The sequence below is a fragment of the Mycobacterium cajalii genome, assembly GCF_045809005.2.
Lineage (GTDB): Bacteria > Actinomycetota > Actinomycetes > Mycobacteriales > Mycobacteriaceae > Mycobacterium.
The window spans coordinates 4,858,129-4,971,340 of sequence record NZ_CM141436.1; the positions used below are offsets into that span (position 1 = coordinate 4,858,129).

Annotated in this window: 108 protein-coding genes and 8 pseudogenes (2 of these 116 running past the window's edge); 55 read left to right on the forward strand and 61 right to left on the reverse strand. The window is 67.6% G+C overall.

The window, feature by feature from the left end; genetic code table 11:
• The 3 genes from narH to ACJ512_RS22980 all read right to left on the reverse strand — a co-directional run.
• Positions 1-541 carry the start of a nitrate reductase subunit beta gene (gene narH / locus ACJ512_RS22970; protein WP_407686683.1) on the reverse strand. Its footprint begins 1,046 nt before the window's first position, so 541 of the gene's 1,587 nt are visible here — the first part of the coding sequence; it begins with the start codon at positions 539-541; its stop codon lies off the left edge, out of view.
• A gap of 3 nt (positions 542-544) precedes the next feature.
• Complete coding sequence (locus ACJ512_RS22975; RefSeq protein ID WP_407686682.1) at positions 545-4,243, reverse strand: nitrate reductase subunit alpha; 3,699 nt, start codon at positions 4,241-4,243, stop codon at positions 545-547.
• A 254-nt stretch (positions 4,244-4,497) separates the two neighbouring features.
• Entirely contained in the window at positions 4,498-4,902 is a 405-nt protein-coding gene (locus tag ACJ512_RS22980; RefSeq protein ID WP_407686681.1) for a (deoxy)nucleoside triphosphate pyrophosphohydrolase, read from the reverse strand.
• A 263-nt stretch (positions 4,903-5,165) separates the two neighbouring features.
• Here ACJ512_RS22980 and ACJ512_RS22985 point away from each other — a divergent pair, with 263 nt between their 5' ends.
• Complete coding sequence (locus tag ACJ512_RS22985; RefSeq protein ID WP_407686680.1) at positions 5,166-5,492, forward strand: hypothetical protein; 327 nt, start codon at positions 5,166-5,168, stop codon at positions 5,490-5,492.
• Positions 5,489-6,133, forward strand: a complete 645-nt coding sequence (locus ACJ512_RS22990; RefSeq protein ID WP_461479854.1) for a DUF732 domain-containing protein — start codon at positions 5,489-5,491, stop codon at positions 6,131-6,133. The genes ACJ512_RS22985 and ACJ512_RS22990 overlap by 4 nt, the downstream gene beginning before the upstream one ends.
• 1,131 nt (positions 6,134-7,264) lie before the next feature.
• On the opposite strand, the gene ACJ512_RS22995 is transcribed toward ACJ512_RS22990, so the two are convergent.
• The 5 genes from ACJ512_RS22995 to ACJ512_RS23015 form a co-directional block, all read right to left on the reverse strand.
• A complete protein-coding gene (locus ACJ512_RS22995; protein ID WP_461479855.1) occupies positions 7,265-8,545 on the reverse strand; it encodes a phage major capsid protein in 1,281 nt (426 codons plus the stop codon).
• Between the two features lie 1,980 nt (positions 8,546-10,525).
• Positions 10,526-10,774 carry a hypothetical protein gene (locus ACJ512_RS23000; protein ID WP_407689814.1) on the reverse strand — a complete coding sequence of 83 codons (249 nt, stop codon included), beginning with the start codon at positions 10,772-10,774 and terminating at the stop codon, positions 10,526-10,528.
• A gap of 13 nt (positions 10,775-10,787) precedes the next feature.
• Entirely contained in the window at positions 10,788-11,420 is a 633-nt protein-coding gene (locus ACJ512_RS23005; RefSeq protein WP_407689815.1) for a hypothetical protein, read from the reverse strand.
• A 27-nt stretch (positions 11,421-11,447) separates the two neighbouring features.
• Positions 11,448-11,663 (reverse strand): hypothetical protein, encoded by a 216-nt coding sequence (locus ACJ512_RS23010; RefSeq protein ID WP_407689816.1) that lies wholly within the window; start codon positions 11,661-11,663, stop codon positions 11,448-11,450.
• The gene (locus tag ACJ512_RS23015; RefSeq protein ID WP_369737462.1) at positions 11,660-11,827 is read right to left on the reverse strand and encodes a hypothetical protein; all 168 of its coding nucleotides are present in this window, start codon (positions 11,825-11,827) and stop codon (positions 11,660-11,662) included. Before ACJ512_RS23015 ends, ACJ512_RS23010 begins: the two co-directional genes overlap by 4 nt.
• Positions 11,828-12,030: 203 nt before the next feature.
• On the opposite strand from ACJ512_RS23015, the gene ACJ512_RS23020 reads away from it, so the two are divergent.
• Complete coding sequence (locus ACJ512_RS23020; protein WP_369736942.1) at positions 12,031-13,287, forward strand: ISL3 family transposase; 1,257 nt, start codon at positions 12,031-12,033, stop codon at positions 13,285-13,287.
• A gap of 4 nt (positions 13,288-13,291) precedes the next feature.
• Here ACJ512_RS23020 and ACJ512_RS23025 read toward each other — a convergent pair whose 3' ends face one another.
• From ACJ512_RS23025 to ACJ512_RS23035, 3 genes are all read right to left on the reverse strand, one after another.
• Positions 13,292-13,867: a hypothetical protein gene (locus ACJ512_RS23025; RefSeq protein WP_461479856.1), complete on the reverse strand. Its 576-nt coding sequence runs from the start codon at positions 13,865-13,867 to the stop codon at positions 13,292-13,294.
• Positions 13,867-14,247 carry a hypothetical protein gene (locus ACJ512_RS23030; protein WP_461479857.1) on the reverse strand — a complete coding sequence of 127 codons (381 nt, stop codon included), beginning with the start codon at positions 14,245-14,247 and terminating at the stop codon, positions 13,867-13,869. Before ACJ512_RS23030 ends, ACJ512_RS23025 begins: the two co-directional genes overlap by 1 nt.
• Positions 14,248-14,991: 744 nt before the next feature.
• Positions 14,992-15,894 (reverse strand): tyrosine-type recombinase/integrase, encoded by a 903-nt coding sequence (locus ACJ512_RS23035; protein WP_407689672.1) that lies wholly within the window; start codon positions 15,892-15,894, stop codon positions 14,992-14,994.
• A 103-nt stretch (positions 15,895-15,997) separates the two neighbouring features.
• On the opposite strand from ACJ512_RS23035, the gene ACJ512_RS23040 reads away from it, so the two are divergent.
• On the forward strand, positions 15,998-16,282 hold the full coding sequence (locus tag ACJ512_RS23040; protein ID WP_407689673.1) for a 4a-hydroxytetrahydrobiopterin dehydratase: 285 nt from the start codon (positions 15,998-16,000) through the stop codon (positions 16,280-16,282).
• Here ACJ512_RS23040 and ACJ512_RS23045 read toward each other — a convergent pair.
• Positions 16,279-17,559 (reverse strand): mannosyltransferase, encoded by a 1,281-nt coding sequence (locus tag ACJ512_RS23045; protein WP_407689674.1) that lies wholly within the window; start codon positions 17,557-17,559, stop codon positions 16,279-16,281. The genes ACJ512_RS23040 and ACJ512_RS23045 overlap by 4 nt on opposite strands.
• Before the next feature lie 135 nt (positions 17,560-17,694).
• On the opposite strand from ACJ512_RS23045, the gene ACJ512_RS23050 reads away from it, so the two are divergent.
• Together ACJ512_RS23050 and ACJ512_RS23055 are read left to right on the forward strand one after the other, a co-directional pair.
• Complete coding sequence (locus ACJ512_RS23050) at positions 17,695-18,354, forward strand: hypothetical protein (protein ID WP_407689675.1); 660 nt, start codon at positions 17,695-17,697, stop codon at positions 18,352-18,354.
• A gap of 45 nt (positions 18,355-18,399) precedes the next feature.
• The gene (locus ACJ512_RS23055; RefSeq protein ID WP_461479858.1) at positions 18,400-19,365 is read left to right on the forward strand and encodes an Rv1157c family protein; all 966 of its coding nucleotides are present in this window, start codon (positions 18,400-18,402) and stop codon (positions 19,363-19,365) included.
• 62 nt (positions 19,366-19,427) lie between these two features.
• On the opposite strand, the gene ACJ512_RS23060 is transcribed toward ACJ512_RS23055, so the two are convergent.
• Complete coding sequence (locus tag ACJ512_RS23060) at positions 19,428-19,574, reverse strand: DUF1059 domain-containing protein (RefSeq protein ID WP_069419838.1); 147 nt, start codon at positions 19,572-19,574, stop codon at positions 19,428-19,430.
• Positions 19,575-19,603: 29 nt separating this feature from the next.
• Positions 19,604-20,176, reverse strand: a complete 573-nt coding sequence (locus tag ACJ512_RS23065; protein WP_407689803.1) for an HhH-GPD-type base excision DNA repair protein — start codon at positions 20,174-20,176, stop codon at positions 19,604-19,606.
• Between the two features lie 114 nt (positions 20,177-20,290).
• Here ACJ512_RS23065 and ACJ512_RS23070 point away from each other — a divergent pair, with 114 nt between their 5' ends.
• From ACJ512_RS23070 to ACJ512_RS23085, 4 genes are all read left to right on the forward strand, one after another.
• The gene (locus ACJ512_RS23070; protein WP_461479859.1) at positions 20,291-20,422 is read left to right on the forward strand and encodes a hypothetical protein; all 132 of its coding nucleotides are present in this window, start codon (positions 20,291-20,293) and stop codon (positions 20,420-20,422) included.
• Positions 20,423-20,516: 94 nt separating this feature from the next.
• On the forward strand, positions 20,517-21,920 hold the full coding sequence (locus tag ACJ512_RS23075) for an IS1380 family transposase (protein WP_461479860.1): 1,404 nt from the start codon (positions 20,517-20,519) through the stop codon (positions 21,918-21,920).
• 180 nt (positions 21,921-22,100) lie between these two features.
• The gene (locus ACJ512_RS23080; protein ID WP_461480149.1) at positions 22,101-22,520 is read left to right on the forward strand and encodes a nuclear transport factor 2 family protein; all 420 of its coding nucleotides are present in this window, start codon (positions 22,101-22,103) and stop codon (positions 22,518-22,520) included.
• A gap of 317 nt (positions 22,521-22,837) precedes the next feature.
• Entirely contained in the window at positions 22,838-23,140 is a 303-nt protein-coding gene (locus ACJ512_RS23085; protein WP_407686270.1) for a DUF732 domain-containing protein, read from the forward strand.
• A gap of 132 nt (positions 23,141-23,272) precedes the next feature.
• On the opposite strand, the gene ACJ512_RS23090 is transcribed toward ACJ512_RS23085, so the two are convergent.
• Together ACJ512_RS23090 and ACJ512_RS23095 are read right to left on the reverse strand one after the other, a co-directional pair.
• Positions 23,273-23,488, reverse strand: coding sequence for a DUF5302 domain-containing protein (locus ACJ512_RS23090; protein WP_407686269.1), 216 nt, complete (start codon positions 23,486-23,488; stop codon positions 23,273-23,275).
• Between the two features lie 27 nt (positions 23,489-23,515).
• Positions 23,516-23,959, reverse strand: a complete 444-nt coding sequence (locus ACJ512_RS23095; protein WP_407686268.1) for a PPOX class F420-dependent oxidoreductase — start codon at positions 23,957-23,959, stop codon at positions 23,516-23,518.
• Positions 23,960-24,005: 46 nt separating this feature from the next.
• Between ACJ512_RS23095 and ACJ512_RS23100 the strand changes: the two genes are divergently transcribed.
• Positions 24,006-24,527: a DUF1697 domain-containing protein gene (locus ACJ512_RS23100; protein WP_407686267.1), complete on the forward strand. Its 522-nt coding sequence runs from the start codon at positions 24,006-24,008 to the stop codon at positions 24,525-24,527.
• 18 nt (positions 24,528-24,545) lie between these two features.
• On the opposite strand, the gene ACJ512_RS23105 is transcribed toward ACJ512_RS23100, so the two are convergent.
• Positions 24,546-24,923 carry a GntR family transcriptional regulator gene (locus tag ACJ512_RS23105; RefSeq protein WP_407686266.1) on the reverse strand — a complete coding sequence of 126 codons (378 nt, stop codon included), beginning with the start codon at positions 24,921-24,923 and terminating at the stop codon, positions 24,546-24,548.
• Positions 24,924-24,961: 38 nt separating this feature from the next.
• Here ACJ512_RS23105 and ACJ512_RS23110 point away from each other — a divergent pair, with 38 nt between their 5' ends.
• Together ACJ512_RS23110 and ACJ512_RS23115 are read left to right on the forward strand one after the other, a co-directional pair.
• Positions 24,962-25,675, forward strand: a complete 714-nt coding sequence (locus ACJ512_RS23110; RefSeq protein ID WP_407686265.1) for an SIR2 family NAD-dependent protein deacylase — start codon at positions 24,962-24,964, stop codon at positions 25,673-25,675.
• Positions 25,676-25,781: 106 nt separating this feature from the next.
• Positions 25,782-26,636 (forward strand): endonuclease domain-containing protein, encoded by an 855-nt coding sequence (locus ACJ512_RS23115; RefSeq protein WP_407686264.1) that lies wholly within the window; start codon positions 25,782-25,784, stop codon positions 26,634-26,636.
• Positions 26,637-26,710: 74 nt separating this feature from the next.
• Here ACJ512_RS23115 and ACJ512_RS23120 read toward each other — a convergent pair whose 3' ends face one another.
• Together ACJ512_RS23120 and ACJ512_RS23125 are read right to left on the reverse strand one after the other, a co-directional pair.
• The gene (locus tag ACJ512_RS23120; RefSeq protein ID WP_407686263.1) at positions 26,711-27,355 is read right to left on the reverse strand and encodes a class I SAM-dependent methyltransferase; all 645 of its coding nucleotides are present in this window, start codon (positions 27,353-27,355) and stop codon (positions 26,711-26,713) included.
• Positions 27,356-27,397: 42 nt separating this feature from the next.
• A complete protein-coding gene (locus ACJ512_RS23125; RefSeq protein WP_407686273.1) occupies positions 27,398-29,713 on the reverse strand; it encodes an MMPL family transporter in 2,316 nt (771 codons plus the stop codon).
• A 299-nt stretch (positions 29,714-30,012) separates the two neighbouring features.
• On the opposite strand from ACJ512_RS23125, the gene ACJ512_RS23130 reads away from it, so the two are divergent.
• Complete coding sequence (locus ACJ512_RS23130; protein WP_116526608.1) at positions 30,013-30,144, forward strand: hypothetical protein; 132 nt, start codon at positions 30,013-30,015, stop codon at positions 30,142-30,144.
• A 149-nt stretch (positions 30,145-30,293) separates the two neighbouring features.
• Here the strand turns inward: ACJ512_RS23130 and ACJ512_RS23135 are convergent, their stop codons facing one another.
• Positions 30,294-31,058, reverse strand: coding sequence for a 3-hydroxyacyl-CoA dehydrogenase (locus ACJ512_RS23135; protein ID WP_407686262.1), 765 nt, complete (start codon positions 31,056-31,058; stop codon positions 30,294-30,296).
• Between the two features lie 53 nt (positions 31,059-31,111).
• Positions 31,112-32,194 carry a CaiB/BaiF CoA transferase family protein gene (locus ACJ512_RS23140; protein ID WP_407686261.1) on the reverse strand — a complete coding sequence of 361 codons (1,083 nt, stop codon included), beginning with the start codon at positions 32,192-32,194 and terminating at the stop codon, positions 31,112-31,114.
• A gap of 121 nt (positions 32,195-32,315) precedes the next feature.
• Between ACJ512_RS23140 and ACJ512_RS23145 the strand changes: the two genes are divergently transcribed.
• Together ACJ512_RS23145 and ACJ512_RS23150 are read left to right on the forward strand one after the other, a co-directional pair.
• The gene (locus ACJ512_RS23145; protein ID WP_407686260.1) at positions 32,316-33,119 is read left to right on the forward strand and encodes an enoyl-CoA hydratase; all 804 of its coding nucleotides are present in this window, start codon (positions 32,316-32,318) and stop codon (positions 33,117-33,119) included.
• 74 nt (positions 33,120-33,193) lie between these two features.
• Positions 33,194-34,540 (forward strand): DUF2867 domain-containing protein, encoded by a 1,347-nt coding sequence (locus ACJ512_RS23150; RefSeq protein ID WP_407686259.1) that lies wholly within the window; start codon positions 33,194-33,196, stop codon positions 34,538-34,540.
• A gap of 7 nt (positions 34,541-34,547) precedes the next feature.
• On the opposite strand, the gene ACJ512_RS23155 is transcribed toward ACJ512_RS23150, so the two are convergent.
• Entirely contained in the window at positions 34,548-35,267 is a 720-nt protein-coding gene (locus tag ACJ512_RS23155) for a CPBP family intramembrane glutamic endopeptidase (RefSeq protein WP_407686258.1), read from the reverse strand.
• Positions 35,264-36,406 (reverse strand): NAD(P)H-binding protein, encoded by a 1,143-nt coding sequence (locus ACJ512_RS23160; RefSeq protein ID WP_407686257.1) that lies wholly within the window; start codon positions 36,404-36,406, stop codon positions 35,264-35,266. The genes ACJ512_RS23155 and ACJ512_RS23160 overlap by 4 nt, the downstream gene beginning before the upstream one ends.
• A gap of 144 nt (positions 36,407-36,550) precedes the next feature.
• On the opposite strand from ACJ512_RS23160, the gene ACJ512_RS23165 reads away from it, so the two are divergent.
• A complete protein-coding gene (locus ACJ512_RS23165) occupies positions 36,551-37,051 on the forward strand; it encodes an isoprenylcysteine carboxyl methyltransferase family protein (protein ID WP_407686256.1) in 501 nt (166 codons plus the stop codon).
• Positions 37,048-38,064, forward strand: a complete 1,017-nt coding sequence (locus ACJ512_RS23170) for an NAD(P)/FAD-dependent oxidoreductase (RefSeq protein ID WP_407686255.1) — start codon at positions 37,048-37,050, stop codon at positions 38,062-38,064. The genes ACJ512_RS23165 and ACJ512_RS23170 overlap by 4 nt, the downstream gene beginning before the upstream one ends.
• A gap of 90 nt (positions 38,065-38,154) precedes the next feature.
• Here ACJ512_RS23170 and ACJ512_RS23175 read toward each other — a convergent pair whose 3' ends face one another.
• Together ACJ512_RS23175 and ACJ512_RS23180 are read right to left on the reverse strand one after the other, a co-directional pair.
• The gene (locus ACJ512_RS23175) at positions 38,155-38,967 is read right to left on the reverse strand and encodes a crotonase/enoyl-CoA hydratase family protein (RefSeq protein WP_407686254.1); all 813 of its coding nucleotides are present in this window, start codon (positions 38,965-38,967) and stop codon (positions 38,155-38,157) included.
• Complete coding sequence (locus tag ACJ512_RS23180; protein ID WP_407686253.1) at positions 38,964-40,112, reverse strand: thiolase family protein; 1,149 nt, start codon at positions 40,110-40,112, stop codon at positions 38,964-38,966. The genes ACJ512_RS23175 and ACJ512_RS23180 overlap by 4 nt, the downstream gene beginning before the upstream one ends.
• Before the next feature lie 222 nt (positions 40,113-40,334).
• On the opposite strand from ACJ512_RS23180, the gene ACJ512_RS23185 reads away from it, so the two are divergent.
• The 12 genes from ACJ512_RS23185 (at position 40,335) to ACJ512_RS23240 (ending at position 52,964) form a co-directional block, all read left to right on the forward strand.
• Entirely contained in the window at positions 40,335-40,643 is a 309-nt protein-coding gene (locus tag ACJ512_RS23185; protein ID WP_407686252.1) for a hypothetical protein, read from the forward strand.
• Positions 40,644-40,810: 167 nt separating this feature from the next.
• Positions 40,811-41,482: a TetR/AcrR family transcriptional regulator gene (locus ACJ512_RS23190; protein ID WP_407686251.1), complete on the forward strand. Its 672-nt coding sequence runs from the start codon at positions 40,811-40,813 to the stop codon at positions 41,480-41,482.
• 413 nt (positions 41,483-41,895) lie between these two features.
• Entirely contained in the window at positions 41,896-42,690 is a 795-nt protein-coding gene (locus tag ACJ512_RS23195) for an MlaE family ABC transporter permease (RefSeq protein WP_407686250.1), read from the forward strand.
• A gap of 1 nt (position 42,691) precedes the next feature.
• Positions 42,692-43,570: an ABC transporter permease gene (locus ACJ512_RS23200; protein ID WP_407686249.1), complete on the forward strand. Its 879-nt coding sequence runs from the start codon at positions 42,692-42,694 to the stop codon at positions 43,568-43,570.
• Positions 43,571-43,576: 6 nt separating this feature from the next.
• Positions 43,577-44,884: an MCE family protein gene (locus ACJ512_RS23205; protein WP_407686248.1), complete on the forward strand. Its 1,308-nt coding sequence runs from the start codon at positions 43,577-43,579 to the stop codon at positions 44,882-44,884.
• Positions 44,881-45,921 (forward strand): virulence factor Mce family protein, encoded by a 1,041-nt coding sequence (locus ACJ512_RS23210; protein WP_407686247.1) that lies wholly within the window; start codon positions 44,881-44,883, stop codon positions 45,919-45,921. The genes ACJ512_RS23205 and ACJ512_RS23210 overlap by 4 nt, the downstream gene beginning before the upstream one ends.
• Positions 45,918-47,372, forward strand: coding sequence for a virulence factor Mce family protein (locus ACJ512_RS23215; protein WP_407686246.1), 1,455 nt, complete (start codon positions 45,918-45,920; stop codon positions 47,370-47,372). Before ACJ512_RS23210 ends, ACJ512_RS23215 begins: the two co-directional genes overlap by 4 nt.
• A complete protein-coding gene (locus ACJ512_RS23220) occupies positions 47,369-48,901 on the forward strand; it encodes a virulence factor Mce family protein (RefSeq protein WP_407686245.1) in 1,533 nt (510 codons plus the stop codon). Before ACJ512_RS23215 ends, ACJ512_RS23220 begins: the two co-directional genes overlap by 4 nt.
• 59 nt (positions 48,902-48,960) lie before the next feature.
• On the forward strand, positions 48,961-50,073 hold the full coding sequence (locus tag ACJ512_RS23225; protein WP_407686244.1) for a virulence factor Mce family protein: 1,113 nt from the start codon (positions 48,961-48,963) through the stop codon (positions 50,071-50,073).
• Positions 50,067-51,617: an MCE family protein gene (locus ACJ512_RS23230; protein WP_407686243.1), complete on the forward strand. Its 1,551-nt coding sequence runs from the start codon at positions 50,067-50,069 to the stop codon at positions 51,615-51,617. Before ACJ512_RS23225 ends, ACJ512_RS23230 begins: the two co-directional genes overlap by 7 nt.
• Before the next feature lie 241 nt (positions 51,618-51,858).
• Complete coding sequence (locus ACJ512_RS23235; RefSeq protein ID WP_407686242.1) at positions 51,859-52,341, forward strand: hypothetical protein; 483 nt, start codon at positions 51,859-51,861, stop codon at positions 52,339-52,341.
• 170 nt (positions 52,342-52,511) lie between these two features.
• Positions 52,512-52,964: a universal stress protein gene (locus ACJ512_RS23240; protein WP_407686241.1), complete on the forward strand. Its 453-nt coding sequence runs from the start codon at positions 52,512-52,514 to the stop codon at positions 52,962-52,964.
• Between the two features lie 87 nt (positions 52,965-53,051).
• On the opposite strand, the gene ACJ512_RS23245 is transcribed toward ACJ512_RS23240, so the two are convergent.
• The gene (locus ACJ512_RS23245) at positions 53,052-53,684 is read right to left on the reverse strand and encodes a hypothetical protein (RefSeq protein ID WP_407686240.1); all 633 of its coding nucleotides are present in this window, start codon (positions 53,682-53,684) and stop codon (positions 53,052-53,054) included.
• A 292-nt stretch (positions 53,685-53,976) separates the two neighbouring features.
• On the opposite strand from ACJ512_RS23245, the gene ACJ512_RS23250 reads away from it, so the two are divergent.
• A complete protein-coding gene (locus tag ACJ512_RS23250; RefSeq protein ID WP_407686239.1) occupies positions 53,977-54,117 on the forward strand; it encodes a PE domain-containing protein in 141 nt (46 codons plus the stop codon).
• 88 nt (positions 54,118-54,205) lie between these two features.
• Here the strand turns inward: ACJ512_RS23250 and ACJ512_RS23255 are convergent, their stop codons facing one another.
• From ACJ512_RS23255 to ACJ512_RS23285, 7 genes are all read right to left on the reverse strand, one after another.
• Entirely contained in the window at positions 54,206-55,690 is a 1,485-nt protein-coding gene (locus ACJ512_RS23255) for an aldehyde dehydrogenase family protein (RefSeq protein WP_407686238.1), read from the reverse strand.
• Positions 55,691-55,780: 90 nt separating this feature from the next.
• Positions 55,781-56,995, reverse strand: coding sequence for a cytochrome P450 (locus tag ACJ512_RS23260; protein ID WP_369737412.1), 1,215 nt, complete (start codon positions 56,993-56,995; stop codon positions 55,781-55,783).
• Positions 56,995-57,975: an SDR family NAD(P)-dependent oxidoreductase gene (locus ACJ512_RS23265; RefSeq protein WP_407686237.1), complete on the reverse strand. Its 981-nt coding sequence runs from the start codon at positions 57,973-57,975 to the stop codon at positions 56,995-56,997. The genes ACJ512_RS23260 and ACJ512_RS23265 overlap by 1 nt, the downstream gene beginning before the upstream one ends.
• Positions 57,968-59,113, reverse strand: a complete 1,146-nt coding sequence (locus ACJ512_RS23270; RefSeq protein ID WP_407686236.1) for a spirocyclase AveC family protein — start codon at positions 59,111-59,113, stop codon at positions 57,968-57,970. Before ACJ512_RS23270 ends, ACJ512_RS23265 begins: the two co-directional genes overlap by 8 nt.
• Before the next feature lie 4 nt (positions 59,114-59,117).
• Complete coding sequence (locus ACJ512_RS23275) at positions 59,118-60,236, reverse strand: ABC transporter substrate-binding protein (RefSeq protein ID WP_407686235.1); 1,119 nt, start codon at positions 60,234-60,236, stop codon at positions 59,118-59,120.
• A 63-nt stretch (positions 60,237-60,299) separates the two neighbouring features.
• On the reverse strand, positions 60,300-61,142 hold the full coding sequence (locus tag ACJ512_RS23280) for a CbbQ/NirQ/NorQ/GpvN family protein (protein ID WP_407686234.1): 843 nt from the start codon (positions 61,140-61,142) through the stop codon (positions 60,300-60,302).
• A gap of 143 nt (positions 61,143-61,285) precedes the next feature.
• Complete coding sequence (locus ACJ512_RS23285) at positions 61,286-62,932, reverse strand: nitric oxide reductase activation protein NorD (RefSeq protein ID WP_407686272.1); 1,647 nt, start codon at positions 62,930-62,932, stop codon at positions 61,286-61,288.
• Between the two features lie 191 nt (positions 62,933-63,123).
• On the opposite strand from ACJ512_RS23285, the pseudogene ACJ512_RS23290 reads away from it, so the two are divergent.
• Positions 63,124-63,318, forward strand: a pseudogene (locus ACJ512_RS23290) (SDR family NAD(P)-dependent oxidoreductase); the annotation flags it as partial.
• A 133-nt stretch (positions 63,319-63,451) separates the two neighbouring features.
• Here ACJ512_RS23290 and ACJ512_RS23295 read toward each other — a convergent pair.
• Positions 63,452-63,523, reverse strand: a pseudogene (locus ACJ512_RS23295) (PPE domain-containing protein); the annotation flags it as partial.
• Positions 63,524-63,886: 363 nt separating this feature from the next.
• Here ACJ512_RS23295 and ACJ512_RS23300 point away from each other — a divergent pair.
• The 4 genes from ACJ512_RS23300 (at position 63,887) to metE (ending at position 69,320) form a co-directional block, all read left to right on the forward strand.
• The gene (locus ACJ512_RS23300; protein ID WP_407686233.1) at positions 63,887-65,194 is read left to right on the forward strand and encodes a TetR/AcrR family transcriptional regulator; all 1,308 of its coding nucleotides are present in this window, start codon (positions 63,887-63,889) and stop codon (positions 65,192-65,194) included.
• Positions 65,195-65,271: 77 nt separating this feature from the next.
• Positions 65,272-66,114, forward strand: a complete 843-nt coding sequence (locus ACJ512_RS23305; RefSeq protein WP_369737405.1) for an SDR family oxidoreductase — start codon at positions 65,272-65,274, stop codon at positions 66,112-66,114.
• A gap of 44 nt (positions 66,115-66,158) precedes the next feature.
• Entirely contained in the window at positions 66,159-66,797 is a 639-nt protein-coding gene (locus ACJ512_RS23310; protein ID WP_407686232.1) for an SDR family oxidoreductase, read from the forward strand.
• Between the two features lie 237 nt (positions 66,798-67,034).
• Entirely contained in the window at positions 67,035-69,320 is a 2,286-nt protein-coding gene (gene metE / locus ACJ512_RS23315) for a 5-methyltetrahydropteroyltriglutamate--homocysteine S-methyltransferase (protein ID WP_407686231.1), read from the forward strand.
• Positions 69,321-69,329: 9 nt separating this feature from the next.
• On the opposite strand, the gene ACJ512_RS23320 is transcribed toward metE, so the two are convergent.
• The 5 genes and pseudogenes from ACJ512_RS23320 to ACJ512_RS23340 form a co-directional block, all read right to left on the reverse strand.
• The gene (locus tag ACJ512_RS23320) at positions 69,330-70,508 is read right to left on the reverse strand and encodes a PPE family protein (protein WP_407686230.1); all 1,179 of its coding nucleotides are present in this window, start codon (positions 70,506-70,508) and stop codon (positions 69,330-69,332) included.
• Between the two features lie 15 nt (positions 70,509-70,523).
• On the reverse strand, positions 70,524-70,823 hold the full coding sequence (locus tag ACJ512_RS23325; protein ID WP_407686229.1) for a PE family protein: 300 nt from the start codon (positions 70,821-70,823) through the stop codon (positions 70,524-70,526).
• A gap of 267 nt (positions 70,824-71,090) precedes the next feature.
• Positions 71,091-72,140, reverse strand: coding sequence for a hypothetical protein (locus tag ACJ512_RS23330; protein WP_407686228.1), 1,050 nt, complete (start codon positions 72,138-72,140; stop codon positions 71,091-71,093).
• A 625-nt stretch (positions 72,141-72,765) separates the two neighbouring features.
• The gene (locus ACJ512_RS23335; RefSeq protein ID WP_407686227.1) at positions 72,766-74,493 is read right to left on the reverse strand and encodes a DUF3556 domain-containing protein; all 1,728 of its coding nucleotides are present in this window, start codon (positions 74,491-74,493) and stop codon (positions 72,766-72,768) included.
• Positions 74,494-74,576: 83 nt separating this feature from the next.
• Positions 74,577-75,494: pseudogene (locus ACJ512_RS23340) on the reverse strand (MmgE/PrpD family protein); the annotation flags it as partial.
• A gap of 97 nt (positions 75,495-75,591) precedes the next feature.
• On the opposite strand from ACJ512_RS23340, the pseudogene ACJ512_RS23345 reads away from it, so the two are divergent.
• Positions 75,592-75,870, forward strand: a pseudogene (locus ACJ512_RS23345) (IS1380 family transposase); the annotation flags it as partial.
• Between the two features lie 43 nt (positions 75,871-75,913).
• Here the strand turns inward: ACJ512_RS23345 and ACJ512_RS23350 are convergent.
• Positions 75,914-77,149 (reverse strand): IS256 family transposase, encoded by a 1,236-nt coding sequence (locus tag ACJ512_RS23350; RefSeq protein ID WP_369741377.1) that lies wholly within the window; start codon positions 77,147-77,149, stop codon positions 75,914-75,916.
• A gap of 117 nt (positions 77,150-77,266) precedes the next feature.
• On the opposite strand from ACJ512_RS23350, the pseudogene ACJ512_RS23355 reads away from it, so the two are divergent.
• A pseudogene (locus tag ACJ512_RS23355) lies at positions 77,267-78,553 on the forward strand (IS1380 family transposase); the annotation flags it as partial.
• 251 nt (positions 78,554-78,804) lie between these two features.
• Here the strand turns inward: ACJ512_RS23355 and ACJ512_RS23360 are convergent.
• Both ACJ512_RS23360 and ACJ512_RS23365 read right to left on the reverse strand, forming a co-directional pair.
• Positions 78,805-79,422 (reverse strand): annotated as a pseudogene (locus ACJ512_RS23360) (MmgE/PrpD family protein); the annotation flags it as partial.
• Between the two features lie 401 nt (positions 79,423-79,823).
• Positions 79,824-80,333, reverse strand: coding sequence for a DoxX family protein (locus ACJ512_RS23365; RefSeq protein WP_369737398.1), 510 nt, complete (start codon positions 80,331-80,333; stop codon positions 79,824-79,826).
• A 220-nt stretch (positions 80,334-80,553) separates the two neighbouring features.
• Here ACJ512_RS23365 and ACJ512_RS23370 point away from each other — a divergent pair, with 220 nt between their 5' ends.
• Together ACJ512_RS23370 and ACJ512_RS23375 are read left to right on the forward strand one after the other, a co-directional pair.
• The gene (locus tag ACJ512_RS23370; protein ID WP_407688742.1) at positions 80,554-82,173 is read left to right on the forward strand and encodes a pyruvate, phosphate dikinase; all 1,620 of its coding nucleotides are present in this window, start codon (positions 80,554-80,556) and stop codon (positions 82,171-82,173) included.
• Between the two features lie 504 nt (positions 82,174-82,677).
• Positions 82,678-83,283: a MarR family transcriptional regulator gene (locus tag ACJ512_RS23375; protein ID WP_369741473.1), complete on the forward strand. Its 606-nt coding sequence runs from the start codon at positions 82,678-82,680 to the stop codon at positions 83,281-83,283.
• Positions 83,284-83,309: 26 nt separating this feature from the next.
• Here the strand turns inward: ACJ512_RS23375 and ACJ512_RS23380 are convergent, their stop codons facing one another.
• The gene (locus ACJ512_RS23380; RefSeq protein WP_407688741.1) at positions 83,310-84,551 is read right to left on the reverse strand and encodes a wax ester/triacylglycerol synthase domain-containing protein; all 1,242 of its coding nucleotides are present in this window, start codon (positions 84,549-84,551) and stop codon (positions 83,310-83,312) included.
• Between the two features lie 4 nt (positions 84,552-84,555).
• Positions 84,556-85,461, reverse strand: coding sequence for an alpha/beta fold hydrolase (locus ACJ512_RS23385; protein WP_407688740.1), 906 nt, complete (start codon positions 85,459-85,461; stop codon positions 84,556-84,558).
• Positions 85,462-85,965: 504 nt separating this feature from the next.
• On the opposite strand from ACJ512_RS23385, the gene ACJ512_RS23390 reads away from it, so the two are divergent.
• On the forward strand, positions 85,966-86,838 hold the full coding sequence (locus ACJ512_RS23390; protein ID WP_369737395.1) for an alpha/beta fold hydrolase: 873 nt from the start codon (positions 85,966-85,968) through the stop codon (positions 86,836-86,838).
• On the opposite strand, the gene gnd is transcribed toward ACJ512_RS23390, so the two are convergent.
• Complete coding sequence (gnd, locus tag ACJ512_RS23395; protein WP_407688739.1) at positions 86,831-87,853, reverse strand: phosphogluconate dehydrogenase (NAD(+)-dependent, decarboxylating); 1,023 nt, start codon at positions 87,851-87,853, stop codon at positions 86,831-86,833. The two genes, ACJ512_RS23390 and gnd, sit on opposite strands and share 8 nt — an antisense overlap.
• Positions 87,854-87,866: 13 nt before the next feature.
• Positions 87,867-89,276: a glucose-6-phosphate dehydrogenase gene (locus tag ACJ512_RS23400; protein WP_407688738.1), complete on the reverse strand. Its 1,410-nt coding sequence runs from the start codon at positions 89,274-89,276 to the stop codon at positions 87,867-87,869.
• A gap of 130 nt (positions 89,277-89,406) precedes the next feature.
• Here ACJ512_RS23400 and ACJ512_RS23405 point away from each other — a divergent pair, with 130 nt between their 5' ends.
• On the forward strand, positions 89,407-90,231 hold the full coding sequence (locus tag ACJ512_RS23405) for an adenylate/guanylate cyclase domain-containing protein (protein ID WP_407688737.1): 825 nt from the start codon (positions 89,407-89,409) through the stop codon (positions 90,229-90,231).
• On the opposite strand, the pseudogene ACJ512_RS23410 reads toward ACJ512_RS23405, so the two are convergent.
• Positions 90,195-90,392 (reverse strand): annotated as a pseudogene (locus tag ACJ512_RS23410) (hypothetical protein); the annotation flags it as partial. The gene ACJ512_RS23405 and the pseudogene ACJ512_RS23410 overlap by 37 nt on opposite strands.
• 203 nt (positions 90,393-90,595) lie before the next feature.
• Between ACJ512_RS23410 and ACJ512_RS23415 the strand changes: the two are divergent.
• A complete protein-coding gene (locus ACJ512_RS23415; protein ID WP_407688736.1) occupies positions 90,596-91,294 on the forward strand; it encodes a guanylate cyclase in 699 nt (232 codons plus the stop codon).
• Positions 91,295-91,620: 326 nt separating this feature from the next.
• Here the strand turns inward: ACJ512_RS23415 and ACJ512_RS23420 are convergent, their stop codons facing one another.
• Positions 91,621-92,106 carry a peptidoglycan endopeptidase gene (locus ACJ512_RS23420; RefSeq protein WP_407688735.1) on the reverse strand — a complete coding sequence of 162 codons (486 nt, stop codon included), beginning with the start codon at positions 92,104-92,106 and terminating at the stop codon, positions 91,621-91,623.
• Positions 92,107-92,316: 210 nt separating this feature from the next.
• Between ACJ512_RS23420 and ACJ512_RS23425 the strand changes: the two are divergent.
• The 3 genes and pseudogenes from ACJ512_RS23425 to ACJ512_RS23435 all read left to right on the forward strand — a co-directional run.
• Positions 92,317-92,579: pseudogene (locus ACJ512_RS23425) on the forward strand (hypothetical protein); the annotation flags it as partial.
• 44 nt (positions 92,580-92,623) lie between these two features.
• Positions 92,624-93,232 (forward strand): TetR family transcriptional regulator, encoded by a 609-nt coding sequence (locus ACJ512_RS23430; protein WP_407688734.1) that lies wholly within the window; start codon positions 92,624-92,626, stop codon positions 93,230-93,232.
• Positions 93,229-94,053: a hypothetical protein gene (locus ACJ512_RS23435; protein ID WP_369737387.1), complete on the forward strand. Its 825-nt coding sequence runs from the start codon at positions 93,229-93,231 to the stop codon at positions 94,051-94,053. The genes ACJ512_RS23430 and ACJ512_RS23435 overlap by 4 nt, the downstream gene beginning before the upstream one ends.
• Positions 94,054-94,066: 13 nt before the next feature.
• Here ACJ512_RS23435 and ACJ512_RS23440 read toward each other — a convergent pair whose 3' ends face one another.
• Complete coding sequence (locus ACJ512_RS23440; RefSeq protein WP_407688733.1) at positions 94,067-94,465, reverse strand: VOC family protein; 399 nt, start codon at positions 94,463-94,465, stop codon at positions 94,067-94,069.
• Between the two features lie 207 nt (positions 94,466-94,672).
• Here ACJ512_RS23440 and ACJ512_RS23445 point away from each other — a divergent pair, with 207 nt between their 5' ends.
• On the forward strand, positions 94,673-95,062 hold the full coding sequence (locus ACJ512_RS23445) for a DUF732 domain-containing protein (RefSeq protein ID WP_407688732.1): 390 nt from the start codon (positions 94,673-94,675) through the stop codon (positions 95,060-95,062).
• 99 nt (positions 95,063-95,161) lie between these two features.
• On the opposite strand, the gene ACJ512_RS23450 is transcribed toward ACJ512_RS23445, so the two are convergent.
• The 6 genes from ACJ512_RS23450 to ychF form a co-directional block, all read right to left on the reverse strand.
• Positions 95,162-95,425 carry a type II toxin-antitoxin system RelE family toxin gene (locus tag ACJ512_RS23450; protein WP_407688731.1) on the reverse strand — a complete coding sequence of 88 codons (264 nt, stop codon included), beginning with the start codon at positions 95,423-95,425 and terminating at the stop codon, positions 95,162-95,164.
• Positions 95,422-95,706, reverse strand: a complete 285-nt coding sequence (locus ACJ512_RS23455) for a type II toxin-antitoxin system Phd/YefM family antitoxin (RefSeq protein WP_369737383.1) — start codon at positions 95,704-95,706, stop codon at positions 95,422-95,424. Before ACJ512_RS23455 ends, ACJ512_RS23450 begins: the two co-directional genes overlap by 4 nt.
• A gap of 106 nt (positions 95,707-95,812) precedes the next feature.
• Positions 95,813-97,186 carry a group II intron reverse transcriptase/maturase gene (gene ltrA / locus ACJ512_RS23460; RefSeq protein ID WP_407689776.1) on the reverse strand — a complete coding sequence of 458 codons (1,374 nt, stop codon included), beginning with the start codon at positions 97,184-97,186 and terminating at the stop codon, positions 95,813-95,815.
• A 600-nt stretch (positions 97,187-97,786) separates the two neighbouring features.
• Positions 97,787-98,155, reverse strand: coding sequence for a type II toxin-antitoxin system VapC family toxin (locus tag ACJ512_RS23465; RefSeq protein WP_369737382.1), 369 nt, complete (start codon positions 98,153-98,155; stop codon positions 97,787-97,789).
• The gene (locus ACJ512_RS23470) at positions 98,152-98,349 is read right to left on the reverse strand and encodes a type II toxin-antitoxin system VapB family antitoxin (RefSeq protein WP_144952320.1); all 198 of its coding nucleotides are present in this window, start codon (positions 98,347-98,349) and stop codon (positions 98,152-98,154) included. The genes ACJ512_RS23465 and ACJ512_RS23470 overlap by 4 nt, the downstream gene beginning before the upstream one ends.
• 87 nt (positions 98,350-98,436) lie before the next feature.
• The gene (gene ychF, locus ACJ512_RS23475; protein ID WP_369737381.1) at positions 98,437-99,510 is read right to left on the reverse strand and encodes a redox-regulated ATPase YchF; all 1,074 of its coding nucleotides are present in this window, start codon (positions 99,508-99,510) and stop codon (positions 98,437-98,439) included.
• Positions 99,511-99,650: 140 nt separating this feature from the next.
• On the opposite strand from ychF, the gene ACJ512_RS23480 reads away from it, so the two are divergent.
• Entirely contained in the window at positions 99,651-100,844 is a 1,194-nt protein-coding gene (locus ACJ512_RS23480) for a DUF6542 domain-containing protein (protein WP_407685601.1), read from the forward strand.
• Between the two features lie 6 nt (positions 100,845-100,850).
• Here ACJ512_RS23480 and ACJ512_RS23485 read toward each other — a convergent pair whose 3' ends face one another.
• Positions 100,851-101,849 carry a 4-hydroxy-3-methylbut-2-enyl diphosphate reductase gene (locus ACJ512_RS23485; protein ID WP_407685602.1) on the reverse strand — a complete coding sequence of 333 codons (999 nt, stop codon included), beginning with the start codon at positions 101,847-101,849 and terminating at the stop codon, positions 100,851-100,853.
• A gap of 100 nt (positions 101,850-101,949) precedes the next feature.
• On the opposite strand from ACJ512_RS23485, the gene ACJ512_RS23490 reads away from it, so the two are divergent.
• The 5 genes from ACJ512_RS23490 to ACJ512_RS23510 all read left to right on the forward strand — a co-directional run bounded on the left by ACJ512_RS23490 (position 101,950) and on the right by ACJ512_RS23510 (position 106,332).
• Positions 101,950-102,555 carry a lipid droplet-associated protein gene (locus ACJ512_RS23490; protein ID WP_407685603.1) on the forward strand — a complete coding sequence of 202 codons (606 nt, stop codon included), beginning with the start codon at positions 101,950-101,952 and terminating at the stop codon, positions 102,553-102,555.
• On the forward strand, positions 102,552-103,802 hold the full coding sequence (xseA, locus tag ACJ512_RS23495; RefSeq protein WP_407685604.1) for an exodeoxyribonuclease VII large subunit: 1,251 nt from the start codon (positions 102,552-102,554) through the stop codon (positions 103,800-103,802). Before ACJ512_RS23490 ends, xseA begins: the two co-directional genes overlap by 4 nt.
• On the forward strand, positions 103,792-104,040 hold the full coding sequence (locus tag ACJ512_RS23500) for an exodeoxyribonuclease VII small subunit (protein ID WP_369737375.1): 249 nt from the start codon (positions 103,792-103,794) through the stop codon (positions 104,038-104,040). The genes xseA and ACJ512_RS23500 overlap by 11 nt, the downstream gene beginning before the upstream one ends.
• Positions 104,041-104,082: 42 nt before the next feature.
• Entirely contained in the window at positions 104,083-105,165 is a 1,083-nt protein-coding gene (locus ACJ512_RS23505) for a 3-beta-hydroxysteroid dehydrogenase (RefSeq protein WP_407685605.1), read from the forward strand.
• A gap of 63 nt (positions 105,166-105,228) precedes the next feature.
• On the forward strand, positions 105,229-106,332 hold the full coding sequence (locus ACJ512_RS23510) for an AI-2E family transporter (RefSeq protein ID WP_369737373.1): 1,104 nt from the start codon (positions 105,229-105,231) through the stop codon (positions 106,330-106,332).
• Here the strand turns inward: ACJ512_RS23510 and ACJ512_RS23515 are convergent.
• Positions 106,313-107,110: a dienelactone hydrolase family protein gene (locus ACJ512_RS23515; RefSeq protein WP_407685606.1), complete on the reverse strand. Its 798-nt coding sequence runs from the start codon at positions 107,108-107,110 to the stop codon at positions 106,313-106,315. The two genes, ACJ512_RS23510 and ACJ512_RS23515, sit on opposite strands and share 20 nt — an antisense overlap.
• 18 nt (positions 107,111-107,128) lie before the next feature.
• Complete coding sequence (locus tag ACJ512_RS23520) at positions 107,129-107,821, reverse strand: DUF4245 domain-containing protein (RefSeq protein WP_407685607.1); 693 nt, start codon at positions 107,819-107,821, stop codon at positions 107,129-107,131.
• Positions 107,822-107,901: 80 nt separating this feature from the next.
• Here ACJ512_RS23520 and glpX point away from each other — a divergent pair, with 80 nt between their 5' ends.
• Entirely contained in the window at positions 107,902-108,981 is a 1,080-nt protein-coding gene (gene glpX / locus ACJ512_RS23525) for a class II fructose-bisphosphatase (RefSeq protein ID WP_369737370.1), read from the forward strand.
• A gap of 29 nt (positions 108,982-109,010) precedes the next feature.
• Positions 109,011-110,441, forward strand: coding sequence for a class II fumarate hydratase (locus tag ACJ512_RS23530; protein WP_407685608.1), 1,431 nt, complete (start codon positions 109,011-109,013; stop codon positions 110,439-110,441).
• On the opposite strand, the gene ACJ512_RS23535 is transcribed toward ACJ512_RS23530, so the two are convergent.
• From ACJ512_RS23535 to ACJ512_RS23545, 3 genes are all read right to left on the reverse strand, one after another.
• Positions 110,438-111,883 (reverse strand): adenylate/guanylate cyclase domain-containing protein, encoded by a 1,446-nt coding sequence (locus ACJ512_RS23535; RefSeq protein WP_407685630.1) that lies wholly within the window; start codon positions 111,881-111,883, stop codon positions 110,438-110,440. The two genes, ACJ512_RS23530 and ACJ512_RS23535, sit on opposite strands and share 4 nt — an antisense overlap.
• Positions 111,884-111,969: 86 nt before the next feature.
• Positions 111,970-112,845 carry a polysaccharide deacetylase family protein gene (locus tag ACJ512_RS23540; RefSeq protein WP_369737353.1) on the reverse strand — a complete coding sequence of 292 codons (876 nt, stop codon included), beginning with the start codon at positions 112,843-112,845 and terminating at the stop codon, positions 111,970-111,972.
• A gap of 25 nt (positions 112,846-112,870) precedes the next feature.
• Positions 112,871-113,212, reverse strand: the final stretch of a protein-coding gene (locus tag ACJ512_RS23545; RefSeq protein ID WP_407685609.1) for a PhoH family protein. 960 nt of this gene lie beyond the right edge of the window; only the last 342 of its 1,302 coding nucleotides appear in the window; its start codon lies beyond the right edge, outside the window — the gene reads right to left on this strand; it ends in the stop codon at positions 112,871-112,873.

The window sequence follows — 113,212 nt, forward strand, 5'->3', positions numbered from 1 at the left end:
TCCGCGGCAGATAGAACATGAAGGTCTCTTCGAGCCGCAGCCTGACCTCCTCGCTGACCTTTTTCAGGATCGGGTCTCCGGCCAGGATCTCCGGCGACCCGGACAGGTTGTCGTCCCAGTTCGGGCCCCAGGTGATCTTCATCGGTTTGCCGCTGATGAGGCTGCGCGGAGCTGCGGTGGGGAAGGTGTCTCCGGCCGGCGCCGTGGTCAGGTTCTCGTAGTCGTAGGTCCACGGTTCGTAGTAGTCGTCGATGGTGGGCAGCCGCGGGTTGGCGAAGATCCGCAGCAGTTTGGCGATGCGGCCCCCGTCGCGCAGCCTCAGCCGGCCCGTCTTGTCGCGCATCCAGCCGCCCCGCCAGCGGTCCTGGTCCTCATAGGTGCGCGGATAACCTTGTCCCGGGCGGGTTTCGACGTTGTTGAACCAGATGTATTCGGTGCCGCTGCGGTTGGTCCAGGCTTGCTTGCAGGTGACCGAGCAGGTGTGGCAGCCGATGCATTTGTCGAGGTTCATCACCATCGCCAGTTGGGCCATGACTTTCATTGCTCAGTAACTCACTTCCTGGCTGCGCCGGCGCACCACGGTCACCTCGTCGCGCTGGCTGCCGGCGGGGCCCAGATAGTTGAACGCGAACGCGTGCTGGCCGTAGCCACCGGCGAGGTGGCTGGGCTTGATCCGGACCCGGGTCAGTGCGTTGTGGTTGCCTCCCCGCTTGTTGTTGGTCTCGGTGCGCGGCGTGTCGACGGTTCGTTCCTGCACGTGGTAGACGAACACCACCCCGTCGGGCATGCGGTGCGAGACGATCGCCCGGCACACGTAGATGCCGTTGGTGTTGACGGCCTCCACCCAATCGTTGTCGCGCACACCGATTTTCGTCGCGTCGCCGGGACTCATCCACATCGTCGGTCCGCCGCGCGACAGCGAGAGCATGTACAGGTTGTCCTGGTAGGTGGAGTGGAACGACCACTTGGAGTGCGGGGTCAGATACCTTACGGTGAGCCCGATCCCGTCCTTGGTCGGGCCGAGTTCGGACTGACCGAACAGCCGCGCCATGTCCAGGGGCGGACGAAAGACCGGCAGGTGTTCGCCGAGTTCCTCGACCCAGTCGTGGGCCAGGTAGAAATGCATCCGCCCGGTCAGGGTGTGAAACGGCTTGAGGTTCTCGATGTTGACGGTGAACGGCGCGTAGCGCCGGCCCCCGGTCTCGCTGCCCGACCACTCGGGGCTGGTGTTCACCTGGACCGGACGCGCCTGGGTGTCGGCATAGGTGATGCGGCGTTCCTCGTTGCCCTCGGCGAGGTGGGTGAGCCGCTGGCCGGTGCGCTTCTCGAGCTCGCGGAAACCCTCGACCGCGAGCCGGCCGTTGCACGTTCCCGACAGCAGCAGCATGACGTCAGCCATCCGCTCGTCGGTGGTGACCGCCGGGCGGCCCTGCGCCGCACCGGAGTTCATCACCCCGAATTTGGCCGCGAGCTCGTCGACCTCACGGCTGGGATGGACCGTGACGCCCTTAGTGGTCACCCCGAATCGGTCGACGAGCGGGCCCAGCGTCCGCCACTTGTCGTAGACGGCGGTGTAGTCGCGCTGCACGACGGTGAGCTTGGGCATGGTGCGCCCCGGTATCGGCGTCGCACCGGTGTGCAGCCAGTCGTTCTCGGTGCCGTCGGGATAGACCATCGCGTCGGGGGTGTCGTGTTCCAGCGCGCTGAGCACCACGTCGTCGCGGATGCCCAGGTGCTGCTTGGCCATCGCGCTGAAGGTCCGTGCGATCGCACCGAAAGCCTCGAAGTCCGAACGCGTTTCCCAGGGCGGATCGGTCGCGGCGCTGAACGCGTGAACGAACGGATGCATGTCCGTGCTGGAGATGTCGGCCTTCTCGTACCAGGTCGCGGCCGGCAGCACCACATCCGAGACCAGCGTCGTCGAGGTCTGCCGAAAGTCGATCGACATCAGCAGGTCCAGCTTGCCGTCGGGAATCTCCCCCTCGCACCGCACGTCGACGGGACGTATCCCCCCCTCGGGGGGCTCGGCCTGCACGTTGGAGTCGGTTCCCAGCAGGTGGCGCAGGAAATACTCGCCGCCCTTGCCCGACGAGCCGATCAGGTTGGCCCGCCAGACCGTCAGCACACGCGGCCAGTTGACCGGGTCGTCGGGATCGGTGACGGCCAGCTTGAGCTCGCGTCGACCGAGCTGCTCGGCGACGTACTCGGCGACGTCGCGCCCCGCGGCGTGGGCCTCGTCGGCGACGTCCAGACTGGACCGGTCGAACTGCGGGTAGTAAGGGCTCCAGCCCATGGCCGCCGCCGAGGCCAGCAGATCGATGGTGTGCTTGCCCGCGAACCGGCCCCGGCCGACCGGGCTGGCCAGCTTGTCGGCTTCGTAGCCGTCGTAGCGCCACTGGTCGGTGTGGGCGTACCAGTAGGAGGCTCCCGGAATCTGGCGCGGCGGTCGCACCCAGTCGGTGGCCATCGACATGGTCTGGAATCCGCTGAGCGGACGCACTTTTTCCTGACCGACATAGTGCGCCCAGCCGCCGCCGTTGCGTCCCATCGAGCCCGTCAGCATCAGCAGCGCCAGCACCGCGCGGTAGGTGGCATCGCCGTGGAACCACTGATTGATTCCACTGCCCATGATGATCATCGACCGGCCGCCGGACTCCTCGGCGTTGCGGGCGAATTCGCGCGCAACCCGAATGGCCTGTGCGGCCGAGACACCGGTGATCGGCTCCTGCCAGGCCGGGGTGTTCTGCTGTGCCGCATCGTCGTAACCGGTGGGCCAGTCGCCCGGCAGCCCTGGCCGCGCGACCCCGTACTGGGCGAGCATCAGATCGAACACCGTGCAGACCAGATGCTCTCCGACGCGCCGTACCGGAACACCGCGCGCCGCGGCCGTACCCTCGCCGTCGACCGTGTCGAAGCTGGGCAGATGTATCAGCGCGGTGCCGGAATCGGTGTCCGTGCGGTCGGCGTCGTGCACGCTGAGCGCCGGCACCAGGTCGCCGAGTTCCAGGTTCCACCGGCCGATGCCGTCCTCGCCGTAGCGGAATCCCAGCGAGCCGTTGGGCACCGCGGCGCAGGCGGTCGCCTCATCCCACACCGCGGGCTTGAGCGCTGCGTTCTCGACCGCCTCTCCCAGGTCGGCCGCCGTGAGGTTCTTGCCCGGCACCACCATGTCGCCGCGCTCTTCCAGCTTGATCAGGAACGGCAGGTCGGTGTAGCGGCGCGCGAAGTCGGCGAAGAACGGAATCTGCTTTTTGACATAGCATTCCGAGAGGATGACGTGGCCCATCGCCATCGCCAGCGCCCCGTCGGTGCCGGCCGCGCACGGCATCCACTCGTCGGCGAACTTGGTGTTGTCGGCGTAGTCGGGGCTGACGGTGACCACCTTGGTGCCGCGGTAGCGCGCCTCGGCCATCCAGTGGGCGTCGGGGGTCCGGGTGATCGGAACGTTGGAACCCCACATCATCAGATAGGCCGCGTCCCACCAGTCGCCGGATTCGGGCACGTCGGTTTGATCGCCGAACACCTGCGGCGAGGCCACCGGAAGGTCGGCGTACCAGTCGTAGAACGACGTCATCACGCCGCCGATCAGCTCGACGAACCGGGAGCCGGCGGCGTAGGACACCATCGACATCGCCGGGATCGGGGAGAAGCCGGCGACCCGGTCCGGGCCGTAGGCCTTGATGGTGTGCACGTGGGCGGCGGCGATCAGCTCGGTGGCCTCGGCCCAGGTGATCCGCACCAGCCCGCCCTTGCCGCGGGCCTGCTGGTAGCGCCGACGACGCTCGGGGTCGGCCTGAATGTCGGCCCACGCCAATACGGGGTCCCCGAGGCGGGCCTTCGCTTCCCGGTACATGTCGACCAGCACACCGCGGGCGTACGGGTAGCGCACCCGGGTGGGCGAATAGCTGTACCAGGAGAACGAGGCGCCGCGGGGGCATCCGCGCGGTTCGTATTCCGGGCGGTCAGGACCCACCGACGGGTAGTCGGTCTGCTGGGTCTCCCAGGTGATGATCCCGTCCTTGACGTAGATCTTCCACGAGCACGACCCGGTGCAGTTGACGCCGTGGGTGGAGCGGACCACCTTGTCGTGGCTCCACCGGTCGCGGTAGAACACGTCGGCTTCGCGGCCGCCCCGGCGGGTGACGGTGCGCAGGTCCTGCGAGATCTGGCCCGGCGTGAAGAATCGTCCGCTGCGCTGCAGCAGTTCCTCGAGCGTTCCGCCGGCGTGAGGTTGCGCGGTCAACGGCAAAACCCCCTATCCGATGGCTTCGATGGAGTGGTGACCGTACGCGTTCGCCCCCGTTCGTGCCGGTGAATTCGCCGCTCCTGGCCGGACGGCGGAAACGACGCCATCGGCGCCGGGTTCCCGCTCAGTGGGTGCGCCGGCCTCCCGCGTGGCACCGCGATTCGCCGCCTCAACGATGTCAGTATCTACAAATTGGACTGTAGTAACCTACCGCCGGCCTGGAGGTTGGCTGAATAACTCCTGTGGAGTTGTCACGAGACGGCTGAAAGCGCCCGGGTCAGGTCTCCCAGCCAGCCCCGGTCGGCGGGCACCCAGTCGACGTCGTGCAGTTCGGCCGCCGTCACCCAGCGCAGCGCCCGGTGGTCGTGCGGCCGCGGCTCACCGCGGAGCAGGCGCACCCGGTACGCCCGCAGCGTCGTCGTGCCATTCAGCGCGATGTCGTGCCCGAGCCGATCCCCCACCACGACGTCGGCCTCGCCCACCCCCAGTTCCTCGGCCAACTCCCTGGCCAGCGCGTCGCGCTCGGATTCGCCGGCGGCGACCTTGCCGCCGGGCAGCTCCCAGCGGCCGGCCAGTTCCGGCGGCCGCACCCGTTGGGCCACCAGGACCGCGGAGCCGGAGATGAGGGCCGCGGCGACGACGATCTGGGTGGGCATGGCCAGTGACGGTATACCGTCGGGTCATGGCTGTGTTACACCCCGCCAAACGTTGTGCGCGACCTGCATAAACGCTGGCCAGAGGGCGGCTTTGCGAAGCCTGTTAAACGTAAGTATCTGCAAGCTGCCCGCGTTAGCGAAGGCTGGACCGTACTAGCTACAGTACGTAGTACGAATTCTCTTGCAGAACAGGAACTTTCGGCTTCACCGCAACCCTCGGCGGGTGGTACTGTTTGACATAGCCCAGCGAAAGGACAAGGCCCATGGCCGACAACTCGTTCGATGTCCCGCTCCCGGCCGGCGCACTCGACGCGGAACCCTGGCAGGACGATACCCATACCCACCGTCAGTTCTGGGGCACCACGTACATTCACGATGCCGCAGTTCAGCCCTCCAAGGGCGTGCGCCTTGGCATCTGGGGGCTGCAGGACATCAGCGGCACGGTGCTCACGCGGACAATCCTCATTGAAGCTGACCGCTGTGGCACCGAGGTTGATTCCGCGACCGGTCGAAGGATCGCGACCCACGTACTGTCGTTGTGCGACGAACTCGATGCCCTGTCGGACCCCGACGACACAATCGAATCATGAGCGACACGCTGGCCTCTAACAGGCCAGACACCACCACCCATGCCATACGGGCATGGCAGAACGCACCCGACGAACCGCTGTTGTTGCCGGTGGGCCGCGTCGCCGAGTTGAAGTACTACGTTGCCCGCAGGCGCGGCAAGCTGGCCGCGGTCCTCACATTCACCGCGTTAGCCGCAGCGCTGTTGGTGCTAACCCCGGCGCCAGTGCAGCAAGCCACACCGCCGGTCGGGATCGCGCAGGCGCCGATTAGCGGTCCCATCCCGCCGCCGGTAGCAGCACTGCCCGCACCGAAGCCACCTCCACCACCTCCCGTGCCAGCACCGGCACCGGTAGCAGCACCGCCGGTTCAACATCGAGCAGCGGTCCCGCAAGCGCCGCCACCGGACGCACACCAGCAGTTCACCCAGTCGCTACAGGACGACAAAGCGCAGACGGTGGGCGGCAACGGGCTACATCCCAGCCAATCTACGGACGTTATCAACGCAGAGGCGCAAGAGATGTGTCAGGACTTGGCGAACGGTGGCAGCGTTCAGCCCTACATCGACGGCACGCTCAAGAAGTCGCCATCACTGGCACCGTGGCAGGCGGCGTTGGTCGTTCATCAGGCCATTCAGGCCTACTGCCCGAAGTACGACAGATGAGGAAGATAGACAAGTGACACGGCGCTGTATCCGTTCGCCCGAGACATGGCATTCGCCGTCCTCGATTGGTGGAATTCCCCCTCAGAGGAGAACTTCAAGAAATTGCAACACGCCAGCCGGCGTTTCGAGCAGGAGCGAGTCAAATGACAGACGGAATCGTGAACGAAGCGCCCCGTGACGGCCTGCCATGGACACCGGAGGAAGACCTCCTAATCCTGGCGGAGGAACCCACGCCAACGCGAGCTTTTGAGGCATTCGCTGCTATCCAGCGGCTTCGCAAAGCCGCGATCAACGTGGTCGGCACATATGCGGACGACTACTCATGGCAGAACCAGGGCGCAGACGGGGACTGGGCACGAACCCCACTTGGGTCCGCCGTAGCCGAATTAGAAGAGGCCCTGCTACTCGGTATTGAACCCGACTAAGGGGTACATACACAAAAAAGGCCCTCAGATCAATTCTGGGGGCCTTTTTGTTGTCTCAGGTATGTTCTATCTACCCGCATGCCGTTGAGGCCTCTACGGGCCATTCAAGACTGGGAAATGCACAGAGGGCCGGACCGCGCGGTTTATGACATCTTTTTTTGTGTTTCGATCCGGCCCCCTGGCGTGGGGTCAGGAGAACTACCGACTGACCCCCGGTGTTTCCGACACCTTTTTGGGGTGCGGAAGTTTGAAAGCCGGGACGTGCACCTCACATGTCACGCCCCGGCCTGGCGCCGGCCTTTCAGGGGAAAGCCGCGCCCATCGCCCGCGCAGCCAGGGGGACACGGCGCAGCTGGGCGGAAGTTTGAGGGGGGGCCGGGCGAACTCCCGAGATCAGGGGAATCGCCCGGCCCCATTTGGCCGTGAGATGCGGGGTAGGAGAATAACTAAAAAGAAATCCCCGCAAATACGACCATTCTCGACAATTTACAGAGAAAGGCAGCCGCAATTGTCGAAGGTTAATTGGGAGGCAGGGGCCTACGGCCGCGCCTGCCGTCCCGTTCATCGTCCACCTGAACGTGAATCATCTCGCCGGAATCGGGAAGCTCGCGACCCATAGGCTCGAATCGCCTAGTGGGGCCGACACGCTCCTCAAACAACGGGCGACCAACCGTCACCACGTCGCCGAGCGGCGCCGCTACGCTTATCACGGCGTGTAGGCGGTCGCAGGCAAGCCAGTGATCGTCAGGATTGCGCCCGGTCGCACAACCGCCAGCTGACCGCGCCAAATCAACGCGTAACGCTGAATGAATTCGCTGAAGTCTGCCGCGTTGTACCCCTGGTGCAACTGAATACCCTGACGGATGATACCGAACCCCATTTTGGTGGAGTCCATTATCACAGCCGTTCCCGCGGTCATCGCGGTGGTGGTGTAGACCGGGATATTCCACAGCTTCTTAGGCGCGTCCTCAGTCGGGTCCGGGGTAATCATGTAACGCCCGTAAGCGTCCTTAATGCCGACTAGTGAAAACCAATCGTTGGGGTGAAGCCAAATCTGATCGGCGACACCCAGGACGTTCGGGACAGTCCGCAGGGTGTTGATTCCCTGAAGGACGTAATCCAGTGCCGTCGCGCCGGTGGGCAACGTGGCGGGAACCGCGATTGTGTTGGCGGCCTGGTTGATTAGGCCGTTCATGTTCCCGGTAGTGCCCGTAGCTGTCAGCACCTGTGAGTTCTCGACATCCACGATTTGGCGCATAACCTCGGACTGGGCGTATCCCAAAAGGGTGGGCCAGTCCTGCAGCGACTCGTAACTGAGCCCGAACGTCGCCTTGAGCGGCACCATTTCGACGATCTTGGCGCCAAACGTTAGCGTCACATCGGGGGCGGCAACGCCTTCGGCGGTCGGCCCGGTAATCCCATCGGCGGTCGTTTCGTCGCAGATGAATTCGTAATTCAGCGACGTTGCGGTCACGCAAGGCAGGTGGTCGTATACCCGGTCCTCGTGAACTCTCTCAACTACTCCGGGGGCGAGTTCCGCCGGCAGTAGGCTCGACGTGGTGGTCGAATACCCGGTTTCAACGGTGTTGAAATCTTTGGTAATCAACGTGGCTGTTGGGCTTTTCGCCTCGAAGCCTTTGCGAAGCGCCTCGATGGCGTGGCCATCGAATGACAACGGCTGAAGATCCGCGCCGGTCGTCGTAATCGTCTGCCCATTGGGGCGGATATTGCTTAGGGCCTTGCGGCCGTTTGTGTCAGGCGCCGATCCGACGCCGGTGGGATTAGTGCCCATGCGTGTGATAAACGCCTCTCCGATTTCGTGTTTCCGCTTTTCGGCCTTCAGGGCTTTAAATTCCGCCGTCAGGGCCTCAAAAGTTTGCTGTTTTTGGTGTTCCGTGAGACGGGGGTTATTCTCGACATCCGTCTCGAAGTTCACCAAACGCTTCTCCAATTCGATGCCTTTGGCTTCGAGTTGGGTGATGTTCATATTTTGTTACTTTCATTTTGGTAGTCATTTTGCATAGACTGACCAAGCGCCAACACCGTTTAATGCGGGTCACGAACGTGAGCGGCGGGGTGTGGGGGTGGTTCGTGCCCAAGGGCACTCATAGGCGATTGTCATCGGCGGGCTGTCGCTCGACAGGCGGCCCCACATGGGGGCGGGCTATCGGGGTTGACAGGCGGCCATCGACGGCGCCCGTTGGGGCCGGGAATCGGCCCAGTTGGGGGTAAGGGACTTTGCCCTACCCCGGTACGCCGGCCAGGTGATCGTATCTGGCCTGCATCTCAGCGATGGCGGCGTCACGCCGTTCGGTCGGCCAGCCATTGATAAAATCGGTTGCCCGCCCGAGGGCGAATGTTCGCAGCAAGGAGGACAGACGTGACATCTCATCCTCACCGCTGCGCTTGCAACCTTCACTACACCACCGTGTCGGCCGGCCAGGTCCCCCTCGGGCCAAGGCGTTTCCGCATTTAGGGCAGTGCGTCGGGGTGTACTTCGGCATTCGGTATCCTTCATTGGACGGCAGCGGGCCCACCCGTACGATGGGTTTGATCTACTCAGGGCCCGACCTTTCTGGAAAATACGAGGTTGATCAGAACCCTGGCGGGTGATCCAGATGGATCAGTTGGGGTACACACGCGGTTCATCTCCAAGGCGTCCGATTCTGGACAGCCGGACCCGGCGGTTCCATCGCCAAAACACGTTGCACACCAGACGGTTTCTGCAATCCCTTGCACCACAACACATCCCGCACCAAGGCCAAACATGCTGCACCACAACACATCCCGAAAACCCTTACGTGTCACCACTTCCCGCGTGTGGATGAAATCCCAAGCGGGAGCGGGTTTTTCGCGTCCAGTGGAGTTGCCCTTGCGTGGGAAATCCCCTGAGCGGGAATGCTTTTCGCGTAGGGGAATTCCCTTGCGTGGGAAGGGTTTTGATTTACGCAAAAACAGGCGTTTGACCAGCGGTTATGTGGTTTTCACGAAATCCGTTGTGCCGCAATATGTGGAATTGGCGAAGTTTGACCCGAAGGGTCGCCAGGGTGAGCAATCCTAGGGATTTCAACCCACCCCCCCAATCTCACTGCAACTCAACCGCTTTCATGGTTGAAGGTTGAATAGCGATGGGGTGCAATCACATTCAACAACAGTGGTATGTTCAACACACTACCGTTGCGATGCCGTCCACCCGTTATGACACGACACGCACAACCCCCTACCGTGTTCTGGGTTGTTGGGATCGAAACCACGACGAACTAGTTGCTTACGTGTGAGCGGATAGTGGTCGGCTACGGTGGCATCGGCGTCATTGCACACCACACATATGGGGTCGCGTTGTAGCACGCCGGCGCGAAACACTGTCTCGTGTTCTCTGTCGTATCCGCGTTGTGCACTTGTTCCGCGGCGTTTCTCTGCCTGGCGGTCGTGTTGGCGGCATTTCCCTTTGCGTACAGCTGGGCGGCCGCATGTTGAGCACGGTCTAGGTGGTTTGTTCAAGTGCTGCCACCAAGCGTGCACCCACGACAGGCTCATCGAGGTAGGCGATGCCGTACCGCGAAAATCCGACCACCGCTGCGCCCCCCCGGTGCGTACCGTCGCGCAGTGCCCGTGAGGTGGGCCGCTGTAGGAACGGACACACCAAGCTCCCCGTACAGGGCGCAGGACAAGTGCAATGGCGGCTGACTATCCACGAGCACGCCACCTGGATAGGAAAGGCAAGGCTCATAGTCGTCTGAGCAATGTTCTACTACATACCGCGCACCAGACACGGCATAACCACAGTGCCCGCACTCTCCTAAGACCAAGGGCCACGGCGCGAGTCACGTCAAATGACGTTCCACCGGGGTGGCACACCGCTGGGACGGGAAGTTTCAACTGTGACGGGGTGCGCCTGCCGTCCGGCCGTAGCCGCGGAAGGTCGGCCAGCCAGGGTGGTTCCGGAATTCCGCCGGCTACGGGACAGCTAGCAGACACGGCAAGTAGCGAAGCGGTTCACGGCGCGGAATAAGGCGTGGTAGGTCTCGGCGGTGTCGAACACGCACCAGTCCATAGCCCGGAATGCCATTGTGCGCGCCAGCTCGGCCCCTTCGGACGCATCCGCTAGAGGGGTGGTGGCGTCTAAAAAGGCGTTGGCGGCCAACAGAAGCCGGTTTTTGTCCACGTCTTCGGGCGCTTCCATGGCCGCGAACAGGAGCCGGGAAAGGTTCTGCAAAACTTTCTTCCTTTTAGGGCGGTGTCAGCAGGCCGAACGTCGCGGGACGGTCGGGCGTAACGTAGCTCAGGTAAGTATCGGAGTAGTTGCCCATTGGCACAGATACGGGCTCAACGTTGTCATCATCTAAGAATTTGGGATCAAGAACGTATTCATCGGCTGTGGCGATTCCATATGGCCATTCCCATCGCTTATTCCATTTATAGATATATGCTAGCAATTCTTCGGGAAATGCCCAATGTGCATAAATGTTCACACACTGCCGTTTCCCTGCGCCGTTATAGTTAGAAAAGTTCACAGCCTCGTCATAGTCGCTTGTCCACGACATCCCGAGCCGACGCACCACCGGAGCGGCCCTGTACAGCAGGATCGGTTCGTCGGGAGGTGTGGCCGGCTTAATTTCATGGCACACCCAGTCAGTCCCGTGGCCAACGCCTTCGCAGTACCCCGCAGCGCGAAACGCGCGAACCCACGTCGCGTAGCGGACGCGGCCGAACCCGTGGTCATCGCTGCTCGGTTTCCATCCGCGGCCATCCCACGTGGTGGCCCACCCTCTCTCCCACGTAGCCACCACAATGCCGGGGTTGCGCCTGGCCTCGGCAACGATGGCATCCCGGTCGTTGGCCTTCAGCAGCTCCAAAAACATTCGGGCATCCATGTTGCGTGCCCGGTGCTACTCGTCGCCCTGCGTGGCGCTCAGCGGTGCTTTTGGTGCCACGTAGCGCTGCAGAGGCCCGTGAACGAACTGAATCAACCGATCCAGCTCGGACCGGCTCAGCAGCATCGCGTGACGGTGGTTGCGAATCACAATGCCGCCCTCCGCGTCAGTTCGCCTACGGACCGAAATGGGCGAGCGAAAGCGGTCGGAGATGACCAGGGTTTCCGTCATTGCGCCTTTTCCAGCAATAGGGTGCCGATCTCTACGGCGGTGCGCGCCGTCATGGGGACGACGAAGCTCTCGCCGAACCGCGGATTCACTTTCAGGCCCAGGATTTTCTCGGGCGCCGTATGGTCGACCAGCACGGCATAGCTGGCCGCTTCAATGTTAGTCATAAAAATTTCCTCTCACCTATTGGTGATGATCGGAGAAGTAATCTACGTGCATCTACAGCGGCGATTTTAGAATCATGAAGCCACGGTCTGCGGCTCTTGTGACGTTGTCGTGGGTTCGCTGACCTGGGAATTTGGGCGCAACGCCGTGTCCTGCTTACGTTTTGGACTGTCTAGGGTTCAATCCGCGAGAAGGAGCTACGGCGTTGCGCATGTCCAGGGTATTGGCGAGCGGTCTGGGTGACCAAAACATGGTGATCGAGGACGTGACGATCGAGACCGAGACCACGGGTCGGAAGCAGCCGAAGACCTCCGAAGTTCTGGTGTTCTCGGTGCGGCCCAAGGCGTCGCAGGCGGGCCGGTGCTCGCGGTGCCGGAAGCGGTGCCCGGGCTATGACGCGGGGGGCCGGGACGGGAACGGGATCAGGCGCTGGCGGACCCTGGATGTGGGGACCACAAAGGCGTATCTGCAGGCCGCGGCCCCGCGGGTGGCATGCGGCGAGCATGGGGTGGTGGTTGCGCATGTGCCGTGGGCGCGGCCGGGCGCCAAACACACCTGGGCGTTCGAGGACACCTGCGCGTGGCTGGCCGCGCACACCGCATTGAGTGTGCTCACGGTGCTGCTGCAGATCGCCTGGCGCACCGTGGCGGCGATCGTGACCAGGGTGGTGGCCGATGGCCGCGACACCAACGACCTGCTCGCCGGACTGTCGCGGATCGGCATCGACGAGATCGCCTACCGCAAGGGACATCGCTACTTGACGTGCGTGGTTGACCACACGACAGGCCGGCTGGTGTGGGCCGGCGAGGGCCGCAACCAGGACACGCTGGGCCGGTTCTTCGATCAGCTCGGCGCCGAGCGGGCCAAGCTGCTCACCCACGTCAGCTGCGACGGGGCGGAATGGATCCACGCCCTGGTGCGTGCCCGCGCGCCGCAGGCGCTGATTTGCCTGGATGGGTTTCATGTCGTGGCCTGGGCCATGAAGGCACTGGACAAGGTGCGGGTACGCACCATGACCCGCGCCGGGATCACCGATCGGCACGCCATGTGGGCGACCCGCAAGAACCCGGCTGACCTGTCCTGCGAGCAGCGCACCAGCCTCGCTAAGATCGCCGACACCAACCGCACCCTCTACCGGGCGTATCTGCTCAAAGAGCAACTACGCGAGGTGTTTCGGGTCAAGGGCACCCACGGGCGGCAGCTGCTGGCCGGCTGGCTGTCGTGGGCGTCGCACTCACGCATCCCCGAGTTCGCCGCGCTGGCCCGCAGCATCCGCCGCTACCGCGACCTCATCTGGAACACGCTCGATCACGGCCTGTCCAACGCCCGATCCGAAGCCACTAACACCCACCTGCGGGCATTAACCAAACGCGCCTACGGATTCCACAGCCCAGACGCACTCATCGCCATGGCCATGCTCACCCGAGGCGGCCTCTGCCCAGCACTACCCGGACGGAAATGACCCACTACAACGTCAGTAGATCCCGGTCTGCCCAATCCAATTCCGCCAACTGGTCACGGTCATCACCAGGCCGGCGGCCCACCAATTTCGGTTCGGCAGGCGCCCCGGTGTGATCACGTATTCCGGCGACGCCGAAATGCAGGGAGTAACAATTATCGGTGGGATAGCTTCTCGGAGCATCGCCGCATCGGAGGCAGATCCGGTTGCCGGTGCCCCAGTACGCCAGTTTCGGCTTGGGCGTCATCCACGTCTTGAGGACTTCGTGGTCAAACTCCATGAGGGGATGACCCTTGCGGCATGTGACCTGCGGGCGCTGGCGTGCGGCCCGTCGCTCCTGGTCGACCAGCTCGGGAAACACCTTCGGAAAAAGGTCCCGCACGTGAAACCGCCGCGATTGTCCGTTCTTGCACAACCAAACCCGGCCGTCGTCGCACTTGATCCGCTTGCCCGCATGCTGTCGAGTGCGACCACCCTTACACGCAACCTCACGCGGCAAGCTCCATACTTCCAGCCGGACACTCATAACGTAGGCGCTGAATTCGGGGATGACGCGCCACTCCTCGCCCCAGTCGAACTCCACTAGGCTTCGCGCTTCTGGTTCGCGCGCCACGCCTCCTGACGGGCGCGGTTGGCCTCGCGGACGCGTTCCTGTTCTTCGAGCTGCGCACGGGTCGACTGCCACGCCCAGTAATCGGCATTCACGCGATAAAGGCCCGCATCATCACACTCAACCAGTCCCATCGCTAAAAAGCGGGCGATGTGCCCGGAGTCCAGATTGGCGACCATCTCAGCGTCGGTCGGGTCGAAGACCCCATCCGAGATCAGCGACACCACCCACACGTTGAGATTGATAAACGCCCGAAACTCCTCAGCCGTCAGCTTGCGTTGCAACTTCGCATCTAGGAGCAGCTTGTGACGCAGGCGAGTATCCAACGATTCGCCTTTAGTCTTAAGTGTCATTCTCAGTTCCTTTTCCTGGCACTCGCTAAACGTGCCTTAAATCCTTTTCCTGAAAGACTGGCGTGGCCTTTACCTGGACTTGCCGCGCCTCGCCTATTCCTGTCCTTCTCCTAAGACCTGTGGCCTAAGCCGGGCCTTTACTAACTGGCCTTTCTCGCCTAACTGGCCTAGTTCCTAATTCCTAGCCTGTTTCCTGGCTGGCCTCGCCTCGCCTTGCCTTGCCTTGCCTATCCTAGGGTCACGCCGTTACGTAACGCGTGACGTAACGCTCCCCTTGCGTAGCCGCCGGGCACGCGCGGACTTTCGCGCCATATCGGCGTAGTGGGCCTTGCGTAAGGACTCGGCGCGCTTGTGGCGTTCGGCCGGTAGAAGCTCCCCGTCCGGGTCTGCCAGCCGCTCAAAGCGGGCCAAGAGGCCCAACCGGGCCGGCAGCGTTCTGATTGACCGATTCTCGGTCGCGGCCCAGGACAGGTGGGCTGCGTATTGCGCGCCCAAGCGGCGCTCAGCGGGTGTCAGTGTCATGGTTTCTCCTCGGCATGACAAAAAGGCCGGCCTGTGAGACCCGGCCTGAAAATTGGCAAAAGAAAAAGCCACACCCAATGCGGATGCGGCTCAAAGAGTTTCGTTACGGCCTTGTTTGGCCGTTTGTTATGGATTGCTGGTCTGACTCCCGAGTTTCACGGGCTTGCGGTCTGCAACCGACACCTCAGCAGCGTTTGTGACCACAAGCATACAGCACGGCATCTACACGTCCCCGAGGTTGAGAGTGCGGGCCTCATCGACGGCGCGTTGGGACGCGGTGGCGCGGGCGTACCTGTCCAGCATTTCCCTTGACGACCACCCGGCGACGGCCATTAGTCCCCCCTCAGAGCCACGCTGAGACAGCCAGCGGCTGGCGAAGGTGTGCCGCAGCACGTGGGGATGGAATCCGGTTACACCGGCCTTCCGTGCCCGCTCGGCCAGCGTGACACGCAACCCGTGCGGACCCAAGGGCTGGTGCGTACGCGCACCTAACCAGAGCGCCTTGCTCTCCGAGCCGGGATGGGTCCGGCGCAGCCGGATGTACCGGTCTAGGGCTTTGGCGGTCTGCGGCCCAAAAGGCGCGATACGACCCTTGCCGCCCTTCCCCCGCCGGATTGTCACCAGGCCGCGCACCGGGTCGATGTCGTCCAGTTCGAGTGCCATCAACTCGCCGGCCCGCATTCCAGTCTCGGCGAGGAGCCTGACAATCGCCTCGTCGCGGCGATCCTTCAGGGACTTCCCGTCGCACGCCTTGATCAACGCCGCCAGTTGCTCCTCTGTGAGCACCGGAGTGATGGGCGTGTCGCTCTTCGGCGCGTTGAGCCGCAGCAGCGGATCAGACGGAATCTCCCCCTCTGCGGCAAGCCATTTCGAGAACTGGCGCACACCGGCCAGGCGCGCCTGTGCGGTAGCGGCCTGAGCGCCGGAATCGAGCATCTGCGCGATCCACAGCTGCACCTGGCGCCTGTCGATCTGGGCGGGGTGGCCGTTGTCGGCGCACCATTGCAGATAGCGGCGCACACTAGAGAGGTAGATCGTGCAGGTCCGAGGAGAGCGGCGGGCGGACTTAAGCTCTATCTCGAAGCTGTCAACCAAGGCGGCAAGGTCAACGGCGTCGGTCGTCATATGTTAATGGTAACTGATTGCGTTATGCGCAACCCCGGGGCCAGATCATGGGTGTATCGTCGCAGCTAGAAGCTAATATCTGCGGAGAAAGGATAGGTCCGATATGGCTGTGTTATCGGATGAGCAGGTGGATGCCGCACTGGCCGAACTGAGCGGATGGGAACGCGCCGACGGCGCCCTGCGCCGGTCGATCAAGTTCCCGGCGTTCCTCGACGGGATCGACGCCGTGCGCCGGGTGGCCGAGCACGCCGAGCGCAAAGATCACCACCCGGACATCGACATCCGTTGGCGGACGGTAACTTTCGCTCTGGTTACACACTCCGAGGGCGGCATCACCCAAAACGACCTGGCGATGGCGCGCGACATCAACGGGATCGTCGGGGGCTAACCCGGCCGACCGGCCGGGGTGTCGCGCCGGCTGGTGCCGGCAATCCAGCTCAGAGTCGCGACCGCGGCGGCGATGTAGACGAGGCCGGCCCAGGCCAGGTACCAGGGGCGGTGGATCGTCCAGATGGACGGTTGCACGAAGCTGAGCAGCCACGGCACGCCGACGACCGTGAGCGCCAGCCAGGTCCAGCCCAGGATGCGCGCGCCGCGGCGCGCGCTCAGGGGGCCGTGCAGCAGCCACATCATCAGCGGGACCAGCCACACCCAGTGATGGGTCCAGGAGATCGGCGAGAGCAGCAGCCCGAACAGCTCGACCACCAGTAACCTGCCGAGCCGGTCCCCGGGGCCGAGCGCCCACCACGCCAGCAGGGCCAGCACGGCCGTGATGCCGATGGCCGCGAGCACCGGCGGGCCGTGACCCGCGTCGTAGCCGACGATCCGGGAGATGCCGCCGCGCCACGATTGGTTGAACGAGGTGGCCACGGGCCCGACGCGGTGTGCATCGCCGAGCAGTTCGGTGAAGTAGTAACGAGTCTGGTCGCCGACGACCAGGGCCGACAGCCCGACGGTGGCGACGAACACCACGGCCGAGAACACCGCGGCCGCCCACCGCCGGACGCCGACGAGGTAGACCCCGGCGATCGCGGGGGTCAGCTTGATCCCGGCCGCCACGCCGACCAACAGGCCGGACAGCCACCACCGCGTCGTCGCGACCGCCCACAGCACCGCCAGCATCAGCAGCACGTTGATCTGTCCGTAGTCGAACGTGCTGCGCAGCGGCTCGATCCAGATCGTGACCGCCGTCCACAGCATCGCCATGCGGTGTCCGGTGCCGGAGGCGACGCCCATCAGCCGCTGGCTGATCCGGATCGCCCCGTACAACGCGGCCATGGTCGCGAGCTGCCACAGGAAGGCGACCAGGCCGAACGGCAGCAGGTGCAGCGGGTAGAACACCACCGCCGCGAACGGCGGGTAGGTGAACGGCAGCGGGAAGTCCGGCGTCTGGTCGGCGTAGACGTAGCTGTACAGGCTGCCCGGATGGTCCAGCGCGGCCGCGCCGCCCAGATACACGTGCAGGTCGACGAAGTTCGCGCCGTTGCGCGCCAGGTACGTCCAGGCGAGCCGGGCGGCGACGCTGAGGACCAACAGCACCGGCGCGGCGGTGCTGAGCCCGCGCGCCGGCCGGCCGTCGGTGGTTGCCGCCGGGGCGGCCGAGGTGGTGTCTATCCATCCGACTTTAGGGCGTGCCGCCGCGGCCGTTTCGGCGTCGCCGGTCACGGTCCGGCGAGTGCCCGGTCACCGCCGTCACTCGAAGGGGTAACGATCGAATAAATGCCACACGTGTCACTTGAGTCACCTCCGTATCAAAGTAGCTTCAGCCGCGGGACCTGTCGTCGACAACCAGGGAGAGACATGCCAACCATCTGGACCTATCTGCGTGCAACCGCCGTCGTGGTCGGTTCGTCCGCAGCGCTACTGACGGGCGGTATCGCCCACGCCGATCCGGCGCCGGCCCCCGCGCCGCTGCCGAACATTCCGCAGCAGCTGATCAGCTCGGCGGCCAACGCGCCGCAGATCCTGCAGAACCTCGCGACCGCGCTCGGCGCCACGCCGCCGGCGGCTCCGCCGTCGGCTCCCGGCATCAGCTTCCCGGGTGTGACCCCGGCGGCGGCGACGGCGCCGGCGTCGACCCCGGCGGCGGGCCTGCCCTCCATCCCCGGGCTGACGCCGCCCGCGGCCACCGCACCCGCCGCGCCGGCATCCCCCGCGCTTCCGGGGTTCCCGGCGTCGATCCCGGGCCTGACGTCGCCGGCACCGGCGACCGCTCCCGCTCCGGCGGCTTCGCCGATCCCGGGCCTGCCCGTGTCCCTGCCCGGCGCGGCCGCTCCGGCCGCTTCGACGCCGCAAGCGGGGATGCCGCAGGCAAAGATCGACATGCCCGCGCTGCCGGGCCTGCCGGTGAACGTGCCGCCGCAGGTCACGCTGCCGGGCGACCTGCCGGCTCTGGCTTCGGCGGCGCCGGCGGCCGCGGCGCCCGTCGCCGCGCCGGGGCTGCTCTCGGCGATGCCCTGATCAGCCACTTAGTCGGCTAAACCACTACCAGGACCGGAGGACATCGTGGCACGTACAAGGAAACTGTCCGAAGGATTAGCGGTCGTGGCCGCGGCGTCGGCCGTCGCGTTCGGGCTCTGCCCGAGCGCGGCGGCCGACCCGGCGGCACCGCAACCCGCACCGCAGGCGGGCTCGGCCCAGCAACTGCCGGGCCTGCCGGCGTTGTCGCAGCTGAGCCCGATCATCCAGCAGGCGGCCGGCAACCCCGAGCAGGCGACCCAGCTGCTCATGGCCGCCGCCCAGGCCTTCACCCACAACCCGACCGCCCCCGCCGAGTCCAAGAACGTGGCCGCGTCGGTGGACCACTTCGTCCAGGCCCCGGTCGAGCACGTGCCACCGGCGGGGCTCGAGCCCGGCCTTCAGGCGCACCTACCCACCGGCGTCGACCCCGCGCACGCGGCGGGCCCTGCGCCCCTCGCCGCCCCCGTCGCGCCACCGGTGGACACACCGCCGGCCGCGGCACCGGCACCCGCGCCCGCCCCGGCGGCTGCGGCGCCCGCCCCGGATTCCGCGGCGCCGGGACCCGCGCCCGAGGCGGCGGCGACCCCGGATTTCGGCCCCGACGCGCCGCCCACGCAGGACTTCTTGTATCCCTCGATCGGCAGCAATTGCCTTGCCGACGGCGGCAATTCGATCGCGACCGCGCTGTCGGTGGCGGGTCCGGCGAAGATTCCGCTGCCGGGCCCGGGCCCGGGACAGACCGCCTACGTGTTCACCGCGGTCGGCACGCCCGGCCCGGCCGAGGTGCAGAAGCTCCCGCTGAACGTCACCTGGGTGAACCTGACGACCGGCAAGTCCGGCAGCGTCACGCTCAAGCCGCGCTCGGACATCAACCCGGAGGGGCCGACGACTTTGACCGCGATCGCCGACACGGGCTCGGGCAGCGTCATGTCGACGATCTTCGGGCAGGTCACCACCAAGGAGAAGCAGTGCCAGTTCATGCCGACGATCGGCTCGACGGTGGTGCCGTAGAGCTCACTTGATGCAGACGTGCCGACCGGCGTGTCCCCGCGACGGGGCACGCCGGTCGCTCGTCAGTACGCCATGAACAGGATGGCGTCGCGGTCGTACTCCAGTCCCGGGTGGACCGCGGCGAGGTGGGCCTGGGTCAGTTCGACCAGCTCGTCCTCGTCCTTGCCGACGATGGCCTCGCCGCACGGGCACGTTATGTGTGTCTTCACGATGCCGCCTTTCTGTACTGCTCCACCGGTTACTTCGCCGCCTTGGCCGCGGCCTTCATCTGCTTCTTGTGCGAGCGCACCTGCCCGAGCGAACGGGCGTCGACGATGTCGGCGACCGAGATGTGCGTGCCGGGCCGGCCGAACTCGCCCGCCGCCTCGCGCCAGCCCGGCGGTGTGACCCCGTACTGCTTGCCGAGCAGCGCCAGGAAGATCTGCGCCTTCTGCTCACCGAAACCGGGCAGGCCTTCGAGCCGTCGCAGCAGTTCGTGCCCGTCGGGCTCGCCGCTGCGCCACAACCCGGTGGCGTCCCCGTCGTAGCGGTCCACGACGATCTGCGCCAACGTCTGGACACGCTTGGCCATGGACCCCGGAAACCGGTGTATCGCAGGCTTTTCCGAACACAACGCGGCGAACTTCTCCGGGTCGTACTCGGCGATCTCGGCGGCGTCGAAGCCACCCATCCGGTCGGCGATCTTCTTCGGCCCCGCGAACGCGGTCTCCATGGGCACCTGCTGGTCGAGCAGCATGCCGACCAGCAATGCGAACGGGTTCTCGTCCAGCAGTGCGTCGGCGGCCGGGTCTTGAGTGAGGCACAGTTTCACTGTCGGCGACCTTCCTTCCGCTGAACACCCTACGACCGTGACCGCTTCGGTTCGACACCAACCACCGACCCGCCGCCGACGACCAGCGCATAACCACGGCGTTATGGTGGCACGGTGGTCGATGAAGCCCAATTGACGCTTATGCTGGCCCGCGATGAGCTGCATCAGCTGGTCACTGCCTACTGCCGGGCCGTCGACCGCGCCGATTACCCCACACTTAGCCTGAATCCGTGGATGGGCCGGTGATTTGATCGGCGTGTGAACAGCGAAAGCGCCTTCTGAACTGGGATAATACGAGTGCTTACGTCGTATTTGTCCAGAGTTCAAGAAGGCACTTTCGATGCACTCATCGTATACGTTCACCGCCGACTCGGCGGTCTTTGACGAGCAGAATCTGGTATCGGCGGCCGGGCTGGTGCCGGTGTTGGACCTAGCTGAGCAGGCCGGTCTTTCGGAGTTGATCGGCGAACACGTGCAGCTGCCGTCGACTCGGGTGGCGTCGGGGGCGGTGAATCCGGCCGGCAAGCTGACCTCGATCATCGCGGGCATGATGTGCGGCGCGGACAGCATCGACGATGCCGGCGTGCTGCGCGCGGGCGGCACCCCGCGGGTGTTCGACGAGGTGTATGCGCCCTCCACGTTGGGGATCTTTCTGCGCGAGTTCACTTTCGGGCACGCCAACCAACTCGCTGCGGTAGGTCGAGCCCATCTGGTGGCGCTCGCGGCGCGGGTACCGCTGTTACCCGGCATCGAGCAACGCGCTTTTGTCGACATCGACTCGCTGCTGCGCCCGGTCTACGGGAAAGCCAAGCAGGGCGCCAGCTTCGGGCACGCCAAGATCGCCAGCCGCGCGCTGCTGCGCAAAGGCCTCTCACCGCAGATCACTACCATCTCCACCGCGCAGGCCGCACCGGTGATCGCCGAGGCCAGGCTGCGCAGCGGCAAGGCCGCCTCCGGGCGCGCGGCCGCCTCCCAGATCACGGTGGCCATCGGCACCGCCCGCGCCTGCGGGGCCGCTGGGGCGATCATGGTGCGCGGCGACTCGGCGTTTGGCACCAAGAAGGTGATCACCACGTGCGTGGCCCAAGGTGCCGAATTCTCCTTGTCGATCAGCCGCAACAAACGCATCAACGCTGCGATCGCAGCCATCGACGAAGCCGCCTACACCCCGGTGCACTACCCCGGCGCGGTGACCGACCCCGACACGGGGACGCTGATCTCGGATGCCCAAGTCGCCGAAACGCCCTACACCGTGCGGTTGGGCTCTGGCCGCACGCTGACGGTGCGGCTGGTGGTGCGCCGGGTCAAAGACGCCCGCTACCCCGATGCGTTGTTTCCGGTGTGGCGCCATCACCCGTTTGTCACCAACTCCGAACTGCCGGTTACCGAGGCCGATATCACCCACCGGGGCCACGCCGTCATCGAAACCACCTTCGCCGATGTGATCGACGGCCCGCTGGCTCACATCCCTTCCGGGCTGTTCGCCGCCAACTGCGCCTGGCTGGCGGCCGCGGTGATCGCCCATAACCTGCTGCGCGCCGCAGGCACCCTCGCTGGTGGCCATCACGCCGTGGCCCGCGGCGCCACCCTGCGCCGCGACCTGGTCAACATCCCGGCCCGCTTCGCCGCCCCGGCCCGCAAACCGATGCTGCACCTGCCCGCGCACTGGCCGTGGCAAAACGGATGGAAAACGCTGTGGAACAACACCATCGGCTATAGGCCCGCGATCCCACGAGCAGGATAACTATCACATCCCCTGCCCATCTGCCCTCCCAGGCCCGACCCGAGGAACCCCGCAACAAGGAAAAGCTGGTGCAGGCCAGCGGATCACTCATACCCACAACACCCCGAACCGCCCCAACCGTGCAAAAATCAACCCCACGACACCACGAAATCACTGATCCACGGATTCAGGCTTAGGAACCTGTACCACCCAGGGGCGACCGACTCGCACGGCTCGTTCTCGACGGGCGGCGTCGAAGAGTTCATCGCGCAACTACAGGCCGCGGAGCCGTATGTGCTTGTGTCTCAACACAACATCACCACCACGAACTTCGTGATCGACGGCGACACGGCCCGGGGTGAGATCTACTGCCTGGTGTTTCACACCTTCGCCGGTCCCGAAAACGACGTGGACGTCATCATCGGCGGCCGGTACCTGGACGAGTACGCCAAACACGACGGCCGCTGGAAGTTCAGTCGCCGCAACATCGTGGCGGACTGGGCATACCAAAACGACCCGTCCCAAGTGAACTTCGACCACCCCAGCACCCGAGGAAGCCTGCGCGGCCGGCCGGGCCAGGCCGACCCTTCGGTCGGCCTGTTCGTTCCGCCCCGAGGCTGAACGCCTACTTCAATCCCGGCAATCCGATGACAAGCCTCCTGCCGGGTCTCGTTCGCCGCGCGTACCCGTTACCGGCTCGCCGGAAAGCAGGCAGTGCCGCACCGTCCTGAAGCCTCCCGGATGCAGGCCGACGGGAGGCCCGGGTAGCCCGGAGAGCCGGTCGGATAGCGGCCGGATCGACTGGGTGCGGCACCGCCGCTCCGAGCGCATATCGCCGAGTGCCGTGGCCGCACGGCTGCGGATAATTTGCCGCGATCCAGCCGACTGTGTCGGCGGGGTGTGCGAACGTATGGAGATTGCCGGATGCAGCCAGGGGAATGGACATGACACGTGTGATGGCAGCGCTGATCGCAGCGGTGGTTACGGCCGTTGCCTTGGCCAGCTCAGCTGCTGCGGTGCCGGACCAGGGCACACCCGAATTCGACAACTACATGCAAGGCCTAGAGCGCAATGGATTCCATTTGAGCCCCGACACCGCGTGGCGCGTCGCTCACCAGGCGTGTGAAGGCGGCCTACCGGGGTTCATCGGATGGGAGTTGGCCGCCCAGGGCGTCGTCGGCCCCGGATCACAGCAGCGGCTGATGGACGTGGCCAGAAAGTACGCGTGCCCGGTTCAGTAGGCGACCCGCCGGGCGCCGGCCGCCAGCGGGACCGGATCACCCTGCAACCCGAGCGAAAGCACCTGCGCGACGCAGTCCACAAGCGCCACCGACACCACGGACTGGCTACCGCTCAACGGTATTCAGCGGCACTCAGCCACTCTTGCGACGGAACTCCCGACGGTTCTCGACCGGCCCGTGCGTCCGCGGCTGCTTGCCGCCGCCGTCTTTGTGGGCGGAGCCGCCGGCCGCCTTGGCCATCTTGCGGTCGAGGGCTTCGCGGAACTTGCGCTTGTTCTCGTCCTCGGAGTCCCCCGAGGCCGCATCCGTGGGTGACTTTGCTTCTCCCGGAATACTCGACTCAGCCATACCGGCAGCTTAGTCCCGTCGGCGCGGTCAACGCCTGCCCGGCGGCATGCCGTAAATGTGGGAGATCGGCAGCGTCAGCACGACCCGCCGATCGGTGACCATCGCCTGCCGGTATTCCTCCCAGTCGGGGTGTTCCCCGGCGATGTTGCGGTACAAGGCAATCAGGGCCTCGACGGTGTCGTCGTCGGGCGCGGCCGCGGGCGGCGTCAACTCCGCCGTGCCCTCGGCGACGGCATACGACCACCCGTCGTCGGCGTCGACCAGCAGCGACGCCCGCGGATCACGGCGCAGGTTGCGGGTCTTGGCCCGCGGCTCGGTGATCGACACCCGCAACACCGCTTCCCGCGGGTCGAAGTGATACTGCACATTGGACAGCTGGGGGCGTCCGTCCCGTTTGATCGTGGCCAGGACCCCGATGGAGTTCCCACTGATCACGGCCAGCAATTTGTCGTCGAAGACCTGACGTCCCATGCCGAAAGACTACGTCGCAGGCGCGCAGTGCTGGTTCGATGGGGCCATGCCCCACTACGCGGCCTTCCTGCGCGGCGTCAACGTCGGCGGCGTCAACCTCAAGATGGCCGACGTGGCCGCCGCGTTGACCGACGCCGGATTCGCCGGGGTGCGCACGGTCCTGGCCAGCGGCAACGTACTGCTGGACGCGCCGGGGGGCGCGGCTGCCGTGCGGGAGAAAGCCGAAGCCGCCCTGCGCGCGAGGTTCGGCTACGACGCCTGGGTGTTGACCTACGACGTCGCCGCGGTGCGCGCCGTCGTCGACGCCTACCCCTTCGAGCGCGACGCCGACGGGTTTCAGTCCTATGTCACCTTCGTCGCCGACGCGGCGGTGCTCGACGAGCTGGCGGCGCTGGGTGGGCAAGCCGGCCCGAGCGAGAAGATCGCCCGTGGTGACGGTGTCGTCTACTGGCAGGTCCCCAAGGGCTCCACCCTGGACAGCACGATCGGCAAGACGACGGGAAAGGCGCGGTACAAGTCGTCGACCACGACCCGCAACCTGCGCACGCTGACGAAAGTGCTGCGCTGAGCCGACGGAGGCCCGCCGCTAGCGCGGGTCCCGTTCCTCGGGCACGGCCTCGATGTAGCGCAGCGCGTCGGCTTTGCCCAGTCCCAGGCCCCGGGCCACCTGGACGTACTCCCGCGCCGCGGCCGCCATCGCGGCGTCCGTCGGGTCGTAGCGGGCGATGAAAGTGCCGAAGCGGCCGCGGGTTTCGACGACCGCAGCACTCTCCAGCTCGCGGTAGGCGCGGGCCACCGTGTTGACGGCCACGCCGAGTTGGCCGGCCAGCTCGCGGACGGTCGGCAGGCGGGTGCCGGGCGGCAGCGCACCTTCCCGGACCCCGTCGATCACCTGCGTCCTGAGCTGGTCGAACAGGGGCTTGCGCCCCTTCACGTCGACCCGCAACCAGTCATCCAGCTCCACGCCCCCAGTATCCACCCCGCGCCGACTATGTTGGGTGGATGCGCGTAACGGTGCTCAGTGGCGCGGGGATCTCCGCGGAGAGCGGCGTGCCCACCTTCCGCGACGACAAGAACGGTCCGTGGGCCCGCTTCGACCCCTACGAGCTGTCCAGCACCCAGGGGTGGCGCGACAACCCCGAACGGGTCTGGGGCTGGTATCTGTGGCGCCACTACCTGGTGGCCAACGTCGAGCCCAACGCCGGACACCGCGCCATCGCCGCCTGGCAGGACTACGCCGAGGTCAGCGTGATCACCCAGAACGTCGACGACCTGCACGAGCGGGCCGGCAGCACAGCGGTGCACCATTTGCACGGCAGCCTTTTCGAATTCCGTTGCGCCCATTGCGGAATCGCCTACACCGGCGCGCTGCCCCAAATGCCCGAGCCGGCGCTGGAGGTCGAACCCCCGGTGTGTCACTGCGGCGGTCTGATCAGACCGGGCATCGTGTGGTTCGGGGAGCAGCTGCCCGACGCGCCCTGGCAGCGCGCCGTCGAGGCCACCGAGGCCGCCGACGTGATGGTGGTGGTGGGAACCTCCGCCGTCGTCTACCCGGCGGCCGGGCTGGCCGATCTGGCGCTGTCGCGCGGCACGGCCGTCGTCGAGGTCAACCCCGAGGCCACCCCGCTGTCCGCAAGCGCGACGATCAGCATCCGCGAGACCGCGAGCCAGGCGCTGCCCGAGCTGTTGCAGCGACTGCCCGCGCTGTTGGGTTAGCCGGCTGTAGGTCGAGTCTGCGCACAGAGCGTGATTCGTCCACAACGACGCGCGCTGAGCGCCGTCTCGGCGCGGTGGCGTCGGCGCGGCGCCCCAGTCTGGCGTCATGGACGAGCCCTTCATCGGCAGCGAGGCGGTCAACGCCGGAATCCTGCGGCCGCACCAGCTACGATCGCGTTTCCGCGCGGTGTTTCCCGACGTCTACCTGCCCCGCGATCATCAGCAGTTCACGCTGCGGCAACGGGCGGTGGCGGCCTGGCTGTGGTCGCACCGACGGGGCGTGCTCGCCGGCACCACCGCGGCGGCGTGGCACGGATCGAAGTGGGTGGACGACCGCCTGCCCATCGCGTTGATCTGGTCGAACGCCCGGGCGCCACGCGGCATCCAGACCCACGACATAAGCCTTGCCGCAGGGGAATTCGACGCCGTCGCGGGCCTGCCGGTGACGACCCCGCAACGGACCGCGTTCGACATCGCGCGCGCCAAACCGATGGGGACGGCGGTCGCGCGTCTGGATGCGCTCATGCGGGCCACCGACGTCACGGTTCCCGAGGTCTGCGAAATAGCTGCCCTTCATCGGGGTGCGCGCGGGCTCAGGCAGCTGGAAACGGCGCTGGGGCTCGTCGACACGGGTTCGCAATCGCCGAAAGAGACGTGGCTGCGGCTCCTGCTGATACACGCCGGGCTGCCCCGGCCCACCACGCAGATCCCCGTGGTCACCGCCGACGGAGCCCGCGTGTACCACCTCGACATGGGGTGGGCCGATTCGATGGTCGCCGTCGAGTATGACGGCGAGCAGCATCGACTCGACCGGCGGCAATACGCCTGGGACATCCGCCGCGGTGAGGACTTGGCAAGGCTGGGTTGGATCGTCATCCGAGTAGTAGTGACCGATCATCCCGCCGACGTCATCCGCAGGGTGCGCGCCGCGCTGGAATTCCGGGCATCGAACATGCGCTGACCGCACCGAGCCTGCACACACAGCGCAATTCGGCCGGCAAATCCGCGCTGAGCGCAGGCTCGGCGAAAAGGAGACTAGCCCGCGGGCCGGCGTGCTCTGCCCAGCGCCAACTCGGACACGGGCAACGGCGCCCAGACCGGCAGCGTCTCCTCCCGCCGGGCGGTTTCCACCTCGAATCCGGCCGCGACGATCTCGCGCTCGGTGTCGCGATGGGTGTGGCAGTTGCCGAACAGCCGGGGCCACACGGTCGCGTCGGCAAAGCGCTGCAGCCGCCCCCGCATCCCGCGGCTGGCCACGTGCTCGAGGTAGCGCAGCTCGCCACCCGGCCGCAACAGCGAATGCAGGCGTTGCAGCACGTCGCCGGGGTCGGCCACCGAGCACAACACCAGCGAGCACACCACCGCGTCGAACGGTTCACCGCCGCTGAAGGCCTCCACGGCGTCGCCGTGCACCACGACCCGAACCGGTACCACGTCCGCCGCGGCGCGGGCCTGGACCGTCAGCCGCTGCTCGGGCTCCACGGCGACCACCTCGTCGACCGACTCCGGGTAGTGCGGAAAGTTCGTCCCGATGCCCGCGCCGACCTCCAACACGCGGCCGGTCAGGCCCGCCAGATTCTCCCGGCGCAGCGCCTTTATCGCCTCGACCTCGTGGGCGGCGATGTAGGGCCAGATCCGGGCGAAGAACGGGTTGTCGACCGCTGCCCCAGCTGATGCCATGCGCGTCACCCTTCCACACCACGAATACCGACGATCTTCACGCTAACCCATACGGGTCACCGGCTGCGTGATCGGACCGCAGGGCACGGGTTCGTCGGCCGGCTCCGCCGCGACCTCCTCGCTGATCCCGAACCGCTCGTGCAGGCGGGCCAGCGGTCCGGGTGCCCACCAATTCCACCGCCCCATCACATGCATGAACGCCGGCACAACGACCATTCGCACCAATGTCGCGTCCGCGAACACGGCAAGCGTCAGGCCGAGCCCGAACATCCGCATGAACGACACGTGGGCCGCGATCAGGGCCGCGAACGACATCGACATCACCAGCGCGGCGGCGGTGATCACCCGGCCGGTGCGGGCCACCCCGAGCGCCACACTTTCGTCGTTGGCCGCGTTGGCTTCGGCCGGGCGCAGCGGCTCGGCCGGCCGGGCGGCCCCGGACCCCACCCAGTACTCGCGGATCCGGGCCATCAGGAACACCTCGTAATCCATGGACAGGCCGAACGCGATGCAGAACAGCAGCACCGGCATGTTCGCCACCAGCGTCCCGCTCGGCGTGGTCCCCAGCGCACCGAGGTGGCCGTCCTGGAAAATCCACACCAGCGCGCCGAAGGCCGCGCTCAGCGACAACACGTTGCACATCAGCGCCTTCACGGGCAGCACCACGCTGCCGGTCAGCAGGAACAGCAACACGAAGGTGACGACGGCCATCAACCCCAGGACCAGCGGCAGCCGATCGGTCACCGCGTCGACGCTGTCGCGGTTGATCTGGGCGACGCCGGCCATCTCGACGGGCCGGCCGGCGGGCCCGCTGACCTGGTGCAAACGCCTGAGCTGGGCGTCGGAGGCCTGGGTGAACAGCGGCGCGCTGCTCTCGACGGTCAACAGGGCGCTGCCGTCGGCCACCCCGGTCGCCGCGGCGGGCGGGCCCACCCGGGTGCCCGCCACGAACGACCCGCCCGGCGCCGACACCCCCGAGACGTCGGGGACCTTCGACAGGGCGGCGGCGTACGTGTCGAGGGCCTCGGGGCTCAGCCCACGGGCATCGGGGACGACGATGGGCACGGACGCGGCGGAATCGTGGGCGAAGTCGTGGCGCAACTGGTCACCGACCTGATGGGCCGACGCCGACCGCGGCAGCACCCGGTCGTCGGGGAAACCCCAGGTCACGCCCGCGAACGGCAGGCCGAGCAGCACCAGCACCGCGATCACGGCCAGGCCGATCGGCGCCCAGCGCCGCATCACGAATTTGCTGGAGCGATACCAGAACAGCTGCTCGACCGGCTTGCGTACCGGATCGGACCGGTGCAGGATCCGCCGCAGCAGCGCGCGCACGTCCAGCGCGTCCAGGCGCGGGCCCAGCAGCGCGATCGCGGCCGGGGTTATCACGATCGACGATGTGGCGACGAAGGCCACCGTGGCCACCCCCGCATAGGCGAACGACTTGAGGAAGTACATCGGGAACGCCACCGTCGCCGACATCGACAACGCGACGGTGACCGCGGAGAACAGCACCGTGCGGCCGGACGTGGCCATGGTCCGGATGGGCGCCTCGTCCCGGTCGGCGCCCTCGGCCAGTTCGTCTCGGTACCGGCTGACGATCAGCAGCGTGTAGTCGATCGCCAGAGCGAGGCCCAGCGCCGTGCTCAGGTTCAGCGCGAAGATGGACACCTCGGTGGTGTAGGTGACGAGCCGCAACACCGACATCGACCCGACGACGGCCAGCGCGCCCAGGGCCATCGGCAACGCCGCCGCCAGCAATCCGCCGAACACCCAGACCAGCACCAGGAAGCTCAACGGCAGGGCGATCATCTCCATCACCAGCAGGTCGTCCTGGTTCTGCTTGTTGATCTCGGCGTACTCCATCGCCGAGCCGCCGGCCCGGACGGTCACGCCGTCGCGGTCGTGGACGAATTCGTCGGCCAGCTTCTGCGCGTTCGTCTGGACGTGGTTCTCGCCGCCTTTGAGGTTGACCACGATCAACCCGGACTTGCCGTCGGTGCTGACCATGTCCGCGGCGCTCTGCGGGGGCGCGGTCCAGGCCGAGGACACGTTGTACACCAGCGGTGACCGTTGCAGGTCCCCCACGAGGTCGGTGGCCACCCGGCGCGCCTGTGCGCTGTGTGCGTCCGCGGGGGCGGTCACCAGGATCAGCATCTTCTGACCGCTCTGCCCGAACTTGGCGGTCAAGACCTTGATCGCGCGGGCCGACTCCGCGCCCGGATCCTGGAAACCGCCGGGCGACAGGCTCTTGGCGACGGGGATGCCGAAGACCGCCGCGGCCACGAACAACAGAAGCGCCGCCCCGATGATTCGGCGCGGCGCGGCGATGGCCAATCGTGCGATTCGTTGCAGCATGTCGGCGTTCTCCCCCAGCCGGTCGCGTGCGCCCACCCCGATGGGCCTTGCTTAGGGTCAACTTACAGGTGTCGAACAACGCTGTTCACGTTATCGACGGATGCGGGCACCCCAGGGTTCAGCGCCGTTTTCAAACCGGCGCGACCCTAAGAGTCCGGCCAGAAAACTGGGGGGCGAATAGCCGGTCAGCGGCACAATCGGGGGTTCGACGGGCGAGTAACCTACCCGCCGGTAAATTGCCACCATTTTCCGAAGCGCGACTCAAAGATTCCTTAAACGTGGCCCATACGCTCTGTGTCATGTGGATCGACGACTCGAGTGCCGACGTCATCAAAGCCGACTTCGAAGCCCTCTACCACGGCGACATGCTGGTGGAAGGCGAGACCTCGGAGCAGTTCGAGGACTGGCACCCCCTCCCTACGGCAAGCTGACCGCCATGAGTGTGCTCGCACGGCTCTTGATGGCCGAACCCGCAATCACCCGGTGGTTCCGTCGATAGATCCGGAGTTCGTCTCCGGGTCAGCCCCCCGCGATGCGGGGGGCTTTCGTTTTCCCGCCGACCCGGGGCTGGGGGCGCCCGTCAGCGCGGGGCCATGCGGATGGCGCCGTCCAACCGGATGACCTCGCCGTTCAGCATCGGGTTCTCGATGATGTGCACCGCCAACGCCCCGTACTCGTCGGGCTTCCCCAGCCGCGACGGGTGCGGTACCTGCTTGCCGAGCGACTCGCGGGCCGGTTCCGGCAGGCCGGCCAGCAGCGGCGTGTCGAACAGGCCCGGGGCGATGGTGACCACCCGGATGAGGCGGCTGGCCAGATCGCGCGCGATCGGCAACGTCATGCCCACCACGCCACCCTTGGACGCCGAGTAGGCGGCCTGGCCGATCTGCCCGTCGAACGCCGCCACCGAGGCGGTGTTCACGATGACCCCACGCTCCTGGCTGTCCGGGGGGCCGACGGGCTCGGTCTTGGCGATCCGCTCGGCGGCCAGCCGCAGCACGTTGAAGCTGCCGACCAGGTTGATGTCGACGATCTTGCGGAACGCGTCCAGCGGGAAGACGCCGTCCTTGCTCAGCACCCGGATGGCGTTGCCGGTGCCGGCGCAGTTGACCACGATGCGCAGCGGACCCATCGCCTCGGCGATGTCCAGCGCGCTGGTGACGGCGGCCTCGTCGGTGACGTCGGCCGGCGCGAAACGCGCCCGCTCCCCCAGTTCGCGAACCACGTCCTCGCCCCGCAGGTCCAGCACGACCACCTGGGCACCAGCGTCCAGCAGGCGGCGGGTGGTGGCCAGGCCCAGGCCCGAGGCCCCGCCGGTGACGATGGCGACGGCGTCCTTGATCTCCATGCGAATCCTTCCCTGATCCCAGCGGTTTGGCCCACCAACCTGTTGGTCGGGGACTATACCCAGTCCTTCAGAACGGCCTCGGCGTCGGCCACCGGCGCGGCCGCACGCGGCGTCTCGGGCGCGGTGCGCGAGAACCGCGGCGCCGGCCGGGGCTGCAGGCCGTCACCGACCTCGTAAAACGTGTTGCGCTCGGTGATGTGCGGTTCGGTCTGCACCTCGCCGAACGCGAGCACCGGCGTGACGCAGGCGTCGGACTCGGCGAACACCTTCGCCCAGTGATCGCGGTCACGGCCGGCGAACGTCTCGGTCAGCACCGCCCGCAACTCCGGCCAGCGGCTGACGTCGTTCTGCCCGGGCAGGTCCGCACCCTCGAGACCCAGCCCTGTCAGCAGGGCGGCGTAGAACTGGGGCTCGATGGCCCCGACGGCGACGTAGCGGCCGTCGGCGCACTCGTAGGTGTCGTAGTAGGGCGCGCCGCCGTCGAGCAGGTTGGTGCCGCGGTTGTCCGACCACATGCCGGAGGCCCGCATCTGCCACATCATCTGGACGAGCACGCTGGAGCCGTCGACCATCGCGGCGTCGATGACCTGGCCCTTCCCGGAGCTCTGCCGCTCCCACAGCGCCGAGAGGATGCCGACCAGCAGGAACATCGAGCCACCGCCGAAGTCGCCGACCAGGTTCAGCGGCGGCACGGGCCGCTCACCGACCCGGCCGATCGCGTGCAGGATGCCGTTGAGCGAGATGTAGTTGATGTCGTGTCCGGCGCGCTGGCTGCGCGGCCCCGTCTGACCCCAGCCCGTCATCCGGGCGTAGATCAACCGGTCGTTGACCTCGGCGCACTGCTCGGGCCCGAGGCCGAGGCGCTCGGTGACGCCGGGCCGGTAACCCTCGATCAGCACGTCGGCCTTCGCGACGAGCCGCAGCACGAGGTCGCGTCCCGCGTCGGATTTCAGGTCGGCGGTCACGACGCGCCGGTTGCGCATCATGGCGTCCTTGGCGACACCACCGGGACCGCTCGAGGGCCGGTCGATGCGCACGACGTCGGCGCCCAGGTCCCCCAGGATCATCGCCGCATGGGGGCCGGGTCCGATACCGGCCAACTCGACGACACGCAATCCGCTCAGCGGTCCCGCCACGATGCACCGACCTTTCGTCCGCTCCGACGCCCGGCGACCGGCGGTGAGGTCGAACTACCGGCCGTTGGCATCTTTGCAGCCGCCCGTGGGAGCCGCGCACCCGGTCGCCTAGGGTGGCCCCATGGAACCCGGCATCGACACACTGGCACCCGTCGCAGGCCTTGCCGTCGCGCTGTCCGACGGCGTGCTGTCGGTCACGATCGACCGGCCCGAGAGCCTCAACTCGCTGACCACCCCGGTGCTGGCCGGGATCGCCGACGCGATGGAACGCGCGGCCACCGATCCCCGGGTCAGCGTGGTGCGCCTGGGCGGTTCGGGCCGCGGCTTCTGCTCGGGGGCCGGCATGAGCGCCGAGGACCTGGCGGGCGCCGGCCCCGGCACCGAGGTCCTCGAGCAGGCGAACCGCGCCGTGCGGGCCATCACCGCGCTGCCCCGGCCGGTCGTCGCCGTGGTGCACGGCCCGGCGGCCGGTGTGGGAGTGTCGCTGGCGCTGGCCTGCGACGTCGTATTGGCTTCGGAGAAGGCGTTTTTCATGCTGGCCTTCACGCGGATCGGCCTGATGCCCGACGGTGGCGCGTCGGCGTTGGTCGCCGCGGCGATCGGCCGGATCCGCGCGATGCGCATGGCGCTGCTGGCCGAGCGGTTGCCGGCCGTCGACGCCTTGTCCTGGGGCCTGGTCTCCGCGGTGTATCCGGCGGAAGACTTCGACGCCGAGGTCGACAAGGTGGTCGCCAAGCTGCTGGCCGGTCCGGCCGCGGCGTATGCCAGGACCAAGGATGCCATCAACGCCGCCACGCTGACCGAACTGGAGCCGGCCCTCAAGCGCGAGTTCGACGGGCAGGCCGTCCTGTTGCGGTCGCACGACTTCATCGAGGGTGCGATGGCGTTCCAGGCCCACCGCGCTCCTCAGTTCAGCGACCGTTGACCGCTTAGCGGTCCCCGGAAGGGGCAATCCCAGCCTGCGTCAGCTCCGAACGATCGGCGAGGAACGGAGAAGCGATGGCGGAACGAGTTCGCTGCCTGGTGACGGGGGCGACCGGCTACATCGGAGCCCGGTTGGTGCCGCGGCTGCTGGACGAAGGCCATCAGGTTCGGGCGCTGGCCCGCAACCCGGACAAGCTGGCCGACGTGCCGTGGCGGGACCAAGCCGACGTGGCGCGCGGCGACCTCGGCGACGTCGAGTCACTGGTCGCGGCGTTCGACGGCATGGACGTCGTGTACTACCTGGTCCATTCGATGGGCACGTCGAAGCATTTCGCCACCGAGGAGTCCCGGGCCGTCGGCAACGTCGTGACGGCCGCACGTCGCACCGGGGTGCGGCGGGTGGTGTACCTGAGCGGCCTGCACCCGGAGGGCCGCAAGCTCTCGCCGCATCTCGAGTCGCGAAAAGCCGTGGGCGAGGCGCTGATCGACTCCGGCATCGAAACCGTGGTGCTGCAGGCCGGGGTGGTCGTGGGGTCGGGATCGGCGTCCTTCGAGATGATCCGGCACCTCACCGACCGGTTGCCGGTGATGACCACCCCGAAGTGGGTGCACAACAAGATCCAGCCCATAGCGGTGCGTGACGTGCTGCACTACCTGGCCGCCGCGGCGGCAGCACCGTTGCCCGCGGAGGAGGGGTCGCGCACCTGGGACATCGGGGGTCCCGACGTCCTGGAATACGGCGACATGATGCGGGTCTACGCACAGGTGGCCGGCTTGTGGCCGCGCCGGTTGATCGTGCTGCCGTTCTTGACGCCGACGATCGCCAGCCTCTGGGTGGGAACGGTGACCCCGATCCCGCCCGGGCTGGCGCGGCCGCTGATCGAGTCGCTGGAATGCGACGCGGTGATGCGCAACCACGACATCGACGGCCTCATCGCGCCGCCGCCGGGCGGGCTCACCGACTACCGCCGCTCCGTCTCGCTGGCACTCGACCGCGCCAAACGGGGCCTGACCGACGCCACCTGGGACTCGCTGCTGTCCGCGCCGGCCGAGGCGCTGCCCAGCGACCCGGACTGGGCCGGCGAGGTCGTCTACACCGACGTGCGGACCGCCGTGAGCGGCGCCGCGCCCGACGGCGTGTGGCGGGCGGCCGAGAGCGTCCTGGGCGGCCGCGCACATTGGGCGGTGACCGAGCGCGAGCCCGGCCGGCTGCTGCGGCTGCGCGGGACCCGGCGCCGACCGGGGCGGGCCTGGCTGGAGATCTCGGTGGCGCCGCGCGACGGCGGCGGAACCACCTACACGCAGCGGGCGATCTTCCTGCCGGCCGGCATCGTCGGGCGGCTGTACTGGTGGCTGACGCGGCCCCTGCACACCGCCGGGACGCACCGCCTGGCCCGCCGGATCGTCGACGCGGCGCGGTAGGCGGGCATCAGACGCCGAACATCGGCGGCAGCACCAGCACCATGATCAGGCCCCACACGAAGTGGGTCAGCACCGGCGCCAGCACACCGCCGGTGGCCCGGCGCTCCACGGCGCACACGGTGCCCAGGATGACCGCGGCGAACCCGAGCATCGGGTTGCCACTGGCCATCGTGGCAACGGTGTACAGCAGGGTCGAGATCACCACCGGGTGATGCCGGCCCAGCGCCGTGTAGAGCGCGCCGCGAAAGAAGATCTCCTCGGCCACTGCGTTGACGACGGTGATCACGACGATGAACAGGTAGGACCCGTGGGCGAAGAGCAGCACCCGGGTGATCAACTCGGCGACCGGCGGAATCTCCCTGGCGACCAGCCCGCCCGCCACGAACACGGCGCCGACCAGCAGGCCGATGCTCAGCCCGGAGACGACGGGCCGTTGGTTGCGCCCCCGCCAGCAGATACCCCCCAGATGCAGCGGGCCCGAGGCGAACGCGCCGGCTATCCACAGCGCGGCCAGCGCGAGGGTGAGCCAGTAGAAGCTCGACTCGCCCGGATGGCGCCGCAGCGAGAAGCCCAGCACCGCGGCACCGGCGACGAGCGTGACGCTGACGACGACCCGGCGGCGCCACACCGCCCTGGGTGCCTCATTGTGCGGGACAGCGACATTGGCCATCGCGCGGCGCAGCTCGGCGACGGTGCTGGTGTGCGCGGACGCGGTCGGCCCGCTCATGCGGGACGCACCTTCGGGGTGACTGCGGCCAGGATTTCCAGGCCGGTCCGCAGCGCCCCGGCCAGCGGCCCGGGGACACGGTTCACCAGCCGCAGCGTGGGCCGGGCGAGGGGCGGTGTGACCGCTCGCGCGACCCGGCGGATCCACAGCGCGTCGCCGCCGGCCCAGCTGGGATCGCTGTCGGCGAGATGGTGCGGATCGGCGAGCGCGTTGACGGGCGGGGGCCTGCGGTTGGCGGTCAGCGCGCGCGCGACGGCGTCCTCGACCCCGAGCAGGCCGCCGGGCGGGTCGGGCACCCGGTCGCGCAGACCGCTCACCGACGCCACCATCGGATGATCCAGCGACTCGACGAGGTCTCCGGCCAATCCCGGCGGAACCGGCAGCGCGACCCCGGTGATCAACGACGCCAGCGCGGTGTCGACCGGGCCGACCCGCACCGCGGCGTGCCACCTGCCGGACACGCGCGCGTAGGTCTCGAGCAATCCCCGGTAGGTCGTGGTGTCGGGGCCGCAGATGTCGTAGGCGCCCGCGGGCACCCGGTCGGGATCCGCGGCGGCGACGAGATAGTGCAGCACGTCGCGGATGGAGATCGGGTCGATCGGGTTGTCCATCCAGGTGGGGATCGGGATCAGCGGGAACCGGTCTCCGACGTAGCGCAGCATCTCGAACGACGTCGAACCGGCGCCGATGATGATCGCCGCGCCCAGCCACACCAATTCCGGGCCGTCCTCGACCGTCAGCGCCTCGGCCACCTCGGCACGGCTGGCCAGGTGTTCCGACAGGGCACCGCCGGCGGGGACGAACCCGCCCAGGTAGACGATGCGCCGCACCCCCGCGTCCCGGGCCGCCGCCGCGACGTTCGTCGCGGCGGCCCTGTCGGCGTCGCGGAAACCGCGCTGCCCGATCGCGTGTACCAGGTAATACACCACGTCGACGGGGCCCGCGGCCTGCATCGCGGCCCGCACCGACTCGGGGTCGGCCGCATCGAGGGTGACCGACGTCACGGCGGCGAACCATCCCAGACGTTTGAGGCGCGCCGGGTTCCGGGAGGCCGCCACCACCTGGTGCGCGTCTGCCAGCAACGCCGTGACCAGCCGCGATCCCACATAGCCGGTGGCACCGGTGACCAGGATCCGCATACCTGCCCACCCTAGCTGCCGCGCCGGGGTGGGCGCGGGCGCGCGCGAACCGCTGAACCGATCCGACGCCGACCTCGTGAGGCGAGATGTGTCAGCAACAGCCGCCCGTTGGCCCGGTGGGCCCGGCCACGAGATAGTAGTCGCATGTATTACCTGCTGATCCTGGCGGTCGGGCTGGAACGCCTGGTGGAGCTGGTCATGTCGAAGCGAAACGCGGAGTGGTCTTTCGCCCGGGGCGCCAAGGAGTTCGGCCGGCCGCACTACGTGGTGATGGTGACCATCCACACGGCACTGCTGGTGGGCTGCGTCGTCGAACCGTGGGCGCTGCACCGGCCGTTCATCGCGTGGCTGGGTTGGCCGATGCTGGGCGTGGTGGCGTTGAGTCAGGGGCTGCGCTGGTGGTGCATCGAGACCCTGGGCCCGCGGTGGAACACCCGGGTCATCGTGTTGCCGGACGCGCCGCTGGTGCGCCAGGGGCCTTACCGGTTCCTGCACCATCCGAACTATGTTGCAGTGGTGGCCGAGGGAATCGCGCTGCCGCTGGTGCACACCGCGTGGGTGACCGCGGCCCTGTTCACCGTGGCCAACGCGATATTGCTGAGGGTGCGCCTGGGCGTGGAGAACGCCGCGTTGGGCTACACGTGAGCGACTACGACGCCGACGTGCTCGTGATCGGCGGCGGCCCGGCGGGCCTCGCCACGGCGTTGCACGCACGGCGGCAAGGACTTTCGGTGATCGTGGTCGAGCCGCGGGACGGCCCCGTCGACAAGGCGTGCGGCGAGGGGCTGATGCCCGGCGGACTGGCCGAGCTGGACTCGCTCGGTGTCGATCCGCCCGGCATGCCGTTCCACGGGATCGCCTATGTGAGCGAACATCATCGGGCCCAAGCCCGGTTCCGCAACGGCCCCGGCCGGGGCGTGCGCCGCACCACCTTGCACGCGGCGCTGGAAGCACACGCCAAACGGCAGGACACCGAATGGCTTCCGGCGCGGGTGACGGCCGTCGACCAGGACGCGTACGGCGTGACGGCCGCCGGCGTGCGCGCCAAGTGGCTGGTGGCGGCCGACGGGCTGCATTCGACGGTTCGCCGCGCGGTCGGAATCACGGCGACGGCCGGAACGCCGCGTCGCTACGGGGTTCGCCGGCATTTTCGGGTCCCGGCGTGGTCGGAGTTCGTCGAAGTGCACTGGTCGCGATTCGGCGAGGCGTACGTCACGCCGGTCGAACCGGACCTGGTCGGCGTGGCGATCCTGTCACCCGGGCGGCCCGACCTGGCCTGGTTTCCGGAACTGGAACGGCGCCTGGCCGGCGCCGAGCGGGGGCCGGCACGCGGCTGTGGCCCGCTGCGCCAGGTGGTTTCGCGCCGGGTCGCCGGGCGCGTGCTGTTGGTCGGCGATGCGGCCGGCTACGAGGACGCGCTGACCGGCGAGGGCATCAGCCTCGCGGTCAAGCAGGCGGGCGCGGTCATCGACGCGATCGCCGCCGACGTGCCCGCGTCCTACGAGGCCGCGTGGCACCGGATCACCCGCGATTACCGGCTGCTCACGCGCGCACTGGTGCTGGCCAGCGCGCCCCGCGCGGCGCGCCGCGCGATCGTGCCGGCGGCCGCCCTGCTACCCCCGGTGTTCCGGTGGGGAGTCAACGTCCTGGGGAGCTGACACCGCGAGCTGGGGAGCTGACACCGCGAGCAGACGCAAAATCCCCCGAAAAACCCTGTTTTTGGGCGATTTTGCGTCTGCTCGCGGTGTCTAACGCGCCTTCCAGACCGGTTGCCGCTTCTCGGCGAAGGCCAGCGGCCCTTCCCTGGCGTCCTCGGATTTCAGCAGCGTGCGCATCTCGCGGGTGGTGCGCTCCCAGCCGGGTTCCTCGTCGGCGACGACGCCGTCGTCGACCCCATAGGCGATGCGCTTGCTGGCCTGCACGGACAGCGGCGCGTTGACGGTGATCCGCGCGGCGAGCGCCAGCGCGGCGTCGAGCACCGAACCCTCCCCGACGACCTGGTTGACCAGGCCCCAGCGGCACGCGTCGGAAGCCGTGATCGGCTCGCCGGTCATCAGCAGCTCCATGGCCACCTTGCGCGGCAGGTGGTTCATGATCCGGAACACGCCGCCGGCGGCGGCGATGAGTCCCCGCTTGACCTCCGGCAGCCCGAACGTGGCACCCTCGGCGGCCACCACCAGGTCGCTGGCCATCGCGATCTCGGTGCCGCCGCCCAGCGCGGTGCCGTTGACCGCCGCGATGGTCGGCTTGTCGATGAAGTGGTGCACGTAGCCCGCGAAGCCCCACTCGCCGTGGTCGGGGTGATAGATGTTCTCCCGCCGCGAGAGCGCCTTGAGGTCGGCGCCGGCGCAGAACGACTTGTCGCCCGCGCCGGTGACGACGACGGCCCGCACTCCCGCGTCGCGCCCCGCCTCGTCGAGCGCGTCGCCGACCCCGATGCTGACCGCGCCGTTGATCGCGTTGCGGGCCTCCGGCCGGTTGATGGTGATGACGGCGACGTTGCCGCGGCGTTCGACCAGCACCGCGGGCCGGCCGGCCCCACCGTCCGGGCCTTCGGTCACAGCAGCTCCAGGATGGTGGCGTTGGCCTGGCCGCCGCCCTCACACATCGTCTGCAGGCCGTAGCGAATCCCCTTGTCCCGCATGTGGTAGAGCAGCGTGGTCATCAGCCGCGCCCCCGAGCCGCCGAGCGGGTGCCCGAGCGCGATCGCCCCGCCGTTGGGGTTGAGCTTCTTCTCGTCGGCGCCGATGTCCTTCAGCCATGCCATCGGGACCGGGGCGAAGGCCTCGTTGACCTCGTAGGCGCCGATCTCGTCGATGCTCAGGCCCGAGCGCTTCAGCACCTTCTGGGTGGCCGGGATGGGCGCGGTCAGCATGATCACCGGGTTGGCCCCGGCCAGGGTGGCCGTGTGCACCTTGGCGATCGGCTTGAGGCCCAACGACTTCGCCTTCTCGGCGGACATGAACAGCAGGGCGGCCGAGCCGTCGGAGATCTGCGAGGAGTTGCCGGCGTGGATCACACCGTCCTCCTTGAACGCCGGCTTCAGCGACGCCATCTTCTCCATCGGCGTGCCGCGGCGGATGCCCTCGTCCTTGAGCACCACCCCACCCTCCTGGTCCTTGATGCCCACGATCTGGTCGTCGAACGCGCCGGAATCCTGTGCTGCCGCAGCCTTTTCGTGTGAGGCGAGCGAGAACTCGTCGAGCGCGGCGCGGCTCAGCCCCCACTGCTCGGCGATCATCTCGGCGCCGAGGCCCTGGTTGGGCACCTGGCGGTCGTAGCGGTTCATAAACGCGTCCGGGTACGGCCGTCCGCCGTTGGCCAGCGACGAGCCCATCGGCGTGCGCGACATCGACTCCACCCCGCCGGCGACCACCACGTCGTAGTGGCCGGCCACCACGCCGGCCGCGGCGAAGTGCACCGACTGCTGGCTCGACCCGCACTGGCGGTCGACGGTCACACCCGGAACCGTCTCCGGCCAACCGGCCGTCAGCAGGGCGGTGCGGCCGATGTCGAGGGCTTGCTCCCCGGCCTGCATGACGCAGCCCCAGATGACGTCGTCGACGATCTCGGGGTCGATGCCGGCCTTGCCGACCAATCCGTTGAGCACCTGCGCGGACAGGTCGGCCGGGTGCACGCCGGACAGCCCGCCGTTGCGCTTGCCGACGGGGGAGCGAACCGCCTCGACGATGACGGCTTCAGCCATGGTTGTGTCTCCTTTGACGCTGGGACTTCGGACGAAGTGGTCTGGCGTCGATTGTCAACCAACGCGTTGGGAGGGCGGGCGGCGGGGGTGATCTGCGACTTACGACCCCGCGAGGAGGGTCGTTATGCCCTGGTCTGGGCCGGTGCCGGGGGCGACAATTTCTGCCAGGTCCGGACCGGAGCGGCCGGACCCGAGGAGATCTCCTCGCTAAGGAGTGCAGAGATGTCGAACGGCGTAACGGTCCACACCAACCAGGCCCCTCAGCAGCGCACGCGGGATGCCGACTTGTTGAAGGAGTCCGGTGCGCACAAGCTCGTCGTGGCCGACCACGATGGCAACTGCCTGGCGTTCGTCCTGGCGTGGAACAGCTTCGACTACGACGCCGAGACCGACACCTATGTGTGCGTTGCCGACGGCGACGGGAAAGAACTCATGACCGTTTACACCGCCGGTGAGATCACCTGCGCCGACGGCGCGCACATGTACGTCGTGACCGCACCGGATCGGCGCAATGGCCACGGGCCCCGTTGAACTGCCGGACACCGGACGGCCCCGACCCCGGCGCCTCGCGCGCGCGTCCGGCGACTGACCGCCGCGGACGGCGATCCGCACGGCCGACACACCCGACTGGGGATATTCACCAGCCGAAGGTTATGGTAGACCGTTCGTACGGTTAGTCGACGCCGAAGGGTTGGAGAATGCCCAGATCCCCCGGCAGACGTAGCGAGATCCTCGACGCGTTCGTCCGCTATGTCGCCGAACGCGGCTACGACAAGACGAACATCGGCGACATCGCCGATGAGCTCGGCATGTCCAAGGGCACCATCGTTCATCACTTCGGAACGAAAGCCCAGATGTTGCGGGAGCTGGAAGAGACGCATCTGGCCCGCCAGCTCGATGCGCTGCGGACGGTCTGGGATCACGTGGGCGCCCCGCACGAACGCATCGCAGCAATCATTTTCACGTCCGCGCTGCTGCAGGTCACCGAACGTGCCGCGACGGTGGCAAGCCAGCGCGAGGTCGTCCAACTCTCCGACCACCCGGCGCTGCAACACGTGCGTGAGCTGCGCCGAGATCTGCTCGCGCTCACCGTGAACGAGATTCGCAACGGCGTGGACAGCGGTGTTTTCCGCAGCGTGGACGTCGAACTGGCGGCACTGCAGCTGTGGGGATCGCTGGAGTGGATGTGGGTGTGGTTCGATCCCGCCGACTCCCGCACACCCGAACAGGTCGGGGCCGCCTTCGCCGACGTTTTCCTGGGCGGACTGCTGCTCGACCGCCTGGGACTCGACAGATGGGCGAGCCCTTCCGCCGACGTGGTCTCGGTGGTGCGCGACTCCCTCGCCGCGGCGGCGGGTACGTCGGGTTGACCCCGTAACGATGGAATGCGTTGGGCAGGGCGGCATTTGCCCGCCATTCAGGCCCAGGTGACACGCCGGGCGATCGCGCGGCCGGCGGAAAGCTCGACTGTACGACGGGTCGGCTTCAGGCCGGGCATATCCCCTCCCGAGGGCAACCGAGACATCGGGCGGGCGTAAACGGCCCCACCCACCATGGCCCCGGGGCGCGGCGGGGCGATTTCATTGACTGACCGTACAGTCGGATGCCATAGTGGCAGCGTGGCGCAGACGCGGACAACACCGGACCGGACGGCGCGGGCCGACGCTGCCGCCCCGGCGCGATACGCGCCTATAACCGCGAAACACCTTTCTTGCCAAACCCTTTCGCCGAGCGGCCCCTGCGTGGGCGAGCTGGCGAACCACGTAGGCCGGGGGCCGCGCCGATGACCACTTCGACCACGTTCGGCGGCAAGCTCGGCAACCAGATCCGGCCGGGAACGGAAGTGGTCGGCGGGTTCTTCCGGATGTGCGTGCTGACCGGCAAGGCCCTGATGAAGCCGTTCGAATGGCGCGAATTCATCGTCAACGGCTGGTTCATCATGCGGGTGTCCCTGCTGCCCACCATCGCGGTGTCCATCCCGGAAACCGTGCTGCTCATCTACGTCATCAACATCCTGCTGACCGAGATCGGCGCCGCCGACGTCTCAGGGGCCGGTGCCGCGCTGGGCGCGGTCACCCAGCTCGGCCCGATCGTGACGGTGCTGGTGGTCGCCGGCGCCGGGTCCACCGCCATCTGCGCCGACCTCGGCGCGCGCACCATCCGCGAGGAGATCGACGCGCTCGAGGTGCTCGGCATCGACCCCATCCACCGCATGGTGGTGCCCCGCGTCGTCGCCTCGACCGTGGTCGCGGTGCTGCTCAACGGCCTCGTGGTCGCCGTCGGCCTGGTCGGCGGCTACCTGTTCAGCGTGTATCTGCAGAACGTCTCGAGCGGTGCGTACCTCTCCACGTTGACCGCGATCACCGGGCTGCCCGAGGTGGTCATCGCGATGGTCAAGGCCGCGACGTTCGGTCTGATCGCCGGCCTGGTCGGCTGCTACCGCGGACTGATCGTGCGCGGCGGCTCCAAAGGCCTCGGCACCGCCGTCAACGAGACGGTGGTGCTGTGCTTCATCGCGCTGTTCGCGGTCAACGTCATGCTGACCACGATCGGTGTCCGCTTCGGGACGGGGCGCTGAGGTGACCGCGGCTACGGCGACCGCCGCACTGCGCGTCCGCTTCCCGCGGGCGGCCACGACCCTCAGGAGATACCGGGACGCCCCGGTTCGGCTATTGGTCGAGATCGGGCAGATGGTCTGGTTCACGCTGACCGCGATCGGGCTGATCCCCTTCGCGGTGCGCCGCTACCACAAAGAGACGCTGCGGATGGTTGCCCAGGTCGGGATGGGGACGGGGGCGATGGCCGTGGTCGGCGGCACCGTCGCCATCGTCAGCTTCATCACCCTGGCCACGGGCTCACTGGTCGCCATCCAGGGCTACGCCTCGCTGGGCAACATCGGCGTCGAGGCGTTCACCGGCTTCGTGGCCGCGATGGTCAATGTGCGGTTCGTGGCGCCGGTGGCCGCCGGTCACGCGCTGGCCGCCACGGTCGGCGCCGGCGCCACCGCCGAACTGGGCGCCATGCGCATCAGCGAGGAGATCGACGCGCTGGAGGTGATGAGCATCAGGTCGATCGCCTTCCTGGCCTCCACCCGGGTGGTGGCGAGCCTGGTCGTCATCGCCCCGCTGTTCGCGTTGGGAATCACCATGGCCTTCCTGTCCCAGCAGGCCACCACGGTGTTCCTCTACGGGCAGTCCGCCGGCACGTACGACCACTACTTCCACACGTTCCTGCGCCTCAACGATGTGGGCTGGTCCTTTCTGGAGGTGATCGTCATCGCGGTGATCGTGATGACCACCCACTGCTACTACGGCTACACCGCCAGCGGCGGACCGGTCGGCGTCGGCGAGGCCGTCGGCCGGTCGATGCGGCTGTCGCTGGTCACCGTCGTCGTGGTGGTGGTGCTGACCGCGATGGCGGTCTACGGCAACAACCCGAACTTCGCGCTCACCGTGTAGCCGGCCATGACCAGACCGGTGCAGGAGAACCCGCAACGCATCCCTCCGTACAAGACGGCGGCCGTGGTCTTCTTGTTGGTCGCCGCGGTGGTGTTGGCGTTCGTGTGGTTGCAGTTTCGGGGCCGGCTCACGCCGAAGACCCCTCTGACGATGCTGTCCGCCCGCGCGGGTTTGGTGCTGGACCCCGGGTCGAAGGTCACCTACAACGGTGTGGAGATCGGCCGGGTGGCCAGCATTTCCGAGATCGAGCGTGACGGCAGGCCGGCGGCCAAGCTCATCTTGAACGTGAAGCCCGAGTACATCCCGCTGATTCCTGCCAATGTCGACGCCAACATCACCGGGACCACGGTGTTCGGCAACAAGTACGTGTCGCTGAAGTCGCCGAAACACCCTACGCCGCAACGTATCACCCCGCATCAGGTCATCGATGCCAGGTCGGTGACGACGGAGTTCAACACGTTGTTCGAGACGCTCACCTCGATCGCCGAGAAAATCGATCCGGTCAAACTGAACCTGACGCTGGCCGCGGCCGCGGAGGCGTTGAGCGGGCTGGGCGACAAGTTCGGGCAGTCGATCGTCAACGGCAACGCCATCCTCGACGACCTCAATCCGCAGATGCCCCAGATCCGCCACGACATCGCGCGGCTGGCCGCCCTGGGCGACACCTACGCCGCCGCGGCGCCGGATCTGTTCGACGCCCTCGACAACGCGGTGGTCACGGCGCGCACGCTGCACCGGCAGGAAGCCGACCTGGACGCCGCCCTGCTGGCCGCGGCCGGGTTGGGCGACACCGGCGCAGACATCTTCGCCCGCGGCGGGCCCTACCTGCAGCGGGGCATCGGCGATCTGGTGCCCACCGCACAGCTGCTCGACACCTACAGTCCCGAAATCTTCTGCACCGTCCGCGACTACTACGACGCCGAACCCGCGGCCTATACGACGGTGGGCGGCGGCAACGGCTACGCACTGAGAACCATGACCGAGCTGACGTCGGGCCTGGGCGGCATACTGACCCTCCCTGGATTGGCCGGCAGCGTGGCCACGATGGGGCTCTTGGGATTGGCCGGACTGGTCGGCGGAGCGCCGAATCCCTATGTGTATCCGGACAATCTACCGCGCGTGAACGCCCATGGCGGGCCGGGCGGCGCGCCGGGGTGCTGGCAGCCCGTCACCCGTGATCTGTGGCCCGCCCCGTCCCTGGTGGTGGACACCGGCGCCAGCATCGCCCCGTACAACCACGTGGACACCGGCTCTCCGTACGCAATCGAGTACGTGTGGGGCCGTCAGGTGGGGGACAACACGATCAACCCATGAAAATCACCGGCAGCGCAATCAAGCTCGGCAGCATCGCGTTGGTGCTGCTGCTGATCACCGTGGCGATCGTCCTGGTCTTCGGTCAGATGCGCTTCAACCGCACCAACAGCTATTCCGCCGAGTTCAGCAACGCCACCGGGTTGCGCGACGGGCAGTTCGTCCGCGCCTCCGGGGTGGAGGTCGGCAAGGTCAAGAACATCCGGCTGATCGAAGGCGGCACACGGGTACGGGTGGATTTCGACGTCGACCGCTCGATACCGCTCTACCAGTCGACCACCGCGCAGATCCGCTACCTCGACCTGATCGGCAACCGCTACGTGGAGCTCAAACGCGGTGCCGGTGAGGGAGTCGACCGGATCCTGCCACCGGGCGGTTTCATCCCGCTCTCGCGCACGTCACCGGCCGTGGATCTCGACGGCCTGATCGGTGGTTTCAAGCCGCTTTTCCGGGCGCTCGATCCGGAAAAGGTCAACACCATCGCGTCGGCCATCATCACCGTCTTCCAGGGCCAGGGCGGCACCATCAACGACATCCTCGACCAGACCGCGCAGGTGACCGCGCACATCGCCGAGCGCGACCAGGCGATCGGCGAGGTGGTCAAGAACCTGAACATCGTGCTGGACACCACGGTTCGGCATCGCAAGGAGTTCGACCAGACCGTCGACAACTTCGAGAGGTTGATCACCGGGCTGAGCAACCACGCCGACCCGCTGGCCGAGGGCACCGCGCAACTGAGCAATGCCGCCGGGACGGTGTCCGACCTGCTGGCGGACAACCGCGCCCTGCTGCACAAGGAGATCAACTACCTGCAGGCGCTCCAGCAGCCGCTGATCGACCAGAAGGATCGACTGAACGATCTGATCCACAAGACGCCGACGGCGCTCAACCTGATCGGGCGCAGCATCGGCCTCTACGGAGACTGGGTCAACTTCTACCTGTGCGACCTCACGATCAAGTGGAACGGACTGCAGCCCGGCGGCCCGGTCCGCACGGTCAGGATCTGGCAGCAGCCCACGGGTAGGTGCACCCCGCAATGAGAACGCTGACGGAATTCAACCGCGGCCGCGCCGGGCTCATGGGTGTCACCGTGCTGGTGCTCGTCGTCGCCGTCGGACAAAGCTTCACCAGTGTCCCGATGGTGTTCGCCACTCCGAGTTACTACGGGCAGTTCGCCAACACCGGACAGCTGAACACGAATGACAAGGTGCGCATCTCCGGGGTGAACGTCGGCACGGTGAAGGGACTTGCGATCGACGGCAATCACGTCAAGATCAAGTTCTCCATCGGTGGCAACACGATCGGCACCGAGAGCCGCCTGGCGATCAAGACCGACACCATCCTGGGGAAGAAGGTGCTCGAGATCGAGCCGCGGGGCACCCGGATGTTGCGGCCCGGCGGCGTGTTGCCGCTGGCCCAGAGCACGACGCCCTATCAGCTCTACGACGCGTTCTCCGACGCCACCAAGGCCGCCGCCGGCTGGGACATCGACACCGTCAAGCTTTCGCTGAACACCCTGTCGCAGACGGTCGATCAGACCTACCCGCATCTGAGTGCCGCACTCGACGGTTTGGCCAGATTCTCCGACACCATCGGTCAACGCGACGAACAGATCAAACACCTGCTCGCCCAGGCCAACAAGGTGGCCGGCGTGCTGGGTGACCGCAGCGGACAGATCAACAGGTTGCTGGTCAACGCGAAGACGCTGCTGGTCGCGTTCAACGAGCGCGGACGGGCCATCGACGCCCTGCTGGGCAACATCTCCGCGTTCTCGGCCCAGGTTCAGGGGTTCATCGACGACAACCCGAGCCTGAATCCGGTGCTGGAGCAGTTGCGCACCCTCAGTGATGTGCTGGTGGCACGCAAAGACGACCTCGCTCAAACCCTCACGTACGTAAGTCAATTCGCGGCCTCGCTGGGAGAGTCCGTCGCGTCGGGGCCGTACTTCAAGATCGTCCTGTCCAATCTGCTGCCGTACTGGATGTTGCAGCCGTTCGTCGACGCCGCCTTCAAGAAGCGTGGCATCGACCCGGAGGACTTCTGGCGCAGCGCCGGCCTGCCGGCCTTCCGCTGGCCCGACCCCAACGGCACCCGGTTCCCCAACGGCGCGCCGCCGCCCGCACCGCCGGTGTCCGAAGGAACCCCGGAGCATCCCGGCCCCGCCGTGCCACCGGGATCGGCGTGTTCGTACACGCCGGCGCCCGACGCGCTGCCACGGCCGTGGAACCCGCTTCCGTGCGCGGGGGTGGACGCCGGCCCGTTCGGCGGCAGTTTCCCGGCACCGCTCGACGTGCAGCCGTCGCCACCGAACCCGGCGGGCTTGCCGCCGACACCGGGGATCGGAATCGCCGGGCGGCCGGGCGAGCCGCCGCCGGACGTCCCGGGCACACCGGTGCCGCTTCCGACTCAGGCACCGCCCGGTGCGCGCACCGAGCCGTTGGCGCCGGCCCCGGCCATCGCACCGGATGGGACGGGAGGTGGCCGGAGTTGAAGTCCGTGTTGAGCATTCACAAATTGCGGCGCCGCACGATCATCGGGTCGGCCGTGGTCGTGCTGGCCCTCGTGGCCGGCTTCCTCGGCTGGCAGCTTTACCAGAAAGCGACCACCAACACCGTGGTCGCGTACTTTCCGGAGGCGAACGCGCTCTACCCCGGGGACAAAGTCGAGATCATGGGCGTTCGCGTCGGGTCGGTGGACACGATCGAGCCGGCCGGCGACAAGATGAAGGTGACGTTCCACTACGCCAACAAGTACAAGGTGCCCGCCAACGCCTCCGCGGTGATCGTCAATCCCACTCTGGTGGCGTCACGGAGCATTCAGCTCGAGCCGCCCTACCAAGGTGGTGCGGTGCTGGCCGACGACGCGGTGATCCCGATCGAGCGGACGCAGGTGCCGACGGAGTGGGATCAGCTGCGCGACAGCGTCGCCCACATCATCTCCCAACTCGGTCCCACACCCGAGCAACCTGCGGGCCCCTTCGGTGAGGTCATCGAATCGTTCGCCGACGGGCTGGCCGGCAAAGGCACCCAGATCAACACCACGCTGAACAGCCTGTCGCGGGCGTTGACCGCACTGAACGAGGGCCGCGGCGACTTCTTCGCGGTGGTGCACAGCCTGGCGCTGTTCGTCAACGCCTTGCACAAAGACGACCAGCAGCTCGTCGCGCTGAACAACAACCTGGCCGGGTTCACCGACAGGTTGACCAGGTCCGACTCCGAACTCGCCAGTGCGATAAGGCAGTTCGACAGCCTACTCCCCACCTTGCGGCCGTTCCTGGCCAAAAACCGCGAGGTGATCGCACGCGATGTCGGCAACCTCGCCGACCTGACCACCACACTGGTTCAGCCCGATCCGCTGAACGGTCTGGAGACCGCCCTGCACGTCCTGCCGACGCTGGAGACCAATCTCAGCCAGATCTACCATCCGTCCCACGGCGCGGTCATGTCCATCCCGGCGATCCCGAATTTCGCGAACCCGATGCAGTTCATCTGCAGCATGATTCAGGCCGGCAGCCGGCTGGGGTATCAGGAGTCCGCCGAATTGTGCGCACAGTACCTGGCGCCGGTTCTCGACGCGATCAAGTTCAACTACCCGCCGTTCGGGCTGAACCCGTTCAGCACCGCCGAGACGCTGCCCAAGGAAGTCGCCTACTCCGAGTCCCGGCTGCAACCGCCCAACGGCTACAAGGACACCACCGTGCCCGGGATCTGGGTTCCCGACACCCCGTTGTCGCATCGCAACACCCAGCCCGGCTGGGTCGTCGCGCCGGGCATGCAGGGCACCAAGGTCGGGCCGATCACGGCGGGTCTGTTGACCGCCGGGTCGCTGGCCGAACTGATGGGCGGACCGGACGTCGCACCGCCACCGCCGGGGCTGCAGACCCCGCCCGGCCCGCCGAACGCCTACGACGAGTACCCGGTGTTGCCGCCCATCGGGGTGCAGGCACCGCAGGGGCCGGTCCCGCCGCCCCCCGGGCCACCGCCCGCGGAGGCGGCCGCAACGAAGGGCGCAGGATCGTGAAAGCGTTGCGCACGTGGGGAGCTCGGACTCGGCGCCAGGCGTTCCGGGGGCTGGCCCTGATGAGCGCAACCGCGGCGCTGTCGTCGTGCGCGAGTTGGCACGGAATCGCCAACGTGCCGATGCCCGGCGGTCCGGGCAGCAGGCCCGGCTCCTACACCGTCTACGTGCAGATGCCCGACACGCTGGCCCTCAACAACAACAGCCGGGTGCGGGTGGCCGACGTCTTCGTCGGCACGGTGCGCGCGATCGCACTGAAGAACTGGGTCGCCACGCTGACGCTCCGTCTGGACAACAACGTCAAGCTACCCAGGAACGCCACCGCCAAGATCGGGCAGACAAGCCTTTTGGGTTCCCAGCACTTGGAGCTGGCCGCGCCGCCCGACCCGTCCCCCGAGCGGCTGAAGGACGGCGACACCATCCCGCTGAAGAACTCGTCCGCTTACCCGACGACCGAACAGACGCTGGCCAGTCTCGCCCTGATCTTGCACGGAGGCGGCATCCCGAACCTCGAGGTGCTGCAAAACGAGCTCTACAACGTCGTGCACGGGCGCGCCGACCAGATCCGCGCCTTCCTCGGCAAGCTGGACACCTTCACCGCCCGCCTCGACGAGCAACGCGACGACATCACTCGCGCCATCGAGTCCACCGACCGGCTGTTGGCGTACGTGGGTCCGCGCTCGGACGTCCTGGATCGGGTACTCACCGAGTTCCCGCCCCTGATCAAACATTTCGCCGACAAACAGGACCTTCTGATCAACGCGGTCGACGCGACGGGACGGCTCAGCCGGCTCGCCGACGGATACCTGTCCGCGTCGCGGGGCAACCTGCACCAGGATCTACTGTCGCTGCAGTGCCCCTTGCGGGAACTCGGCCGTGCCGCACCGTATCTCATCCGCGCCCTCAAGGTGATCCTGGTCCGGCCGTTCGATGTCGACGCCGTGCCGAAGTCGTTCCGCGGCGACTATTTCAACCTGTCGCTGACGCTCGACCTGACGCTCAGCGCCGTCGACAACGCGGTCCTCACCGGGACCGGGTTCTCCGGAGCGCTGCGCGCGCTCGAGCAATCGTGGGGCCGCGACCCCGAGACGATGATTCCCGACGTCCGGTACACGCCCAACCCGAACGACGCCCCCGGCGGGCCGCTGGTCGAAAGGGCCGACCGGCAATGCTGACCCGCTTCATCAAGACCCAGCTGATCGTGTTCAGCGTTCTGAGCGTGCTCACGGCGATCGCACTGGGCTGGTATTACCTGCGGATCCCCGCCGCGATGGGAATCGGCCAGTACACGTTGAAGGCGGATCTGCCGGCCTCGGGTGGCCTGTACAAGACGGCCAACGTGACGTACCGCGGTCAAACCATCGGCAAGGTCACCGCCGTCCAACCCACCGAGACCGGCGCGCGGGTGAGCATGAGCATCGCCGACCGCTACAAGATTCCGATCGACGCGTCGGCCAACGTGCATTCGGTGTCGGCGGTCGGTGAGCAGTATCTGGACCTGGTGTCGGTGGGCAATCCGGCCCGGTACTTCTCGCCGGGACAGACCATCACCAAGGGCACCGTGCCCACCGAGATCGGGCCGGCGCTCGACGCCGCCAACCGTGGCCTGGCCGCACTGCCCAGGGACAAAATTCCCGCGCTGCTCGACGAGACCGCCCAGGCCGTCGGCGGCCTCGGCCCGGCGCTGCAACGACTGGTCGACGCGACGCAGGCGATCGCCGGTGACTTCAAGACCAACATCGCCGATGTCGACGACATCATCCAGCACTCCGGGCCGGTCATCGACAGTCAGGTCGAGTCGGGCGGCGCGATCGAGCGCTGGGCGCACAACCTGAACATCCTGTCCGCGCAGACCGCGGGAGAAGACCAGCACGTGCGAAGCATCCTGACCCAAGCGGCGCCGACCGCCGATCAGGTCAACGCGGTGTTCGGCGACGTCCGCGAGTCGTTGCCGCAGACGCTGGCCAACATCGAGATCGTGCTGGAAATGCTCAAGCGCTACCACAAGGGCGTCGAGCAACTGCTGGTCTCCTATCCGCAGGGCGCCGCGGAAGGCCTGACGGTGACGGCGCCTTTCCCCGGCTATGCGTCCCTCGGCACCTCGGCGACCATCAACCAGCCTCCCCCGTGCCTGACGGGCTTTCTCCCGGCATCGCAGTGGCGGTCTCCGGCGGACACCAGCCTGGCGCCGATGCCGTCCGGAACCTATTGCAAGATCCCGCAGGACGCTCCGGCCAACGCCGTGCGCGGGGCGCGCAACCTGCCGTGCGTCGATGTCCCGGGGAAGCGCGCTGCGACACCGCGCGAGTGCCGCGACGACAAACCCTACGTTCCCCTGGGGACCAACCCCTGGTACGGCGATCCCAACCAGATCCTCACCTGCCCAGCGCCGGCGGCGCGCTGTGACCAGCCGGTGAAGCCGGGGCAGGTGATACCCGCACCGTCGGTCGACAACGGTCTCAACCCGGCGCCTTCCGACAGGGTGGCGGGGACGCCGCCTCCCGTCAGCGATGCGCTGCAGCGGCCGGGGTCGGGGACCGTCGAATGCAACGGGCAGCAGCCGAATCCCTGCGTCTACACGCCCAGCGGTCCCCCGACCGCGGTTTACAGCCCGCAGAGCGGGGAGTTCGTCGGGCCCGACGGTGTCAGGTATGCGGTCGAGAACTCGAGCAAAACAGGAGACGACGGATGGAAGGACATGCTGGCGCCGCCGGGCTGAACGCGATCGGCTCTACCATCCCCGCCACGTCCGATGCCGTTGAATCACGGCGCCTTTTCCGGCTGCCTTGGCCGACGGGGCCTCGGCGGCGAAGCGTTGACACTGACCGCACGTACAGTCATATACTGGCCGGGTCGGCGCGGTCGCAACGCGTGGCCGATACTTCCCGGGGCCGGTCCGGGAGCACGGAGATCGGAGCGGAATGCGGGAAGTCATTGGCCTAGGCCAACTTCGGTACGACATGTCCACCTATCTCGCGCGGGTCGCCGCCGGCGCGACGATCGATGTCGTCCGGCGCGGCAAGTTGGTGGCGCGAATCGTGCCGGTCGGCGACCGGAGGGTCGCTCCGATCCCGGCGCGATCCGTCCGCGTCGCGGCACCGGACGCCGGCGGATGGGTCGGCCTCGACGAGCTGCGCAAGCGTGCCGGCCGATGCTTCGATCGGGTCGCGGCCGGGGAAACGCTCTTCGTCGTCCGGGACGGCAGCTTACTGGCGCGGATCGTGCCGGCCGGCGACTCGAGGACTGCCCCCGTCGCGGTGGACGCGGGTCCGCGAGTCGAACTCGAGGAGCTGCGCAGGCGAGCGGGTCGCTATTTCGACAGGGTTGCGGCGGGACAGGCGATCGAGGTCACCCGTGGCGGCAAGTTGGTTGCCCACATCGTGGCGGCCGCCCCGAGCGACGATTCCCCGAGCCGGATCGCTGCGCTGAGTTCCGCGCCATGAGAAGAGGTCCCGCAACCGGATGGATCGTACGAGGCCGTGCGCGCGCGACCGGCGATCGCCGCGGTGTCGGGCAAAACTCATTGCTGCGGCACATCCGCCGATAACCTGGCATCGACGGGACGGATGGGGCCGACTGCAGAAGGATTGCCGCGACGAGGCAGGGAGAGCAAGTGAAGACCTATCGGACCGTGGTCGTCGGCACCGACGGCTCGGAGTCGTCGCTACGAGCGGTCGACAAAGCCGGCGAGATCGCCGCCGAATCGGACGCGAAGCTGATCATCGCCACCGGCTACGTTCCCCTCAAGGACGATCTGCGCGCGGCCGACATACTGCGGGACGAGGCCTACAAGGTGCAGGGCAACGCGCCCATCTACGCGATGCTGCACGACGCCCGGGAGCGCGCCGAGGCGGCGGGGGCCACGGACATCGAGGAAAGGCCGATCCAGGATGCCCCGGTTCATGCGCTGGTGGACCTGGCCGAGGAAGTCGACGCCGATCTGCTCGTGGTCGGCAATGTGGGGCTGGACGCGCGATCCGCGCTCATCGGCCGGGTCTTCTCCGTCCCCGGAGGAATCGCCACCAAGGCGAAGATCGACGTGCTGATCGTCCACACCACCGGCTGACCCGACGCGCCGGCCCTGGAACCCGTTGGTTCAGCGGGCGTTTCGGGATCGCGCCGCAGCAGACCGCGCCACTTCAGGCATGCGTACTCAACGGGTGAACGGAAACAGCTCCCTGGGCTCGTTTCCGTACCTTTCCCACCACTGGAACAGCTTGTTCAGGCCCGGGCCGTCGTGGACATTGAGGAGCAGCAGTTGCCGATCGCGTGTCCATTCGATATCCGGGGCGTTGTCGAGGGTGCCGCAAAAGATCTGACCCGCGGTCTCCCCCGGCGTGGCGGTGTAGTGCCACACCGTCGGGGACGCGTCCAGCCCGGGGCACGGCGACGGCAGGTAGTCCGCCCCGCGGTTGGCCAGGTCGTCGTGGAAGGCACGGTCCAACGATCCCGGATCGGCGAACGACGTGAAGTGCCCGCCCAACGGGCTGTCGAGTCCGGCGTCCTGGCCGCAGTCCAAACTGGCCAGCGCGCCGGCGGGCGGGTTGGCGGCTGTTTCGCACGAAGCTTCCGAAAATCCGAAGGGCAGCTCCTCGACGATTCGTTGCTCGTCGGGGTCGAAGCGAGTGGCGGCCGCCGGCTGCGCACCGGCGTAGGTGAGCAAGCCCAGCCCGACCACGGCGGTCAGCGCGCCGGCGGCGCCCCGCACGGCCGCGCGGGCCAGCCGCCCCCGGACGAACATTCCGCGTCCGGCCCGCGTGACCGGCGAAATCCCGTTTACGCGCATCACTGACTCCTCCGTCATTCCGGTCGCGATGCTCACCGGTTCTGCGTCGCACACGCCGGCGAAGAGAGGCGACGTCATGAATATCCGACCATTTACCAAAGAGTCGCAACAGGGACCAAAGTCGCGCCGCTTCAGGACGTTCGTCCTCGCGCCCCAGCGGGCCACTTCAGCGGGGATCTGCTGGAGAGACATGCGAGAAGGACCGCAGGGCGCCGGCTTTGGCAGCGTGATACAGCCGCGATTTCACGGTTGATTGTCAGTCAAAGGATTCGGCCACGTCGGAGCGCTTTCCGTGCCAGAAGCGTTGGCGGCGGTGGCGGTCCCGACAACGAAGATTTTGGTGGCGGCCGCCGACGAAATGCCCACGAGCGTCGCGAACTTGTCCGGAGCCGTCGGGCACGAGCTTCAAGTTTCCAGCGCCCGAGCGGCATAGTTCCACGCCTGGTTGGTACCGGCTCCGGCGTGGTCGTGGTCGTGGTCGAAACCACGGCCCGAACGGCAATCTCGGCGCTTGCGGATCCCTAGCCGGCAGGGTAGGCCACGGATTTGATCTCGGTGTACTGGTCGAAGCCGGCCACGCCGTTCTGGCGGCCCACCCCGCTGTACTTGTACCCGCCGAACGGTGTGTCGGCACCGTACGGAGCGCCGCCGTTGACGCCCATGAAGCCGGCCCGGATCCGGCGGGCCACGGCCAGCGAGCGCTCCAGCGAACCGGACATCACGTTGCCGGCCAGCCCGTACCTGCTGTCGTTGGCGATCCGGATCGCGTCCTCCTCGTCGTCGAACGGGATGACGCACAGCACCGGGCCGAAGATCTCCTCCTGCGCGATCGTCATGGAGTTGTCAACATCGACGAAAAGCGTTGGCCTGACATAGAATCCCTTGTCGAAGCCGGTGGGCGCGTCCGGTCCCCCGACCAGCGCCGTGGCACCCTCTTCCACGCCCTTGCGGATATAGCCCATCACGCGGTCGCGCTGTATCTGCGAGATCACCGGGCCGCACAGCGTGCCGGGGTCCTGCGGGTCGGCGCACGTGACGTTCTCGTAGATGCTCTGCAGGATCGCCACCCCCTCGTCGTAGCGGGAGCGCGGCAGCAGCATCCGCGTCGGGTTGGCACAGCCCTGCCCGGCGTGCATGCACGGCGCGATGCCGATCGCGCAGGCCATCCCGAAATCGGCATCCTCCAAGACGATGGTGGCAGACTTGCCGCCGAGCTCGAGGAACAGCCGCTTCATCGTCGCGGCGCCCTTCTCCATGATCCGCTGGCCGACGGTGGTCGAACCGGTGAACGAGATCAGGTCGACCTTCGGCGAGAGCGTGAGCTCCTCGCCCACGAAGTGATCCGACGCGGTGACGACGTTGACGACACCAGGTGGGATATCGGTCTTCTCGGCGATGAGCCGGCCGAGCCGGGTGGCGTTGAACGGGGTGTTGGGTGCCGGCTTGAGGATGACGGTGTTACCGGTGCCGAGTGCCTGGCCGAGCTTGTTCAGCGTGACCTCGAAGGGGAAGTTCCACGGCACGATCGCACCGACGACGCCGACCGGCTCCCGCCAGACCTTGCGGGTGGTGAGCGTGCCGGTCAGGCTGATCACCTTGTCGCCCAGGTCGACCTCCCACGGATACTCGTCGATCAACCTGGCCGGGAACTTCAGGCCATCCTCCAGCGGGGCGTCCAGCTGCGGGCCGTAGGTGATCGCCCGGGGCGCACCGACCTCGAGGATCAGCTCCTCGCGCAGCTCTTCCTTCTCGGACTCGATCGCTTCGTGCAACTGCAGCAGGCACCGCTGGCGCAGCTTGTGGTTGGTCGACCAGTCCGTCTCGTCGAAGGCGCGCCGGGCGGCGTCGATGGCCCGGTGCATGTCCTCCTCCGAGGCGTCGGCGACCTCGCCGAGCGCCTCTTCGGTAGCCGGGTTGATGTTGGTGAAGGTGCCGGCCCGGCCCTCGACGAGCTTGCCGTCGATCATCATCTTGGGCTCGAAACGGACCTTTACAGCCTCGGTCATATCTGTCACTCTCTTCTGAGTCGTTGAGGGGCTACGGAGAGCCTTACCGGAAACTATCCGATTGGCAAGTTTCAACCGCTGTCAGGTCGGCTATCGAGGATCGAACAGCACCGGCAGCGACGTCGGCGACCGGAAGACCTGCCCGCGGATGTGCGGGTCGTCGCCGTCGGGGTCCAGCCGAAGGTTCGGCAGCCGGTCGAGCAGAAGGTTGACGGCGGTGCGCATCTCGAGCCGCGCCAGGTGCATCCCCAGGCAGACGTGCACGCCGTGGCCCCAGCCGAGGTGCGAGCGCGCGGGCCGGAAAATGTCGAACGTGTCCGGGTCGGGGTAGCGGTCCTCCTGCCGGTTGGCGGCCCCCAGCATCGGCATCACCGTCGAGCCCGCCGGTATCGCCACCCCGCCGAGTTCGGTGTCACGGGTGGCGACCCGGGTGATGGTCAGCAGGGGTGGTTCCCACCGCACGCCTTCTTCGATGGCCTGCGGCAGCAGCGACCGGTCGGCACGGACGGCGTCCAACTGCGCGGGGTCGCACAGCAGGGCGAACAACAAGCTACCCAGCGACCGGTAGGTCGTCTCCACCCCCGCGGGCAGCAGCAGGCGCAAGAACGAGTAGATCTCCTCGTCCTCGAGTTTCTCTCCGTCGATCTCGGCCTGGGCCAGCCCGCTGATGAGATCGCCCCGCGGATCGGCGCGGCGCGCCTGCAGGATCGGCGCGAAGTAGTCGCAGAGGGCGGCCGACGCGGCAAGACCCCGTTCCGGATTCAGGATCCAACTCAGCAGGGAGATGGACCACCGCTGGAACTGCGGATAGTCCTGTTCCGGCAGGCCCAGCAGGCCCGCGATGATCTGGCTGGGGTAGTCGAAGGTGAACTCCTTGACCAGGTCGGCCCTGCCGTTGCCCGCGAACTTGTCGATCAGGCTGTTGCCGACGCGCCCCACCAACTCGTCTTCCCACCGCGCCAACGCCTTCTGCGAGAACGCCTTCGACACCAACGACCGCAGCCGGCCGTGCAGCGGTTCGTCCATGCCGAGCATCACGCGTTCCCCCAACACCGGGCCGAACGCCGCGATCACGCCCGCCGACGAGAACGTCTCGTTGTCGCGCAGCATCTGCTGGGCTTCCTCGTGGCGGTAGACGATGAAGACCGGCTTGGACTCCTCGTGCGGCATCCCGGAGACGTCCAGACGCTGGATCGGCTCCTCGCGGCGCAGCCGGGCCAACTCCGTGTAGGGGTCGCGCACGTCCCCGGAGACCGCGGCGTCGAAGGCGCCGAAGTCCTCCAGGTCGTCGAAAAGCTGTTCCATCAACGCTCCTTCACTTCGCTTTTGCGGGCCGCCAAGCGCTGCAGGACCGGCTGCGGCAGAATCCGCGCGGCGAACACCATCGCCCGCTGCGCCGCGGTCAGCGGCCAGGCGCCGTCCCGCATCGAACCCTGCCGCGGTATGCCCAGCACGACCCGGGACATGTGGTGCATGCCCGACACGGGCAGAATTCTGCTGGCCGCCAGCAGCATCGAGGCATCGGGGCCGACGCCGCGGCGGCGGAACGGGCCCCGGTCGTCCAGCGCCCGGAGCAGGCCGTCGGCGAACCGTTCGGGTGGCCGCGCCAATTTCATCGCGGCCCTCCCACGGGTGTTCATGGTGTTGTGCAGCCGGGCATACGGGCCACTGAAGTCGCGGTTGTCGGTGGTGCCCGCGTCGGTGATGATGTCGGTGTCGTAGGTGCCGGCCACCAAAACGGTGACACCGAGACCGAACGGCGCGATCTCGCAGGCCATCGATTCACCCCACCGCTCCACCGCTCCCTTGGCCGCCGAGTACGGCGCGGTGGCGGGCTGACCGCGGACCCCGGCCGCGCTGGACACCAGCACGATGCGGCCCTCACCCGCTGCCCGCATGCCCGGGAGCAATGCCTTGGTGAGTTCGACCGGACCCAGGACGCTGGTGGCGAACATGTTCTGCCACAACCGGATATCGGTCTCCTCGACCATCCCGGCCGCAGAGATGCCCGCGTTGTGCACGATGGCGTACGGCGCACCGACGGCTTCCTCGATCGCCTTGGCCGCGGCGGCCACCGACGCGGTGTCCAGCAGGTCGAGGTGCACGCCGATCAGCCGGTCGTCGTCGGGCAGGGCGCCGGCTGCCGCGCGCAGCGGCGGCATCCCGGTGGCCGGGTTCCGCATGGCCGCCACCACGCGCCAGCCCTCGCGATAGAGCCGCGCCGCCGAGGCGAATCCCAGGCCGCGGGACGCGCCGGTGATGACGACCGCGCGCGCCTCAGCCATTCGCGCTCGGTGACGAAGAAGTCGCGCAGGGCCCATGACCGGGCGGCGGCGCTTCGACATGGGGCCGTCCGTTCGGCTCCCCACTCGCCCAGGTCGACCAGATGCCCACCGAGTAGGGCCCCTGGGCGCCCGCCTTTTCGTAAAAGCCCTGCGGGTCATACACTTTGGCTTCCGGGTAGGGCCACGGGCAGGCCACGGAGGTCGCCGCGTGGCTGATCTTGATCACGGCGAACCATGCCCCGTAGGCGAAGTAGGACACGTTGATGATCGCGAACATCACCAGGAACGTGCCGAGCACCGGACGGCCGGGGAAGACCTTGGCTTTCGCGGCCAGCTTCTCGGCCACCGACTTTCCGGTGTCGTCGCGGTAGCAGAGTATCGCGGCGGGCACCATCACGAAGGTCACCGAGAACGATTCCCAGATCAGCGGGAACTGGAATGTCGTGCCGGTGAACACCGAACCCCACGGGATCACCTGGGAATAGATGTACATGCCGGTGTGGACGAGCTGGATCTCCAGCCACGCGTCGAAGACGAAGCCGATGGCGCAGGTCAGCACGCCCAGGCTGACCAACGGGTGCCGCGACACGAACGCCTCGGGGCCGTGCCTGACCTGCAGCTTGCGCAGGATCCAGATCGCCGGGAAGTACGGACCGAAATAGAAAGTGACGTAACCGAATACGACGAAGGGCTCGACCGTCGGCGACAGCGACACCAGCGGCCACGACTCGGGCCAATGGATGAGATCGGGGTTGTAGACCGCGAACGGCGCCCAATTCATGATCGGGTCCTGCCACACGATCAGGGTCGTGCACAAGAACATCAGCATCACCGGGCTGCCCGGGTTGCGTCGCCAGCCCCTGATGAACACCACGAGCAGCACGATCAGCATGATCACGGTCGAAATCTGCAGGAAAGCGATGTAATCGAGGCCGAAGATGAACCTGACCGGGCGGGGCCGGCCCTGCACCTTCGGGTTCGCGACGCGGGGATCGAGGGCGACGCGGCAGTTCGCGATGAAGAAGGCCACGAACGCGGCCACGGCGGCGCCGGCGATCCATCCGCCCCAGCCGCGCCCTGCGCCCCCGGGTTGCCGGACCGGTGTCTCGCCCACGGTCAGCGACTGGTCCGCGGACATGGCATCAGCCTTCCTCTCCGAACCGGTCGACCGGATGCGAGCTGACGCCGTCGGCGTCGAGCGTCCGAGCGACCAGGTAGCCGGCGCCCATCCAGGCCCGTCGAGTCCACTTGCCGAACGACACGCGGGTACCGGGCGCACCGGCCGCGGCGGGCATCATCTTCACCCGCTCCAGCGCCTCCTTGACCCCACGCGGGCTGAGCGGATGAGCGTCGGTGAACGCGCGCACCAGCGTCGCGGCGACGTCCCGGTTGACCACGGGCACGCAGTATTCGGGGCGCCTGCCGCCGTACGCTGCGGCGTAGCGGTCGAGGAAGTCCTGGCCGAGCCGGTTCTGCTCGTCGTACTGGTCGACGCCGATCCAGCCCGTGAACGCGTCCCACATGACGGGGTTCACCCAGGCGTTCTGGAAGGCCGTGGTGGTGAATCTGGGTGGGTCCCAATCGACGGCCTGCAGCGCGGGATTGATGAACACGATCCCGAACCCGAAGCCTAGGTGCACGATCGCGTCCGCCTTCGCATCGTGCAGGGAGCGCACCGCTTCGTCGACGTCCTGCGCGGTCTGCGCAATGGCCGCCTCGGCGACGATGCGGATGCCCTTGCGCCGGCACGCACTACGCAGATTCCTCAGGTAGCTTTCGCCGATCAGGTTCTGCTCGACGAGAACTCCGATCTCGGACAGTTCGCGCTTGGCCAGGAGGTCGGCGATGAAGATGGGCTCGTCGGTCATCGATCCCTGCGGGAAGGCAAACGTCCATTCGCCCAACCAGTCGTCGGTGCCGGTGACGCTGATCGCCGGGACCTTGAAACGCTCCTCGATCGCCTCGCGGGTCGGCACGCAGTTGTCGGTGATGTGGGGCCCGAACACCACCAGACACCCGTCGTCGACGAGTGCTCCGAACGCGTCGATCACCGCCTTGACCGATCCCTTGGGCAATCCCTCCACTTCGCGGTAGACCATCTGCACGGGCCGGTCCAGCACCCCGGATGCGAGGGCCTCGGCGAATATCAGGTCGAAGCACCGCGTGAAGTCGGCTTTCATCTCCTCCGGGAACTGCGGTGGGAGCGTGAAGTCCATGAGGTAACCGACCTTGATCGGTTCTGCGCTGCTTTCGTAGGACATTCGACCTGCCCGCCTGGGAAAACCTAATATTTGTTCAGACACTAGCTGCGCTGGCAGACAGCGTCAATCGGCGGGGCCGGCCCCGCCGAGGTAGAGGTCGATCATCTCGCCCAGCGCCCGGCCCACCGCCACGTCGTCGGTGAGCGGCCCGGCGATGGCGGCCCGGGCGGCGTCCGGCATGGCGAGCCCCGCCGCGACGAGCCTGCCCGCCGCGATCAGCACGCGGGTCGACGCGACCTCGCGCAGGCCGCCGGTCTCGAGCCGGCGGATGGCCTGGCCGAAACGCACCAGCTCGGCCGCGGTGGCACCGTCCACCCCGGCCTCGTGCGCGACGATCCCCTCCTCGAATTCGGCGGCCGGGAAGTCGAATTCGATGGCCACCATCCGCTGGCGCGTCGAATCCTTGAGGTCCTTGAGCACGCTCTGGTAGCCGGGGTTGTAGGACACCACGAGACCGAAACCCGGGGCCGCGTCCAGCGTGACGCCGAGCCGCTCGATGGGCAGCTGCCGCCGGTGGTCGGCGAGGGGGTGCAGTACCACGGTGGTGTCCTGCCTGGCCTCCACCACCTCGTCGAGGTAGCAGATGGCCCCCTCGCGCACCGCTCTCGTCAGCGGGCCGTCCACCCACACGGTCTCGTCGCCCTGCAGCAGGTACCGGCCGACGAGGTCGGCGGTGGTGAGGTCGTCGTGGCAGGCCACGGTGATCAGCGGCCGGCCGAGGTCGTGGGCCATCGCCTCGACGAACCGGGTCTTGCCGCACCCCGTCGGCCCCTTCAGGAGGAGCGCCAGACCCTGGCGGTGGGCCGCCTTGAAGATGGCCTCCTCGTTGCCGAGCGCCTTGTAGTAGGGCCGCACCGCCTCCGAGGCCGCGCCGTTGCGGAACGCCAGCCCGGGCTCCTCGGCCATAACTTCCCTTTCGCCACGCTGTGGTTGCAGCGTATCCGGAACAGATGTTTGTTTCAAGCGCACATCAGGGAGGGGACATCGTGCCCCTTTGCCCTCAACTACGTTGTGCGACAAGCATCATCGTGAACCCGAGAGAGTGCACGTCACGAGACCCGGCGCCGGACCTCCGCCGACCGCAGCGCCGACCGGAACAGCGGTCCGATCACCCCGGCGAGCTGATCCGGGCGCGCGATCGTCGCATGGGCGGTGTCGCCGAACACCCGGCGTAGCGACCGCACGTCGGTTCCCGCGCCGATCGTCAGGCACACGCAGCCGGTGCCGCGCCGGCGGGCCTCGGCCAGGGCGCGGCGCGAGTCCGCGGCACCGTAGGCGCGCTCGTATCCGTGGTCGTATGCGATTCCGTCGGACAGCACCACCAACAACCGCCGCGACGTGCCGCCGCGCGCTTCCACGACCGCCGAGCCGTGGCGGATGGCCGCACCGAGGCGCGAGTACGCGCCGGGCTCTATGCTGTCGAGCCGCTTCATGACCCGGGTGTCGAGGTGGTCGTCGAACCGTTTGACGGGCACCACGCTCACCGCGCCGCGGCCCTGCGAGTAGTAACCGTAGAGCGCGACCCGGTCACCCAGGTCGTGCAGCGCGACCAGCAGCTTGGCCACCGCCGCTTTCTGCTGCTCGTGCACCGTGCGCCCCGAAGTGCCGGGCTCGGCCGCGGACCCGGAGACGTCGAGCAGGAGCAGCACCGACAGGTCGCGCCGGCGCCGCAGGCTGTCCAGGTAGACCGCCTCGCCGGGCAGCGATCCGGCCAGCGCCTCGACCCGGGCCTCGACCGCGGCGTCGATGTCGATGTCGTCGCCCTGGGACTGGCGGTGGCCGCGGTGCAGGCCCATGCCCAGCCGTGACAGCGGGCGGCGCACGCTGACGGCGTCGTCGATCGCGTGCGTCGCCCGCGCCTTGATCCTCGGCTCGAGCTCGCGCACGGTGCACCACGCGGGCCGGTACTTCCTGCGCGCCACGTCCCATTCCGGATACGTCAGGCCACCGGTGCGACGTTCGGGGTCGCCGAGGTCCTCGATCGACGTCGCCGCCGACGACGACACGGCGTGCTGCCCGCGATTCGCCGCGTTCGTCCGATGCGTCGGGGTGTCCGCGCCGGCCGGTCCGCCACCGCCACCGGTCTTACGCACCGACGACAGCAGCTTTTTCAGCCACTTGCCGAGAAAACCGCCGCCGCCGACCGGGCTGGTGAACATGTCCGCATCGTCGGAATCGTCGACTTCGCCGTCGTCGAGGTCTTCCGGTTCTCCCCCGGCGCCGCGTCGCGGGACGTGTCCGGGTGCCGGATCGCCCCGTCGGGCCGCGCGGGAACGGCCGGCCAGCACCCTGGCCGCGCGGATCTCGCCGAACTCCGGCGCCGGGTCCGCGATCGTGCTCCGGCCCTCGGCGATCCTCAGCGACTGCGCGGGCGAGTCGCTCCGGCCCGCGATGTCGCGGTCGGCCAACGATGCCAGGATTCCCGGCAGCAAACCGCTGTTGCCGGCCAGTGCGCGGTGAGCTTCGATCGCCAGATAGCGCCTCGCCAGCCGGGGCCGGCGGCGCAGGCGGCGCAGAACGTCGGGTTCCAGGCTGCCGGCGGCGATCATCGAGGCCTGCACCGCAACGGTTTCGAGATTGGCGCGGGCTCTGGCGGACGGATCGAGATAAAGCGTGTGGCCGTCCGTCCACGGGGATTCGCCCGGTTTCGACTCGGCCACCGCGACCCCTCGGCCCGCGAGTACGGACGCGAGCATGCCCAGTGTCTGGACCCGGGCTGCGCGATCCTCGCTCGGCACGCTCACCTCCGACCGCAGGACTGCGTTGACCAAATATCTGTTCCACCGTAGAGTCCGGTGCCATTGCCGTCAATCGCATCGCGGCGCCGGCTGCAGGCTACGGGGAGTGCATCATGATCGACTTCACCGACCGCGTGGCGGTTGTCGCTGGCGGCTTCCATCTTTCGCAGCCCGCCTATCGCGAGATGAAGAAAAGCGGGGGCGGACGTTTCGTGTTCGTCTCGTCCTCGGCGGGGGTCTTCGGTCAACCGATGGAGGCGCACTACGCCGCGGCAAAGGCGGGACTGGTCGGATTGACCAACGTGATTGCCATCGAAGGCGAAACGCACGGCATAATCTCGAGCAGATGTCGTGCACCGAAGCGTTCTACATACCCACGTCGATCTTCGATCAGGTGCTGGAAGTGTGTGAGCGACGCGGGATAAGCGCGATGCCGGGTGGCCATGGATGAAGCGGTTCGACCGCCATGATCTACGAACCCGATCCCCGCCCGGTGAACATGCGCGCGGAGTTGACCTCCGGCGGCAACCACGAGAAATCCAGAACCATCACAACCCCACCACAGCTGCCCGCACCAATGTCTCCGCACCGGCTCAACGGTTATCTATAGCAATAGTCCCCTATAGAGACTATTTGCAAGATGGTGAAATGGTAAGGCGCTGGCAGGTAGGCAAGCCCCAATTCGGCGAAATCGTTATTAGAGGGCGCCCGCACTCGCCCCGGCCGGCCCGGGCGCGGCCGGGGCCGCGGCCCCCCTCGGGCCGTCCGCCGGCCTCTACGATGGTGGCAACGCGTTGTGCAGCGCGTTTGGCGCACCCCGTCTGATAGCCTCCAACAAAGATTTGGTTCGGCGGGAGGACGAATGCGCAGGGCCGCGAAACCGCACTCGCCACAGCTCGACCACCGCTGATCATGGCCAAAGCCAACTCGCTGCCCAAGGGTCGCCCGCCGGAAGCCGAGCGCGCGAACCACGCAGAGAACTCCGGCACCCGTCGCACCGAGATCCTGCAGACCGCGGCATCGTTGATCGCGTCCTCGGGATTGCGGACCTCGCTACAGGAGATCGCCGACGCCGCAGGAATCCTGCCGGGCAGCCTGTATCACCATTTCGAGTCCAAAGAGGCGATCCTGGTCGAACTGATCCGCCGCTACCAGGACGATCTGGATCGGATCGGCCGGACCGCGCAGGCGAAGTTGGACGCACCCGACGCGCGACCGGTACCCGAGAAGATCATCGAGCTCGGGTCGGCGATCGCCCGCTGCGCCGTGCAGCACGGTGCGGCGCTGCAGATGTCCTTCTATGAGGGGCCGAGTTCGGATCCCGAGCTGATCGAGCTGACCCGGCGGCAGCCCGTGGCCATCCAGGAGGCGATGCTGCAGGCCTTGCGCGCCGGGCGGTGGAGCGGGTACATCAAACCCGACATCGACCTTCCGGTCCTGGCCGACCGCATCTGCCAGACAATGCTGCAGGTCGGGCTCGCCGTGATGCGCCACGATTCCTCGCCCGACCAGGTTGCGAGCCTCCTCTGCCGAATCATCCTGCAGGGGTTGGCGACCCGCTCACCCGCCGATGCGGCCCTGGACCGATCCCAGGCCTTTGCCGCCGCAAACGAGGTCATCGACACCTGGGCCGACGACAGCGACGCGGATCCCAGCGACAAAGCCGCCCACGTGCGTGCGGTGGCGCGGACCGTGTTCGGTCGCAAGGGTTACGAGGTGACCACCATCAGGGACATCGCGGCGGCCGCCGGCATGGGCACCGGGACCGTCTACCGAGTGATCGGGTCCAAGGACGAACTGCTTGCCTCGATCATGGAATCCTTCGGCAAGAAGGTGGAGGCGGGCTGGGTCAAGGTCCTGCGCTCGGATGCCACGCCCGTCGAGAAGCTGGACGCACTGAGCTGGGTCAACGTCAACGCACTCGACCGGTTCTCCGACGAGTTCCGGATTCAGCTGGCCTGGATGCGGCAATCGCCGCCGGACAGCCCGAACCCCGGCTGGTTGTATGCCACGAGGCTTCGGCAGATGAAATCGCTTCTCTCCGAGGGCATCAAGTCAGGAGAGATCGCCATCGAAGCCCCCTCGACGGCGATGCTGGCACGGTGCGTCGTCGGCTTGCAGTGGATACCGGAGAACATCCTTCGCAACATCGGCACCCGCGCGGCGCTGCTGCATGCGCGTGACACGGTTTTGCGCGGCGTCGCGGTTCGAAGCGGTTAGGTATTGAACCAAAAAACTGTTACCCATACAGTTGGGCGGTTAGAACCGGGTTAGCAGTTACCGAGAAGGGGATTTCCATGACCATCGTCGATCGGTTGCGTTATGACGGTAAGCGGGCGCTCGTCGTCGGCGGTGCGACCGGCATGGGTGCCGCGGCGGCGAAGTCGGCCGGGGAGCTCGGCGCCGAAGTCATCGTCATGGACTACGCGCCGGTGAACTACGACGTCGCCAAGTCGATCCAGGTGGACCTGCGCGACCCCGCCTCGATCGATGCCGCGCTCGAGCAGCTGGACGGCCCCGTGCACGCCGTTTTCTCGGCCGCCGGCATCGCCGAGGGGACGACCGACCTGATGGCGATCAACTTCCTCGGCCACCGGTATCTCATCGATCGCCTGCTCGAGAAGAACCAGCTTCCCTCCGGCTCGGCGATCTGCTTCATCTCCTCGGTGGCCGGCATGGGGTGGGAGAACGACCTGGACCTGCTGAACGAGTTCCTCGCCCTGGGCGACTTCGCGGCCGCGCAGGACTGGGTCAAGGCGCACGAGTCGGAGGGCATCATCCACTACGGCTTCTCCAAGAAGGTCGTCAACGCCTACGTGGCAACACAGGGTTATCCCCTGCTCAAGAAGGGCATTCGGATCAACGCGATCTGCCCCGGCCCCACCGACACCCCGCTGGCCCAGGCCAACGCCGACCTCTGGCTGACGTTCGCCCAGGACTATCGCGACGAGACCGGTTCGAAGGTTCACACGCCGGAGCAGATGGGTGACGTGATGGCGTTCCTCAACAGCGCCGCCGCCTTCGGTATCAACGGCATCACGCTGCTGGTGGACTACGGACACACGATGGCGTCGCTGACCGGCGCCTACCCGCCCGGTAAGCCCATCATCGACATCATCATGGGGCGGGTGAAGCTCTAGCAGCGGGTTGCCCCCGGTCGGGACCACCGCGCTACCGTCGGGGTATGTCACGCATCGTCGTCATCGGCGGCCACGGGAAGGTCGCGCTGCATCTGGCCCCCATCCTGACCGAGCGCGGTGACGAGGTGGCTTCGGTGTTCCGCAATCCGGACCACGGCGACGACGTCGCGGCCACCGGCGCCACGCCGGTCGTCGCCGACATCGAGCGGCTGGACACCGATGCGCTGGCCGGCCTGCTCGCCGGGCACGACGCGGTCGTCTTCTCCGCCGGGGCCGGCGGGGGTAGCCCGGAACGGACCTACGCCGTCGACCGGGACGCGGCGATCCGGACGATCGACGCGGCCGCGCGGGCCGGGGTGCGGCGCTTCGTGATGGTCTCGTATTTCGGAGCGGGCGCGGATCACGGCGTACCGCCGAGCGATTCGTTCTTCCCCTATGCCGAGGCCAAGGCGGCCGCGGATGCTTGGCTGCGGGCTAGCGACCTCGATTGGACGATCCTCGGGCCGGGTCGGCTCACCCTCGACGCGCCGACGGGCCGGATCGTGGTCGGCGCAGGGCACGAGGTCACCCGGGCCGATGTCGCCCTGGTCGTGGCCGCCGCGCTCGCGGACGATTCGACGATCGGTCGCACCATCGACTTCAACAACGGCGAAACCCCCGTCGCCGAGGCGCTGGCACGCTGACCCGACTTCGCGGTCGGCGTCGAACCCGGCAGGTTAGACGTGCGACGCGGCAGGGAACCCGGTCAGAGTCCGGCACGTCCTTGGTAGCGCCACGCAGGCCAGCCGGCAGTCGTGCCGGGCGCGCCGCGTCCGGTGGCTCACCGCCCGGTGGAATGGGCGTTTTGCTGTGGGCGTTGCGCAAAAGGCGTGCACCGCCGCGGGCGGTGACCACATTCCGTCGAGCGATAGGACCAGACCGTGACCCCCCAGCCATTCACCGCCACAGTCACCGGCTCCCCACGCATCGGCCCGAATCGCGAACTCAAGCGCGCGACCGAGGGGTACTGGGCCGGGCGGACCAGCCGCTCCGAGCTGGCGTCCGTGGCAGCCACACTGCGGCGCGACATGTGGTCGGGGCTGGCGGGCGCGGGCCTGGACTCCGTGCCGGTGAACACGTTCTCCTACTACGACCAGATGCTCGACGCGGCGTTCATGCTCGGCGCGCTGCCGCAACGCGTGACCGACATTCCCGACGAGTTGGATCGCTACTTCGCCCTCGCCCGCGGCAACGACGACGTCGCACCACTGGAGATGACCAAGTGGTTCGACACCAACTACCACTACCTGGTCCCCGAGATCGAGCCCACCACCCGCTTCACCCTGAACGCGGGCAAGGTGCTGTCCGAGCTGAAAGAAGCTCTCGGCCAGGGGATCCCGGCGCGGCCCGTCGTCATCGGCCCGGTCACCTTCCTTTTGCTCAGCAAGGGCATCAAGGGCGCGGACGCACCGATCGAACGCCTCGAAGAGCTGATGCCGATCTACACCGAGCTGCTGGCTCTGCTCGCCGACGCCGGCGCGCAGTGGGTGCAGTTCGACGAGCCGGCGCTGGTCACCGACATCTGCCCCGATGCACCCGCCCTGGCCGAGCGCGTCTATGACGCGCTGGGCTCGCTCGGCAACCGGCCCGGCATCCACGTCGCCACCTACTTCGGCGACCCCGGCCCGTCCCTGGCGGCGCTGGCCCGCACACCCGTCGAAGCGATCGGCGTCGACCTGGTGGCCGGCGCCGACACGGCGGTCGCCTCCATAGTCGGGCCGCCCGAGTTGGCCGGCAAGACGCTGGTGGCCGGCATCGTGGACGGACGCAATGTCTGGCGTACCGATCTGGAGGCGGCGCTGGGCAAGCTCGACACGCTGCTGAATTCGGCAACCACGGTCGCGGTTTCCACGTCGTGCTCCACGATGCACGTGCCGTACTCGCTGGACCCGGAGACCGGGCTGGACGAAAAGCTGCGCAGCTGGCTGGCGTTCGGGCAGGAAAAGGTCACCGAGGTCGTGACCCTGGCACGGGCACTGCGCGACGGACGCGACGCGGTCGCCGCGGAGATCGCGGCGTCCGATGCCGCTGCCGCCTCGCGCCGCGAGGATCCGCGGCTGCACAACGAACAGGTTCGGGCCCGCATCGCCTCGATCCTCGGCTCCGGTGTGCACCGCGGCGAATCGGCGCAGCGCCGCGCCGCGCAGGAGGCGCGGCTGCACCTGCCGCCGCTGCCGACCACGACGATCGGCTCCTATCCGCAGACCTCCGCGATCCGTAAGGCGCGCGCGGCTTTTCGCTCCGGTGAGATCACCGAGGCCGAATACGTCGCCCGGATGAAGCAGGAGATCGCCGACGTCGTCACGCTGCAGGAGCAACTCGGCCTCGACGTCCTGGTACACGGTGAGCCGGAACGCAACGACATGGTCCAGTACTTCGCCGAGCAACTGGCCGGGTTCCTGGCCACCCGGAACGGGTGGGTGCAGTCCTACGGGAGCCGCTGCGTGCGTCCGCCGATCCTCTACGGCGACGTGTCCCGGCCCCGGCCGATGACGGTCGAGTGGATCACCTATGCGCAGTCGCTGACCGACAAGCCGGTCAAGGGCATGCTGACCGGGCCCGTCACGATCCTGGCGTGGTCGTTCGTCCGCGACGACCAGCCGCTGGCCGACACGGCCAACCAGGTGGCGCTGGCCATCCGCGACGAAACCGTCGACCTGGAGGCCGCCGGCATCTCGATCATCCAGGTCGACGAACCCGCGCTGCGGGAGCTGCTGCCGCTGCGCCGCGCCGCCCAGGACGAGTACTTGCGCTGGGCCATCGAGGCTTTCCGCTTGGCCACCTCCGGCGTCGCCGACTCGACGCAGATCCACACCCACCTGTGTTACTCGGAGTTCGGCGAGGTGATCGGGGCGATCTCCGACCTGGACGCCGATGTGACGTCGATCGAGGCGGCGCGTTCGCACATGGAGGTGCTCGACGATCTCAACTCGATCGGATTCGCCAACAGCGTGGGACCCGGTGTCTACGACATCCACTCACCACGGGTGCCCGGCACCGCCGAGATGGCCGAGTCGCTGCGTGCCGCGCTGAAAGCGCTTCCGGCGCAGCGTCTTTGGGTGAACCCCGACTGCGGGCTGAAGACACGTTCGGTCGACGAGGTGACCGCGTCGCTGCGCAACATGGTGGCCGCGGCCCAGGAGGTGCGGGCCGGGGTGTCGAGCTGACCGCGGCGATCAACCCCCGGCCGGTGAGCGGGGCAGGATCTTGGCCGGCACTTTGCCGATGCTGCCGATACCCCGCCCGCTGAGGGCTCCCATCAGCGCCTGGCCGAACGGGCTGCTCGGCATGGCCGATGCCTGCGTCAACGCGGGGCTGGCCACGCTGGTCGGTGGCAGCACCGGCGCGGCGCGGCTGACGCCCTGCGCGGCCGTCGACCAGCCCGGCGGGATCGAGAGCCCACCCAATTTCGTGGCGTGCGCCAGCTGGGCCGAGACGGTCGATCCCCAGCTCTTGAGCTGATTGGAGATCCCGCCGACCACCACCTGCATCTTGCTGCTGACGAACTGGCCGATGCTGTCGAACAGCGCCTGACTGCCGGTAAGCCCCATTCCCGAGGATCCAGCCGAGTTGCCCATGCTCATGAACATGCGCGCCGGGATGCTGCCCATCATCGCCGCGTAGTAGCCGCCCTCGATGGGATAGATCGACGCCTGGGTCAGACCGCCCCCGCTCGCCAACGAACCCAGACCGGTGGCGTTGAGAAACCCGGCCACAGGGGCCGACGTCGTCAGCGACCCCAGCGTCGCCTGCAGCTCGACGCCCAGCGTGGTCAGCGCGGACAGCGCGCCGGCTCCGGAACTGGTCAGCAGTGGCGTCAGCGCGGCCGCCGGGTTCGTCATCGCCGGCGGCGCGCTGAACGCCGGCGTCTGCAGCGCACCGGCGGCCGAGGCGGCGTATCCGTTCATCGCGCCCACATCCTGGGCCCACATCTCCAGATAGTCGGCCTCGGTCGCCGCGATGGCCGGGGTGTTCTGGCCGAAGATGTTCGAGGCGATCAACGCGGCGAGCACCGCCCGGTTGGTGGCGATCACCGGCGGGGGAACCGTCGTCGCGAACGCCGTCTCGAACGCGGCCACCGCCGCGCTCGCGTGCGCGCCGGCCTCGGCCGCTGCCGCGGCCGTGGCGCCCATCCACGACACGTACGGCACGGCTGCCGCGGTCATCGCCATCGCCGACGGGCCCGCCCATCCGCTGGTGAGGGTCGCGATCACCGACTCATAGGAAGCCGCCGTCGCGTAGAGGTCGCTTGCCAGCCCATCCCACGCCGCCGCCGACGCCGCCAGGGACCCCGAGCCCGGGCCCGAGTACATCATCCCGGAGATGATTTCGGGGGGGAAAAAGGAGAAGAACACCGTGGCCGCCTTGCCCTAGCCGGCCGCCGCCACGTTGGCCGCCTCGGTGATCGTGTACGACGTGGCGCCGGTGGACAGGGCGTTGACGAACGCCTCGTGGATCTGGTTGGCCATCAACGCAATGGTCTGGTAGGCCAACCCGTGCGCGGCGAAGTGGGTGCCCACCAGTTGGGACACCTGGTCGGCCGCCGGCGGCGCCACCCCGGTGGTCGGCCCTTCCGCCGCCGCATTGTTGGACGCCATCGACGATCCGATCCTCGACAAGCTTCCCGCCGCGGCGGTCAGCATTTCCGGTCGAGCCGTTACGAAGGACACGACCTCCACCTCCTGTCACTAATGTCGGCCGGCCATCCCGGCAACGGGGACCAAATTCTCCTGTGACCGAAGCGATTAGGCGCGGCACCTGCCGGGGACAACTGATCTGGCTTGCGTCCCAGCAGTTCCCGCCATCGTAGCCCGGCCGCTGCGAATACGGTGCGGTTTTCACCGAATTCAGCTACGCAGCAACGGATTCGGCAACGCCGAGCGACCAGTCTTCCCGCGGGTGGCGCCCGCGGGAAGACTGGTCGCAGGGACGGTGACTCAGAGCAGCGAAGTGAGCAGATCCAGCGCGATGGTGCTCAGGTTGGGCGCCAGGTCGGCGGCCAGCATCGAGCCGATGTCCGTGACGGCAGCGGGATCGAACGCCATCGACAACGCGGCCGGGTCGAAAGCGGCGCTGAACGAGGCGGGATCGAACGCGGCGACGGGATCAAAAGCCGCCGGAGACACCCCGAAGTAAGATTCCAGCCCGCCGAACAACAGGGTGCCCAGCTGGTCGAGAACCCCGCCCCAGGTGGCCGCCGTTCCCCCAGTGGGCACCAGCGATTTCGCGAAGTCCTGGGGAATCTCGTTGACCAGCGCATCGACCAGTCCACCTGTTTGCAGAACACCAAGGTCAAACGGGCCTGTTGATCCATTGAGATAACCGCCCACGCTCAGGGCAGGCACGTTCAGCAGGTCGACCAACGCGGTGGGGTACTGCCCGGCGTTGTAGGCATCCAGCGCCAGCTGCAGTCCGTTTGCGGTCCCCTGTGACTGCGCAAAAATCATGCCGTTGAAGCCGAGCAAAAACGTCAACACGCTGTTGGCGAGGTTGTCGCTGACCGTGGTCGACAAATTTGTCAGCATCTCACCGGGAATATCGGCGATATTCAACAGCGGAGTAGCAAGCGGTAACAGGTCAAAAATCAGGGACGAGTTAAAAGTGCTCACCGAGGAGGCGATGTCCCCGGCCTGGATGCCGTCGATCAGCGTGGTGATCTGCGGTGGCAACGTCTGGGTCAGCAGGTCGTAGACGCCATTGCCCAGCGTCTGCAGGTTGCTGCCCAAAGTGTCGGCGAAGCCGATCTGGTTGCTGGCCACCTGCGCCAGCACCGGGAACGGGTCGGCGAGCCAGGTGTCGGCGATGCTCTGCAGGTTGGAGCCCGCCGTCTGAAATACGTTCAGCCACTCCACGATCGGGTTGACCGCCGGCGGAATCGAGGCCGCCGCAATGGCCAAGCCGCTCATGTCCAGCGAGCCCGGCAGCGCGGTGCCCACGTTGGCGGCGAAGTCGCCGACATCGGCGACCACCGAGTCGGTGAGCCGCACCGCGCGCTCCTGGATGTCGTTGGCGATGGTCGGGGTGAGCGGGTTGACCGCGATGAGGCTGGCACCCATCATCGCGACGCCGGCGGCCAGATACGGCCGCATGCGGGTCGACGAGCCCGCCGGCGACCAGGCTGCCACGCCCTGTCGATCGGCAGTTGAGGTTATTGTCATGACTACTCCTTTGCTGGGTGTGGAGTATGGCGCGCGTCACAGCGCTGTGACGGATGTTACCTGAGAGTAGTATTACGGGCAAGTCACGTGTGAAATATCGATTTGGGAGCGCGTCGAGCTGCGATAACCCCCCGAATCAGCGGCCGAGGTCGGTTCGAGGCGAGTGGCCGGATCGCATATATCACTGGATAGCAAACTAGCGGAGTCGTCTACGTCACAGCGCGTTCAGGATCGGACAGCCTCCTGTCCGTTTGCTACGGTACGACATGCGGCCCGGTGTGAGCGCGGCCTAAGCCGTCGTGACATTTGCCGTCTGCGAGTTCCCGGCGGGGCGGGCTACCACCGACGGCGCCGCGTGGACCAAAGGGCGCGTAGCGGGCAAACGCCTGTGCCCGTGCCGCCGGGTACCCACTCGGAAACAGCCCAGCGCCTCACGTCCCGTGAGTGACAGCGCTCACCCGGTCGCGTGCACGTGGACCGGAACGTCGTCGGCCCAGGGCTGACGAGTCACCATGTCGGCGACCTTGACGAACCCGCGCTCGAACTCACCGGTCGCCGCGTCGACCAGGCGATACTGCTGGGTCTGCTTGTGGATCGGCTGCGCGTCGAGCAGGACGACGCGCACCTCCCCCGGCTCGAAGTGACAACGCTGCTGCAGGGCGGCGATCAGCTGCTCGTTGTGCATGTGGCCGTCGCCGAAGTTCCAGCCGATGGCCGTGCTGCAGATCCGCTCGCCGTCGGTGATGACGTAGTCGTCCTCGTTCTGGCCGGCCATGGCGCGGTGGGCAAGGGTGAACAGCGCCCGACCGTGAGTGTTGAAGCCGCGGAAGGCATATCCCATGTAAATCGGAATCTGCGCCGCCTCCGGGCTGCCGTAGAAGCGCTCCAGCTGGGCCTGCGGCATGCTGGCGATCGCCACGATGCCCCGGGTGATCTTGTCGTTCGCCGATCCCTTGATGCACCACAGCGTGGTGTCCCAGTTGCCGGCGTAGTACCGCATGCCCGGCAGAAACGAGATCTTACGGGGAAACAGGTTGCCCAGGACGACGGTGCCCGCGACGAGGATGAACAGGATCGCCACCGGCACCGGGTGTCTGACGTCGCTCAGCCCGATGCCCGCGTGCGCGACGAACAGCGACAGCACCCCGAAGATCATGAACACGTTCCACTCCAGCGGCACCCCCATCGGGATCGACACCAGGATGCCCAGGTGGAAGCACACCATCACGATCGCGGCCACCATGGTCGGCTTGCCGCCGTGGGAGAAGAACAGCACCAGCGGCACCAGCATCTCGACGGCCGTGCTCAGGTGCGCGAGCCAGCGCGATAGCCAGCCGGGCCGCAGGTCGTCCGGGAATTTCTCGAAGAAGCGGCGTTTCAGCCAGCGGGGCCGCACCAGCGGGTTGTTCGACATCATCGTCGAGATCACGAACGGGAAGTGCTTGTTGAGCTTGGAGGTCGCCGCGCCCATCCAGATCACCAGGAACACCAGCTTGGCGGCCACGATCATGTCGATCCCGCCGAACAGGAAGGTCACCGCCAGGCTGCCGTAGACCTCGCCGCGGGCGGCCAGGAAGATTACCTTGTCGCGCAGGCCGAGCACGCCGAGCAGCAGCAGGATCAGCACGATCTCCCACGTCGGCAGCAGGCCGACCGTGGTGCCCAGTTCCGGCACGGGGCCGGTGCCGTCGGAGAGCAGTGCCCCCAGCGTCACCACCAGCAGCAGCCCGTAGAGCCCCACGTCGATCGGCGTGCGCTTGGTGCCCCTGGTCCAGGGAACCCGGTCCGGCCACGGGGGCAGGCGGATGGTGCCGAAGCGCATCCAGTACAGGATCGAGCCCATCGGCGGGAAGAACCTGTTGTTGAGCGGCCCGAACCCGCAGCCCAGGCCGACCACCTCGAACAACATCGTGTAGAGGACGACCTTCTCGAACACGATCGGCTCCGACCACCACGACCCGACGCCGGTGAACCCGTGGATGCCGTTCGTGGCCAACGCGAAAAGCCATCCGAAGAGGATGTAGAGCAGTATTTTCGCCACGTAGAACAGGTGTAGGACGACGGGCGTCCCGAACCCGACCTCGGCCCAGTGCCGGGCCATCGGACGGATTTTCTCGCTGCGGGTGCCCTTGCTCCATTCGGCCATGTCGATTTGCGGCAGGTCGGGCTTGAGGAATCCCATGGTTTCACAGACTAGAACGTGTTCTAGTCGGATGCGTTGATCTTCGGGTCAGAGTTTCCTGGTCGAGTGGGAGCCCAGGGCGGCTATCCGAAGATCCCCGGCGGTGTCGCGGGCGCGGCTTGCAGCACCCGCGGATCGATCACGACGTTCAAAGCATGCAGATCCGCGGCCCGCAGATCGGCCAGGGAGTCCACCGCGGACAAGAACCTTCGCTGCTCGGCGGCTCTCACGACGCCGCCGGCGAGTTCGGCGAACTTCGCTATGTACTCCCGGCGGCCGAATGGCCGGGCGCCCAGTGGATGCGCGTCGGCCACGGCCAGTTCGTCGACGATCACCTCGCCGTCGGCCAGGCGCACCTCCGCCCGCGCGCCGAAGGCCTTCTCGGCCGGATCGGTCGAGTGGTAGCGGCGGGTCCACTCCGGATCCTCGACGGTGGAGATCTTGCGCCACAGGTCCACGGTGTCGGGCCGGTGAGCGCGCCCGGGCGCGTAGGAGCGCTCGTGGTGCCAGCTGCCGTCCTGCAGCGCGACCGCGAAAATATAAGGCAGCGAATGGTCGAGCGTTTCCCGCGACGCGTCCGGGTCGAACTTCTGCGGGTCCCCGGAACCGGTCCCGATCACCACATGGGTGTGGTGGCTGGTGTGCAACACGATCGCCTCGATCCGATCGAGTCCGCCCTCCGACGCCGCAAGGCGCGCGCGCAACCGCCGCGCCAGGTCGATCGGCGCCTGGCTCTGGTACTCCGCCGAATACTCCTTGGTATAGCTGTCGAGGATGGCGCGCTTGGGCTCGCCAGGAGCGGGCAGCGGCACCCGGTATTCGCGGTCCGGCCCGCCGAGCAGCCGGGCGATGACGCCGTCCTCGCCCTCCCAGATCGGCGCCGGCGATCCCTCGCCGCGCATCGCGCGGTCGACCGCTTCGATGGCGACCTTTCCAGCGTGCGCCGGCGCGAAGGCCTTCCAGCTCGAGATCAGGCCTTTGCGCGACTGGCGAGTACTAGTCCTTCAGTAAGCGTGTCGGCGGGTGAGAATTTGGCAAAGGCCTTATCCTGGTTGGGTTTTGCGGTCTCAACGCAGCCCGGCAGGAAAGGCCTTTGTGGTGAAGAGGATAACCCATAAGCAGAGTAGGCGGAACATCGCCGCGCGGCGGCGTAGGGTGGCGGCGCGGCACGCGCGGGCGGGGAGTTGGGGCGCGCAGCCCGCGCCGATGCTGAACACGGGTGTGGTGCGCTATGAGGTCGGTGCGAACATCGACGCCACCGCTTTCGGTGGCATCGCCGCGCTGCACCGGCTGGTGACCCGGCTGGGGCTGGTCGAGCGGATCGACGAGGACCTGCAGTTGCTTAAGGTGCACCTGCACCTTAAGCGAGCCTGTCACGATTTCTGTGTAAGTCAGAGGTGATTTGACTACGAGTTGTATTCTAGCACAATGGGATTCGCCCAGGGAATAGTCTGGCGAGTGTGTTGAGCGCCACAGTCCAGTTGTGCGTTCCAGTACCCGAATAGCCTCCTCTCTCGCTGGAGATGTTGCGCAGCCCGAGGTACAGCAACTTCATCGCGGCGTCCTTGTCCGTGAAATGACCACGGTTCTTGGTGATCTTGCGCAACTGGAAGTTGATCGACTCGATCGCATTGGTGGTGTAGACGATCTTGCGCAACTCCACCGGATAGTCCAGGAACGGAACGAATTCCCCCCAGGCGTTGTGCCACACGTCAATTGCACCCGGATATTGGGCGCCGAATTGCTGGTCGAACTCCTTGAGTGCGAGTTCGGCTCCATCGACGGTCGGCGCACTGTAGATCGCCCGCATCGCGGTGGCGACCTTCTTGCGGTCCTTATAAGACACGAAGCGCATCGCATTCCTAATGACGTGCACGACGCAGGTCTGCACCACGGTATCGGGATAGATCGAGCGGATCGCATCAGGCAGACCGGTCAGCCCGTCGCAGCAGGCGATGAGGATGTCGCGCACCCCGCGGTTGCGCAGGTCGATGACGACCTTCTGCCAGAACTTCGCCCCCTCGGAGTCCTGGATCCAGCAGCCCAAGGCGTGTTTGCGGCCCTCCAGATCCACGCCAATGGCCAAATAGGCGACCTTGGTGGTGATGACCCCGTTGTCGCCGATCCGCAGCCGCAGCCCATCGATGTAGAGGATCGGGTAGACCTCATCGAGCGGGCGGGCCTGCCAGGCCTTGATCTCATCGACCACCACCTCGGTGATATTGGAGATCAACTCCCGCGACACCGACGCCCCATAGACCTCCTGCAGGTGGGCTTCGATATCGCGGGTGGTCATTCCCCGTGAATACAGCGACAACACCACCGAATTGATGTTGTTGAGCCGGCGGGTCTTCTTCGGCACAATCGCCGGCTCAAACGAGCCGTTGCGATCACGCGGCGCATCGATCTGCACCGGGCCGTTGACGGTGGTCACCGTTTTCGGCGTGGTGCCGTTGCGCGAATTTCCCGATCCGCGTCCGGCCGGATCGCCGGCCTCATAGCCCAGATGGTGGGTTAGCTCCGCATTCAGCGCCCGCTCCAGCACGGCCTTAGTCAGCTGGTTCAGCAAACCGTCCGCGCCGTCGATCGGGGTCCCGGTCTTCACCGCATCCTTAATCAACGAGTCCAGCGTCTCTTCGGTGAACATCTCGGCCAGCCGCCGCGCCGCGGTCGTCTCCTCAGCCGGCATCTGCATGGTCTTGGTCACAAAACACTCCTTCTGTCCGCCCAACGGCGGTCCGATGATGGACCACCCCGGACTTACACAGATGGAATGACACGCCCGCACCTGCCCTATCACGAATCCGACCACGTGCTCAACCTGGCCTACAACGTGGCGTGCGGGGGCACTCGGCTCGAAGACATCGAGCGGCTGCGCCACGACAGCGCCTATATGAACGCCTTGGGCGCGCAGTTGATCCCGGACCCGACCACGGCCGGTGATTTCTGTCGCCGGTTCAGCCGGGCCGACGTGGCGACGTTGATGGAGGCGATCAACGCGGTGCGCCCGCAGCTGTGGGCGCACCGGGGTCGTGAGCTGCTCGGCCCGGTCGCCTACCTCGACGTCGACGGCACCATCGCCCCCACCTACGGGCAGCACAAGGCCGGAATGGATATGTCCTATAAGGGCATCTGGGGGTATGCGCCGCTGATCGTGTCGCTGGCCAACACCAAGGAGGTGCTCTACCTGGTCAACCGGCCGGGCAACGCGCCCAGCCACGCCGGCGCGGCGGCCTGGATCGACAAGGCGATCGACCTGGTCGCCCCGCACGCCCAGCGAGTATGTGTGCGCGGGGACACCGACTTCTCGTTGACCGCGCACTTCGACGACTGGGCCCAGCGGGTCGATTTCGTGTTCGGCATGGACTGCAACACCGCGCTGCGCTCGCGCGCCGAGGCGCTGACCGAGGCTGACTGGACACCGCTGCGCCGGCCCGACCCCGAGCCGGCGCGGACTGGGCAGCGGCGCCGGCGCGAGCCCAACCACAAGCGGCGCATCGTCGCCGAACGCGGCTACGTCAACCTGGAACTCACCTGCGAGCACGTCGCCGAGTTCAGCTACCAGCCCGGCAAATGCCGCCGACCCTACCGGGTGATCGCGCTGCGCAAGAACATCAGCAAGTCCCGCGGCGAGGCGGCCCTCATCGAGGAGATCCGCTACTTCTTCTACATCACCACCCGCACCGACTTGACCCCCGCACAGGTCGTGGCCTGCGCCAACGACCGCTGCGACCAGGAAAACGTCATCGAGCAGCTCAAAAACGGTGTCAACGCGTTACGGGTGCCGCTCTATGACCTGGTATCCAACTGGGCCTACATGGTCATCGCCGCCCTGGCCTGGAACATCAAGTCCTGGTTCGCCATGATGCTGCACCGCAAAGCCGACCGCCGCGAGTGGATCACCATGGAGTTCCGCCGCTTCACCACCCAGGCGATCCTCATCCCCGCCATGATCATCCGCCACGCCCGCGCCATCACCGTGCGGATCATCGGCTACCACCCCAGCCTGGACCGATTCCTCAGCGCCTACACCACCATTGAACGCACTCGCTTTGGCTGACGTCTGCACCCTGAACCGACCTTCGGGCCCTGCCGCGCCCGCCCACGACACTCGCCCTCTTCGCCCGAACCGAAACACCGCGCATCGTCCCCGCATGTCCACACACCCGACAAACCCACGCAGCAGCGATAATCCAGCCAATCCAGGACCGCTCACACACCCGATGACAACCGTCACCGCCCAACAAAGCCGCCCACCGCCGACCGGAAACGACATCCCGAAGAATCCTGGGAACCCGCCGACGCCGACACGCTTATTTGAGGACTAGTGGTCAGGTGCACGGCCTGCCCGATCGCCTGATAGATGGTTTCGGTGTCCAGCCGCAGCATGGCCCCGATCCCCGCCGCCACCGCGGGCCCCAGATGGGCGACATGGTCGATCTTGTGCTCGTGCAAGCAGATTCCGCGCGCCAGGTCGATGTGGATTTCGTAGGCGGTGGCCACACCGCGGATCAGGTCGGCACCGCACACGCCGAGTTGCTGCGCAACGGCCACCAGCGGGGGAATGTTGTCGCCCGGGTGGGCATACTCGGCGGCCAGAAAGGTGTCGTGAAAGTCCAACTCGCGCACCGCAACCCCGTTGGCCCATGCCGCCCAGTCGGCCGAGTAGGCGCCGTCCACGCCGAACACGGCCGCCCCGTGCGCGACGCGATGGGCCAGCGCCTGCCGGCGGGCCACGGTCACCGGCCGGCGCAGCACCGCCGCGGCGCTGACCGCGGCGTTGTCGATGATCCGGTTTGCCACCATCGCCGCGACGTCCGGCTCGACCGGGACCGGGTCGGTCGCGACGTCGGCGATCCTGGCCGCCAGGTGATCGGCGCGCGGGAACTCCTCGGCGCTGCGCCGCGCCCGTACCGCATGCATCAACACAACCCGACACTAGCCACCCGACCACCCGGCGGCGGTGTGGTTGCTAGCCGTCGGATGGCGCCGAGCCGCTCCGGGTGGGCGCCGCATACGAATTGGCGTGTCTCGCCGCCGATTGTTCGCGCAGGGCGGGGGCCTGCTCGCGGGCTTCTCGTGCGCTCCGGATCGTGGTGGCGACCTCAGATCGCGTGAAGGTGCGCCGCGCCGCAAGGGCGCGGCTGCGGTGGGCCTTCTGGCGGCACGCATTACAGCAGTACCGTGCGTCGGCACGACCATAGAACTCGCTGCCGCACAACCAGCAGGTCTGCCGCAAAGCGGCCATAACCAGCAACGTTAGGCCTATCCGCGGTGCTGCGCTAGCGCGCGGCCGCGAGTGGCCGGAAAGCTTGCGGGACGGCGAGCCGTCAGCCCGCCTGTTTCGCCGGCGGGCGGTAGAAGATCAGCAACTGACCGAACGCTCCGGCCAGGCCGAGCACCACGGAGATCAGCAGGCCCTGCCAACCGTCGAACCAGTTCTTGCCGAAGATCAGCCAGTCCAGGCTCAGCCTGCCCGCCCCCAGCGTGGCGACCGCGACCGCGCTGACGGCCAGGACCAGGTTGTACTCCCAGCCCTCCTTGACGATGAAGAAGCCGTTGGCGCGGTGTACGGTCCAGGCAGCGACGAACATCAGCGACACGAAGCCCGCCGCGGGAATCGGCGTCAACAGCCCCGCGGCCAGGCCCAACCCGGCGGCCATCTCGGTGGTCGCGGCCACGGTGGCGTGGAACTTACCGGGCTTCATGCCGATGCTTTCGAACCAGCGCGCGGTGCCGGGGATGCGGCCACCGCCGAAGAACTTGTTGTAGCCGTGCGCGGCCATTGTCACGCCCAACACCAGCCGCAGGATCAGTAAGCCGACGTAGTAGGGAGTCATAGGTGCAAACCTAGAGCATTTGGTCGCTCGGTTGACAGGAGCGCCGGGAGATTGAGCCGGGCGATTCGGCGACGACCGCATGGGCGGCGACACACCGTGCTGAAACCCCGCCGTCTTGACGAGGCGCTCCCCGCGGCCATTCGCACGTTGCCACCTCCGACATCGGACTCGTGAAACGATAAGCGGACGACTTGTGGTCGGCCGGAAGGAGTGGGCAGGAATGGACGGTGCTACGCCGTTTGAGCATCCGCCCGTCGTCTCCCTCGACGGCACGGCAGCCCTGCCGCGAGATATCCTCGGCGACAAGGGCTACGGCATCAACGTCATGCGGCGCGAGGGCCTACCCGTGCCCCCGGCGTTCTGCATCACCACAGAGGTGTGTGCGCGCTACTTCGACGAACCCGACTCGACCGCCGACGCCATTCGCGACGACGTACGCGCCCAGCTGTGCCGGCTGGAAGCGGAGACCTCGCGGACCTTCGGGGCCGGCCCGCGGCCGTTGTTGGTGAGCGTCCGCAGCGGCGCAGCCCTGTCCATGCCCGGCATGTTGGACACCGTGCTCGACCTGGGCATCGACGACGCCGTCGAGTCGGCCCTCGCCGAGCTGCATAGCCCCGAGTTCGCCGTCGACACCCGCCGGCGCTTCCGCCACATGTATCGGCGCATCGTCCTCGCTGGCGCCGACAGCGAGGTACCTGACGACCCCTTCGCCCAGTTGGACGGCGCCATCGGTGCGGTCTTCAGATCCTGGAATGTACCCCGCGCCGTCGCCTACCGAAAGCACCGCGGGTTCAGTGAGGTCGGTGGCACGGCCGTGGTAGTGCAAGCCATGGTCTTCGGCAACGTCGATCCGAAATCGGGTAGCGGAGTGTTGTTCTCGCGAAACCCGCTGACCGGCGCAGGCGAACCATTCGGCGAATGGCTGCCTAACGGTCAGGGCGAGGACGTCGTCTCCGGCACCTTCGACGTGCAGCCGGTGACCGCGCTGCGCGACGAGCAACCGGCGATCTACGAAGAATTACTCAGAGCCGCCGGCACGCTCGAGCGCATCGCCGCCGATGTGCAGGACATCGAGTTCACCGTCGAACAGGGCAAGCTGTGGCTGTTGCAGACCCGGGTGGCCATGCGGTCGGCGCAGGCCGCGGTGCGCTTGGCGTTGGCGCTGCGCACCGAGGGCTTGATCGACGATCTAGAAACGCTGCGCCGCATCGACCCTGCGCAGCTCGAGACGCTGTTGCGGCCCTCGCTACAACCCGAGACCCGTTTGGCTGCACCGCTTCTGGCTAAGGGCCTGCCCGCCTGCCCCGGAGTTGCGTCTGGCACGGCCTACGAAGACGTCGACGAGGCGATCGACGCGGCCGAGGCCGGCAAGGACGTGATCCTGGTGCGCCCCTGCACCAGTCCCGACGACATTCGCGGCATGATGGCGGCGCGGGGCATCGTCACCGAAACGGGCGGCGCGACCAGTCACGCGGCTGTGGTGTCGCGCGAACTGCATCGGCCCTCGGTCGTCGGGTGCGGGACCGGAATCACCCGGGCTCTGGCCGGCAAGCAGATCACGATCGACGGCGCCGAGGGCGAAGTCCGCGAGGGCACCCTCGAACTGACGGCGTGGTCCGAGGACAACACCCCTGACCTGGCTGAGCTCGCAACGATCGCACGCCGGCACAGCCCGCTGGTCGCGCACGCTGCCGGGGATCACCCGGCGATCGACGACAACACCGAAGCAGGCGTCCACGCCGCTTTGGACGCGGGCCTGACCGACGTTGTCTCGCCGCATCCGCTGGTCACCATGCTGATCGCCGCGCGTCTGCAGGCGCGCGAAATCGCGGGGCGATGAGGGACCGGCTCCCCGGGGCGGACGACGACGCCACAGGCTCTGACGGCTCGGGCTCCGCCGAAATGCCCCCGGATTCGGTGCCGCTTGTTTCGCCATGGGGGCGTCAGCATCTGCTGCCATGTCTGCTCCCTGCTCGATCGCCCGACCAGATAGGTCTTTCGATACCGTGCCGTCCGGCCCGACATAGCGCCGGTTGCGGGATCGTACGCGGCCATCACAACGTCGTCATGCATATCCGGGTACCGACGAGACCGGACCGCTGCTAACCGCATCCCATCCATGAACCAACGTGGCATTCCAGCAGCGGATTTGACTGGCCGACGAGATACGCCTATCGCCTCCTCCGCCGGTCAGCGAGGCGACAAGCCTGGTCCGGCAACGGTCCTGACTATGATCGGTGCTTGCAATGCATCTGAAGCAATTAGCGTCGGTCACGACGATCGGCCCTGTGACCGAGGACTCTCCTCCCGGTGGCGATCGACGGATCGGCGGAAGGATTCGATGATGATCGAGCTGAAAGTGCTCCAGGCAGTTCGCCTCAAGGGCAGACTCGGCGCAGCCGAGATCGCTGCCACCATCAACGAAGACCCAGCCGCGGTGGCCGAGGCGGTCGGGGTGGCAACGAGAGCGGGCTACCTCGCCGAGGGCAAGGCTCTTCAGCTTTTGCCGGACGGGCGCACCCGACTCGGCGAGCTGCTCGCAGCGGAACGACGGAAAGCAAACCACGCTGCCGTCGAGGCCGCCTACCACGATTTCCGCAGTGTCAATGCCGATTTCAAAGCTCTGGTGACGGACTGGCAGCTCAGAAACGGTGAGCCGAACGCCCACGATGATGGGGAATACGACTCCGCGGTCTTGGCTCGGCTCGCCGATGTGCACGAGCGAGTGATGCCGATTGCCACGGCCGTCGCAGCCGAAGTCCCCCGGCTCGCCGCCTATTCGGACAAACTGGCCGCGGCGTTGGCCAAGGTGCAGTCGGGACAGACCACCTGGCTGACACAGCCGCTCATCGACTCATACCACACCGTGTGGTTCGAATTGCACGAGGAATTGATCCTCGCTGCCGGCCTCACCCGCGAAGGCGAGGCACGCGCCGGCTACGCCCAATAGCTGCTTCCGAAACATCGGGCGAACTGCTACAGCGCCGCGTCGAGCAGTCGCACGTAGGCGTCGATGTCCTCGACGGCCGACTCCGCCGCATGCACGCTGATCGCGATGGTGTCGCCGATGCCGTGCACTCCGTGGGTCAGGCCCATCGCGGGCGACAACGCGGGATAGCCGGCCGTCAGCACCACCCTGGCGCCCCCGAAACTCAGGTCGGCAGCCCCGCGATGCACGCTGGAGACGACTGTGTTGCCGGCCACCTGCGAAGGTCGCACGCCGGGGTCGAACTGCGCCACGCCCCACCGCAGCAGCGGCGGGGGCAGCGCGGCGATCGCCCGGTCGGCGCTGCGGGCGGCCGAGTGGGCGAGGCGACGCCGGCCGTTGGCCAGGTCGGACGCGATCCGTTCGGCGCGGGCATCGCGGCCCAGGTTCGGGTACAGACCCACGACGACGTTGCCGAAGTGGTTGTGTGCTTGTGGGGCACCCGCTTTGGTCATAGGCACTTCGGCCCCCAGCGAATCGGCCGTGCCGCCGAGGAGATCGGACAACGCCGTGGACACCGCCCCCAGCACGCCGACCGTTACCGTGGGACCGGGCAGTTGCGAGCGGTGTCGCACCAACGTGCGCACCGAGCGGGCGCCACCCCGATAGGCGTTGGTGCGCTGCAACGGGCGCGGACCGGCCCCGGGTGCGAGGAGCCCGGCGCGGGTATCGCGGAGCAACCGCCGATGGGTGCGGGCCGCGTCGACGACCCGCCAGGGAAAGCAGGCCGCCGCGGGCCGCGCCACCCCGGGCACCGGAACGTCCCGGCCGAAAAGCCAGGCCGCCATCGCCGCGGCGCGGGCGCCGTCGGCCAACGCGTGCGCGACCTGCAATACCGCGACCGTTCCCGTGCCGGCGACACCGGGGATGCCGAAGACCGGCGTGAACACGTGCAGCCGCCAGGGCATCAGACGAACGTCCAGCTGGGCATCGGCGAGTCCGGCAACGGCCGCCAGACAATCGGCCCAGCAGCCGTCGGGCAGGTCGTGGCGGACCACCCAACGTGCGTCCACGGCCGCCGGCACCCACCGCGGATAAGTCAGCGGATTCCGGTCCTGGATCCGCGTCGCCAAGTCCGGGCAGGCGCGCGCCCGTCGGCACACCCGTTCGACGGCGTGCACCAGGTCCGCGGGCTCGCCGTCGAACGCATACAGCAGGAACTGGTCGTTCGGGATCTTGGCCGACATCCAGTAGCACTGCGCATCCACGGCCGTCATCCGCTGGGACGGCATCGGCTCAGCCGGGCGAGCCGATAAACCCGAGCACCAGGCCGGCAACCTTCTCCGGCTGTTCGAGCTGCAGGAAATGTCCGGCGTGTTCGACGATGTCGACCTCGCTGCCGGGGGGCAGCGCCTTCTCCACCCACTGGGTGAAAGCCGGTGTCATGCACCCGTCGTCGCGGCCATGCAGGTACAGGCAGGGCAGCACGGGCGCCTCGGTCCACAGCCGGTGCAACTCGGCATACCGGGCCGGCGGCGCGGTGTTGCGGATCGTGGCCCGGTACGTCCCCAGCGCCGCGCGCCAGCTCTCCGGTGTACCGATCGCGGCGTCGACGTGGCGCAGGTCCTCGTTGGGGTTGTAGCCGGGCGACCATCGCCGCCACAGCAACGGCAACACCCAGGAGGCGGAACGCTCGGGCAGCCAAGGCAACTGAAAATAGAAGATGTACCAGCTGCGCAACAGCTGACGCGGCAGCTGGCGAGCCAGCCGGCCCCGCTCGGCCACCCCGCCCGGGCGGCGCAGCGCCGCCGAGGGCGGGACCGACATGATCACGGCCTTGGTGAACGGGCTGTCGGGCATCGCGGCCAGTCCGGTGGCGGCGATGGCGCCCCAGTCGTGGCCGATCACCACGTCGCGATCGGTACCGCCCGCCGCCGAACGCACGCGCAGCGCGTCGTCCATCAGCGCACCGATGTGGAAGCTGCCGTCGGCGGGGAGCGAGGAGGGCGCGTACCCCCGCATGAACGGCGCGACGACACGCCAGCCCGAGCTGGCCAGCCGGGGAGCGATTTTGCGCCAGCCGTAGGGGGTGTCGGGGAAGCCGTGCAGGCACAGCGCGATGGGGGCGTCGGGCGGGCCCCAGGTCAGCGCCTTGAGGTCGGCACCGGGGCCCGGTACGTCGATCCAGCCCGGTTCAGTCATCGCGGGCCGCCCTGTCGGCTCGGGCCGTCACCCGACCCTCGCCGGCGATTCGCGTGGCCCGCTCGCGCACTCCCTCAGCCTCGTCCGCCATGTTCACTCCCTGTTCGGCGTATCCGCACGGACCAACCTAGCCCGTGTGCGTCCGAAGCGCACCGGCCTCCACCCTTTCCCGCCAAAGGCCAACCGCGGCAGAGACTGCCGCGGTTGTTTGTCCGCCTGCCTCCGCTTGCCGCCACCGGTCCCGATAATGGTCGGTCTCGTCTTGTTCTCGGCGCTGAACAGGAACGACACCAACGGGACGCCCGCCGGCCAAGCCCGGAACCCACGCCAGATGGCCGCAGCCCAGGCGCGTCCACCAATAGCGTTGCACCGCAACGCTCAAACCGGCCCAAAGCGAGCACCTCGCGTCACACTCGACCGGCGCGGTCAGAATGCACGTGGCCGCGCCGGCTTTTGCCGTGGCCCCTGCTCGGGCTGCTCAAGCCGCCTGGGTAACGTCAGGGCATGAACGCCGCGAGCAGCAACCCCCAGACCGTCGAGTTTTCCGGTGTCGACGGGATCAGCCTGGTCGCCGACGAATGGAACCGCGGCGCCGCCGCGTCCGATCACCCGACCATCCTCATGCTGCACGGCGGTGGCCAGAATCGGTTCTCCTGGAAGAACACCGGCCAGGTTCTGGCCGACGGCGGATTCCACGTCGTCGCCCTCGACGCCCGTGGCCACGGTGACAGCGATCGCGCCCCCGAAGCCGATTATGCGGTCGAGACGTTGACCGCCGACGTCATGCACGTCCTCGACGCGATCGGCCGCCCGGTGACGATCATCGGGGCCAGCATGGGTGGGTTGACGGGGATTCTCGCCGCTCACCGCGCCGGCCCCGACCGGGTCACCCAACTGGTTCTGGTCGACGTGGTACCCCGATTCGAGAAGGGTGGAAGCGCCCGCATCCGCGACTTCATGATGGGCAACCTCGACGGGTTCGACACGCTGGATCAGGCGGCCGATGCCGTCGCCGAATACCTGCCCTACCGCACCAAACCGCGCAACCCGGAGGGTCTGAAGAAAAACCTGCGCCTGCGCGACGGTCGCTGGTATTGGCACTGGGACCCCGCGTTCATGACCAAGCCCGGTGACGACCCCGAACTGCGCACCGAGAAATTCGAGCACGCCGCGACGAACCTGACGATTCCGATTCTGTTGATTCGCGGGAAACTGTCCGACGTCGTCAGTCCCGAAGGCGTCCAACACTTCCTGACGACGGTGCCGCAGGCGGAATTCGTCGAACTGTCCAACGCGGGGCACACCGCCGCCGGCGACGACAATGACGCGTTCAGCGAGGCCGTGGTGACGTTCGTCCGGCGGCGACCGCTCAGTTAGCGGGTTTTTCCGCGTGTCCGCCGAACTGCTTGCGCATCGCCGACAGGGCCTTGTTGGCGAAGTCGTCGAGGTGACGTGAGGCGAAACGGGACTGCAGCGCGGTCGTGAGCACCGGTGTCGGAACGCCTTCGTCGATCGCCGCGATCGAGGTCCACCGGCCTTCCCCCGAATCGGAGACGCGCCCGGAGAACTCCTCGAGGCTCGGCGACTCGTGCAGCGCGATCGCGGTCAGGTCCAGCAACCAGGACCCGATGACGCTGCCGCGGCGCCAGACCTCGGCGACCTCGGCGATGTCCAAGTCATATTGGTAGAACTCGGGATTCGACAGCGGCGCGGTTTCGGCGTCACCCTGCTGCACGTGCTTGCCGATGTCGGCGTTGCGCAGGACGTTAAGCCCCTCGGCCAGCGAGGCCATCATCCCGTACTCGATGCCGTTGTGCACCATCTTGACGAAGTGTCCGGCCCCGGACGGCCCGCAATGCAGGTAACCCCTCTCCGATTGCGCAATCTCGCCGTCACGGCCCGGTGTGCGTTCCGCCGCCCCGACCCCGGGAGCCACGGTGGCGAAGATCGGCTCGGCGTGGTCGAACGCCTCCCGGTCCCCGCCGATCATCAGGCAGTAGCCGCGCTCGCGGCCCCACACGCCGCCGCTGGTCCCGCAGTCGAGCAGCCGAATTCCGCTCTCGGACAAGGTTTTCGCGTGGCGGATGTCGTCCCGGTAGTAGGAGTTGCCGCCGTCGATCACGATGTCGCCGGAGTCCAGCGTCTTGGCCAGCTCCTCGATGACTCCGGTGGTGATGGTTCCGGCCGGCACCATCACCCAGACGACACGCGGGGCGCTCAGCTTCTCGGCGAGCTCTTTGACCGAGGACACCCCGGTCGTGTTGTCCTCACCGGCCATGGCTTTGACCGCGTCGGCGTTGTGGTCGTAGACCACGCATTCGTGGCCGTCGGCGACGAGGCGGCGCACGATGTTGGCGCCCATGCGGCCCAGTCCGATCATCCCCAGCTGCATTGCTGCTGTCTCCTTACTGTGCCGCGTTCGCGCCGCGAGGAAGCCACGGCGATTGCCAATTACGGTGACCGCGAAGCAGCGTGTGTGCGGCCTCGGGCCCCCAGGAACCCTGGTCGTAGAGGTGGATCCGGCCCGGCTTGTCGAGTAGCGGCTGCACGATGCGCCACGTTTCTTCGATCGCGTCTTCCCTGGCGAAAAGCTCGCGGTCGCCAGTCAACCCGGCATACAGCAAACGCTCGTAGGGGCGCACGGCCTCACCGAGGTCCACGGCGAACGACGAGTCCAGGTGAACGTCCTGCCACGAGCTGCCAACCTGTGCGGACAGCTGCAGCCGCAGCCCCGGGTCGGGGTCGATACGCAGCACGATCTGGTTGGGAGCCGGCGGCCGGCGGTTGGGAAGGAAGGAGTAACCGGGCACGTGGTGCAAGAACATCCGCACCTCGGTGACCCTTTCCGGCAGCGCCTTACCGGCACGCAAGAAGATGGGCACCCCGGCCCAGCGCCAGTTGTCGATCTCGGTGCGCAGCGCGATGTAGGTCTCGGTGCGCGAATTCTTGGCCACTCCGGGTACGTCGGTGTAACCCCGGTACTGGCCCCGCACGCAAAGTTGCGGGTCCAGGGCCGGCATGGCGCGAAACACCTCCGCCTTCTTGTCGTTGAGGTCGTCGGCGGAGGGCCCGACCGGGGGCCCCATGGCGACCAGCGCGAGCACCTGCAGCAGATGGTTTTGGACCACGTCGCGCAGCGCGCCCACCGCGTCGTAGAACTTGCCGCGGTCCGCGACGCCGAAGTCCTCGGCCATAGTGACGTGGATCTCCGAGATGCTCTCGCGGTCCCACAGCTTGGCCAGACTCTTGTTGGCAAAGCGCAGGTACTGCAGCTCCTCGACGGGTTGCTTGCCCAGGAAGTGGTCGACCCGCAGGATCTGGTCCTCGTCGAGCACCGCACGCAGCCGGGCGTTGAGGTCGCGCGCGGAGGCCAGATCGTGACCGAACGGCTTCTCCACGGCGACGCGAGCGTTCTCCAGGAGGTTCACCTTGGCGAGGTTCTCGACGATCGGCGCGAACAACGCCGGCGGCATCTCCAGGTAGAAGAGCACACGGCGGTCCGCGCCGATCTGATCGGCCAGCCGCGTGTAGAGCTTCCCGTCGACGACGTCGCCGTGCAGGTAGGAGAACCGGCCCGCCAGGCGGTCGAACACCCCCGCGTCGAAATCCTCGCCGGACGCCTTGATGGCGTCCCGCGCCCGCTCGACCAACTGGTCCACCGAGATATCGTCGCTGGCCACACCGATGATCGGGCAGTCGAGCAGGTTTCGGCGCTCGATCCGGTACAACGCCCGAAACGTCATCTTGCGGGCCAGATCCCCGGTGATTCCGAAAATGACGAGCAGGTCAGAGGGGATATCGTCACCGTCGGCCAAGCCGCACCTCCCGAAAGTCACCTGCGCGGCTTACTTGACAAGCATTACCCACGACGGCCGGGATCAACACTAGACACTATGCCGGGACCCGACAAACCGGAGCCGCGACGGCTTTTGGGAGGATGCTGATGTGGCTAACGTGCTGCCCATCGCCGCCTGCGTGCTGGCCGGATTTGCCGTAGCCGAAGCCGTTGCGCTGGTCGTCCTGGGGCGGCTGCTGTACCGAAGTCGCCGCGAGATCGAGGAACTGCGGGACCGAACCGATACGCGAGGTTGGCTGCTGTCGAGCGGCCGCGAGGCCGTCAAGACCGTGTGGCAAACCGCAAACCTGATCAACAAGGAGGGCTTCGGCGGCGCACTGCGCAGCTCGATCGAGGACCTCGCCGATTGGGCCGAGGTCGAGCGGCCCGACCTGGCGCGCGTCACCCCGGACGGCCGGGTGGTGATCCTGTTCTCCGACATCGAGGAATCCACCGCGCTCAACGAGCGCATCGGCGACCGGGCGTGGGTCAAGCTCATCAGCGCGCACGACAAACTCGTCTCAGGCCTCGTGCGACGGCACTCCGGGCATGTGGTCAAGAGCCAGGGCGACGGGTTCATGATCGCCTTCTCGCGCCCCGAAAACGCGGTGCGGTGTGGCGTCGACGTGCAACGCGCGTTGTGCACAGCGTCAAAACGCAAGCACCACGATGCGATTCGCGTTCGGATCGGCATCCACATGGGACGCTCCGTGCGTCGCGGTGACGACCTGTTCGGGCGCAACGTCGCCATGGCGGCGCGAGTCGCGGCCCAGGCCGTCGGCGGGGAGATCCTGGTCAGCGAAAAGGTGCGCGACGCCGTCGACGGCCGCCCCGACTGTCAGGGCATCGGGTTCGACGACGGCCGCGACGTCGAATTGAAGGGATTTTCGGGGACTTTCCGCCTGTTCGCCGTACAAGCGGACGTCTCGGATTGACCACCCTCCGCCTCGGATTCGGCCAGTCGCTGGTGCAGACGCGCCCGCACCTCGTCGGCGGTGTAGGCGCGTCGCCTGCGTTGATCGCGCGCGACCAGCGCTCCCCCGGCGACCACGCCGGCGGCACCAGCCAACCCGACCCACTTCCAGACGCTGCGCATGCGCCCAGGCTATCGCCGGTCGTGGTTAACTTGTTTGCCCATCGACCACCAGACACGGCAACGGCATCGGCCCCGAGAGCCAATGGACACACCTCGCGCGAGAAGATCGCCGTCATCGGCACACAATGCCTGCAATCTGCCCGTGGACCGGGGGCATCGGTGATCTGTCCGGCGGTTTCGGCCACGAACGGGATAACGCGACCATGCTGACACTGGATTGGGCACTCCATGAAACCCGGACCGGCGACATCTGGTTGTTCCGCGGCGGTTCACGACCCGACCGGGCGATCCAGACCCTGACCAACAGCCCGGTCAACCACGTCGGCATGACTGTCGCCATCGACGACCTACCGCCCCTGATCTGGCATGCCGAACTTGGCGACAGGCTGGTCGACATGTGGACGGGCACCAACCACCGCGGCGTTCAGCTCAATGACCTGAAACAGGCCGTCGAGCAGTGGACACAGCGCTACCGCCAACGCTGTTGGCTGCGTCAGCTCACGCCATACGCCAGCCGCGAGCAGGAGGACAAACTGCTGCGCGTCATCGCGCGAATGGACGGCACCGCATTCCCGACGACCGCCCGGCTGACCGGCCGGTGGTTGCGGGGGCGGCTCCCGACCGCCGCCGACTGGGTGCGGGGGATCCCGTGGGCGGACCGCAAGGTTCGAGAGTCAACGCAACGACGCAAAGCGCGCCAACACGTCGGCCTGGAGACCGCCTACTGCGCGGAGACGGTGGCGATCACCTACGAGGAAATGGGTCTGCTCGTCACGGACAAGAAGGCGAATTGGTTTGATCCGGGCTCGTTTTGGAGCGGTGACACCCTGCCGTTGGCAGCCGGCTATCGACTCGGCGACGAGATCGCGGTCAGCCTCGGCCGAGCCGTCACCACTGACTAGGAAAGCCAACCGGCCTCCTGCGCGCACCGAGTCGGCCGGCCGCGCACTGCTGGCACTTGTGGTGCTGGCGACGGGCACAGCCCACCCGGCGACCTGCATGCTGTCGGCAGCGTCGTCGCGCAGCCCTCGGCCAGGCGGCACGCCCGCGCATCAATCGATATTCGGGTGTGGCCGGAATAGCAAATTGTTTTCTAAACTTGACCGGAACGTGAGCATATCGAAGCATTGGCGTTGCGCAGTCGGCTGTCCGTATTCCCTGGCACGGTGTCAATCGTCCGCAGGATCCTGAAATCACGGCCATTGATACGCGCTTATGAATTCGAAATTCAGGGTCCGGGTGGCGGTGATTCCTCAGGCGGTGGAGCGACCATATCCGGAGCCGCGTCATCGACCGGAACGGCCGGTGCGTCGGGCGGCGGGGGCGGCGTCCCCGCGTCGTCCGGAGGAATGGGCAAAAACATGTGATGGGTGAATCCGGACTGGTAAGCGCCCTGGCCACCTACATGCACCCCACCGCGCTCACCACTGGACACCGCGGTGCCGTCGGGCAGCGTCACGGCGGTGTGGCCACTGTTCCAGCCGATCACCACGGCGTCGGGGGCAGTCCCATAGTGAAATCCGCGCGCCAACAATGCGGCTTCCTCGTTACCGGTGTCGAAGCGATTCCCGAAGACCGGCCGATCGGCTGCCGCATTCGCGATCCAGGATGCCAACCCGGAACAGTCGGTACCCGCCGGAGAATCCCCACCTGAAATATAGGGTGTCCCGGAAACCTGATTGACAAGAGATATCAACGTGGCAAGAACTACCATGGGCAGGCACGCTAGCAATTACATTCATTGCGCGCCAAAATTTGTGGCGCAGGTCATTCGCGTGGTGGATAATGGCTTTCGTCTCACATTCAGCAAATCGCGGCTGACAAACTTGCATTTCCCGCCGATTCACCCCTCCCCCGGGAGTTGCCACATGGTTGCAGCGTCGACGAGTCAAGACCTCTGCGGATTTGCCCTCGAGTTGCTCAGGCGCAACTGGTGGGGGCGGCGACGACGGCGCTGGCTCTCGGTAGCGAGGCGGTGCTGGGCGAGTTCGTCGGGTCACCGCTGCGCTACCGCGCCGGTCGGGTCGGCGACTTCTTCCGGCTCGAGGGCCACCCGGCATCCGCCGGGCGGTCGGCCGGGTAGTGCACCCGCAGACTGCCGAGAGCCAGCAGCCGATCGGCGCGAGCTTGCGAGCGTCGTTGAAGTTCTTGTCGACGGCGGCCACCACGCCTAATCGCATTCATTGACGGCCGTCATTGACGTCCGTCAACGACGGTCGTAATGTGCCTTCATGGGGTCGCCACGACCGTCCGCCGTCGCCGAATCGCCGAGCCGCGGCGTGCGGGAAGCCCGACGGCTCGAGACGCGAGCCCGCCTGCTGCACGCCGCGCTGGCCGAGATCGCGCGGCGCGGACTGGGCGGCGCCGACGTCAGCGCCATCGCCGCCGCGGCCGGTGTCGTGCGGGGGACGTTCTACTTCCACTTCCCGACGAAAGAGCACGTCCTCATCGAGATCGAACGCGACGAGGAGACCCGCATCGCCGGCGAACTCGACCGCGCCGAGGGCGATCTGGCGTCGGTGCTTTCGCAACTGGTGCGGCACGTGCTCGAGGCCCGAGAACGGCTGGGCGCGGTCGTCTTCAGCGACATGCTGGGACTGCATTTCTCCTCGACGCGTCCGCTCGAAGACGAAATGGAACAGCACCCGCTCGCACAGTTCCTGGTGCGCGCGATCCGGCACGCGCAAGACGCCGGACAAGTCGCACCGGCCGCCGACGCCGGGGAACTCGCCACGTTCTTCCTCACCGGCCTGTTCGCGCTGCTGTCCACCGGAGCGCACGACGCCGCGCCGTTGAGCCGTTACGTGACAACGATCGTCAAAGGAATGGAGAAGCGATGAACGGCACGGGCATTCAGGGCTACCGGGAATTCCTGGCCCGGCGTGACGGCGACGCCGACCTCCTCAACAGGCGCCTGGCGAATCGAGAGCAATTCTTCGACGACATCGAAGCGAACCCCGTCCGCTCGGCCCACCCCGCTGACCGGCAGACCTTTCTTCGCAACCTGCGCCGCCGCCGGCCCGAACCCGGCCTGGACAGGAAAATGCTGTTCCTGCTGGCCACTGCCAAACTCAATCAGGCCGAACGCTTCGGCGTGGGACTCGGCGAGACCTACGGCCGCAACAGTGACGAGAACCTGCCGCCCGAGAACGTCTATCTCGAACTGGAAGAGCATTATCACACCCGGCTGCTGGCATACGTCCTGGACGTGTTCGACCTGACGTTCCAGGTTGTCCCCCCGCCTTTCGTGATGCGACAGTTCGTCAAGGCGGCCGTGTTCATGCCCGACCGGCTCAACTTCACGTTCGTCGGAGCCGCCGAGATGGCCGGCTGCGTCATGTTCGACGAACTGCGCCGCGTCGGCGCCGAATTGTTCGCCGACGAACCCGCTGTCGCCGCGCGCATCGAACTGCTCTACAGCGAGATCCTCACCGACGAGATCGGCCACGTCGGTTACTGCGCATCACGTTGCAGCTCCGCGGAGCGGGCATTGATGCGTCGGATCTACCCGTTCATCGGGCGACTGTTCGCCCGCCAAACCGCTGAAATCAGCCTGCTGGTCGATCCGAAGGCTTTGCACGCACGGCTCGACCGGCCCTTCAAGGTCGACGAACTCACCGCAGGACTGGGCAACGAGACGTACCTGGTGACTCACCCCTAGGGGTGCCGGGTGCTCACGCGCCGAACTTGACGCGAGCCTCGTCCGTCACCGGGGCGAACAGGTTGACCAGGTTTCCGTCCGGGTCGCGGAACAGCAAAGCCCGGTTGCCCCACGGCATCGTCGTCGGCTCGGTCACGGCCCCACCGACATGCCCACGCAGCCGCTCCCACTCGGCGTCCACATCCTCGACGATGAACTCGATGATCACGCTTCGGTTGGCGGCCGGTTGGGCCGATCCGGCCCCGAACATGGGTACGGTCCTGTCGCTTCCGATGGCCAACGTGCCGACCGGCGTCGGAACCTCGGCGAACAGTTCGTTTGCCCAAACGGCGGCGGTTTCGGTGACCATCTCGTAGAAGGCGACGAGCCGCTGCACGTCGGCGGTGATGATGCGGGTCGAAACGAATTTCATGCGGCCTCCTGCGGGAACTCGGCGCGCCGCCTCCTGCAGCGCTCGGGCGACGATGCTAGGCAGACCCTCCGACAACGGGACTCCTTCTCGATCACGCGAAACTCGCCGCCGGGCGCGCGCGGTGGCAGCTAAAATCTTCGGAGATCACGTCGTTACTCCCCAGTGCCAGCCACCGGACGCCGCGGAATTCGACTCGAGGAGGGTGTCATGGTGGTACGAGCCATCGCGTTGCTGGTCGTTTCCCTCGGATTCGCCGCGCCGGCCCGTGCGGACGCCACCGACGACGCATTCATCGCCAACCTCAACACCTCCGGCATGAATTACGGCGCACCCGAGAAAGCCATCCAGGTCGCCAAGTCCGTCGTCTGCGCCACCCTCGGCAGCAACCCCGACACCAGCAACGCGGACCTGGTCACCAAGGTCACCGACGCCACCCACTGGCCAGCGCTCAACGCCGCCTACTTCACGGGGGCCGCGATCCAGGCCTATTGCCCCCAGTACGGCTCCCTCGCCGTCCCCGCCCTCCCCAAGAGGGGCCCCAACGCCCCCAGCCCGGCTCCGTCGGCGCCCCCGGAACCGAAAGTCGAATCGGCGTGAGCGCTCAGCACTCCCCGACGACTGCCGGCCCCGCGCACGAACGTCCCCCACGCTGGACGCGCCCGCTCTACACGTGAACCGGAACTCGACCACGTCGCGTCATCGGTAGACGTCGCGGCGATGCGCGATGTGGATCACCCGGACGACGACTCTGTCGTCGAAAACCTGGTAGAGCAACCGAAATTCGCCTCGCCGCGCCGAGAACCGGCCCTCCAGCCGGTCGCGAAGCGGCTTACCCACCTGATGGGGATTCTCGGCCAGCGGGCCTCTGATGAACTCCCAGCAGGCGACGGCGACCGCTTCGGGCAACAACTCGAGCAGCGCCCTTTTCGCGGTCTTCGTCAATTCGATGCGGTAGCTCACCGCGGCAGCCGACCAGCGGCGCGCATCTCCGCTGTTACCTCCTCGAGCGAGAAGATGTCACCGTTTTCAGCCTCGGCTTCGGCCTCCCGGACATCGCGCATGAGTTCCTGATCGCTGAGGATCGCCAAGGTCTCCATGATCGAGTCGAAGTCATCCGCACTGAGGATCACCGCGGCCCGGCGTCCCTGTCGAGTCACCTCGATCCGCTGGTGCGTGCGCACCGCTTCCTCGACGAGCCTGGACAGGTTTGCCCGTACCTCGGCGAGCGGCAGCGTTGTCATTGGTAGTCGGGGGCGCGGTGCTCGTTGAGCCCGTTTCCCCTTCCCCCTTTCAATCCGTGCGTGCGGTTTTCCCGCACACGGCTTACCGATGATCTTCTAGACATGGTTACGCAGCTTTCGGGTAACGGATGGTGCCACGAAGCCGGTGCAGGCCGTGCCCGTTAAACCACTCTTCGGTCCACTGCTCAGCTTGTCCAGCACGCAGATTGCGGCCCCGCTTTCTAACCATCAAGCGAAACAACCGCCAACACACGTACCGGTCGATCTGGCGGAACTTAACGGCGGCATTGCCGGTACGAAAGTAGTTGCCCCAGCCGCGCAGAATCAGCGTCAACTCCGCGATCACGTCACGGATATCGAGACCGACCCGGTTGCGGCCGGTGCGGTCGCGCACCTTGGCCCGTAACCGGGCCATAGCCGTTTGACTGGGCCAGCGGTGCAAGTAGTAGCGGATGACCCGCTTCTGCTCCCACAACCGTCCCGACATGCGGGCGCGGAAATGACAGCCCAGAAAGTCCAGGCCCTCACGCCCTGCCCGCAGATCGACCACCTTCGTCTTCTCCGGATGCAGCCGCAACCCCAACGACGCCAGGATCTCTCCCACCGCCGCCAAAGCATGCTCGGCCTGTTCCGCCGTGCGGCACAACACCACACCGTCATCGGCGTAACGCACCAACTCACCCACCCCACGGGCAGCGAGTTCGGTGTCGAGCACATGCAGAAAGATATTGGCCAACAGCGGCGAGATCACCCCGCCCTGCGGGGTGCCCGCGACCGTCCGCTGGGTCACCCCCTCGACCATCACTCCTGCTTGCAGCCACAACCGCAGCAGTTTGAGCACCCGCCGATCCGAGACCCGCCTACCCACCTGCGTGAGCAGCCGGTCGTGGTCAATCTCGCCGAAGAAATTAGCGATATCGAACTCGACCACAAACACCTGGCCCTCGATGAACCCGGTCCGCAAGCGTTCCTTGGCCATCACCGCCGACCGCCTCGGCCGAAACCCGAACGAGCACGACAAAAAGTCCGCCTCGAAAATCGGTTCCAACACGATCTTGGCCGCCGCCTGGACCACCCGATCTCGCACCGTGGGAATCCCCAACGGCCGCTTACCACCTCGTGGTTTCGGAATCTCCACACGCCTGGCTGGCGCGGGAAGATACACACCCTCGCGAAGGTCACGACGCAACTCGCGCAACATGCGGTCCACGCCGTAGTCCTCCACCGCAGCCACGGTGATCCGATCCACCCCGGCCGCACCTTTGTTCTTACGCACCCGCTCCCACGCCTCCCACAGGACGTCACCCCTGTAGACACGGTCATACAGAGCGTGGAAACGCCGACCCTCAGACTGCTTGGCCGCAGCCCATAGCACCCGTTGCAGTTGTTGCACTTTCACCGGCGAGGCCACCAACGGCTCGTCGTCGGCTACAGCAAGCGATGGCTTGCCGGGGTAATTGGACCGAGTCACCTCGGTCATGCCCTGATGCTTACCCGCTTCGCGCGCGTGATCAAAGCAGGGGCCCTTCCCTCCCGGCGTGTCTCTCACGCCGATCAGCGGTACTACGACCCCCTCGGACTCCCGCTGCCCTCCAAAGGATTTCACCATCGGCTTATACCCTTGGTCTTTGCCTGACGCAGGCCAGGCAGACGGGTCTCTCCCCTTCCGAACCAGACTGTGTGCACGTGCCGCTCCCCATACCCCGGAAGGACCCGCCGAGCTAACCCCGGACCGGGGCTCGACGGACATAGGCCTTCGCCGTGACATGAGCGGCTCGGCTCCTCCGTTGTACATTTGACGAGGCTGCAGGACTCGCGCCTAGCGGCACTACGGCCCGCGCACTTGCTCCCTCCAAAGAGGCTCTCGACACCCCGCTTAGCCCGCCGCCTCTCAACGACGAACCGGGGCCTGCTACCCGGCGCTCCGGTGCCTACCGGGACGGGACTTACACCCGCAAGCCTGATCCAGCTTCTAGGACGCACCATGTACAGAATTCTAGCTTGATCGCGCGGTTCGTCCCGGTCTGCCGGCGGCTACACGGTGAACCGGAACTCGATCACGCCGCGTCGCCGAATAACGTCAAGCATCGAACAACGCGACGCCCACATCGGCCGACGCGGCCTTCAACCGCCTGTCTCTCGTCCAGAGCCGCGCCCCTCCGACCATGGTGACCGCCGCCATGAGATGAACGTCGACTGCACTCAGGCCACGCCCCCAGAGCGCGCGTCGATCAGTGAAGTGGAGGATTTCGTAGTGGTGGACAGTCGGGAACTGGCGCAGATTCGCGAGCAGGTCGAGCACCACATCCCGCTGCGAGATCGACCCGAGCGCGATTTCCTCGATGACCAACGGGTGACAGCCGACTCCATCGGCCTCCAGCAACTCGACCAGTCTCGACTCCGCCGCGTGGAGGTGATCGATCCACACTGCGGTGTCGACCAGGATCATTCAGTCACACCACGCCGCCGGGGACCGGCCGTCGCCTCGCGATCCGTTCCGCCGAGCGCGGCAAGACGGCGAGCGCTTTCCACTCGGATCAGCGTCTGCAACCCTTGGCGCAGCAGCGCGACGTTTTCATGCACGCCGGTCAACTCGGCAGCCTTGGCCAGTAAATCATCGTCGATTGTGACGGTTGTCCTCACAGCACACCCCTACGCGCATCATTGATGCATATCATGCTGCCACGATTTCCGGTGTCACCACCAAGACGTTGAGCCGCACCCCGCGCTCTACACGTTGAACCGGAACTCGACCACGTCGCCGTCGGCCATCACGTAGTCCTTGCCCTCCATGCGCACCTTGCCGGCCGCCTTGGCCGCTGCCATCGAGCCGGCGGCCATCAGGTCGTCGTAGGAGACGATCTCGGCTTTGATGAAGCCCTTCTCGAAGTCGGTGTGGATCACCCCGGCGGCCTTGGGCGCGGTGTCGCCCTGGTGGATCACCCACGCCCGGGCCTCCTTGGGCCCCGCGGTCAGGAAGGTCTGCAGCTTGAGCGTGTGGAAACCGGCGCGGGCCAGCGCGTCGAGGCCGCGCTCGGTCTGCCCGATCGACTCCAGCAGCTCGGCGGCCGACTCGTCGTCGAGTTCGTTCAGCTCGGCCTCGATCGCCGCGTCGAGGAACACCGCGTCGGCGGGCGCGACGAGCGCGCGCAACTCGGCGACGCGCGCGGCGTCGGTAAGCACCGACTCGTCGGCGTTGAAGACGTAGAGGAACGGCTTGGTGGTCAACAGGTTGAGCTCGCGCAGCACCGAACCGTCCACACCCGCGCCGAACAGCGTCTTGCCGCCGTCGAGCACCTGCTGGGCGCTCAGCGCCGCCTCGTAGAGAGGCTTACGCTCCTTGTTGTTACGGGCTTCCTTCTCCAGCCTCGGCACGGCGCGCTCGAGCGTCTGCAGGTCCGCCAGGATCAGCTCGGTCTCGACCACCTCGATGTCGGACTTGGGATCTACCGCCCCGGCGACGTGGGTCACGTCGTCGTCGGCGAACACGCGCACCACCTGGCAGATGGCGTCGCACTCGCGGATGTGGGCCAGGAACTTGTTGCCCAGCCCGGCCCCCTCCGACGCTCCCTTGACCAGACCGGCGATGTCGACGAAGGTGACCGGCGCCGCCACGACGCGCTCGGAGGAGAACATCTCCGCCAGCTTGTCCAGCCGCGGATCGGGCAGCGCAACGACGCCCTCGTTCGGTTCGATGGTCGCGAACGGATAGTTGGCCGCCACCACGTTGTTGCGGGTCAGCGCGTTGAACAGCGTCGACTTGCCGACATTGGGCAGACCCACGATTCCCAGGCTCAGGCTCACAGGGAACCAAGTCTAGGCTCCGCGGCGGCGCCGACCCGCCGCGGATTCACCGGTGGAAGAAAAGGTGAGGAAAGAGGGCACGCCCGCGCGACGGCCCGCTATATACGCGCCTTTGGGGTCATTGCCGGTACGGTCTACGTGTGTCAGCACAGCGGGCAAGGTCGGCGGTGGAGACCGCCCATCGCTCGGTCCACCCCAACATCCCAGGTGTGCCCTGGTGGACGGCCCTGCTCATCGCCGTCACCGCGACCGCCGTCGGCTACGGAATCGACGCCGGCCACAAGGAGCTGACCCACGTCTTCGCCGGCTTCTACATCGCCGGGTGTGTGGCCGCGGTGCTGGCCGTGCGGCAAGAGGGCCTGTTCACCGCCGTCATCCAGCCGCCGCTGATCCTGTTCTGCGCGGTGCCGGGCGCCTACTGGCTGTTCCACGGGGGCAAGATCGGCCACCTCAAAGACCTGCTGATCAACTGCGGCTACCCGCTGATCGAGCGGTTCCCGCTGATGCTGGGCACCGCCGGCGGCGTCCTGCTGATCGGGCTGCTCCGGTGGTACTTCGGAATGTCGCACCGGCTGATCGCGGCCGACAAGGCCGGCAACGCCGACGACGCCGACGCCTCGGCACCGGCCGCGCACTCCGTTGTCAAGGACATCGCCGCCCGGCTGCACGCGCTGCTGCGGCCCAGGGCCGACGGCGAAGACGCCGACGAGTCCCGCTCCTCCGGCGCGCGCCGGAGCCGCGCGGGAACCACCGCCTCGACCGCCCGCCGGCGGTCGGCGCGCGGCACCCGAACGACGACACGCACCACCCGCGGCCGTTCCCGGCACGCCCGACAGCCACTCGACGACGAGCGGGGAGCGACGGCCGAGCGGCCGCGGCGGTCAAGCCGCCGGGGCGCGGCTCCGGCGCGCGATTACGACGCCGCGCAGCCTCCCCGTCGCTCGCGGCGCCGCCCGCGCCCTGAGCCCGACTCGGACCCGCGCGGCCAGCTGCCGCCCAGGGAGCCCCGCCCCCGTCGCAGCCCCTACGAACGGCCGGCGCCGCGCAGCAGCCGCTTCGACGGCTACGACAGGTATGACCTGCCGGGGGCGTCCGAGCGTTACGGCCGCTACGACACCCATGAGCGCTACGACCGCCGCCACGAGCCGGCCGGCGAACCGAAGCGGCGCCGCGCCACCAACGGCGCCGAATCCACGCACCACCCGATATCGCAGGTCCGCTACCGCGCGACAGCACCGGTGGACGAGTCGAGGGCCGAGCCGCGGGGCCAGTACCGTCCGCGATCCCGCTCGAACGGCCGGTTCCCGGCCGAATCCTGGGAGCACGACGCCTAGCTGTTCCTAGCGGATCTCCCTGGGCAGGGCGAACACCAGGGTTTCCTGGGCGGTCGTCACCGGCTGGACCACGTCGAAGCCATTGTCGGCGAGCCGCTCGAGCACCCCGCGCACCAGCACCTCCGGGACCGATGCACCCGAGGTGACACCCACCGTCGTGACGCCCTCCAGCCACGCCGGGTCGATGTCGTCGGCCCAGTCGACCAGGTGAGCGGCTCCCGCGCCGCCGCCCAGGGCAACCTCGACCAGCCGCACCGAATTCGACGAGTTGCGGGACCCCACGACGATCACCAGCTCGCACTTGGGAGCCATCGCCTTGACCGCCACCTGCCGGTTCTGGGTGGCGTAGCAGATGTCGTCGCTGGGCGGATCCTGCAGCTTCGGGAAACGCTGCCGCAGCCGCTCGACGATCTCCATGGTCTCGTCCACCGACAGGGTGGTCTGGGACAGCCAGACGACCTTGTCCTCGTCGCGCACGGTCACGTTGTCGGCCGCGGCAACGCCGTCGACCAGCTGCACGTGCTCGGGCGCCTCCCCGGCGGTGCCGATGACCTCCTCGTGGCCCTCGTGGCCGATCAGCAGGATGTCGTAGTCGTCGCGGGCGAAGCGCCTGGCCTCGTTGTGCACCTTGGTCACCAGCGGGCAGGTGGCGTCGATGGTCTGCAGGTTCCGTTCGGCGGCCGCGGCATACACCGTCGGCGCGACCCCGTGCGCGGAGAACACCACGATGGCGCCCTCGGGAACCTCGTCTGTTTCCTCGACGAACACCGCGCCGGCCTGCTGCAGGGTCTCGACCACGTGCCGGTTGTGCACGATCTCGTGCCGCACGTAGACGGGCGCGCCGTGCCGTTCCAGCGCCCGTTCGACGGTCTCGATGGCCCGGTCGACACCAGCGCAGTAGCCGCGCGGCTCCGCCAGGAGCACCCGCTTGCGGGTCGGGTCGTCGGCTCCCGATCGCCCGGTCGTGGAGGCACCGGGAATCCCCATGTCGACAGTCGGTGGCATGACACTCAGGGTACGTTTCGGCGGCCGGAAGGGCACACGGCGGCGCCGCGCCGCGGCGCCGGGCTTGGCGTTGGCCGCCGGTTGAGGCAGTCTTGGACCCATGTCTCCTGCACCGTATGGGGTTCGGCTGCTGGTCGGCGCGGCGACGGTCTGCGTCGAGGAAACGATCAGGCTGCCGAAGACCATCCTGATGTACCCGATGACGCTGGCCAGCCAGGCCGCCCAAGTCGTGATGCGCTTTCAGCAGAACCTGGCCGAGCTCGTGATCAAGGGCGACAGCACGCTGGAGTCGATCTTTCCGCCGAAGGAGGAGAAGCCGGAGTGGGCGACGTTCGACGAGGACGTGCCCGAGACCGCCGCGACGCCCGCAGCGCCCGGTGCGGGTGAGGGCGGCACCGATCGCCTGACCGAGGGGCGATTCGCGCTGTACTCGGTGACCGAGGCCGCCGAGGGCGGGCTTGCCGACACGCCGGGCAAGGCCGGCGGGCGGTCCAAGCGGCCGGGGGGCGGCGCGGCGGCACCAGAACCGGCGGTGGCGGCCGACATCGGGTACGCCACGCTGACGCTGGCCCAGTTGCGCGCCCGGCTGCCGTCGCTGAGCGTCGAGGACCTCGAATCCCTGCTGGCCTACGAGCAGGCCACCAAGGCCCGGGCCCCGTTCCAGACGCTGCTCGCCAACAGGATCACCCGCGCGAACGCCAAGTGACACCAGCGGCGAATCCGCAGGCGAACTCGGCCGAGAACCCGTTTCCGGTTCGCGCGGTGGCGGTACGTGTCGCGGGCTGGATCGACAGGCTGGGCACGGTCTGGGTGGAGGGGCAGCTGGCCCAGGTCAACCTGCGGGCCGACTCCAAGACCGTGTTCATGGTGCTGCGCGACCCGGCCGCCGACATGTCGCTGACCGTGACCTGCCCGCGCGACCTGGTGCTGGGCGCGCCGGTGAAACTGGCCGAAGGCACCCAGGTGGTGGTGTGCGGCAAACCGTCCTTCTACACCGGTCGGGGCACGTTTTCCTTGCGGCTCAGCGAGATCCGCGCGGTGGGCATCGGTGAGCTGCTGGCCCGCATCGACCGGCTGCGCCGGCTGCTGGATACCGAAGGGCTTTTCGATCCCCGGCTCAAGCGGCCGCTGCCCTTCCTGCCCAACACGGTCGGGTTGATCACCGGCCGGGCCAGCGCCGCCGAACACGACGTGATCGCGGTGGCGCGGGCGCGCTGGCCCGGGGTCCGCTTCGCCGTGCGCAACACCGCCGTGCAGGGGCCCAACGCCGTCCCGCAGATCGTCGAGGCACTGGGCGAGCTCGACCGCGACGCCGCCGTCGACGTGATCGTGGTGGCCCGCGGCGGCGGCAGCGTCGAGGACCTGTTGCCGTTCTCCGACGAGACGCTGTGCCGCGCCATCGCGGCATGCCGCACGCCGGTCATCAGCGCCGTCGGCCACGAGCCCGACAACCCGCTGTGCGACCTGGTTGCCGACGTGCGCGCCGCCACCCCCACCGACGCGGCCAAGAGGGTGGTTCCCGACACCGCCGCCGAGCAGCGCCTGGTCGACGAGTTGCGCCGGCGCAGCGCGCAGGCGCTGCGCAGTTGGGTGTCGCGGGAACAGCGCCTGCTGACCCAGTTGCGGAGCCGCCCGGTGCTGGCCGAGCCGTTGGGGGCGCTGACGGCCCGCGCCGACGAGGTCCACCGCGCGCGTTCGGCGGTGCGCCGCGACATCACCCGGCTGGTCGCGGCCGAGGCGGAGCGCGTGGGGCACCTGCGCGCGCGGCTGACGACGCTGGGGCCGGCGGCCACCCTGGCCCGCGGCTACGCGGTGGTGCAGACGGTGACCGCCGCGGGGCCCGCTGCGGTGCTGCGGTCGGTCGACGACGCGCCGGCGGGCACCCGGTTGCGGGTACGGGTCGCCAACGGTGCCGTGGCCGCGGTGAGCGAGGGGCAGACAGATGGCGCCTGACGACGACAGCAGAGGGGACCGGCCGATTACGCCCATTAGTGAGCTCGGCTACGAGGCCTGCCGGGACGAGTTGATCGAGGTCGTGCGCCTCCTGGAGCAGGGCGGATTGGACCTCGACGCGTCGCTACAGCTGTGGGAAAGGGGCGAACAACTGGCGAAACGCTGCGAGGAGCACTTAGCTGGCGCCCGGCAACGCATCGAGGACGCGCTCGCCGCCGGCGAGGCCGACGACGCCTGAGTGCGCGCCCGAACTGGAACGTGTTTCAGTTAAGCTTCGCCCATGGGCGATGCATCACTGACAACCGAACTCGGCCGTGTCCTGGTCACCGGCGGGTCGGGGTTCGTCGGCGCCAACCTGGTCACCACGCTGCTCGACCGCGGGTACCGGGTCCGTTCCTTCGACCGCGCGCCCTCGCCGCTGCCCCCGCATCCCGGCCTGGACGTCGTCGAGGGGGACATCACCGACACGACCGTGTGCGCCGGGGCGATCGAGGACATCGACACGGTGTTCCACACCGCTGCCCTGATCGAGTTGATGGGGGGCGCGTCGGTGACCGACGCGTACCGACAGCGCAGCTTCGCGGTCAACGTCGGCGGCACCGAGAACCTGGTGCGCGCCGGGCAGGCGGCCGGGGTGAAGCGGTTCGTCTACACCTCGTCCAACAGCGTGGTGATGGGCGGCCAGAACATCGCCGGCGGCGACGAGACGCTGCCCTACACCGCACGATTCAACGACCTCTACACCGAGACCAAGGTGGTCGCCGAGCGATTCGTGCTGTCCCAGAACGGAATCGACGGCATGCTGACGTGCGCGATCCGGCCCAGCGGCATCTGGGGTCGCGGGGACCAGACGATGTTCCGCAAGCTGTTCGAGAGCGTGATCGCCGGCCACGTCAAGGTGCTGATCGGCCGCAAGTCGGCGCGGTTGGACAACTCCTACGTGCACAACCTGATTCACGGTTTCATCCTGGCCGCCGAGCATCTGGTGCCCGGCGGCACCGCACCCGGCCAGGCCTACTTCATCAACGACGACGACCCGATCAACATGTTCGAGTTCGCCCGGCCGGTGGTGGAGGCGTGCGGGCAGCCCTGGCCCCGGGTGCGGGTGAACGGGCCGATGGTGCGGGCGGCGATGACCGTTTGGCAGCGACTGCATTTCAGGTTCGGCATGCCCGCGCCGCTGCTGGAGCCCCTCGCGGTCGAGCGGTTGTACCTGGACAACTTCTTCTCGATCGCCAAGGCGACCCGGGACCTCGGATATCGGCCCAAGTTCACCACCGAGCAGGCGCTGACCGAATGCCTGCCCTACTACGTCGAGCTGTTCGAACAGATGAAGAGCCGGGTGCCGGCGGCCACTCGCTAGACGCCGCCGCAGCCCGTCACCGGGGTTTAAGGTTGCGCTCAACGGCGAGGCGGAGGCGGTCCGGTGAACACCGAATTCACGCTCACTCAAAAGCGTGCCCTCGCGGTCATCACGGTGGTCGCGCTGCTGTTCGGTGCGTATTTTCTGCGCGACTACTTCGTGCTCATCGTGGTGGCCGCGGTGGGGGCATACCTGTTCACGCCACTGTTCCTGTGGTTCAACAGGCGCCTGGGCACCGGGTTGTCGGCCGCGTGCACCCTGCTGTCGGCGCTGGCCAGCGTGATCGCGCCGATCGGCCTGCTGGTCGTCCTGGCGATCGCTCAGATCTCGCGCATGGTCGAGGGCATCGCCGGCTGGGTCCGGACGACCGACCTCAGCGGCCTGGGCCAGAGGACGCTGCAGCTCGTCAACGGCGTGGCGGCCCGAGTTCCGTTCGCGCACGTGACGATCACCGCGGAGACGCTGCGCAAGGCGACGCTCACCGTGGCGCGCAACGCCGGTGAATGGCTGCTGCATTTTCTGCAGGGCGCCGTCGGCGGCCTCGCGGGCGCGATCGCCTCGGCCATCGTCTTCCTGTACGTGTTCGTCGCGCTGCTGGTCCACCGCGAGAAGATGCGGACGCTGATCTCCCGGCTCAACCCGCTCGGCGAGGAAGTCACCGACCTGTACCTGCAGAATGCGGGCGCGATGGTGCGCGGCACCGTCAGCGGCCAGTTCGTCATCGCACTGTGCCAGGGCGTCGCCGGGGCGGCATCGATCTACGTCGGCGGATTCCACCACGGCTTCTTCGTTTTCGCGATCGTGCTGACCGCGTTGTCGATCATCCCGCTGGGCGGGGGCATCGTGACGATCCCGTTCGGCGTCGCGATGATGTTCTTCGGCCACGTCATCGGTGGCGCGTTCGTGGTGCTCTGGCATCTGGTGGTGGTGACGAACATCGACAACTTCCTGCGTCCGGTCCTGGTGCCCCGCGACGCGCGCCTGAACCCCGCACTCATGTTGCTCGCGGTGTTCTCCGGGATCGCCATGTTCGGTCCCTGGGGGATCGTCATCGGCCCGGTCCTGATGATCCTGATCACCACCACCCTCGACGTCTACCTCGCGGTGTACGAGGAGGCCGGGCAGGGGGCGCCGCCGGCCACGGAACCTAAGTCAGTCGCCGAGTGAGGAACTCGACCACCCTTTTGCGGGCCTCGTAGGCGGGCTGGCCGTCGACCTCGCGCACCTCGTCGGTGAGAACGGAATGCGCCATCTTGCCGAAACCGTGCGCGTTGCCCCGGCCGGAGTCGATCTCGATCACCTCGAACGCGTCGCCGAGGCGCTCCTTGAGCGCGGTGAACCGATCACGCGGGGACATCTTGTCCTCGCTGAACCGCAATCCCATCGCGCACAGGCCGTCGTTGGCGCAGCGGTCGGCCACGGTGGCCAGTTCGGCCGCGCTGAGCCCGGGGTCGCGTCGCTGCGCTGCGGTCATCGGGAACGGGACGGACGGCTGGCTGAGCACCGGCGCCAGCACGCTGTCGTCGACCGCGGCGGCCAGCGCGAAGCCACCGGTGAAGCACTGGCCGATCACGCCGACGCCCTTGCCCGGCGTCGAGGCGTTGAGGTCGCGGGCCAGCGCCCGCAGAAACAACGAGACCGGCCGCTGCTTGTCGGTCGCGAACGCCGCGAATTCCCGCGCCACACAAGCGCGGGCGATGGCGCCGGCGATGTAGCCGGCGGTCTTCCGCTTGCCCGGCTCGCCGAACAGCGAGGGGATGGCCACGGTGAAGCCCCGATCCACCAGGTGATTGCCGAGCCCCAGCACGCCGGGGTGAATTCCCGGCATCTCCGGGATCAGCACCACCCCGGGACCGCTGCCCTTGCGGTACACGTCATGGGTGTAGTCGCCACCGGTGAACGGGGCCACCGACCATCCGGACAGGTCTGCTTCGGGTGCGGTCACGTGATCCCCTCGCCCCTTCTAGTTCCCGTGTTTTTGCGGGCCCGGCAGCGGCGGCTGGGACTGCGTCGCCGACGCCAGCGTACGGAACTGGTCGGTGCCGCCGGCGCCGGTGATCGCGATCTGGGTGGCACCGGCCGGGCCGGCCAGCCTGGTCGTCCAGATCGGCTCGGCGTCCGCGCCGCTCTGACCGCTGCCGCGATAGACGACCCAGTTGGTGCCGGAGACGTCGACCGAACCGGTCGGGTAAGCCTCGGCATGGATGGAGGCGACCAGCCGGGTCTCGTCGGCGTCGCTCTGGGTCAGCCTCATGTACATCCCGGTGGGGCTGATGTAACCCACGGTGGAGGTGAGTGCGTTGCTCCGCCGACCGGTCGCGGGGTCGGTCCGACCGTTCGGGATGTCACCGCGACCGCCGGAGTTGGGCTGCCAGCCCGCCGGCAGATGCGGTTGGCGAATGGGAAAGCCCAGCGTCTGGGCGTCCGAGCGCAGGGCCGCCGTCGCGTCGTAGGACGGGATCGTCCCCTTGTTGGTCCCGGTGAGCTGGAACGAACACATCCCGACCACGCCCGCCAGCAGGATGCACCCCAGCACCAGCGGCATCAGCGACCAGAACATGTCGCGACCGTCCTGCAGCAGCCGCGGCTTGGCCGGCCGGGCAGCGGGCCCGGGCTCGCCGGCCAACTCGGCGCCCGCCTGCGGTTTCTCGGTCACCCCTGCAGTATTCCAGCCGGCCGGCGCCAGCCACAGCCCAGCTCCAGCGGACGGGCGTGCTTCTGTAACAATCAGCAGCTATGACAGTTGAGGGCGACCGACCGTCGGAACCCGGGCGCCGCGGCCCGACGCACCCGCGCTCGCGCGGGGAAGCCCCGGACCGCAACCTGGCGCTCGAGCTCGTGCGGGTCACCGAGGCCGGCGCCATGGCCGCCGGGCGCTGGGTGGGCCGCGGCGACAAGGAGGGCGGCGACGGGGCGGCCGTCGACGCGATGCGCGAACTGGTCAACTCGGTGTCGATGCGCGGCGTGGTCGTCATCGGCGAGGGCGAGAAGGACGACGCGCCGATGCTCTACAACGGCGAGGAGGTCGGCAACGGCGACGGCCCGGAGTGCGACTTCGCCGTCGACCCGATCGACGGCACGACGCTGATGAGCAAGGGCATGCCCAACGCGATCTCGGTGCTGGCCGTGGCCGAGCGCGGGGCGATGTTCGACCCGTCGGCGGTCTACTACATGAACAAGATCGCCGTCGGGCCCGAGGCGGTGCACGTGCTCGACATCACCGCGCCGATCGCCGAGAACATCCGGGCGGTGGCCAAGGTCAAACACCTGTCGGTGCGCGACATGACGGTGTGCATCCTGGACCGGCCCCGGCACGCGCAGCTGATCGAGGACGTCCGGGCCACCGGCGCGCGCATCCGGCTGATCACCGACGGCGACGTCGCCGGCGCCATCTCGGCGTGCCGGTACCAGTCGGGTACCGACATGCTGGCCGGCATCGGCGGGACCCCGGAGGGCATCATCGCCGCCGCGGCGATCCGCTGCATGGGCGGCGCCATCCAAGCGCAGCTGGCGCCGGTGGATGACGCGGAACGCCGCAAGGCGCTCGACGCCGGCTACGACCTCGACCAGGTGCTGACCACCGAGGACCTGGTGTCCGGGGAGAACGTCTTCTTCTGCGCCACCGGCGTCACCGACGGCGACCTGCTCAAGGGGGTGCGGTACTACCCCGGCGGCTGCACCACCCAGTCGATCGTGATGCGGTCGAAGTCGGGCACCGTACGCATGATCGAGGCCTACCACCGGCTCTCGAAGCTCAACGAGTACTCCGCCATCGACTTCACCGGCGACAGTTCCGCCGCCTATCCCCTACCGTAATCCGACACCACCAGCGAGGACGTTCACCAATGGCCGCTGACGGCTCCGAAAGCACCGAGTACCGCATCGAGCACGACACCATGGGCGAGGTCCGGGTGCCCGCAAAAGCGTTGTGGCGCGCCCAAACTCAACGCGCGGTGGAGAACTTCCCGATCTCGGGCCGCGGCCTGGAGCGCACCCAGATCCGGGCGCTGGGCCTGCTCAAGGGCGCCTGCGCCCAGGTGAACAAGGACCTCGGGCTGCTGGCCCCGGAGAAGGCCGACGCGATCATGGCCGCGGCGGCCGAGATCGCCGACGGCCAGCACGACGACCAGTTCCCGATCGACGTCTTCCAGACGGGTTCGGGCACCAGCTCCAACATGAACACCAACGAGGTGATCGCCTCCATCGCCGCACGCAACGGCGTCACGGTGCACCCCAACGACGACGTCAACATGTCGCAGTCCTCCAACGACACCTTCCCCACCGCCACCCACATCGCGGCCACCGAGGCCGCGGTGAGTCACCTGATCCCCGCGCTGGAGGTGCTGCAGGGCGCGTTGGCCGCCAAGGCCGACGAGTGGCAGACGGTGGTCAAGTCGGGCCGCACCCACCTGATGGACGCGGTCCCGGTGACCCTGGGCCAGGAGTTCAGCGGGTACGCCCGCCAGGTCGAGGCCGGCATCGAGCGGGTGCGCGCCACCCTGCCCCGGCTCGGGGAGCTGGCCATCGGCGGCACCGCCGTCGGCACCGGCCTCAACGCCCCCGACGGCTTCGGCACCAAGGTCGTGGCGGTGCTGGTGGAGCGGACGGGCATCTCCCAGTTGCGCACCGCGACAAACTCTTTCGAGGCCCAGGCCGCCCGCGACGGATTGGTCGAGGCCTCCGGTGCGCTGCGCACCATCGCGGTGTCGCTGACCAAGATCGCCAACGACGTGCGCTGGATGGGGTCGGGTCCGCTGACCGGGCTGGCCGAAATCCAGCTGCCGGACCTGCAGCCCGGCAGTTCGATCATGCCGGGCAAGGTCAATCCGGTTCTGCCGGAAGCGGTTACCCAGGTCGCAGCGCAGGTGATCGGCAACGACGCCGCGATCGCCTGGGGCGGAGCGAACGGCGCCTTCGAGCTCAACGTCTACATCCCGATGATGGCCCGCAACATCCTGGAGTCCTTCAAGCTGCTGACCAACGTGTCGACGCTGTTCGCCGAACGCTGCATCGTCGGGCTGAAGGCCAACGTCGAGCACCTGCGCGAGCTGGCCGAATCCTCCCCGTCGATCGTGACGCCGCTGAACTCGGCCATCGGCTACGAGGAGGCCGCGGCGGTGGCCAAACAGGCGCTCAAGGAACGCAAGACCATTCGGCAGACCGTCATCGACCGCGGGCTGATCGGCGACAAGCTCTCGATCGAGGAGCTGGACCGCCGCCTCGACGTGTTGGCGATGGCCCGGGTCGAGGCCGAGGCCACCCCGGACGGGCCCTAACCCGCCGGCGCCGACACGTGGGTCGCCTCCGAGCGCCCGCGCAACACCGTGGAATAGCATTCGGCCCACCGCGCCCGTTCGGCCTCGCCGGCCTCCTCGACGGCCGCCGCCGAACACAGGATCCGCCGCTCGGAGGTCTTGGCCAGGTCGGCCAGCCGCGCCGCCTCGTTGACGGCGTCCCCGATCACCGTGTACTCGTAGCGGTTTTCGGCGCCGATGTTGCCGGCGAAGACGCGGCCTGCCGAGACCCCGATGCCGAAGTCGATCGGCAGCCGGCGCAGCTGGGTGCCCAGCGCGCGCGCCGTCGCCAGCGCGGCCGCCGCCGGTTCACTACTGCGCAGCGGCGCCCCGAAGACGGCCAGCGCGGCGTCACCCGCGAACTTGTTGACCAGCCCCTGATGTGCGTCGACCGCGTCCACGACGATCCGGAAGAAGTCGTTGAGCACGTCCGCGACCTCTTGCGGGGGGCGGCTTTCGGCGAGCTGCGTCGAGCCCACCAGGTCGATGAACAACACCGCCGCCTCCACGACGTCGCCGGACAGCGACGCGCCCTCCTGGATGGCCCGCTGCGCGACGTCCGCCCCGACGTGGCGCCCGAACAGGTCACGCAACCGGTCCCGCTCGGCGAGCCCGGCGACCATCCTGTTGAATCCTGATTGCAGACGGCCGATTTGGGAGCGCTCGTAGGCACCCACGTAGGTGTCGATGCGGCCGTGCTCCACTTCGGCCATCGCCTCCACCACGTCGCCCAGAGGATCGGAGATGGATCGCGACGTCAGGATCATCGTGGGCAGCCCCAGCAGCAGCGCGGCGAGCGACACCACCAGGATGGGCACGTCCAGCGAAGCCGACCTCGCGAAGAGCAATCCGTAGGACCGCAGCGCGACGAATGCCGCGATGACGCCGATGGGCAGCGCGCTACACAGGAACCACAGCATGATCAGTCGCGCGAACACACCGGGCACGGCCACCCGGGGCTCGCCGTTGCGGGTGGCGGCCACCATAATGGGCCGCACGATGCGTTGGGTGAGCAGCAGACCGGTGCCCGCGGTGGCCGGGCCGCCGAACAGCACGCCGAGCCCGATGGGCAGCAGCAGCGCCGCGCCGGCGGACCGGTTCAGCAGCAGCGATGTCCCGCCGGTCACCGCCCAAGCCCCGAACAGGATGATCGCCTGGTGGCGTGCGAGTTTCATCGCGGTGTCCCGCTGATCCGGATCGGGTTCGGACCCCGATGCGAACCACCGCAGCGTGGGAGCGAGGTTGAGCACGCCCGCCACGGCGACGCCGAGGGCGCCCAGCAGGCCCAGTACCACCACCGCCACCGCGTCGTGCCTGGCGAAGGACACCGAGGTGCGGCGCCCCAGCGGGATCAGGATGGCCGACGCGTCGAGCAGTCCGATGACGTAGGCCACGGCGAGGTCGGTCCCGTACTGAATCGACAGGCGGCGTGCGGACTTGCGCTGCCCCGCACCGGATGCCGCTGCCGTGCTCACGCTACAACGGTAGCCGCGCGCGGCCCGGCCGCGGGCTAGGCACCGTTGTTCGGCCCGCCCGAGTTCTGGCCCGGGATGTCGGTGATCGGGAAATTGGGCATCGGCTTGGGTGACGGTGTGTCGGGCAGCGCCGGGATCTCGCTCGCCGGGATGTCATGCAGGACGTTGGCCGGCGGCCCGTTCTCCCGGCTACCGTAGCTGCTGCCCGGCGCCCGCGGCCCCAGCAGTTCGCTGACCGTCACCATGCGGTAGCCGTTGGCCTTGAGTACCGGGATGAACTGGTATACCAAATCCACGGTGCTCGAGTAGGTGTCGTGGAACAGCACCACGGAGCCGGGCTTGACGTAGGTCATCAGCATTGCGCGCGTCGCAGCCGTGTTCGAGTCGTTCGCCCAGTCGAAAGGGATGACGTCCCAAAGGATTTCGGCCAAACCAAAACGAGCGGCGGTCCGGCGCACCGCGTCGTCGGACAGCCCCCCGGCGGGACGGTACAGCGCGGGCGTGCGGCCGGTCGCGGCACTGATCGCGTCGTTGGCCCTCGAGAACTGGCCGGCGATGTCCTGCGGGGGGATCGTCGTCATGTTGGGGTGTTCCCAGGTGTGGCTGCCGATCTCCATGCCGGCGTCGGCGATGCGCCTGGCCCCGGCCGGGTCGGCCGCCACCTTGTTGCCGATCAAAAAGAACGTCGCCTTGGCGTCGTTGTCCTTCAGGATTTTCAGCAGCCGGCCGTCGAACGGGCTCGGCCCGTCGTCGAACGTCAGCGCGACGCACTTGACCACCGCGCAACTGAGGTTCTCCGCGCGGGTGACGTGGCCGGTGAGGCCGCCGATGACCAGCACCGCGACGGCCGCCACGACGCCGAGAACGGTCCGCCAGTAGCGCCAGGCCTGGCTGTCGGGTCGTTTCGGCACGCTCGCAGCCTACCGTCCTGCGCGCTCAGTGCGGCCCGGCGATCTCCTCGAGCATCTCGGTGACCAGCGCGGCGATCGGTGAGCGCTCACTGCGCAGCAGCGTGATGTGGGCGAACAGCGGGTGGCCCTTGAGCTTCTCGATCACCGCCACGACCCCGTCGTGGCGGCCGACTCGCAGGTTGTCGCGCTGGGCGATGTCGTGGGTCAGCACCACCCGCGAGCCCGTGCCCAACCGGGACAACACCGTCAGCAGGACGTTGCGTTCCAGCGACTGGGCCTCGTCGACGATGACGAACGAGTCGTGCAGGGAGCGGCCGCGGATGTGGGTGAGCGGGAGCACCTCGAGCATGCCCCGGGAGAGCACCTC

Coding starts and splice junctions, on each gene's coding strand:
- ACJ512_RS23035 (WP_407689672.1), bottom strand. CDS start 15,894: ATGACGACCGACGCCGTTGACCTTGCCGCCTTGGTTGACAGCTTCGAG.
- ACJ512_RS23150 (WP_407686259.1), top strand. CDS start 33,194: ATGGCGGAACGAGTTCGCTGCCTGGTGACGGGGGCGACCGGCTACATC.
- ACJ512_RS23160 (WP_407686257.1), bottom strand. CDS start 36,406: ATGCGGATCCTGGTCACCGGTGCCACCGGCTATGTGGGATCGCGGCTG.
- ACJ512_RS23040 (WP_407689673.1), top strand. CDS start 15,998: ATGGCTGTGTTATCGGATGAGCAGGTGGATGCCGCACTGGCCGAACTG.
- ACJ512_RS23335 (WP_407686227.1), bottom strand. CDS start 74,493: ATGGGATTCCTCAAGCCCGACCTGCCGCAAATCGACATGGCCGAATGG.
- ACJ512_RS22990 (WP_461479854.1), top strand. CDS start 5,489: ATGAGCGACACGCTGGCCTCTAACAGGCCAGACACCACCACCCATGCC.
- ACJ512_RS22995 (WP_461479855.1), bottom strand. CDS start 8,545: ATGAACATCACCCAACTCGAAGCCAAAGGCATCGAATTGGAGAAGCGT.
- ACJ512_RS23365 (WP_369737398.1), bottom strand. CDS start 80,333: ATGACTCCCTACTACGTCGGCTTACTGATCCTGCGGCTGGTGTTGGGC.
- ltrA (WP_407689776.1), bottom strand. CDS start 97,186: ATGACCGAGGTGACTCGGTCCAATTACCCCGGCAAGCCATCGCTTGCT.
- ACJ512_RS23225 (WP_407686244.1), top strand. CDS start 48,961: ATGAGCGCAACCGCGGCGCTGTCGTCGTGCGCGAGTTGGCACGGAATC.
- ACJ512_RS23090 (WP_407686269.1), bottom strand. CDS start 23,488: ATGGCTGAGTCGAGTATTCCGGGAGAAGCAAAGTCACCCACGGATGCG.
- ACJ512_RS23215 (WP_407686246.1), top strand. CDS start 45,918: ATGAGAACGCTGACGGAATTCAACCGCGGCCGCGCCGGGCTCATGGGT.
- ACJ512_RS23165 (WP_407686256.1), top strand. CDS start 36,551: ATGTATTACCTGCTGATCCTGGCGGTCGGGCTGGAACGCCTGGTGGAG.
- ACJ512_RS23280 (WP_407686234.1), bottom strand. CDS start 61,142: ATGGCCGAGGAGCCCGGGCTGGCGTTCCGCAACGGCGCGGCCTCGGAG.
- ACJ512_RS23380 (WP_407688741.1), bottom strand. CDS start 84,551: ATGCCGTCCCAGCGGATGACGGCCGTGGATGCGCAGTGCTACTGGATG.
- ACJ512_RS22985 (WP_407686680.1), top strand. CDS start 5,166: ATGGCCGACAACTCGTTCGATGTCCCGCTCCCGGCCGGCGCACTCGAC.
- ACJ512_RS23505 (WP_407685605.1), top strand. CDS start 104,083: ATGGGCGATGCATCACTGACAACCGAACTCGGCCGTGTCCTGGTCACC.
- ACJ512_RS23455 (WP_369737383.1), bottom strand. CDS start 95,706: ATGACAACGCTGCCGCTCGCCGAGGTACGGGCAAACCTGTCCAGGCTC.
- ACJ512_RS22980 (WP_407686681.1), bottom strand. CDS start 4,902: ATGCCCACCCAGATCGTCGTCGCCGCGGCCCTCATCTCCGGCTCCGCG.
- ACJ512_RS23445 (WP_407688732.1), top strand. CDS start 94,673: ATGGTGGTACGAGCCATCGCGTTGCTGGTCGTTTCCCTCGGATTCGCC.
- ACJ512_RS23305 (WP_369737405.1), top strand. CDS start 65,272: ATGACCATCGTCGATCGGTTGCGTTATGACGGTAAGCGGGCGCTCGTC.
- ACJ512_RS23435 (WP_369737387.1), top strand. CDS start 93,229: ATGAACGGCACGGGCATTCAGGGCTACCGGGAATTCCTGGCCCGGCGT.
- ACJ512_RS23015 (WP_369737462.1), bottom strand. CDS start 11,827: ATGACTAACATTGAAGCGGCCAGCTATGCCGTGCTGGTCGACCATACG.
- ACJ512_RS23195 (WP_407686250.1), top strand. CDS start 41,896: ATGACCACTTCGACCACGTTCGGCGGCAAGCTCGGCAACCAGATCCGG.
- ACJ512_RS23155 (WP_407686258.1), bottom strand. CDS start 35,267: ATGAGCGGGCCGACCGCGTCCGCGCACACCAGCACCGTCGCCGAGCTG.
- ACJ512_RS23390 (WP_369737395.1), top strand. CDS start 85,966: ATGAACGCCGCGAGCAGCAACCCCCAGACCGTCGAGTTTTCCGGTGTC.
- ACJ512_RS23440 (WP_407688733.1), bottom strand. CDS start 94,465: ATGAAATTCGTTTCGACCCGCATCATCACCGCCGACGTGCAGCGGCTC.
- ACJ512_RS23030 (WP_461479857.1), bottom strand. CDS start 14,247: ATGACACTTAAGACTAAAGGCGAATCGTTGGATACTCGCCTGCGTCAC.
- ACJ512_RS23115 (WP_407686264.1), top strand. CDS start 25,782: ATGGACGAGCCCTTCATCGGCAGCGAGGCGGTCAACGCCGGAATCCTG.
- ACJ512_RS23310 (WP_407686232.1), top strand. CDS start 66,159: ATGTCACGCATCGTCGTCATCGGCGGCCACGGGAAGGTCGCGCTGCAT.
- ACJ512_RS23285 (WP_407686272.1), bottom strand. CDS start 62,932: ATGCTCGCGTCCGTACTCGCGGGCCGAGGGGTCGCGGTGGCCGAGTCG.
- ACJ512_RS23255 (WP_407686238.1), bottom strand. CDS start 55,690: ATGACCGAGGCTGTAAAGGTCCGTTTCGAGCCCAAGATGATGATCGAC.
- ACJ512_RS23135 (WP_407686262.1), bottom strand. CDS start 31,058: ATGGAGATCAAGGACGCCGTCGCCATCGTCACCGGCGGGGCCTCGGGC.
- ACJ512_RS23125 (WP_407686273.1), bottom strand. CDS start 29,713: ATGCTGCAACGAATCGCACGATTGGCCATCGCCGCGCCGCGCCGAATC.
- ACJ512_RS23130 (WP_116526608.1), top strand. CDS start 30,013: ATGTGGATCGACGACTCGAGTGCCGACGTCATCAAAGCCGACTTCGAA.
- ACJ512_RS23370 (WP_407688742.1), top strand. CDS start 80,554: ATGGACGGTGCTACGCCGTTTGAGCATCCGCCCGTCGTCTCCCTCGAC.
- ACJ512_RS23235 (WP_407686242.1), top strand. CDS start 51,859: ATGTCCACCTATCTCGCGCGGGTCGCCGCCGGCGCGACGATCGATGTC.
- ACJ512_RS23120 (WP_407686263.1), bottom strand. CDS start 27,355: ATGGCATCAGCTGGGGCAGCGGTCGACAACCCGTTCTTCGCCCGGATC.
- ACJ512_RS23420 (WP_407688735.1), bottom strand. CDS start 92,106: ATGGTAGTTCTTGCCACGTTGATATCTCTTGTCAATCAGGTTTCCGGG.
- ACJ512_RS23095 (WP_407686268.1), bottom strand. CDS start 23,959: ATGGGACGTCAGGTCTTCGACGACAAATTGCTGGCCGTGATCAGTGGG.
- ACJ512_RS23415 (WP_407688736.1), top strand. CDS start 90,596: ATGCTGACACTGGATTGGGCACTCCATGAAACCCGGACCGGCGACATC.
- ACJ512_RS23185 (WP_407686252.1), top strand. CDS start 40,335: ATGTCGAACGGCGTAACGGTCCACACCAACCAGGCCCCTCAGCAGCGC.
- ACJ512_RS23465 (WP_369737382.1), bottom strand. CDS start 98,155: ATGATCCTGGTCGACACCGCAGTGTGGATCGATCACCTCCACGCGGCG.
- ACJ512_RS23430 (WP_407688734.1), top strand. CDS start 92,624: ATGGGGTCGCCACGACCGTCCGCCGTCGCCGAATCGCCGAGCCGCGGC.
- ACJ512_RS23270 (WP_407686236.1), bottom strand. CDS start 59,113: ATGTCCGCGGACCAGTCGCTGACCGTGGGCGAGACACCGGTCCGGCAA.
- ACJ512_RS23145 (WP_407686260.1), top strand. CDS start 32,316: ATGGAACCCGGCATCGACACACTGGCACCCGTCGCAGGCCTTGCCGTC.
- ACJ512_RS23005 (WP_407689815.1), bottom strand. CDS start 11,420: ATGTTTTTGGAGCTGCTGAAGGCCAACGACCGGGATGCCATCGTTGCC.
- ACJ512_RS23300 (WP_407686233.1), top strand. CDS start 63,887: ATGGCCAAAGCCAACTCGCTGCCCAAGGGTCGCCCGCCGGAAGCCGAG.
- ACJ512_RS23210 (WP_407686247.1), top strand. CDS start 44,881: ATGAAAATCACCGGCAGCGCAATCAAGCTCGGCAGCATCGCGTTGGTG.
- ACJ512_RS23230 (WP_407686243.1), top strand. CDS start 50,067: ATGCTGACCCGCTTCATCAAGACCCAGCTGATCGTGTTCAGCGTTCTG.
- ACJ512_RS23245 (WP_407686240.1), bottom strand. CDS start 53,684: ATGCGCGTAAACGGGATTTCGCCGGTCACGCGGGCCGGACGCGGAATG.
- ACJ512_RS23180 (WP_407686253.1), bottom strand. CDS start 40,112: ATGGCTGAAGCCGTCATCGTCGAGGCGGTTCGCTCCCCCGTCGGCAAG.
- ACJ512_RS23265 (WP_407686237.1), bottom strand. CDS start 57,975: ATGGCTGAGGCGCGCGCGGTCGTCATCACCGGCGCGTCCCGCGGCCTG.
- ACJ512_RS23010 (WP_407689816.1), bottom strand. CDS start 11,663: ATGACGGAAACCCTGGTCATCTCCGACCGCTTTCGCTCGCCCATTTCG.
- ACJ512_RS23490 (WP_407685603.1), top strand. CDS start 101,950: ATGTCTCCTGCACCGTATGGGGTTCGGCTGCTGGTCGGCGCGGCGACG.
- ACJ512_RS23075 (WP_461479860.1), top strand. CDS start 20,517: ATGCACTCATCGTATACGTTCACCGCCGACTCGGCGGTCTTTGACGAG.
- ACJ512_RS23205 (WP_407686248.1), top strand. CDS start 43,577: ATGACCAGACCGGTGCAGGAGAACCCGCAACGCATCCCTCCGTACAAG.
- ACJ512_RS23050 (WP_407689675.1), top strand. CDS start 17,695: ATGCCAACCATCTGGACCTATCTGCGTGCAACCGCCGTCGTGGTCGGT.
- ACJ512_RS23260 (WP_369737412.1), bottom strand. CDS start 56,995: ATGGAACAGCTTTTCGACGACCTGGAGGACTTCGGCGCCTTCGACGCC.
- ACJ512_RS23485 (WP_407685602.1), bottom strand. CDS start 101,849: ATGCCACCGACTGTCGACATGGGGATTCCCGGTGCCTCCACGACCGGG.
- ACJ512_RS23375 (WP_369741473.1), top strand. CDS start 82,678: ATGATCGAGCTGAAAGTGCTCCAGGCAGTTCGCCTCAAGGGCAGACTC.
- glpX (WP_369737370.1), top strand. CDS start 107,902: ATGACAGTTGAGGGCGACCGACCGTCGGAACCCGGGCGCCGCGGCCCG.
- ACJ512_RS23100 (WP_407686267.1), top strand. CDS start 24,006: ATGCCCCACTACGCGGCCTTCCTGCGCGGCGTCAACGTCGGCGGCGTC.
- ACJ512_RS23500 (WP_369737375.1), top strand. CDS start 103,792: ATGGCGCCTGACGACGACAGCAGAGGGGACCGGCCGATTACGCCCATT.
- ACJ512_RS23190 (WP_407686251.1), top strand. CDS start 40,811: ATGCCCAGATCCCCCGGCAGACGTAGCGAGATCCTCGACGCGTTCGTC.
- ACJ512_RS23110 (WP_407686265.1), top strand. CDS start 24,962: ATGCGCGTAACGGTGCTCAGTGGCGCGGGGATCTCCGCGGAGAGCGGC.
- gnd (WP_407688739.1), bottom strand. CDS start 87,853: ATGCAGCTGGGGATGATCGGACTGGGCCGCATGGGCGCCAACATCGTG.
- ACJ512_RS23275 (WP_407686235.1), bottom strand. CDS start 60,236: ATGTCCTACGAAAGCAGCGCAGAACCGATCAAGGTCGGTTACCTCATG.
- ACJ512_RS23385 (WP_407688740.1), bottom strand. CDS start 85,461: ATGACTGAACCGGGCTGGATCGACGTACCGGGCCCCGGTGCCGACCTC.
- ACJ512_RS23530 (WP_407685608.1), top strand. CDS start 109,011: ATGGCCGCTGACGGCTCCGAAAGCACCGAGTACCGCATCGAGCACGAC.
- ACJ512_RS23085 (WP_407686270.1), top strand. CDS start 22,838: ATGGACATGACACGTGTGATGGCAGCGCTGATCGCAGCGGTGGTTACG.